Origin of the sequence: Paenibacillus nasutitermitis, from assembly GCF_014641075.1 — a bacterium.
Lineage (GTDB): Bacteria > Bacillota > Bacilli > Paenibacillales > Paenibacillaceae > Paenibacillus_Z > Paenibacillus_Z nasutitermitis.
This window is the reverse complement of the sequence record NZ_BMHP01000007.1, coordinates 57,672-173,014: the sequence shown is the minus strand read 5'-3', so window position 1 is coordinate 173,014 and position 115,343 is coordinate 57,672. Positions and strand designations below refer to the sequence as shown.

Sequence of the window (115,343 nt, the reverse complement as noted above, 5' to 3'; positions counted from 1 at the left end):
AATCAGCGGTCTCACCATAATAAAACTTCAATCTGGACTTCACGTTTTTTAAGCCATAGCAGGAATTATAATCGCTCGTATGATCGTTAAGATAAAATTTACTCGTTATTTTTGCCAGCTGCTCATGAATTTCCATAAGCTCTTGTCCCTCTATTCCGATCCCGCTATCTTCGACCTCGATATGTAAATCCCCCTCTACAAGCTTGGTTCGAACAATTAGTTCCCCATCATACACCATTTTACCTAGACCATGAACGATCGCATTTTCTACAATAGGCTGCAAAATCAGCTTTACGATTTCAATACTTTTGGTATCCTCATCCATCTCATACGCAACGGTAAAATGAATAAGTCTAATCTGCTGCACGCGGATGTAATAGTTCAAGTGTGTAATGGTTTCTTCGACTGTAAAGGTTTCTCGTCCTTTCCCTAAGCTTGACCGAAAAAAACGAGCTAAATTCATAACCATCTCACTAATTTCAGTAATATTATTTTTGATTGCTACTGAATAGATCAAATCTAAGGTGTTATATAGAAAATGCGGATTAATTTGTGACTGCAATAATGTGAATTCTGAACGGGCCAACCGCAATTCTTTTTCATAATCATTTTCAATCAATTGTTTCTGAGCCCTAGCCATCTCATTAAAAGAATTCATCAGATAACCGAACTCATCTTTTCGATTGTGCTTGATATTAAAATGCAGCATCCCGCTGCTAAACTTTTTTAACGCAGAAGAAATGATATGCAGCGGCTTTGAGATCTCGTTATACACAAACCAAGCAATAATAATGGCTAACAGACTGCTAATGAGTATGATCAAATACGTTAATTTCTTCATGCTTTCTGGCTGTTCAAACAGCTCTTTCTTAGATTGCTGAAACTTTATCGACCAATTTCCAAATTGCTCCTCTATATAAAAATCTGAGTTCTGTGAACTTGACTGCTTCACATTTTCTATAATAGGCAGTCCATTATAATATAGTGATATGTCTGTATTCGTCGTGTTATATAAGTTTTGAATCGTCTTCTCAATCGAGTTCTTATCTACAATAAGCATAATAATATTAGATTCATCGCCGCCATTAAAGAAATCCAACGATCTAGTAAAATAGATGTGACCCTGCTTTAAGTGATGATTCGTATTCGAATCTGTGAGTAATGGAATATGAACAACTAATGCGCCATCCGCTTCTACGGTGTCTGCAAACCATGTTTCCTCAGAAACATTTTCCCACTTCATGCTTCCTTGCAGTGTAGATACTCCGGTTCCACTTTCCCCATGGAGGATTGCCGCTTCTTGTATAATTGAATTTATATTCGTAAACGCCGAGAGCTGCTGCTGAACAACATGCACATCATATAAGAGATTATCTTCCAGCGGAGAACTATTTCCATTCCATATATCAACCAGATTCGGGTTTGTGCTAATCAATAAGGTTTGTTGATCCATATTTCTAACCAGTTGATCTACATACTCAAGAGTCGTTAATAGCGCACCTCTAGTTCGGTCATAGATTTGATCATACATCACCCTTTGCGAATAATAATTGGCAAAAATACTTGTTGCAATTAGCGGTAATAAAACGAGTAAAAAGGTTAAAGTGAGTTTTAGCTGAATGGAATGCCTTGTTATGTTAAGTTTCATGCAACCCTCCTGATTAGATAAGGCATCAATAGAGAACGGAAAAAAGAGTGACATGATGTCACTCTTTTTTTTATTTAACTACGCCAATTTAAATAGCTTACGTGCATTCTCACTAAAGATTTTTTGACGAACCTCAATTGGGAACTGCTTCAAAATTTTAGTTGGGTCATCGAAATCCCAGTGCGGGTAATCGCTAGAGAATAATAACATATTTTCCGCATCAAACATTTCAAAAATCATTTTTAAATGCTTCGGATTATCCGGCTCTTCGATCGGTTGAGTCGTTAGGAAGCAATGATCGTGCACATATTCGCTTGGCATCCTTTTCAGCCATGGATTAGCCGCTCGCAATGCCTTAAAGTTTTTATCTAATCTCCACAGCAGAGGAGGCAGCCATGCAACTCCGCCTTCACTAAATACTACCTTGAAGTTAGGGAATTTCTCGAATACCCCTTCACATACAAAGCTTACTAGATGCGCCATGTAAGTCTGAGGCAAGCACGAATGCCACTCTAAATAATTGGATACGTAGCCTACAGCTGTCGGTGGATTAAATATACCTGCTCCTTCGGCGCCGGGATGAATGACCAATGGGACATGATTACGTTGACAAGCTTCGTAAATCGGATGAAAAAAACGTTGTCCATAGGGCATACGAGAGCCGCCGACTATTGTTACACCAACCACATCTGGGTGTGGCGCAATTCTATCAATTTCTAAAGCCGCTTGATACGGGTCTTGGGTAGCTATACAGAGTAAACCTTTGAATTTCGGACTTTTTGGCAACCACTCTGCAATCATGTAATCATTATATGCCCGGCACAGTGCAGCAGCATAATCTGCATCAGAGAAGGAAGAAACACCGATAATGGCATCGCAACAAAGAATCGCATAGTCCATATTGTATGGCTCAATCAACTGTTTTATCATAAAATCAGGATCTGAACCAACTGGGAATCCGCCCGGCGGATTTGCATCCTTACGTTTATTGCCGATCGGACTTACATAAGGAAGTCCCCCTCCGCGTAGAAAGGCCTGGCTTTTCCACGATTCATCCATATAGGGCAGCAAGTCATCAATCGACCGAAAGGTATTATGTACATCACAGTCAATAATCGATAAAGCTTGTGTATCTTGCATCATAAATAAACCTCCTTATTTTCCAATTGAGAGATAGATTATGTTATCGGTTACTTCTACGGGATAGCTGCGTACTCGGACTTTTTCACTAAATAATGATTTTCCCGTCTTTAGATCAAACTCCCAGCCATGCCAAGGACATCTTATAATCTCCTGGTCGCGACCATAGATAAACTCGTATACGTTAGATTCCAAGTTTGTCCCGCATACCGGTCCCTTGCAGAGCTCTGCTCCTTGATGGGGGCAGTAATTATGAACGGCATAAAAGGTTCCATGCACGTTGTACACACCAATGGAGCGTCCTTCTACTTCAACGACAATATTGGCCCCTGTTGGAATGTCTTGAACTTTCGCGATCTCATACAATGCCAACTGCCACACCTCCACAGTAATAAACATTACAAAATATTCGTTTTTGTTATATGATTAATGCTACTATTCTGACAACATGAAGGTGATCCTATGCTGGAACTACACATTGTTCATCTAGATGATATGCATCATAGCTGGCGAATTGAAGAGGCTGCCACACCATTCCATATTCTCATCCTTCAATTAAAAGGTGAAGCGCTCTACTTCATTGATGGTGAAACGGTAGAGCTATCGAAAGGAGATCTCTTATATATCCCTGCTGGCACTGTCCGCTCCGGAAAAAACAGCTTATCTGGTCCACATAAAAAATGCTCTGCTCATTTTTTAATTAATGAACCTGAGAAGCTTCCATTCTATCGGGGCAAAAAATCATTTAAAATTAAACTTAATTTATTCAACTACATGCAGCAGCGCTTCTCATTTCTTGTCCATCAATGGTTGACTCAACTGCCCGAGTATCTTGTTATTTGCGAAGGTATCGTAATTGAGATGCTGGGTCATGTAGCACGGGATAGTGAAATGAAACAGTTTTCTCCTGCTAAGGTTAGATTAGTCAAAGAAACGCAAAACTATTTGCTCCATCATTTTAAAGAAAAAGTAAGCATTTCAGAACTAGCCTCGCAGCTCAATAGAACACCGAACTATCTTACAAACACTTATAAAGAAATTACTGGATTTACGCCTATTTCTTATGTTCATCATTTGAGGATTCAAACAGCCATTCAATTACTAGGGTCATCACCAATCACCATTCGAGAAGTATCCGACCTCTTAGGCTACAGTGATCAATCGCATTTCAATAAAATGTTTAAGAAACTAATGGGTTATCCCCCTTCCGTTGTTCATCAATGAACTTATTGGGTAAGTATACGCTTCCAATGAAGAGAGAACGATATATGAAATCACTTTTTTAGTATGTTTCTACACTAATCGCTCACATTTCTTTCCGATTCAAGCGACTGACAGTATCGTTGCAAACACGTGAATATATTTAAAAAGCAGTCCGTCCTCCGTGAACTCCGATGAGGCTGTACTGGATACGATGGTAAGCTGTGACGAACTGCGCAATGCATAATAAAAGGCTTCTCACCGTTCAAATCGAACTTGCGAGAAGCCTATATGGAGCCCTACATGGGTACGAGATCTTGTACATAATGGAAGGTATTATTGGATCCCCCGCATAAACCCCCTGAATTTTTCAGCGATTTCCTTCGAATGGGAACGATATAAATAATGTCCCGCGTCCAATAAGACCATTTCTCCATGTAAAGACTCCTCTATTTGCTTCTCATGTTCAGGGATCCATTGGTCCGTCACAGGGTGATTCGCTTGGACAAAGAAAAGGACTGGTAAATTTGGAGGAAAAGTTAGCTGTTCAGCAGCTTTAAAGTTGGAATACATACTCTCTGCCTCATTTAATTGAGTTGTATTATACATATTTTTGCGTATCAAAATGTCCAATTGTTCTTGAGTTTGTTCATCATAGGGTAGCCCCTTATAAGGGTCCGCACTCAGTTTCAATTGTAATCGGGCGAAGCCCAAGTTGCGGAACCATTTAATCGGTTTTGTCACTGTCGAATCAATCTTCTGTTCACTCAGCGATGGAACACTGCTATCCAGCCCGATAAACGCTCTCACTTCGTTTGGATAGTGGTTCACATAACTCAGACTATAGAGCCCCGAAATGGAATGACCCATGAGGATATAACGATTAATATGGAGACTCTGTAACGCTTCATGAATTTCACTTACGATATTTGCCGTACTGCGCTCCTTCTCGGTCTGATCACTCAATCCGTAACCAAAAGGCTCAATCACAACGACTTTATAATTGGGGGATAACTCTGCTATGAGTGGCTTAAAGTCAAGTGCGGGTGCCGCCGTTCCAAAACCAGGTAGTATCACGACGGTTTCTTCTCCTTGACCCTGAATGGAAACATTCATTTGTTTCCCATCTACAGATACATGCTGACCGTATTGCTCCATTCTTTTTTGTTCTGAATGACTGCTGATTTTGTTTACCGTATACACGATGGCAACAAAAAGCAGGATCGCTATAACTACTGCGACGATTATTTTAAGCAAAATATGTAGTACTCTCTTTGTTTTTGTAACACTCCTTATTTCCTTCTCTGCTGCTTGTGTCACACTCATCCACTCCTGTCGTTATCTGCATAATGGCTAGCAGACCGCTAATGCAAGTCTAACCAATCAAGATGTCATTTCCATGACGACAATATGAACTGAATATGAACGAAGCAAAAAAATATTAAATGGGTCCATGTATGAACATTCCAGGAATCTAACTACCGGTTGGTGTAGTGATTGGCAAGGTGACAATAAAGGTCGTTCCGAACGGCCTTCAAATGGAGTTCGAAGGAGATGCTGCGCGCAGACCATTGCGGCTGGAGTGCCACGATAACCCGCCGGATTTGTTCATCAAGGCCGAACATGGCGGGCCGAAGCTGCTGCGACTGCGATTCAAGTAAACTCAGCTTGAGCAGGCTGTCGCTCATCTTGGACATCCGATCTGCTTCAGCGATAATAATGTCTAGATAACGGCTTCGCTCTTGATCTGAGGGGCCATCTTGTTTAAGCGCAAGAGCATAGCCGGATATGGAGGTGTGCGGGGACTGAACCTCGTGCGACACATTCGTTACGAATTCCCTGCGCATCTGCTCAAGCTGCTGCAGATCGTGCATCATTTCTTCAAAACTGCGAGCCAACGTACCCAGTTCGCCCGCCTGCTTAATATTCAGCTTGATGTTGAAATCTCCGGCTGCTATACGCCTAGTCGCTATGGTCAGCTTTTTGATCGGACTTACCAAGAACACAGAGGCAACCAGAATCAGCAAGCTTCCCGCAACCAACGAACAGGCTGCAAAGATCACTGCCCACTTGAAGACAAAGGAGGCGGAAGGGGGAGTGAAGCTTGGACTTTTTTGCAATGATTCACACAATTGATTCTGTGCATCAATCGAAAAATAATGATACTATGTATGATGGGTAAAGGACTTTACAATAGCCAAATCAATATATGTTGCAAAGAAGGAGATAATATGAGTAACGAACATAATTTTTGGCTTGATTTACCGAAGCCGTTTTTTATATTAGCACCAATGGAAGATGTGACAGATGTTGTATTTCGTCACGTCATTAGTGAGGCTGCAAGACCCGACGTATTTTTCACAGAATTCACAAGTACAGAAAGCTACTGTCACCCTACAGGAATAGACAGTACTCGTGGTCGGTTAACGTTCACAGAAGATGAGCAACCGATTGTCGCTCATATATGGGGTAATAAACCAGCATTGTTTGAACAGATGAGTATGGATATGAAAAAACTTGGTTTTCGTGGTATCGATTTAAACATGGGATGCCCAGTACAAAACGTCGCATCCAATGGAAAAGGTGCTGGATTAATACAACATCCTAAAGTTGCAGCAGACATTATTCAAGCAGCTAAAGCAGGCGGATTGCCGGTTAGTGTTAAAACAAGATTGGGTTACTTTGAAATTGACGAGTGGCGCGATTGGTTAGGACATATATTGAAACAAGATATTGCGAATCTTTCCATTCACCTTCGTACAAAAAAAGAAATGAGTAAAGTAGATGCACACTGGGAACTAATCCCTGAAATCAAAAAATTACGCGATGAAATTGCTCCAAATACGTTGTTAACCATTAATGGAGATATTCCTGACCGCGCAACAGGATTAAAGTTAGTTGAACAATACGGCGTTGATGGTGTCATGATTGGCCGCGGCATTTTCACCAATCCATTTGCATTTGAAAAAGAACCTAAAGAACATAGCGCGAAAGATTTTCTCCATTTACTACTTTTACAGTTAGATCTTCACGATAAATATTCAACAGAAACCGCACCACGTTCATTTAAACCGCTTCTTCGTTTTTTCAAAATCTATGTTCGTGGATTTAGAGGCGCAGGCGAACTAAGAAACCAATTAATGGATACAAAGTCAACTGATGAAGTACGTCGTTTAGTTATTCCTCTTTTGGATCAAGAATTAGATTGAAGCATCATACCCACCTGTACATTTTAAAAGAACATTTACACAGTAATTGATAAACTCACCACGTAACGTTTGATAATTCCTGATGTTCACTCTAGTTGTATTTTTAAACCTATGGTCATCAAGAATATCCTTAAATGCAAACTTTAACAACACAAAAAACCACTCCTTAATAAAGAAGTGGTTTTTGCTTTATTTATTATTTGTAACTGTGACAGCTTCACAAGCTGAGGTCACAATGAGCGAATGCAAATGTCGGCAGGTTGTGAGCATGAAATTATTCAAGTATAGGTTCTGTATGCCGGAGCATAGGGTATTTGGGTTCCATCTGCCACAACGCCATTGTCAATCCAAGAATTCGATCATAACCATTAATCGGTGCAGCATGACTGCTGCTTGTGCACGTGTTGCCGATGCAGCCGGCGCTAGCCGGTCTGTACTCATACCTTGAATGAGTTTACTAGCGACAGCGTCCGACATCGCATCTCGAGCCCAAGCTGACACTTCCGAAGCATCAGTAAACGATGTGAGCGAATTGGGGAGCTGTTCGATAGAATTGGATTCATCGTTCACGAGCGCCTGAGCATTCATGAGCATTAATGCGATCTGCTCCCGCGTAATCTGTGCCTCCGGTGCAAAGTGTGTTAAGCTGATCCCACTCACTAGTCCAGCCCTGAAGGCTGCTTCTACTTCAGTGGAATACCAAGAAGTGATAGCTACATCCTTGAATACATCTCCTGCACCAGTACGATCAGTCTTGATCCCAAGTGCGCGCACCAGTAATGAAGTAAATTCAGCACGAGTAATGTTGCGATTCGGTGCATAGTCATTGATCGTTATCCCTCTGACAATCCGTTTGGATCCCAGATGCTCAACTTCGGGCTCTGCCCAATGTCCTTGCATGTCAGCGAATTCGATCCGATCCGTCTCCACTATCGCATAGATACTATTGTGCGGCATTTGTATCACTGAATCTTGTTGACCATTGCTTCGGCGAGCCATGACCGCTGGTACATACGTAAATGTTCGACCATCTGGGTCGTATAGGACGGCCATGTAATTTCGATTGGCGAATTGTTCGTCCAGCACGATCGACTTGGTCATATACGTGCCGCCAAAGTCGGTTATCTCAACCCATTCATCGCCACCTGATACAAACAATTGAAATTCAATCACTTGGCTGAGCAATGTCATTCCTTGCTCGTCCGCAGCTAGTATGAAATCTTCCTTAGTCTCGCCAGTTAAGGCTGAGATTTTAATAATCACATTCAATTCGTCAACAGCAATACCTAATCGTGTGGCCAGTTGTTCTAAATCCAGTACGTTTACTTTCAATTGAAAGCTGGATCCGTTCAGTTGCATGTCGAACTCGACATTCGGATTAATATCCCACAATTCTGCCAGCCGTTTACCTGGTAGATGCAATTCCACATCGGGCAGATGGTCATCAATGACGACTCGTATCACAGGACGATCATCATCCAGTAGCTTGGGAATTTCATCCCACACATCATCAGGCAGATTCACAACTTTTTTATTCCCACCGTTGTCCTTCGGCAACTCCTTGATATCTCGTGGAGCCACCTCTATTATGATGACGCCAGGACCAGTTGATATGATTGTATGAGGATCGGAATCTTCAGGTGAATCCTCTTCATCATCTGGACCTGGTGAGGTCGGCGGTGTAGGCGAACTTCTCACTATATTACTGATCGTGATCGTTTCGACCGCTTCATTTCCGGCATTGTCCCTTGCATAGACTGTGTAGGTACCATTCGTAGTTACAGTAAATTCATTACCTACAATGGCTTCCCCACCAGTTGCGAAGAACGCTGTGCCTTCATTGCCCGCTGCCCATTTCAACGCGCTAATTTCACTCGCTGCGTAGACATCCACAGTTACCGTGACATTCCCATTCGTCGAACTTGTCGGGTTCGCTGTCAAATCGATAGTGGGCACATTGCGGTCTATGTTACTGATCGTGATCGTTTCGACCGCTTCATTGCCAACACTGTCCCTTGCATAGGCTGTATACGTACCATTCGAGGTTACAATAAATTCATTATCTACAATGCCTTCTCCACCAGTTGCGAAGAACGCTGTTCCTTCATTGCCCGCTATCCATTTCAACACGCTGATCCCACTATTCGCATTGGCATCCACAGTTACCGTGACATTACCATTCGTCGAACTTGTCGGGTTCGCTGTCAAATCGATAGTGGGCACATTGCGGTCTATATTACTGATCGTGATCGTTTCGACCGATTCGTTGCCTACCTCGTCTCGCGCATAAACGGTATACGTTCCGTTAACAGTTGCGGCGAACGAGCCGCCTGTAAGCACCTGTCCGCCTGTTGCGAAGAACCCAGCAACCTGGCTGCCTGTAGCCCATTTCACGCTGTCAATGGCGCTGCCCGTACCATCCGTGCCGACCGTTACGGTAACATTCCCATTTGTCGGTGTTGTCGGGCTTGCTGTCAAATCAATAGATGGGCTAGTATGATCAACATTAAATTCTACTGTATATTGTTCTGTAGAGTTGTCTGGGGCTTCCACATCCAAGGTAATTGTCACTATTCCTTCGGCAAGGTCGATGGATGGGGAGCCCGACCCGTACGGCACCAGAGCGTGATTAACTTGCACTTCTGAGAACGGGACAACAGGAGTTGGTGTCACGATAACGGCATTCGCATTTGTCGTCAGATTGAAAGTGCGTTCCTCCGGATCGAATGTCAACCCTGGTATGTTAAGTTCCAGGTCTGCGAGCTCTGCCGTGATTTTCTGGAAACGGTGATTGTTGACAGTTGCGAATGTCTGTGAAGTTGATGAATCATTACCATAAAGCGTCAGATTGGTTGAACTGCCACCAAAAATATTGTTGCTCTCGAAATCTACTGTATTACTTAGGACTAAAACATCCGTAAGCGAAGGATTATTAATAAATGCACTACCACTAATCGTCGTCACGCTATTCGGAATCGTTAACGTGGTCAGTTGATTGTTCTTGAACGCATCAACTCCGATCGTAGCAAGGCCGTCAAGGAGGGTCAAATTAGTCAGTTTGTTATATTGAAAGGCCCCTTCCTCGATCGTCGTCACGCTATTCGGAATCGTTAACATGGTCAGTTGATTGTTCTTGAACGCATCCCTTCCGATCGTCATGAGGTTGTCAGGGAGGGTCAAACTAGTCAGTTTGTTATTTAGAAAGGCCCCTTCCTCGATCGTCGTCACGCTATTCGGAATCGTCAGCGAGGCCAGTTGATTGTCCCTGAAAGCATCAACTCCGATCGTAGCAAGACCGTCAAGGAGGATCAAACTAGTCAATTCGTTTCCTTGAAACGCCCCTATTCCGAATGACGTCACGCTATTCGGAATCGTTAACGAGGTCAGTTGATTGTTCTTGAACGCTTCCCTTCCGATCGTCATGAGGTTGTCAGGGAGGGTCAAACTAGTCAGTTTGTTATCTAGAAACGCCCCTAGCCCGATCGTCGTCACACTATCCGGAATCATCAGCGAGGCCAGTTGATTGTCCCTGAAAGCATCGACTCCGATTGTTGTGAGGTTGCTAGGTAGGGTCAAATTAGTCAGTTGGTTCGCTTGAAACGCCCCTTGCCCGATCGTCGTCACGCTATCCGGAATCGTTAACGAGGCCAGTTGATTGTCCCTGAAAGCATCAACTCCGATCGTAGCAAGACCGTCAAGGAGGGTCAAACTAGTCAATTCGTTTCCTTGAAACGCCCCTATTCCGAATGACGTCACGCTATTCGGAATCGTTAACGAGGTCAGTTGATTGTTCTTGAATGCATCCCTTCCGATCGTCATGAGGTTGTCAGGGAGGGTCAAACTAGTCAGCTTGTTATCTAGAAACGCCCCTTGCCCGATCGTCGTCACGTTATTCGGAATCGTTAACGAGGTCAGTTGATTGTTCTTGAAAGCATCAACTCCGATTTCGACCACGGTTAATCCACTGCCCACAAGATCAGGTATGACAACACTCAGTCCGATATCTCCCGTGTAGTCTGTGATTATAGCAGTCCCGTCTCCATTATCCTCATATTGAAAATCTCCATCCACAGCGGCATGTACAGTTGATACTGGAAACGACATGACACTTCCTAACAATAGCAATATTGACAGTGCAGCAAACCCTATTTTCCGTGAAAAACCTCGAATCATCACGAATCCCCACCTATCTCCTCGGTATTTATCTGTTAGTATGTAGCAACTAGTGTTCATCCTAGCATACTGCTATGATAAAATTATGATAGAATCCAGTTACAACATCCAATTCTCTCAACTTCAAAGGAGTAACTTACCTCTATATGGATGATTTATGGTCACTACCTTCAATAACAATCCTACTTTCGGCCATTCTAATGTGCATCATGTTGATGTATGCAATCATGTACCGCCAAGAACGAGGTGTGCGATATTTCGTATGGGTATTAGGCTGCCGAGTCGTTTATGCCGGAAGTGTGATTCTCGAGATCAGTCGCGCAGACTTGCAATCCAAGCTTTTTTTTCGGAATATAGAGCAAACAGCACTTTTATTCATGGTGCCATTGATGGTGCTTTTTGTCCTGGACCTGGTCGGCAAGGACAGGTGGTTGAGGCTGCGATGGAGCTTCTCTCTCTTTGCCTTATTCGCTTGCTGGGCCGTTGTGATCTGGGCAGACCCTTATTGGCATATCATTAATAGAACGCAAAACTTGATTAATGGACACTTGGTCATGACCAAAACCCCGTACGCATTAGCTTTCAACCTATTGTGCTATACCATTATTGCGGGCTGCATATTCGTTCTGATCCGTTACATACGAAATTCGCGCCCTGAATTCCGCATAGCAGGCATGTGGCTTCTGCTGTTCGGCAGCATTCCAATGTCGGTGGAAATGATGAAGTTGTTCATGCCCACTCTCTCTCCGTGGCTCCTGCCTCTCTCTGTGTATAGCGGAATTTGCGGCATGATCATGTTCTGGATTATTGTGCGGAAGAAGCTCTTTTCAAGTGTCCCCATGGCGAGGAACATCGTTGTAGAAACGATGCGTGAAGGAATGCTCATCATGAATACGACTGGCAAGATTATTGATAGCAATAAATTAGCACGCTTACTGTTAGAAGATGACAACAACCGTCCCATTCTTGGCCGTAGTTACAGGGACGTACTCACAGCTTGGCCCCAGTGGCAGTCCGCATGCGCGGACATGGAAGATTGCCGAATCGAGATCAGCACCCGTACAGGACATGAGAAGAAATCATACATCGTAAATGTCTATCCATTCTTCACCCAGCGACAACGCAAGCTAGGAACCATCTCCATCATTATCGATATTACAGAGAAGCAACAAGCACTGGAGCAAATCGCTCACCTTAACCAAATGAAGGATCAGCTCTTCACAGCCGTATCCCATGACATTCGTAATCCGTTAGCCGTTCAAGTCAACTTGTTGGAACTGCTGGAGCAGGATAACGGACCATCCAACCAAGCTGGCAACGAGATTATTCATGCATTAGGCGAACAAATTCGCAACACCTATACGATTGTCGAGAATCTCATGGAATGGTTTCGCGGTCAGAAGGAAGGCATTATGCTGCATCCTGAATCACTTCTCGTATCTGATATTGTCGAAGAAGCATGTCGGTTACTCTTGCTGAACTGTGAGATGAAAAAATTGACTCTGCACGTCCATATAGATGATGACATTCGTGTTTACTTCGATCGTGAAGCGCTTATTCTGGTAATTCGCAATCTTCTATCCAATGCGATTAAGTATTCTAATCAAGGTGGCATGATCCAAATAAGTGCTATACCTACCGAGAGCAGGGTCGAAATCTCTGTTTCCGATAATGGCGTGGGGATGAGCGAGGAACAAATTCGCCATGTGTTCGATGAAACTCGGTTTGATTCCACTGTAGGCACCGCTGGCGAGAAGGGAACTGGTCTTGGATTACTCGTAAGCCGGCAATTCCTACAAATGTGCGGCGGATATCTCAAGGTGCACACTAAACCAGGAAGCGGCAGCAACTTTACGATTGTTCTAGAGGGTGGGGATTTGCGATGAGGGTTATTGTGATTGATGATGAGAAGGCCATGCATATCGTGATGAATCGCTTACTATCCGAGATAAGTGGCGTAGTCGTGGTTGGTTGTTATCAGAATGCCGCACAGGCGCTTGAGCAAATACGGCAAGAAGCTATTGATCTAGTATTCATAGATATCATGATTGGGCAGGATCACGGGTTAGAGGTCGCCCGTCGGCTCCGTTCCACCCACAGTGAGGTAGACATTGTGTTCGTAACCTCACACAAGGAATTTGCTATTGATTCATTCGACAGCTATCCCCTGGATTATATGATTAAGCCGGTTTCGAAATCACGCCTGGAACAGACGGTCATGCGAGCCGCAGCAAGAATCAGAGAAAAGTCCACGATTGCGGGCAGTCCCACCGGAAAGCTAATGGTGCGTGCCATTGGAGGGTTCGAAGTAAGGAGCGAACAAGTTGGACTTGCCAAATGGATCTCGAAGAAAAGTATGGAGCTGTTTGCTTACCTGCTAATACATAGAGGTCGCCCTGTGTCCAAAAGCCGGATCCTCGAACACCTTTACTCAGATATGCCACAGAAGAATGCTGCAACCTACGTGAATACAAATATCTATCAGCTTCGTAAAACCCTGCATGCTCTTGGTCATAAGAACATCATTGTCCATTCTCAAGATCAATACTGGCTGCTCCTCGATCACATCGAGATCGATTTCGTGCAATTCGAAGATCAGGTTGCTCAATTCACTACAATTGAATCCGATCAAATTGAGGAGGCATTGGCATGCGAGCAACTGTATACCGGCGAATTATTCGAGGACCGATCCTATGAATGGTCGATTACCGAGCAAATCCGTCTGCACAGATTGTATTCCCGATTCGCCAAACAGCTGAGTCGGTGTCTGCTAACGCATCGAAGAGTCGAGCAAGCAATCCTCATAATAAAGAAACTGCTTCTAAGCGATGAATGGGACGAGGAAGCGAACTTGTACCTGCTTCAGGCTTATAGAGAATTGAAGGATCATGTATCATTTACGCAACATTATGCGTACATATCAAATCTGTACCAGCAAGAGTTATCCGTCCCCCTTGCCGCAGAATTCTCGGAGATGTATGAATACTTCATAAATAAATGCAAAAAGACACCTTAGAGCAAATTTCATCACTCTAAGGTGTCTTCTTTTTACACAATGTGGGCAAAATGTGGGCAAGTGGTGGGCGCTCTAACATTAATCCCAATCGTACATGAAAGCCACACGATATTGGCTCGTTCTGTGTGCCGCGGTCGTATCCGTTCGTTCCATTATCGGGTATAATTGTTTATAAGTAAAGATCGATGAAGATCGCAGGAAGCGAACGATTTAGCAACATATTTTGATAAAGGAGTGATTCTCTTGGCAATGGTTCGTAAACTCCATCCTCATATAGCAAAAGACTTAAGGGAGTTTTTATCTGACAACAACATCTCGACCAAAAGGTTGGTCATCTCGATGCAGAAACCATAGAAGATATTGACGATTACTCGGTTGATGACATTTTAAGTGTAGCTGGGATTCTGAATCCCGGGGAAGCACAGGAATTATTAGACCGTATTCAGGAGTCACAGGAGGACTGGGGAAAGTGACCCACAACCACTCCGGATATTTATTCGATTCGGATATCGTCATCGCTATTCTGGACAACGATCATGCGACTGTTAACTTAAGAAAAACGACGAATATTCTTTTCGACGATTACCGAATGTGAAGTACTGAGCGGTGTCAGACACAATCAGTTCTTAATCGCATCAAGTGAATGGCTGTGTAGGATAGATTAATACTCTTTCAAAAGTAATCCCTTTTGACTCACCAAAGTTAACAGTCTTATATTTTTTATTAACCGTTTCTCTGATGCTATCTCTTAATTGAACGGGGTTATATCTTTGCAAATACAAATCCACATCTTGTTTTCTCACTAAATAGATACCATCGTGACCTGTCACTTCATTCTGATTGGATCGGCATGGAGTATACTGTAAATATAATTTTGAAGAATAGTCACAGATCATCGGGTTGTTTCTATGTGATGGTAATTGATTTCAATCGCTTCGCTTTCAACACACCAGATTTTATAGTGCTCATCTCCATATCTATCTATAGGAACTTCTATCCGTTACAGCATCCCTGAACTTTTCAATAAAAACAGAAATAGAATATTGATTCACAGAAAAATCAATATGATTAAAATTCCTTCTACCAGGATTATATTGTGCATGAATGTAATTCGTAATTACGAACGAATCTTTGATTCTTTCTGAATTCCACAGCTCTTCAACTTCAATGTGATAAAATTTATCGCCCTTCTGATCAATATCCGGCTTAATTATCATAATAACTTTATCTTGATGCTCAGGACTATAATGTACAATGACTTCCTTCTTATACACTAGCTTTTCTATGTCTACAAAGTTAACTGTTATTCCACGATACTTTTGAGAATCCATTGTTGCAGTACTAATCATCTCCCTGATCTTGATCGTATATGGTACTTCATCTGTAGCGGCACCTATGGTTATATCAAAAAAGATACTGTAAAGATAATAACGATCCTCAATGACTAACCCTTGTCTCATAAATTTGGACTCATTCACCAAACATAACCCGTATTTGTTATGTGGCATTTTTAGCTGCTCGTAAGCACGTGTTTCCGCTATGCCTTGTATTTCTACCAAATTATCTTTGATTTAGTAACAAAAGAGTGAATATACTAGCATTTTAGGCTCTATGTCGAAGTAGTCTTGAAATATTAACTTTGAATCTATTACAGACCAAAGAATTGGCACATCTTTATTTGCAGCTTTATATCCAGGCCTTGTCCCATCGCTCTCAGGACAAAAGCCGTTTTATCTTTTGCTCTCTGCTAAACCAGTTGCTCCACCCGAACGCTGACGCCCTCGCGATTGCTGCGATCGGCTGCGAACGCAATGGCACCAGCACGTACGCCAGCGGCCACCGTAGACAAAGGCTTCACGTCTTCCGCAATACAATCCAGGAAGCTGCCGACAATCGCCAGATCGCCGCCGCCATGACTGTCCGCTCCTTCTACATCGAGCCGCTCCGTCGTACCGTCCCAATAACGGTGCAGCGTGATCTCGCCGGTTTCAAGATTGCCTTGAATATAGCCGGCACTGCCATGCAGCATCAAGTCTCTGCCAGGCAAGCCGCTGACCGAGATGGCGGTAAATACCCCTTGCGTGCCGTCCGCGAAGCGAACATTAACCGTCTGGTGATCGTTCACATCAGAATCCGAATGAAACACGCACTGTCCATGCGGCGCAAAAGTATCATCCGTATACACTTCACCATTAATGCTCTTGTCCGACGAAAAATCTTTGAACCGCCACGGGCACTCCAGCTCGCAATCGGCGCAGTTCAGCGGCAGCGCCTTATCCGTTGCATGGCTCACTCCGCCGAAGGACGAAACTTCAACAGGATAAGATTGCTGCTCTTTCATCCAGCACATCAGGTCCAGGTCATGCGTACATTTCTCGTTCATGAACCCGCCCGTATAGCGATCGAGCCGATGCCAGCTTCGTTTGAACGTAGCCCCGTGCTGCAAGCCGAGACGTTCATTCATTTGAACGATCATGATTTTCCCGATCTCGTTCCGATCGACGGCCGCCTTGATCTTCTGATAGAACGCCGTGTAACGCAACACGAATCCAACCTGAACAATCTGATCCGCCTTCTTCGCCAGCTCCATAATCTCGTTCGTATCCTCCAGCGTGGTTGCCAGCGGTTTCTCCAGAAAAATATGAAAACCGTTATTTACCGCTTTGCGGAAAATGTCCATATGCGTCCACTCCGGCGTCATAATAAACATCGTATCCGCCTGCGAGCTAGGAATTTCCGCGATTGCTTCATCCACATCTTTATAGATCGGAATATGCGGCACACCGTAAACCTCTAAACGATGACGAATCGCCTCATGTCCGGCCACGTGCGTATCCACAATGGCGGCGACTTCCCGGCCCAGGTCTTGCGTCAGCATTTTGGTAAAGAACAGTCCCCGCGCTCCACCACCTACAATAATGATTTGTTTTTTACCCGATTGATGCTCGTTCATGTTGATACCCTCCCATACGATTCAAAACAACCGCCGTGCCGGAACCTCGGTTCCGGCACGGCGGTTCACAGCTTACCCCAGCTGTTATTTCTCGATCAATCCGATCGCACGGTACAAGAATGTCGCCGCTTCCGCTCTGCTTGTCAAGCGCTTCGGCTTCATGAACCCGTTAGCGCCCGTAACAAGCCCGCACTCTGCCATCGTCGCTGCGCTGTCCGCAGCGTATGCCGCGATCTGATTCGCATCCCGATAGCCGTCAAGCGTTGAACCGGATGTTGCAGGCTTAATCGCCCCAGTCGATTGAAGCGCTCTGGTCAGCATAACCATGACGTCCTGACGGCTGATTGGTGCGCGAGGATCGAAGTTGATTTCGGCTGCACATCTGCGAAAGTCGATGTAAATTCGGCATGCAAGCCAAGCATATTCACCAACTTCATGATGAAGTCCGCCCGACAAGCCGCTTCAAGTTTGGTATCAGGGTCGATGAGAAGCCAACCGTGAATTTTCTGGGCGAAAATGCCATCTAACGATTCCAGCTTATCGATAAATGATTCGTCCATCTCACGATCGGTCATCACGACTCCACATCTTGCCTTTCGTGCCTGCAGCCGTTCTTACGATGACTCTCAGACCGGCGGCCAGAATAGTGATATTGTCGATCGTATATCTCGTCCAATCCTGGGTTCCGCCCGTTGTAATATAGCCCCCCGGGCTCCGTACAAGTCGATGTCGTTGCCGTTCACGTCAACCTGCATCAGCTCGACCTTCACTCCATCCGGGGCCGAAATGCCTTCCGTCTTCAAACGCATTGAAACCGAGTATTTTTTACCCAATTCGATTTCAGCGATCGCGCTTGACATCCATTGCGCTATGTTCCCTGACGTTAGGCCCGCGCTTTGATTGCCGCTGTATTTCACTGCGGTATCCAGCGCGACTGAAGTCCGGGGCTCCCACAATCCCGACTCAAATCCACTGTTAGCAACAAGACTTGCCGGCCCCCCGGGATTGCCCACTGTCGTATCATAACCGTACATGATGCCGATCTCCCCGAGCTGAGGCACCCAGTGCTCGTCGTTGCTTCCTTTAATGACGACCTTTAAGTAGCTGATTCCCCAAGGTATCGCTGAAGCGGATACTGTAAATCCGAATCAGCCAGCAGCCGTGTTTTCACGATTGCCTACATTAACATTAATCGGACTCCAAGTATTGTTGATTGTATGCTGCACCTACAGCATAAGGGATCGTTTTGCAATAATGAGGAGTCTCTTTTAGAACAAATCCATCTATTGAATCATTCGTCGGGTTAATGATACGAACCGCAAGCAGGTTTTCAGATTCAGCCTCCAATGATTCTGTGCAATCAAAGTCAAAAGGCGTTTCCCCTCCTTCATGATGACCTAGGTACTGTCCGTTCAGCCAAACCTCCGCATAATAGTCTACAGCTCCAAAATACAGCGAGCATTTCTCACCATGCTCTGGAGCAATTGCAGGTGTAAATCTCAACCAGTACCAAACAACCCCATGATAACCCGGATACACTTGCTGAATAATACCAGGTACACTTACATCTGCGGAAGTTTCTGAAGGACCTTTTTGGAACCATTGTTCAATAACGCCTTTATTTTCGTAATCAAGATCAATAACCCATCCCTCTGTTAATGTAATTTTTTTAGTTGTACTCATCAATAAGGCCTCCAACATTAGTAAATATTCATTTGATTCCTCAAGCATTTGGCTATGTTTCATGAAGTATCGTTGGGCAAAAATTCGGATTCCTACTAAGTGATATACTATTGGATGGCAACCTGGACAAGCCATAAGATATCTCGATAATATCTACTTACGGAATTTCCTGAAAATACAAGTCATCTACCCAAATCGGTCCATTAATTTGATTATCTGCTTCAATACCAATCCAAACAAAGTCTACCAGCGTACCCGGGGTATAATCCATTTCAACCTGATTCCATCCGGGCTGAAGCGGTATCGCCTTCTTAACATAGTGATCAGTTGAATTCGTGAACACTTCCCGTATAAACATATTAGAAGTTCCAGTGCTCGATAAACTCTTCACCCATGCGCGCACCCTGTAATGTTTAGCCGGGTCCATAGGAATATTGATTGTGCTTATAAGACGGTTCCAATTTGTTGAAATGGGGTTCAAACGGAGTGAATGCGAACCGCTTTGAGAGAATTGATCATTCCAGTTACCTGTATACCCCCCATTCCAACCATCCGGATAGGATAATCCGGGACTCATCGTCTCAAAATCCGCATTGCTTAATAGATTCGTACCCTCATAAGTAGACGGCAAGGCATACAGCCTTCCCTCACCTGGGGCAAAGCTTGCAGATAGAGAGCCTGTTGTGCTGCTATAGCTAGTAACAATCTCCGCTCCCGTTGTTTTGGAAATTTCCGTTACAGTGGTTGGTTTAGGAGAAAGATTAAATGTGAATGTTCTCGTGTTTGTCGTATCCTTGTTCACGACCATAACGTATTTTTTGCCGCTGCTATTGGTGAAATAACCGATTAACGCAGGCTGGCTGGTGTCCGCTAATTGCCAGAAGAAGGAAGACGGCAATGAAACTGAAGTAGCTGGTACAGTCCCCGTATGGTATACCGCTTGAGAGGAAAGCGTTGTCAAGGTCGGACCGAGCTTCAACACCTCGGCATTCAGATCCTTCGCCGCGAAGTAGCTCGTGTTTTTCTCGCCCTCCGGCAGGATAAGCCCATTGTCTAATCCCTGCGGTGTATTATACGTAAAATATACATATCCTTTTGCTCCATAAGCCAAGTTCGTATAGATTTGAAAACCCATCTGTTCCTTGGTTGGAGTCGGAGTCGAATAGGATTGAATGTACGACCAGAAGTCGATATTCCCAAGATGAGCTTGGCGGCGTATGACTTCCAAATTGTCATAATAAGCATCTGTAACAGTCCCGTAAGGATAATAATCGAACATTAGGACATCGGGACTATTACGCACCCATCGATATACATAGTCTTCATAAGTTCCGCCCGTAATGTTCTGGTTGATTGTAAACCAGTAATCGGCATTGAGCACGGTGCCAGCTTTATAAGCCGTCCCATTATTAATCCAATTCACACCAGTAACCGAGCGATCTACCCAACCGACACTATTATTACCTCCACCGTTATGCGTCAGCTCCCAATAATAATTCGTATTCGGAGTAACATCCGCATTTAACATGAACTGTGGCCAATTGGTCGTCGGGCTCGTTATCGTTGCATGAGCGATTTCGCTTGTCTTGGCAGTCGAATTCCATAAAGTCAAGGTCAAGGTCTCACCTGGTCCGACATTAGCGCTCTCCAGCCACAATTGGATCGTTGCGATGCGGCTGATGTCAGCCCCTGTCCTGAATGTCTGTCCTAACGACTGCGCGCTAGTGACAAACTCACCATCTACCTGATCCGTTCCCAGTTGCGAAGGAGATGCATAATTCGGATACAAGTTAACAAGTGCCATATGATCGGGATCATTCACTTTCAGACGATCTACCGCTTCCTGAACGCTAGCAAACTGACTTGATCCCGGTTCATCTCTCAAATTGTAACCCAGTACACCCGGAACATCTCTGTAGTGATTCGCAATATCGTCCAAGTAAGTGTCAGAAGGTCTTCCGTTTGCAAATGAATCCACGAATTGAAGGAACATCGCTTCAAAGTTCAGATCAACGTTTTGTGCAACTCCATTTTTATACGCTTGGCCTCCGTTATATCCATTTGTTACGCTAGTCTCGAATGCCCCTATTTTCGTTTCGCTGTTTGTAGTCAACTCCATGTAGTAGGATGTATTTGTTTCAACCGACCTATTGATGACGAATTCCGGCGTGTAGGTATCTACCGGTAATGTCAAGGCATCCGATCCGATCAATGTCGTTTTACTTGGGCTGTCATACACATTCAGCCAGAGTTTTACGCCTGCCCGCCACTTCTGTTTATCCGTCTTTAAAGTAATTCTGCCAAGGACCCAATTCGAACCCGTTGCAGGAGTCGTAAAGGTTTGACCGATGTCGTTGGTCCCGATCTCTACAAACCATCCTCCTCCGCCTGTCATTTGCTGGATACGTTCGGTTACCCAGTGAAATCCCCAATCATCAACAAGTGTCTGTATTCCATTAGCATTTGCCAAACGAATAGCGGTTTCATTCGTTGATTTGGTAACATTCTCATGTCCACCGACGATTAAGTTAACATTCATGTCGGCAAGTTCTTCATACTTTTCCTGCGTTGATTCATAAGCATTGGGCGGAGCAAGAATACCAATTGGGAACGGAGTTGGCGCAGGAGCAACAGCAAATACATTTGAAACCGAAACTGAACTAACTGAAACAAACAGAACAAACATAAGCAAAATCAACAAGCTGTGACGATGGCGATAAAAACGCATAATATTTGCCTCCTTCAATTTATATTTTTCAAGGGAAGGAAAGAATCCGCCAATATCGACGTATTCGATCTTTCTCCGTTGAAACTCTACATTGAAAGCAGTCCCTCTTTCGCAACGAATGGATCTTACGCGCTTCAAGTCAAATAATGCCGCGCCCCGTCGTCAATTTATAAGTATAATTTGCCGAGAATACCAGAATAATGCTGATAACCGATTTGAAAATACCAACAGCAGTAGAGAAGGGATAATTCAACTGGAGTAAACCCAGGTTGTAAACATAAGTGTCCAATACGTCTATCTTGGAATGCACGAGAGGATTGTCGAACGTATAGTACTGCTCAAAGCCAACAGAGAGAAACTGTCCGATGCCAAGCAGAAACAATACAGCAAATGTCGGCATTAAGCCCGGAATCATAATGTGCCATATTTGTTTAAACCTCCCTGCTCCATCTACTTCAGCAGCTTGAAACAATTCCTGATCCAACGAAGCTATAGAGGCAATATAGATGATCGCAGACCACCCTAATCCCTTCCAAAGGCCGATACCTGTTTGAAATACCCACACAATATCAGAATTAGCGAGTAAATCAGTCGCATTTGAAATCAATCCTGCGTTTAGTAAGAGTCGATTAATAAATCCATCATCCAGAGAGAAAAATGAGAAAAAAATCGAATATACAATGACCCAAGAGATAAAATTGGGAAAGGAGGTCACGGTTTGCACGAGCTTTTTGAACCACTGAGCTCTAATTTCGTTCAGCATGATAGCAAAGATCATCGGAAGCGGACTAAGCAGCAAGCCTAAGCCGCTAAAGATCAAAGTGTTGCGCATAGCGTTTTGAAACTGGAAACCACCATTAAATAAGGTTTGAAAGTGCTTAAATCCGACGAATTCAGCTTTTAGAAAGGAATCTCCTGGAAAATAATTGGTGAAGGCAATATACCAGCCCCAAAGCGGAACATAAGAGAAAATAAACATTAAGCTGAAGAAAGGAACAGTCATAACCAATAAAGGCCAGACAGCCTTCCATTTATCCGGATTCCAATTCTGTTTACGACTACTTAAGGGAGATGCGGCTAATTCAAGATTCTTTTCTGAGGACATTTTTGTTTCAATCCTTTCTTGGGTTACGGTGCTACTCTCTATATAGTCATGTATCGCCTATCTAAGAAACTCCTAAATCCGATCTTCTCTACTAAACCGCTGCAATAGAGACTCCAAGATTATGCTTTTTATCCGAATATGCATTCTAACAGCCGAATACCCTCGTTTCCTCTAGCACAAAAGATAATAGGTCGATATAATCTTTAGAAGTGATGAATAACCAAGGGGCGTGACCTATGTTTTTCTTGAAAATTTATAAATCAAGACGTTATTTAAGCCGTATCCTCATCTCATTTACAGCGCTTTCCGTACTCGTTATTTCCATAATGTCGGCACTACTCATCTACAACTCTCAGAAGAACTCGCTAAAAATGCTGGATAATGCGAATCGAAAGGTTCTTACCCAATTAAGCTACAGCACCGATTATATGCATCAAATGTTTGTACAGCTGCTCATGTCGCTTTACTTCAACAATGATGTTAATTTACTAATGACGCGTGATGACCTAGAGCTATTCGACATGCTGGCTGTAGCTCACAAGCTAGATTATAATGTGGAATCAACCAGCTACTTAGACTCCATAGTTGTGTACAATGGCAAAACAGATACTATATATTCAGGCGGAAATGCTTTCCTGCGCGATAAAGATAGTATGATGACCGCAACGTTTCGTAAGCTGCTTGACGGAAAGCAACAGGTACCCAAGCTCAGCTTAATTCCTCATCAATTTACTGAAAAGAAACAACCGGTTTATATTTTCTCACTAGTGATGTACGACTCTGCCTCTGGGGGATACCACAAAAATGAGAATGCCTTGATTATTAATATCAAGGCAGAATGGTTGTTTAATAATTTAATTGATCTTAATCGAGCAGGGCAATCCGATCAAAGCAGCATCTATATTTTGGACCAGGATAAGTTTATTTACGATCCCTCCTCTGGCTCTCAAGCAAGCACAGATATAGCTGCAAGTATCTATCAACGCATAGAGTCGGTTAATAATAATAGCGGTTCCTCCATTATAAAAATACAAAACGAGGAATACGTCATGTCCCACTTGAAGCTCAAATCATTGAATTGGGAATTGGCGACAGTTCAACCTTACCGAGATGTGATGAAAAATATCGATCAACTGCGTAATTCATCTATTTTGCTGACGTTGCTTTTCATAGTAATTTCCATTATCTGCGTATTCTTCGTTTCTCATAAGCTATATCAGCCCGTAGAAATACTCATGGATCAAATTCAAAAGCATAGAAACTCGGATATAGGGGGCTATAAAGACAGCCATGACAAGTTGGAACTGGCTTTCATTTCTGACACTTACGGCTCTGTTATGGAGAGGTTAAAATATTTAACCGAGGACCATCGATTTAAGATTAACATCGCCAAAAACTACTACCTGCAACGAATCGTCCAGGAAAAACCGTTTGAGAACCTCGCAGAGTTTCAAGACTTGATAGTGCAGCATCAATTATCCATTAACGAATTGGGTCCATACAGGCTTTCCATTCTACTATTAGATAATGAAAACCAGCTACAGAATTATAGTGACAAAGAACGAAAGCTGATTTTATTCGCGGTCGCCAACATTATGCAAGAACTTGTCGTACGTTATGCCCAACTGGAAATAATCAATTTGCGAAATGATCAATTAGCCCTATTATTCAGCCCGCTCGCTAATGATCATGTTATGCCGGATTATTGGATGCTGGCGCTTCAAGATACCCAGCGTGTGATTATGAATTTCTACAAAGCCTCTTTATCCTTTGTCGTTAGTAAAACCATTGAATCCTATGATGAAATTAATCAGCAGTATGAAATATTGCTTCAGAATGCCAAATACAGAATGATTTTTGGCAGCCAAAGCATCATCACCCCCGAAATGATAGCTGAACACAACATACAGAATAAACCCGGATCACTCGACGAGCCTAAAAAACACTTGATGGATAGTATCCGATCTGGACAGGCTGAGAGATGTAAAAATGATTTAATTCATTATTTTCAATTAGTCCGACAGCATGATGCGGACAGCATCAGTTATTTATTACTGAATCTATTGATGGATATAAAATATACGATACGTGATTTGAACAACAACCGGCTCCATTCTATTTCTGTCGATCTGGATCCCGTAACTCGAATGATTCTCAAGCTCGAGGCCTTAGATGAAATTCAAATAGAAATGGAGCAAATTATTGATGGTATTATCAATATCCCTCAAACGAACAACGAGGATAAGAAAATAGCCCTGCTTAAGACAGTTAAAGAAATAATTCACCAGCAATTTGTTGACCCAAATTTGAGTCTGCAAGCTGTGGCCGATAAGCTAAAGCTGTCGCCATCCTATCTGGGGCGCACCTTTAAAACAAACGAGATGATTTCAATTGGGGATTACATTAATGAAATTCGTTTGGAAGCATCGATGGAGCTATTAAACGACCAGAACCTGACCATAAAAGATATTATGGAGAAATGCGGGTTTTCCAGCCAAAGTAACTTCTTTCGCTTATTTAAATTAAAATTCGGCGTGCCACCTAAAGAATTTTTACGGGTTAAAGCAATTAAGAAAGCTTAGACGATAACCAAAAATAGCTGATGCTCCTATTTCAGGAAACACCAGCTTTTTTGCAAATTATATAAACTTAGTACCCTTTTCAGATAATTCGCTATCCCCTTGCAGGCTCGGACATCGTCAAACGCATTTGTGCGCTTAATGCAGCCAGATGGCCATCATTAGCCATCACTTGCTCCAGATGCTTCATTCTTTCTGGAGATGCCGTATTCATCATGACCTCTGAATAGTAACGGTCAATCCAGAATCTGGATGCGCCTGCAATATAGTCAAGCAAATCCTGATGTTCATGATCTTTGTAACGCTCACACAAATTGATCGTGAACATTCTTCGGTGGGCACTCCCGTTCCAGGCGGAATGAAATGTATTGTGGTTAAAAACCAGAACATCTCCTGGAATAACGTCTAGCACGTAAGCTGGAACCTTCTCCCCACCTATACCCCAGTGCAAATCACTCCTGTTTGTTTTTTCCCCTAAGTCCTTACCGAATAGATCCTCCATGCGATGGCTTCCCGGAATCACACGCAGTGCCCCTGTGTTCTCATCAAGTCTGTCAAGATAAAAGGCAATCTTGATATGCTTATGATTCGGTTGATAAGTATCCCTATGCCAGCTTGTATTGCCTGTGTAATAGTTCCCGTCGCTTCCCATATAGTTGAAATCGTCCCCTAGCAGAGCAGAACCAATCCCCTCAATTCTTGGATCGTCAAGTAATGTACTCATCCGTTGATCGATGAAAGGGGCTACACAAGAGCGCCGGGTACCATCATGTGGGTCAGTATTTGAAAAAGTTTGGGTAAATTCCTCTAGAATCCAATCCAATCGGTCAGAAACCAGCTGGGGAAATTTAATGAATCCAAAGGTTTCAAAAAAATCAATTTGTTCTTTTGTCATTTTCATGTGATTTCAAATCTCCTTATAATTAGTATTTTCACTCTATTCTTTGCCTTTGATTTCTTCATACTTGTCATAATAAAATTTAAAGACTTCATCAGCGCCAAGTTTTTTCAATTCACTAATAAATTTTTCTTTCCCTTTAACAAAGTCCGCATCGGTTTTGGAGAATATCACCGCCGCTGCAGCTGTTGCCATATAGGTGTTCAAGCTCGCTTCCTTTGTGGCAATGTCGGAACCTACAGGCGGACTGATCGAAGCAATAAGCGCATTACTGAAGGAGTTATTGGGTATCTTATCAAGTCCTTCTGATGGATAAGTGTACCCCATATCTTGTAGAAAGTCCTTCTGGAAGGGTTTAAATTCCTCTTGCATTAAGGCAGGTTCACTGTAGAAATTGGTTCTCGTTCCATTAGGCTCGAATTCTGAACCATAGATGGATAAATGAAACCATTGACCAGCTGCAACCGTTTTCGTGAATTTTTCCGGGTCCGCTTTTTTGAGTGCAATTATTTCCGGCTTCAACACAGGTTTGCCATCCACCATATCCCAGCCGATTCCTTCTGGCCCGTTCGTGACCAATTCAAGTCCTTGTGGTGTTGCCAAATAATTCATTAGATCCATGACTCGCTCTGGATGCGCGCTCTTTGCGGAGACCAGCCAAAAGAATTGGTTTCCGATCGCATTCTTGGGTAGCAAGTAGGATTTCTCAGAATTCATCCAGACAGGAAGCGGAACAAAACCCTTTTCTGGAGTTCCCTCCGTAACGAATTTTTCCTCCCCTCCAGTTGTACCTAACCAACCTGCTTGTAATGACATGTATCGTCCGGCGCCTGCTTTTTCTCCAAGGTTAGCAAACTTCATTGTAACGGATTCTGGATCCAGCACACCTTCCTGGTAAGCCTTGTTATAAAACTTCATAACATCCCACATTTTTCCTTCTGGATCTGTAAAGAAAGGAACAACTTCATTTTTATTGAGGTCAAGAATATGTGTAGCTTTCCCACTATCAATTAATCCTTGGGCGTTCATTGTTGCTTTAGTGACGATGAATATACCCCAAGGATCGCCTAGATTAACACCCAACCCATAATTTTTCTTACCTTCTTTATTCACGGGCTCCAATTGTTGCATTTGCTTCAATACTTCCAAATATTCATCCAGTGTATCCATCTTAGGCTTGCCCAATTTTTTATAAAGATCCCATCGAATATTCCATGCATTGCTATGGTGAATCTGGTTAAATTCCGTACTGTCGATAAGAGCTTTCACAAAATAATGCTTATTATCCGCATTAGGATAAATGACTGAATACTTATCGAGTGCATCCTGGAAATTGGTTGTAATGTTAGAACCGTTCGTTTTAAGCAAATCGTCAAGCGGCAGCACTTGTTTCGTTTGAATGAGTTTATTAACCATACTTACGTCAGATGTAATAATAAGATCCGGCAAATCATCGCTTGCGAGCAACACGCTTAGTTTCGCAATACCATCACCGCCACCGGTGAAAGGTTCAAAATCCAACGTTATCCCCGTTTTCTTCGTAATCTCCTGCATGACCGGGTCATTTGGAATACTGTTATTCAGCGGATTGGTCAACCATTCTGCAAATACTTTTAGCTTAACGGGCTCTATCACCGCAGGTGCCGATGGCGTACTCGTTTCTGTATTTTTATTATCGGTGCTGATGTTGCTAGTGTTCTTGTTCTTGTTTCCTCCCGAACAGGCAGCGATTGAAGAGATGATCATCATAATGACTAGTAAAAGTGCAGCATTTCTAATTTTTTTGGTTGGCATAGAGATCCTCCTTTTATATAAGACAACAACGACAAGCTCTGTATATAAAGCCACTATGGTCGAATTTTAACCTTGTACCTTTTGCTTATCAACCCTTAACGGCTCCAAGCATGATCCCTTTGATAAAGAAACGCTGCAGGAAGGGATAAACTATCATAATAGGCAGGGTTGCAACAATGGTAATGGTCATCCGGATTGAGTTGGGTGTCACCTTAATTCCAGAAAGCTCATTGGTTGCCGCAGCTGTTGCCGATACCGTGTGTGATTTGATCAAATTGAGCAGCAGCATCTGCAAAGTAAGCAATCGTGAATCAGTCACAAAAAATAAATTGTCCATCCAAGAATTCCAATGATTAACCGCTTGAAATATCGCTATTGTTGCCATGATCGGTAAACATAAAGGCAGTACGATCTTAAAAAAGATTGCAAAGTACCCTGCCCCTTCGACCATAGCCGCCTCTTCCAAAGCCGGAGGAAGCTGTTCGATATAGGTTTTGATCAGAATTAGAAAGAAAGGTGCGATGATAGAAGGGATGACATAGACGAGAAAGTTATTTTTTAAATGAAGCATCGTTATTAATAAATACATTGGAATCAGGCCTGAACTGATGTACATCGAAATGATAAGCAATCGATACATGGTTTTCCGAAAGGGAAGGATCGATTTCGTTAGTCCGTATGCGAATAAGGAGCATCCCATCAGAGTGAGTATAGTTCCGAGCACCGTCCTCGTCAAAGTGACCAAGGTAGCGTTGGCCAGATACTCTACCTTAAACACCGATTGATAATTGATCAGGGTGAATCCTTTGGGCCATAAAGTAATGAGCCCATTTTGAGCAGCCGAAGGGTCTGATAAGGAATAAATGATGATATAATAAAATGGGAAAAATGTAATGAAAGCAAAAACAATCATAATAAAATAATTTCCAACAGTAAAAATATTTTCCATGGTTGACCTTCGTCTCATGATGCGAGTCCCCTCTCTAATTGTTCAAATAACGCTAGTTCATTATTCCATTTATTGGGACTCCAAAATCAAACTATATATCCCATATGCCTTCTACCCTCCTAAATTCAAAGCCCCTTATTTTGATAGCTTCTTTTGAGAACAATTTAATACTGTCCTCTATATACGCATGGATGATCAGGAAAAAAAACTCCTATATTAAGACTTCCCTACCAAATCAACAGCTATAGGGACTCCAATATTCTGCTTTTTATCCGAATCTGCTATTTTCTACTGGAGCAAAGGTCCGTTTTCAAACTTTTCCGGAAAATGAAAATATAGATACTTTACCTAGTGGCTTCTCTTGTGTTTAATACCCATAAAACCACAACGGTTCTGCTCTCAATCCAAACGGATTTCGCCCCGGATATTCCTGTTTTCGCCGTCTTTGTTCGTCATCAAAAGAACTTCAGGGACAATCCTAAAATATAATGATCAGCTATATCAAGGCTTACTAGCCAATTCAAAAGTACGTAAATTGATAAAGGTTCACCACTAACAGCAGCAAGGATCATAAATGAAGCATTCCAATATGAATGCATAAAAGCTGCAATGTCCATTGTTACAACTAATCTACTCTGTCCGACAATAGACGGTGTTAGTTATCCTCGATTTGACGGGAATGCTGACCTTGAATTGTATTCAAACGGGAAAGTCAGATTAGGGCTTTCCCGTTCATTTAGATTTCGACCTGATACGTGTCTTTCTTACGCATATCGAATAGGAGATGCGCTTCGTCAACGACAACAACAGGCTGCAGACGATGGATACGGCGCATAAGTTCTACTTCCCGATGAAGTTGCCGCTTAGCATCACCGCGGTAAAATTTCGACACGCACCCGAGTTGTTCAACATTCCTTTGTAGAAGTGGCGTGGCGTAAGCTTAGAGTCCGACAGATAGAGCAACTTGTACTTCGCCGCATCCAGCGTGGCCGTAAACCGCTGGTTTGTCCGAAGGAACTCTCCTGACTATGATCGATGATCAGCAATTTGAAATTCATGCAGGTGAATCTTTTTAATTCCACCAGGCGCCTGGCATAATCATTCCCAACTAACAGATAAGCATGATGACGGCATATAACGTTTCGTGAAATTGCATATCGCACAGGATTAAAAAACGAGCATTATTTTTCCAATCTATTTCGAAAGTTGGAGCTTACAACTCCAAGATATTATAAAAAATCAGTCCGGAACACCGAACCAAAACAGAATCCGCCGCTGAAAATTTAGCAAATGAAACTTCTCTCCCAGACGTTCAGCGTAAAAGCGGTTCACAAAAAAAAGAAGCTTCCCATAAGTTCAATGAACTCATGAGAAGCCTCTTTTTTTTATTACATTATCGGGTCAACATAGGGTCAACCCTGATTTTCCTTTAGTAAAATCCTTGCTACATAAAGGGTTTATCCCCCTTATTACATCATGCCGCCCATGCCGCCCATTCCACCCATGCCGCCCATATCAGGCATGGCTGGTTTGTCTTTTTCCGGTTTGTCCGCAACAACCGCTTCGGTTGTCAGGAACATAGCCGCTACGGAAGCTGCGTTTTGCAGTGCGGAACGCGTTACTTTCGCAGGATCAACGATACCGGCTGTGAACATATCAACCCACTCGCCAGTAGCCGCGTTATAACCAACGCCGACTTTCTCGCCTTTCAGGCGCTCAACGATAACCGAACCTTCTTGGCCAGCATTCGCTGCGATAGTGCGTACAGGCTCCTCCAGCGCGCGAAGCACGATGTTAACGCCTGTCTTCTCGTCGCCCGTTGCATTTACAGCTGTGACAGCTTTATATACGTTCACGAGTGCAGTACCGCCACCGGATACGATACCTTCTTCAACCGCTGCGCGGGTGGAGTTAAGAGCATCTTCGATGCGCAATTTGCGCTCTTTCAATTCGGTTTCCGTTGCTGCACCGACTTTGATAACAGCTACGCCGCCGGACAGCTTCGCAAGACGCTCTTGCAGCTTTTCACGGTCGAAGTCGGAAGTTGTTTCTTCCAATTGAGCACGGATTTGGCTAATGCGAACATCGATATCCGATTTGTCGCCGCTTCCGTCAACGATGATCGTGTTTTCTTTCGTAACACGGATTTGACGGGCAGAACCCAACTGCTCGAGAGTTGTGGATTTCAATTCCAGGCCAAGCTCTTCGGTGATTACTTGTCCGCCGGTAAGAGCTGCAATATCGCCCAGCATCGCTTTGCGGCGATCGCCGAAGCCCGGAGCTTTAACGCCGACGCATGTGAATGTGCCGCGCAGTTTGTTGACGATCAGCGTAGTCATCGCTTCGCCTTCGATATCTTCAGCAATAAGCAGCAGCTGTTTGCCTGATTGAACAACCTTCTCCAGAACCGGCAAAATATCTTGGATGTTCGAGATTTTTTTATCCGTAATCAGGATATATGGATTGTCGAGAACAGCTTCCATTTTATCCGTATCCGTAATCATATAAGCGGAAACATATCCACGGTCAAACTGCATACCTTCAACCACTTCAAGCTCCGTTACGAAGCCCTTAGACTCTTCAACCGTGATAACGCCGTCGTTGCCGACTTTGTCCATAGCTTCAGCGATCAATTGGCCGACTTCCTCGTCGCCTGACGAGATAGAAGCAACCTGAGCGATCGATTGTTGGCCTTCGATTGGTTTAGCAATGGATTTCAATTCTTCAACCGCAGCGCGAACAGCTTTCTCGATCCCTTTGCGGATAACCATCGGGTTAGCGCCTGCCGTTACGTTTTTGAGGCCTTCGCGGATCATCGCTTGCGCCAGAACCGTAGCTGTAGTCGTACCGTCACCGGCAACGTCATTTGTTTTGGTTGCAACTTCTTTAACGAGCTGTGCGCCCATGTTCTCAAACGCGTCTTCCAGCTCGATTTCCTTCGCAATGGATACACCATCGTTTGTGATCAACGGGCTGCCGAATTTTTTCTCCAGAACCACGTTGCGGCCTTTAGGACCGAGTGTAACTTTAACCGCATTTGCAAGAGCGTCCACTCCGCGCAGCATCGCGCGACGAGCGTCTTCGCCAAATTTAATTTCCTTTGCCATTATCGATTACCTCCTAATAAATGATCGTTCCTGTTACCGTTAAACCAAAACTTGCTTGATGATGTGGCAAACCTGATGGGGCAGGCCCATCATAAGTAATTGGTACCATGTATGTTTGTAGTCAAAGCGCTCGGCTTATCCCAGGATGGCGTGGATGTCGCTTTCTTTCATAATCAACAGCTCTTTACCTTCGTATTTCACTTCGGTGCCAGCATATTTGGAGAACAATACACGGTCGCCTTCTTTTACTTCAAGAGCGATGCGGGCGCCGTCTTTAAGCGTGCCGCTTCCTACTGCAATTACTTTGCCTTCTTGCGGCTTTTCTTTCGCCGTGTCCGGCAGCAAAATTCCGCTTGCGGTCGTTTCTTCTTTCGCGATTGGTTCAACCAATACGCGTTCACCCAAAGGTCTGATCATGAAAATAGCCTCCTTTTGATTTTGTTGCTTCTCATATATTAGCACTCGCAACTGTTAAGTGCTAACAACCAATTTTAATAATACCGATTTTGCTTCCGAATTTCAAGTGCCTGGAGGATAATTTGCGTGAAATTTACAGTTCGGGGTCAAAAATTGGTGTGAAGAAGAAACGACCTTCCTGTCCATTCGCAATGAAGCAAGTTTCCTTCTTCGAAGAATGTGTGCTGCAGGCCGCCAGTTATTCCACCAGATGGGTCAAAAAAAAGCAGGCCCAAGAGATGCTTGAACCTGCTGCCTGATTTCACTATGATCTGTAAGTGGAGCGATGGCATTCCTTGCTCCAAATCGATATATTTAAGTAGCTTCAAGTTCCTCTTCCCATAGCCGATCTCGTTCCAGCTGTTTACGGTAAACAACACTGGACAGCAGCACGCTTACTTCATAGAGCAGAATAAGCGGAATCGCGACCAGCGCATCGGAAATAAAATCCGGCGGCGTCACGATAATTCCGAGGAAAATCAAAATGAAGTAGGCGAGCCGGCGCATCTTGCGCAGCCGGATGGGATTCAGTATCCGCAGCTTAGTCAGAAACATGATCACAAGCGGCAGTTCAAAAAGCAGTGAAATCGGAATCAGAATATTAAACATAAACGCAAAATACTGCGTCACGCCGTAGGTTTCCTCCAGATTCAAATGTCTCGCAACCCCGGTTGTAAAGGTGAACGCCATGGGAAACACCACAAAATAGGAGAAAGCCAGACCTGTCAGAAACATAATCAGCGCAAATGGAACAAACTTAAGTGCAGACTTCTGTTCGTGCTCGCCTAACGCGGGTTTCACGAAAGCCCAAGCCTGATAGAAAATAAAAGGAAGCACCAGTATAAGCGCGATAACAAGCGCGAATTTCATGTACATGCCGATTCCATCCCAAAGAGAGAACGCATGCAAGGCCATTTTGTTAACCGGCTCCTGGCTCATCAGATAATTATAGGCGGGATCCGCTACCATTAATCCGATAATCATCCCCAGCACAAGTACGATAATAACATAGATCAGTCTGCGACGAAGCTCACCGATGTGTTCGAATAGCGTCATCAGCTGTTCGCGGGATTTCGTCTGTTTATCGGAATCTGTCACCGGGCTCGCACCTCTCTTTCTCATTATTCATGATAGCGGCCATGTCCGTTTCAAAAAAAAAGCGAGCCCCTACTCCGGGAGTCGCTTATTGTCCGCTTGGTCTTCAACTTTACGATTGACGTCGCTGCGGCTTACTTCCTTGCGATCATGATTGTCGTCATCCATCATTTCTCTGGCGCCAGCCTTGAATTCTTTCAGTGTACGGCCAAATGCACGGCCCAGCTCCGGCAGTTTGTTCGGGCCAAAGAGCAGCAAACCAACAAGCACCAGCAAGATGAATCCGGTCACACCAATTCCGCTAAACATGGCTCTAACCTCCTAAAAAAGTGTCGAAGCGAACATCCGCTTCGCAAATTGGGCGGTTAATCCAGTCTTGAAGACTGTACTCCAACCCGCCCATTTTAAAATCTACTGCAAAAAGTCCATCATCTATCTATTCCAGCCATTAAGCCCTATGGACCCTATCAGCAATTGTACAGTCCACCATATCCCATCCGCACGATGTCTTCTCTTGTAATGATGTCTCCTGCCAGAATGCGTGGAAGAAGCACATCAAAAGAAGTATACGGATCGTGCATGACACAACCGGGCAAGCCCATAATCGGTACTCCGCCGATATAACCCATTAACAGCATCGAACCCGGAAGCATAGGGGTTCCGTAACTGACCACTTCGGCTCCCGCTTCTTTGATGGCAGCCGGTGTGCGATCGTCGGGATCCACGGACATCCCGCCTGTTACCAGTATCATATCATACCCTTGAGAAATCAAGTAGTTTATTTCCTTGACAATTGTATGACGATCATCGGGGGTGAAACGCTGCTCCGCGACCTCTGAACCGAGCGTTTCCACAATCCGCCGGACAGCCGGCCCGAATTTATCCTCGATCCGTCCCGAGAAAACCTCGCTCCCTGTCGTAAGCAAGCCAATGCGAAAACTGCGTAACGATCTGACCTGAATCGGGCTGCGGCCTTCATGAAGCAAGCGGTAGCTCTCGGCCATCTGCTCGACACGTTCGATTTTTTCTTCGGCAACTACGAGCGGGATAACCCTTGTAGCTGCCAGTTGACCGCCGGGTTTGACAACCGAATGTGTTTGTAGAGTAGCCAGCGCAATATCGCCAAGCTCATTAATGGCATGAACAAGCGAAGCGTCAATGACGGCCAGGGCAGGAGCCGGCAAATCTGACTTGATGGATACCTTGCCTTCATGCGGCTCTGACAATACGGTCCCTTCTCCATGAAGAGCCAGTGCCATCCGGTGGGCAGCATCGTCTTCATGAAGCTCGCCTTCCCCCAGCTCCATAATATAAATATGTTCCTTGCCGATGTCCAGAAGCTTCGGAATGTCCGCCTCCGTGACGATATGCCCTTTTGTAAATAATCTTCCCTTGAACTGTCCCGGAATGATCTGGGTCAAATCATGCGCCAGCCGCAGGCCGACCGCCTGCCGCACCGGTACTTCCCTGAGCTGCGTGCCGCCGTTTACTGGGAAAGTCACTCGTCATGGTCCCCCGTTCGTCCCGATAAAATACTAAGAGCATGCGGCAATTGATCCATAATCGCCATCAAATTCTCATGAACGCCCTTAGGACTTCCCGGTAAGTTAATAATCAGCGAGTGGCCGCGGATTCCGCAAACGCCTCTGGAAAGCATCGCGCTTCGCGTGCGCTGCATGGCACCGATCCGCATCGCTTCGGCCAGTCCCGGAACCATTCGTTCAATCACCTTAAGCGTTGCTTCAGGGGTAAGATCCCTTGGAGCAAGACCGGTGCCGCCGGTTGTGATGACCAAATCCGCTTTGTAATAATCCGTCATCTCGATAAGAGCAGCCATAATCTCATCCTGTTCATCAGGTACGATGCGGTAATCGACAATTTCCCCGCTCAGTTCTTCTTCAACAAGTTCCCTGATCACCTGCGCGCTTGTGTCCTCTCTATCACCGCGCGATCCTTTGTCGCTTGCCGTCAATAACGCTACTTTCCACCGCATGTGCCTCTCCCCCGATCATTCCGATGATACCGGTTATTTGTTCTTAGATTCGTAATCTCCGTTCTTGCCGCCGCTTTTGGCAACCAGATAGGTCGGCCCGATAACCATATCCTTCTGTAGAGCCTTGCACATATCGTAAACGGTCAGAGCAGCAGCCGAAACTGCCGTTAAAGCTTCCATTTCGACACCGGTCTTGCCTGTCGTTTTTACCGTTCCTTCTATATATAACTCATCCGTTCCATTATCGGCAAAAGCAAGGTTGACGCCGGTTAAGGGAAGCGGGTGGCACATCGGGATAAGATCCGATGTTTTCTTGGCCGCCATGACACCTGCGATCTGGGCAACGGCCAGGACATCGCCTTTGCTAACCGTTCCGGCTTTGATACGGGAGAGCGTCTCCGCCGCCATTGTCACGCTTGTGCGGGCGACCGCCATCCTTGCCGTAGTGTCTTTCTCCGATATGTCGACCATACGCGCCCTGCCCTGGTCGTTGAAATGGGTCAATTCCATCGCTCACTTCTCCTTTTTCCCGCTGATACGTCATCAGCTATTGAAGATACGCATGCCCTGCTCTGTAATGACCGCTCCCATGCGGGCATCATGCAGTTCCATTGGCACCTTCTCCTGCAACTGGGACTCGTAAGCGAGCCCGATCCAGGACGGCATCGATTGTCCTGTTTGCAGCGCTTCGCTGCTTAACCGTTCCCAGTAGCGGTCATAATAGCCGCCGCCATATCCCAAACGGCCCCCATGCAGGTCAAATGTCAGGCCCGGCGCGAAAATCGCATCCGGAATGAATCCCTCCCCACAGCGCTTGGCCTGTCCGGCATCCGGCTCCAGAATACCATAGGCCCCCGGTATAAGCTCTTCCCACCGCTGAAGAACATAGAGCTCCATTGTCCAATCAGATGGGTTGCTGCGGGGGATTATGACGGATATTCCAGTTTGCCAGCCCCATTCTATCATTTCACGGGTATCAAGCTCGGAGCGGAAAGGCACATAGACCATAAAGCTGTTTATACAATTTGAATGGTTTGCCATCCAGTCAATAGCATGCTTGCAAGCCATTGACGACCAGTGCTTGCGCAGCTCTTCCGGAAGAAGGTTGCGGCTGGCTGCGGCAGCTGCCCGGATTGCTTTCTTTTGTCTGAACCATTCTGCTGCTTCCCCAATATTCGCCATCACAGCCGCCTGCCTTTCTCTAATGATGTAACGGCAAATTCCGATGCAGCTGTTCGATCGAGCAGGCCATTTCCTGATGTCATAGTTGTTTCTTAGTTTACCACTGTTGACCATTTTTCGCCAATGATCAGACGATCTCAAGCATCGCTTTATCTCTTACGCGATCCTGCCGAATATGTCGCGCGCGGCGCCGTTTTCATGTAAACTTATGATGGAGAAGGACTTGCCTTCCAACTGCCTGTCAGATCGGTTTTGATCATGGATAATAATGGATTTTTTTCGGGTCACGGCCATACCGTTCGCGGACAAGGCTTCAATCTGAGTATATGATTCTGGAGGTTAACAATCTATGCTTCTTCAAATATCAGATATTTCCAAAAGTTATGGTGTGACCAGCATTCTCTCCCAAATCACCTTCCAGGTGCTGCCGCGTGAGCGGGTTGGACTCGTGGGGGTCAATGGAGCGGGGAAATCGACCCTGCTGCGGATTATTGCCGGGGAAGTTTCAGCCGATTCCGGTACGGTCTTTAAAGCCAAAGAAACAACGATCGGTTATCTTGCGCAATCCAGCGGACTTCAGTCCGACCGCACAATCGAAGCGGAAATGCGCACCGTATTCGCCCATCTGACCGAGGCGGAGCAAGAGCTGCGCTCCATGGAGCTTCAAATCGCGGATCCCGGATTACAAGCCGAGCCAAAGCTGTATGAGCAGACGCTTGAGCGTTATGCCAGATTATCCGACTGGTTTCGTGAGCAGGGCGGATTTGTTATGGAGACCCGTATCCGCAGCATTTTGCATGGGATGGGATTTAGCCAGTTTCCCCCGGATACGATTATCTCCACATTAAGCGGCGGACAGAAAACAAGACTGGCGCTGGCCCGCATTTTGCTGCAGGCTCCTGATCTGCTCATGCTGGACGAACCAACCAACTATCTCGATATCGAGACGCTAACATGGCTGGAGGATTATTTGCGCGGTTATGATGGCGGGATCCTGGTCGTTTCCCATGACCGTTATTTCCTGGATGCCGTGGTGCAGACGATCGTGGAAATTGAGCGGCATACCGCCAAACGCTATTCTGGCAATTACAGCCGCTATATTGATCTTAAAGCAGCCGAATATGAAGCGCAGATGAAACAATTCGACAAGCAGCAAGAAGAAATTGCGCGCCTTGAGGATTTTGTCCAGCGTAATATTGTGCGCGCTTCGACAACAAAACGCGCCCAGAGCAGGCGCAAATCGCTCGACAAGATGGAGCGTCTCGACAAACCGCTGGGAGATTTGAAAAAAGCCCATTTTTCCTTTGAAATCGAACGTCATAGCGGCAATGATGTATTGGATGTGAATGATGTTTCCATTCGTTTTACAGGGCAGGACAATCCGTTATTCCGCAATGTCTCCTTCCGTTTGGAGCGTGGCGAGAATGTTGCGCTTATCGGGCCGAACGGGATTGGCAAATCGACTCTGCTGAAGGCGCTTGTCGATCAACAGCCCGTTGAGGATGGCTCAATCCGCTGGGGCACCAATATCAAAATCGGCTACTATGATCAGGAGCACAAGGAGCTGAATCCTTCCAATACCGTGTTGGAGGAATTGTGGAGCGCTTATCCCGGTATTGAAGAAGCACGTATTCGAACGGTGCTGGGAAATTTCCTGTTTAGCGGAGATGATGTCAAGAAACGTATCGGTTCGCTCAGCGGCGGTGAAAGAGCACGCGTTTCGTTATCCAAGCTCATGCTTGCACGCGCTAATATGCTGATTTTGGACGAGCCTACCAATCATCTGGATTTGTACAGCAAAGAGGTTCTGGAATCCGCATTGCTGGACTACGACGGGACGCTCCTCTTTATTTCCCACGATCGTTATTTCCTGAACAAGATGGCGGAGCGAATTGTCGAACTGACTCCAGGCGGCACACATCATTTCCTGGGAAATTATGACGAAATGGTTGAGAAAAAACAAGAAACCAATGAACTGCTGATGGAATCACTATCCTATTCTCAGGGGAAAAACACAAAAACGCTTGAAGCAGTCGAACCTTCGGTTCCTACTTCCTATGAAGCTGACAAACAAGCCAAACGCGAGGAGCGCATCCGACAAAGAAAGCAGGAACAGTTGGAACAGGAGATTGCAAAGTTGGAAGGCGAAATCACAGCTCTGGAGCATGAATTGGTTGATCCGGCGATTTTTAATGATTATATGAAGGTTCAGACTATACAAGCGGATATGGATGCTCTGAAGGAGAAGCTTCAGGCCGCATATGAAGCATGGGAAGAATTGCTCGGTTAAGTCTACAGCTCCTAGTGCGCGTTGTGGCATAATTTGACGGTGGTCGGCCATCAAATCTCATAAAGGAAGTATCAACCAACAGCCATGGCTTGTGCGGGGATCGTCCCCTGCACAGCCATTTTTTGTTTTAATTTATAACCACTGCGTAGGAAACAAGACTACCGCTTAGCGGCACATCCCAATGTCACTGCATGCCCGGGTACTATATATTAAACAAAATACGAGAGCAATCGTGTTTGTGAAATGAATTTTACTCTGAAAGCCGAAAAAAAGCCGCTCAAAAGCAGACGCTTTGTGAGACAGCTTTTCCCTAATATGGATTCGGCCATAACACCCGATTGAGCACAGCTCTTCGGGAATAGATCAGATTCGAATAATCACAGCCAATTGTCATCTATCCACGTATTCCACAGCTTTATCCACAGCTGTGGGTGAATTGTTCAGCAATTCTGCCACTAATGGCATTAAATATCCGTAATAAATCCGCGATTTTTTTATTATCCCCCAGAAGTTGATAGAAAGCTGAAACTTTTGCACACATTATCCACACTATCCACAATCGTTCTGTGAAAAACTTATCCTCTATTTATTCACATTGTAAATGCCCGGAAAATGCGGTTTTCTGATATTTATTCACATCTATGCACATTTTCTGTGGATAACATTGTGGATAGCAATGATTTTCAGCCAAATACCGCGTTATTTTCATTGCTATCCGAGAATGAATTTTTATTACCCCGATATTTTAGCGGGGAAACGCCACAAATCTCTTTAAGCGGCATGCAACCCCGCGTTTATTCCGCTTTAGTCTTCATTTCGACATCCGATTGAATGCCAAGCAGCTGCTGATTGCATGCGGCCACATAGGCTTGTGCTGCAGCCAGAATGATATCGTTATGAACGGCTGTACCGCGGTATCTCCGGTTGTTGTGAAGCATACTGACAATGGCTTCTCCACGCGCATCCTCGCCTGTGGATAACGAATGCAGTTCCAGATCCTCAAACTCCCCTCCAACTGGTATCGCCTGCTGGATGCAGTGGATAACAGCCTCAAGCGGCCCCGTTCCTGTGCCCGTATACGTCCGCTCCTCCTGCGAATCGCGTTCCCTGATCGTAACCGAAGCGATACGCGAGCGCTGCGTGCCTGCCAGCACCTGCAGATCTACGAGCACATAAGGATCATGCTGAGTCTCCGTCGTTTCGCTGGCCAGACGGATCAGCACGTCATCCGGCACAAGCTTGATTTCGTCCGCTTTTTCAACAAAGCGGTTATACAGGTTCAGCAGCTCTGTTTCATTCAGCGTAATGCCATATCCGGCCAGACGGTGCTTCAGCGCGTGGCGTCCGGAATGCTTGCCCAGTACGATCATGCTGCGCGGAATGCCCAATGCTTCCGGATCCATGATTTCATAGGTGTTACGGTTTTTTAACAGGCCGTCTTGGTGGATACCCGATTCATGCTGAAACGCATTGCGGCCGACAATCGGCTTATTATAAGCGATCGGGAAATTCATCGCCCGGCTGACCATCCGCGAGGTTTCGAAGATTTCGCTTGTCACAATGCCTGTCTCTGCCCCAATGACCGATTTGCGTGTTTCAATCGCCATGACCAGCTCCTCCAGCGAGCAGTTGCCGGCACGTTCACCGATTCCGTTAACCGTGACTTCGATCTGCGTGGCTCCAGCCTGAATGGCCGCCAGGCTGTTGGCAACTGCAAGTCCCAGATCATTATGGCAATGCGCGCTGTAGCTTACGCTTTCGCCGCCGCGCGCATGCTTGCGCACACTGCGGAACATCTCGCCGTATTCCTCCGGCATGGCATAACCCAGCGTGTCCGGCAGATTAATAATCGTCGCGCCTTCTGCGATAACAGCCTCTACCATTTCAATGACAAAATCTCTCCCCGAGCGGCTGGCATCCATACAGGAGAATTCAATTTCATTCACAAACTGCTTGCCGTAAGCCACCATCTCACGCGCGATTTGCACCACCTGATCGCGTGATTTGCGCAGCTGGTAAGCGAGGTGGATATCAGAAGAAGACAGGAACAGATGGAGCCGCCGCCTTGCCGCATCCTCGGTCGCGCGGACCGCAGAATCAATATCTGCTTTGACGGCACGCGCGAAACCGACAATTTCAACATTCTGCAATTCACGGGATACCTGCTGCACAGCCGAGAAGTCTCCAGGGCTGGATATGGGGAAACCCGGCTCAATGACATCGATCCCCAGCTTCGCCAGCTGGCGAGCAAGAATGATCTTCTGTTCCGGCGCAAGCGATGCTCCGGGCGACTGCTCCCCGTCACGCAGGGTCGTATCGAAAATACGAATCCGTTTCATAGCGGATTCCGGGTTGTTCTGCTGGGGTTCAGCTTGTTGATTTGGGTTGATGGATGGGTTTGTCATGAGATTAGCCTCCTTGAATGTGTGGAGCATTAATTTTTGAGGAACTTTGATTCGTTATTTATCTCTCCAAGCGGGTATCCTGAATAACAAAAAAACAGCCAATCGTCTCTTATAGATCAAGAGACGACAGGCTGTTATGCTGCTGCCGCGGTACCACTCCCGTTGTCTGGACCGAAGCCCAAACCCGCTTATGCAAACCTCCAATTTCCACGAACTATCCTGCGTATGCACGCAAATGGAATCTCGCCGAACCTGACCTGCTGCCTCATAGGGCAAAGCCAGGGCAAGTCCGCCTGCCTGTTCGCGGCTGGATCTGGAGGTTGCACCCGATGACGGAGGTCAGCCGTGCCGGCGTACGCTGCGGGCATCCTCTCTGGCCTATTGGCCAGGCAGGACGTCCTTAGATTTCCGCCGGTCCGCTTCCAGGCGAGTTCGGTTATCCTTCGGCTGCGTCGCACCATCTTCGCAGCTCTCTGCTGCAACCTCTGGCGCCCACCCCGCAAGGGAAGATGGTGCTCTTTTGAGGGTTGCAGATCCCCGGATATACATCCTACTACTCCTGTTCATTGCGTTTCCTGTATGGTTGATTAAATTATACGTGTCAGTTGAGTCGGTTTAGAACATTGGATTCCCTCACACTAGTCTTCGCGACTGTCTGCTGGACAACAGAAAAAGCCTGCCGTCTCCAATTCAAGAGACGACAGGCTGTTATGAACAGTCCGGCGCGGTACCACCCTTGTTGACGCCCTTATCCCCCAAAGGAGAATGATGGAACGTCCACTTATGCACGCCCCCCGACTCTAGAAATCGAAGGCCGTACACCCGATCACGGGGGTTAGCCGTTACAACGTAGGTATCGAAAGGTCAGCCTTGGCCTTCGGCCGCATCATTTCGGATCGTTCCGCTGTTCCGCTCCCAGGCGAGTTTCTTGCCTGCCTTCGACTGCGTTGCACCAACCCGCAGCTCTCTAAACCCGGCATAGCCTTACTGCTCCTGTTCTTTGCGTTTAAGAAGTATGACTGCCTCTGAGGCAGTGTGAAGTATTGGTGCTTATTATAGCCTTCTGAAATAAGTCTGTCAATTCATAAAACAACTTTTTCTAACGGACCGACCATTCTTCCAGCGAAAGCCCTGGCTCGGCTTTCATCTCAAGCGAAGTAAATTCGCCGCTTTTCCATTTGAGATGGGCGGCGGCTCCGATCATCGCCGCGTTATCCGTGCAAAGGGAAAGAGGAGGTACCAGCAGAGATATGCCCTCCGCCTGGCAGCGGGCAGTCAAGGCCGCCCTCAGCCCTTTATTCGCCGCAACGCCTCCACACAGAAGCAGCTGTTTGGCTCCCAGTTCGCGAACGGCCCGGATTGCTTTTTCCACCAGAACATGAATCACGGAGGTCTGAAAACCTCTGGCCAAAGCGCCTTTATCCAGCTCCCCGCCCTTCATCCTGGTCTGATTGATCACCGCCAGCACAGCCGATTTCAACCCGCTGAAGCTGAAATCATAAGAATCCGGTTCCAGCCACGCGCGGGGAAGCTCGATTTCGCCCAACGCTTCCATGGCCAGCCGGTCAATATGCGGTCCACCCGGGTAAGGAAATTGCAGCGCACGCGCAACCTTGTCATAGGCTTCGCCAACGGCATCGTCCCGCGTCTGGCCGATGATGCGGAAACTCCCTTCCCGCTCAAGCTCAACCAGCTCCGTATGCCCGCCGGACACCACAAGGGCAACCGACGGATACTCGATTTCATGCACCAGCCGGTTGGCATAAATGTGACCTGCGATATGATGGGTGGCAATGAGCGGTAGCTCCAGAGCCATCGCCAGGCTTTTGGCCGCGACGATGCCCACCAGGAGGGCGCCGACGAGCCCAGGCCCCTGTGTGACCGCAATCGCGGAGAGATCGCGGAATGTCACGCCCGCCTCCGAGAGAGCCTGTTCCATAACCAACGTGATCGATTCGACATGCTTGCGGGAGGCGATTTCCGGTACGACACCGCCAAACTGCTCATGGGTCTGTATCTGGCTTGCGATGACATTGGATACTATCTCGCGGCCGCCGCGCACAACGGAAACGGCCGTTTCATCACAGCTTGTTTCAATCGCCAGCAATAATTCATTGGTTGTCATGTGTCACTTCCCTGCTTAAGCTCCGCCCACATGATGAGGGCATCTTCCAGATTGTCCGAATAATAATTAGGCCGGATACCCGAAGGTTCAAAGCCGAGTTTGCGATAGAGCCCCTGGGCAATGTCATTCGTCACGCGGACCTCCAGGGTCATTTTGCTGGAGCCGAAGAAAAGGGCTGTTTTCATCAGCTCCCGGAGCAGCCGTTCGCCCAGTCCCATTCCCCGATAGATCTCACGAACCGCAATATTGGTCACATGCGCTTCATCCATAATCGTCCACATGCCGCCATACCCGATGACTGCCTTCTCGTAAGCCATGACCATATACCGCGCAAAGTGGTTGTTCGTCAGTTCATTCACAAAGGCTTCCTCCGACCATGGACAGGTGAACGCCTCGTGCTCAATTTCGATAATATCCGGGATGTCGGAAAGCGTCATTGCGCGGAAAACAAGGCGGTGTGCGTCAATCTCCGTCATGATGCCCCAGCCCCTTCCTCTCTGGACTTGTTCAGCTTCACTTCCGCCTCCGTCAATTGCGTATAATTCGGTACAAAAGCATGAACCTCATCCCGTTCTCCAGCAGCAAGCCGGACGGCGCCCAAAACGGCAACAGCGGTCCCCTCCATCGTAAAAGGAACCCGCCTTACCTGGCAGCCCGTCCCGTTCCGGGAGCAAAGCTCCTGCAGCCGCTGACATTCGGCTTCATGCATGGATAAATCCCCTATAACCCACAGTTCCGCCGGAACGGCAGCCTGCGGCAAAACGCGGAGCTTCTCTTCCAGCCCGGCTACCCAGTCCCGCATCAATCGAACGCCATCCGCGGCCGACCGGTTCCAGCTGCCATCCGATGCTACTTCGAATGCGGATGTGTACACTTGCCCCCGTCTGGCATCCATAATGGGAACCAGCCACCGTGGACGGTTAATAACCGCTGCATGACGCTCATCGTCTTTGTGCCGGATGCCGAGCTGGGCATCCGCTACCGAACCAACGCTTTTCCAAGCGCCGTAAGCCAGCGCTTCCAGACTCGAAACCCCGACCAGCGGTTTGTCCCACACCCAGGCAAGCGTCTTGCCCACGGATACGGCAATCCGCATTCCTGTATAAGATCCAGGACCGCGCCCGATTGCGATTCCATCCAGTTCATCCGGTTTGATTCCGGTCTCTTCCAGCAGACTCTTCAATTTGGATACAGTCGCAAGCGAATGGTTGCGTTCCGCGAGCGACTGCACGGATGCCAGCGTTTGTCCCCCGCGTATCAGCGCAGCCGCCAGCGATGCCGTGGACGTATCCAGAGCAAGCACGACCAGCTTGCCTTCCGCGCCGCCTTCCGTCATTTGCATCTTCATTTCCCGCTTGCTCCCATCGCTTGAAGTTCTGTGCACCAGCGCACATAAAGGACACCCGTTCCGCTAAGGGTGATCCTCCGTTTCTCATCCCCCAGATGATCGATATAAAGCTGCAGCCGCTCCGGTGGCAGCAGGTCAGCAATCAGGCTGGCCCATTCCACAATCGTAACGCCATCCCCGTAAAAATAATCGTCGAGTCCCAACTCGTCGGCTTCCGTCTGCGATAAACGGTATACATCCATATGGTAAAAAGGCAGCTGACTGCCCTGATATTCTTTGATAATAGTAAAGGTAGGGCTGTTCACGACGCCGTTGACCCCGATCGCTTTGGCGAAGGCCTGCGAGAAGCGGGTCTTGCCGGCTCCCAGATCCCCATCAAGGGCCAGTACTGTTCCGGGCGTTGCCCAGGCAGCCAGCTGCTCCGCCAAAGCGACCGTATCCTGTTCGTTGTCCGCCATCCACACCGCTTGTCCCTTTTCATTTGAGTTCATGATTGATTCCACCTAAAAGTTTTTCTGTATCCTTCATTGAATCATCTTCTTCGCTTACAGAAAAACTACTTCGGAAGCATATGCTTTGTTTTTCTGTATCCTTCATTGAATCATCTTCTTCGCTTACAGAAAAACTACTTCGGAAGCATTTGCTTTAGTTTTTCTGTATCCTTCGTTTAATCCGTAAAATGGTTATATCCCTTTTTCTGGATCGGTATACGCTTCTCCTGCTCAGCACGATGACCGGAGTGCCGGTCTTCCGCAATCATATCCACACCGGCCGGTCCGGCTTCAACCTCGCCTATTAGGTACATCGGCAGCCCTGCTTCCATAAGCGCAGCTTTGGCCGCTTTGGCATCGCTTGCGGCCATGGTGCCCAAAAGCACATAATCCTCGCCGCCGCCAAGCATCCATTCCAGCGGATTTATCCCCTTGCTGCGGGCATATACCGCCATGCTGCCGCTGACCGGCAGCTGCGATTCGCGCAGCAGCAGCCGCACCCCGGAGGCATCGGCGATTTCCCAGGCCTCGCTGGACAGGCCGTCGCTGATATCGTTCAGCGACGTTACCGTGCCCCGCGCAGCGAGCATCCGGGCCGCGCGTACCGAAGGCGCCGGGCGGCGGTGCGCCTGCACCAGCGCAGCGGTTCCCGCGGCCGCTGCATCCGCCGGCGGCACGAACTGCCCGCCGCCGAGCGCAGCTGCGGCGAGCAAATAATGAAGACCGGCCGCGGCCATGCCGACCGGGCCGGTCACAAAAACGGCATCGCCGGGCTGGGCGCCCGACCGGCGGATCGCCTTACCGGCTTCGACGGTGCCCACCACCGTCACAGCCACAACCAGCTGCGCCGGCGACGAAGTCGTGTCGCCGCCGATAATTGCGACGCCATAATGATCGGCGCACGCATACAGCCCATCATAGAGCCGGCGTATCCGTGCCGGCCCCCAGGCCCCCGGCGCGCTCACAGACACCAGCGCATGCCGGGGCTCGCCGCCCATCGCCGCAATATCGCTGACGTTTGCGGCGAGCGCCTTCCAGCCGACATCGGCTTCCGCCATCGTCGCCTCATTGAAGTGGACGCTCTCCACCATCGTGTCGACCGCCAGCACCCACTGCAGAGCGCCGCTGATGCCAGGCGGCGCTTCCACAACCGCAGCATCGTCGCCGATACCCAGCACGACGCCCTGCCCGTGCAGCAGTTCCCCGCTCTGGCGGCCATTCGTCCAGTGGCGGATGCTGCCAAACTCGTCCATCTTCGATCCGCCTCCTGTCATTTCACCCTTGCCCCGGCTGCATGCCGCAGGCGGTTAGCATATGCCCGGCCATTCCTCCAAAGCTTGACCCGTCTCATCATTGACCTTATTATATCGGTCCGTCCTCCTGCCCGCAAGAAAACAGCCTGCTTTTTTCACTGTGCACAGCTTCCCTTCGGGGGGACCATCCGGGCGCTGATAAGTGGGTTAAGTCTCTTATGACCAACAGCATGCCGCAGCGGAAGCACAGCCAAGGTACGCCTGCAACAAAAAGACAGTCGCTGCCGGTTTACCCCGCTGGCAGCGACCGCCTTTATTTATTCTTCCCTTTTGAGTTCGCCGAAAATTACATGACGTTTTCAATTGGCTTGTTCACTAATGAATGTCCCGTTTCTTGAAGCGTCCGCCCTTGACGTCATGAATATTGCCGACCGCCAGAAACGCCACCGGGTCAAGCTCCTGGACAATCGATTTCATTTTGGCTTCCTCCAACCGGGTGATGACACAGAAGATGACACGCTTGGAGCCGCCAGTGAAGCCGCCCTCGCCTTTCAAATACGTCACGCCCCGGCCGAGCCTGTTCATGATCGCATCGCCGATTTCCTTGGCTTCTTCGCTAATAATCCAGACGGCTTTGGACTCGTCGAAGCCTTCGATGGTAATATCGATCATTTTGAATGCGATATAATAAGCGATCAATGAATACATGGCGCTGTCCCATGAGAACACGAAACCCGCGCTGCCCAGAATAAAGAGATTAAGGAACATGACCACTTCGCCTACGGAGAACGGCAATCGCTTGTTAAAAACAATGGCCACAATTTCCGTCCCGTCAAGCGACCCTCCGAAACGAATGACAAGCCCTACTCCGATACCAAGAATGACACCGCCGACAACCGGTGCCAGAAAAGTGCTGTAGGTTAGCGGATTGACCGGATGAAGAAGCTGCGTGCCGATGGACATTACAGCAACACCGTAAAGCGTCGATAATGCGAAGGTTTTGCCTATTTGCTTGTACCCGAGGATTAGAAAAGGCACATTGAGCAAGAATAGGAACATACCGAGCGGCAACCCGGTAAGATGGGCAACCATGATGGATATGCCAACTATGCCCCCGTCAATAATATTGTTGGGAACCAGAAAAATTTCCAGCGCTACAGAGACGAGCCCCGCACCAATAGTAATAAATATAATCCGTCTTAGAATTTCGAACTTCGTCAATCTATAATGCTGTTTGCCCATGCCTTACCCCCTCATATGGATCCATTCCCTTTGAAAGCATCACTCAAATTACCTCTTGTTCCTTCATTATATCTCAATTTCGGTCAAATTCAAAACATATTCGCTCCTTTTCATCGTTTTTCTTCGTTTATTATAAAGGTGTTCGCATTATGTATGGACATAAATCAAAGAGCAGCGCGGCAAATTGCCGCGCTGCTCTTTGGCTTCAAGCTTATTTAGAATTTAGGAAATACGTATGTGACCAGGAAGTACAGCGCTCCAAAAAAGATAATGATATACGCTGCGTATTTGATAAAGGTTGATGCCACAAGACTCGAATCCGACTTTTTCTCCACATGACGTTCTTCAATATCGACGTTGCGATCCACCATTATTATCATCTCCCGAGTTTGTCGTCCATCCCCTTAACCAGGGGAATGTTCCATGCTTTTTAATACCCCAAACCACATGGATTCCAAACATTCTTCGGGCTGCCTGTTCAAAAATGCTTTACGGCTTATACACTAGTCCTTGCCCTCCGGATCCATGGTATCTGTCGTGGTTTCTTCTATTTTGCCATTATGCAGCGTAACTTGACCGCCCCCTAGCCCTTCGTTCACCATCCGGTCGATATCCATAAAATAATCGTCGCGGCCTTCGGTTTTTTTGTCGGTCAGTTTGTCATTTGATTCGCTCATGCCGGTCCCTCTTTTCATTTTTCAGGATAAGTGCCTGATGAAAATATGCCCTTTTCGATTGTGCTTCATGCATTCGGGGAATACTGAAATCATATTCTTTTAGAAGCGGAAAAATTGGAGGAGGTTGTACGACATGCATACGGTCTGGAAAGGCGCCATCAGTTTCGGTCTTGTTCATGTTCCTGTCAAAATGTTCTCTGCCACGGAGGATAAGGATATCTCCATGCGGCTCATTCACCGTGAATGCGGCAGCACGGTTTCCTATATCCGCAAATGTCCTACCTGCGATGTCGAAGTGGACTGGAATGCCATTGTAAAGGGCTATGAATATGAGAAGGGACGTTTTGTTCTGTTCGAGAAGGAAGAGCTCGAACAATTAAGCGACGATGCGACAAAAACGATCCGTATCCTCGATTTCGTAGCGCTGGAAGAAATCGATCCTATCTATTTTCAAAAAACGTATTACCTGTCCCCGGATCAGGCGGGAGGAAATGCCTATAATCTGCTGCTGGAAGCCATGAGGCAGTCCGGACGGATCGGAATCGCCAATATTTCCATCCGTTCCAAAAGCTCGCTGGCTGCCATTCGTGTCATCGATGACTGTCTGGCGATGGAAACCATCTTCTATCCCGATGAAATTCGCTCTGTTTCGCAGGTTCCGGGTTTACCGGAAACCGTCCAGGTCAATGAGAAGGAGCTGACGATGGCCCGGATGCTCATCGAGCAGCTCACATCCGCGTTTGAACCAGAGAAATACAACGATGAATACCGCGCGCGCCTGATGGACCTGATCCAGCACAAAATCGCCGGCGAGGACGTACGCGTAGCTCCCGAGCAGCAGCGTACCAATGTGCTTGACCTGATGGCTGCCCTGCAGGCCAGTCTTGAAGCGGTCAAGCTGCCGCCGGACGCACCAGGCAGTCTGGACAGCAATCAGCCAGCAGGCAAAGCAGATGATGACAGCCAGAATGACGAGGCCGCCAAGGAAACCAAAAATAGCAAGGCTCCGCGCCCGCGCAAAGCCAAAGGAAAAGACTCCTCATCAAAGGAGACCGTATCTTAAATGTGATGGAACAAAAATCATTGGGGGAGGCATATAAGGCGTGAGTGAACAATGGATAGCAGGACCGGGTGGCAGCGAACACAGGAACGACGGGATTCAGGGATCCTATCACGCTCCGCTGCCGGACCTCCCCCATCATCCCATGGCGCCCATTTCCAATCCAACCCTGCCGGCAGGCGAAGAGTGGCGGTATCAATTGAAATGGGACGGAGTGCGAATTCTTGCGCGGCTCAGCGACAGCCGCGGAGTGGAGCTGTACTCCCGCAATATGCTAAAAAAAAATGCAACCTATCCGGAAATAGCCGGGATATTGGAAGACCTTCGGAAGAAGCTTGGCAGTTGCCTGCTCGATGGGGAAATGATTTGGTGGGATGGGGTGCGTCCCCATTTTCAAAAGGTGCTGAAGCGGGAGAGAAGCACAGCAAGCCGCTCGAACCTCCACAACCAAACGATGGAAACGCAAACGGCTGCCTTTTCTATTCCCGCCGAAGGGGAAGGGCTTGTTTATGTTTTGTTCGACCTGCTTTCCGACAGCAGCGGCGACCTTCGCCATTTGCCCTGCGGGGAACGGTACCTCAGACTGCGAAAATTATGCCATGGCCTTCATCCGGGTCTGCTGGTCACTGATGTATTCACAGACGGGAAAGCGCTGTGGGAGTGGGTGGAAGCCAACCGCTGGGAAGGCATTGTCAGCAAGAAATGGTCAAGCCCCTATATAGAAGGAAAAAAACACAGAGACTGGCTCAAGAAAAAAACAGCCCTCCTGCTTGATGTCGACATCGTCGGCCTGAAATGGCGCAGCGGCATCATTGCCAGTCTGATCATGTCTCTGGAAGCGAGCTATCTCGGATCCGTTTCCCTTGGATTGAACGATGCCTTGCGAAAGACGCTTGCGGAAGCTTTTCTCGCTGATCCTTCCCATTTCAACTCTGCCGCCTGTCCGTTCCCCTTGATCCCGGACGATCTCAAGCGTGAACGCGTACAGTGGCTGCCACACAGCTTCAAATGTCGTGTGACCGGACTTGAAATCACCTCTGCCGGGCAGCTGCGCCATCCTAAACTGGTCACTTTCCTGACCGGGGAGCCATCAGCATGAGCCGGGCAGTGAAAGGAACGATCACCGTAGAGGGGGTGGAGCTGTCGGTCAGCAATCCAGGCAAGCTGCTCTGGCCGGAGCAGGGCATTACGAAAGCGATCTTTCTTCAGCGGCTTGCGCTGCTCTCGCCTTGGCTGATCAAGCACTGCACCGACCGCCATTTGACTACAATCCGGTTCCCGGACGGGGTGAACGGCAAATCCTTTTATCAGAAAAACTGCCCTTCCCCCGCTCCCGAATTTGTGCAGACACGCAAGCATGAGAATACCGAGTATGTCGTGCTAAATTCCCTGCCTGTGCTGCTATGGCTCGGCAACCTCGCCTGTCTGGAATATCATGCCTCATTCGACAGAATCAGCAATCCGCTTCAGCCCACCGAGTGGGTACTGGACCTGGACCCCTCCCTGGAGGAGGAGCCGCGCATCATGGAAGCCGCCTCTTTGGTCGGTGATTTGCTGGAATCGCTTGGCATCCAGTCTACTCCCAAAACATCCGGAGCCACCGGCGTCCAAATTATAACGCCTATTCTCCCCGATCTGATGTTTGATGAGCTGCGTAAAATCGGAGAGTTTGTGGGCAGCTATCTGTCCGACAAGCATCCCGGGTTATTTACGGTCGAGCGGCTGAAGAAAAACCGCGGCGAGCTTATTTATATTGACTATCTCCAGCATTACCAGGGCAAGACGATCGTTGCTCCCTATTCGCCGCGCGCAAGAGCTGGTGCCCCGGTATCCACCCCGCTTCACTGGTCGGAGGTGCGCCGGAATGTATCAATTACTGATTTTAATTTGATGAATATCGAAACGCGTTTGCAGCAGGAAGGAGATTTGCTGGACCTTGTTCCCGCCCAGTCATTGCGGCCTATACTGAACTTCATCGGTTCTTCCCGCAGATGATCTGCTCGTCATCATGGAAATGATTCACGGAATGCAAACTAAAAAAAGGACGCAGCGATACATCGCGCGTCCTTTTTGATCTATGGCAATACAAACCGTTACAGGTGCGATTCCATTACAGAATCCGTTCTGCCCCGGCCCTCTGGTAGACCGCCTCTGCAGTATCGCCGCGGGATATATTCGTTGCAAAGTTCGAAGGCTGGTCAGCATCGGTTTCGGCTGTGATAACAATGCAGCCTTCCGCCAGCGCATCGCGGCATTTCTCTGCGTCGCTTCCTGTTACGCCCAGCGCATGAAGCGCATCCCCCATATCCGTCTGATCGTCAAGAATGCCATCTCCGGCTAAAATTCCTGCTCCGTAATAAGTGGCGCCTGCGCCTCCCGAATTAACGCCAACACCTCCGGCTGTCCCTACACCGGTCCCCGCAAGCCCGATTGCGGGGATCCCTATGCCGTCCTCCATATGGTCACGCGTTTCAGCAATATCTTGTATTTCATCGGTATGCACATTAGTCTCTGATTCCAACAAACGGGAATGCTCCCGGTCTTTGGCTATCACTTTAAGCTGATTTTCGGTAAAGCCCTCCTGCTGCAACGCTTCAATCGCGTCCAGTGCCTGCTTCTGTGTTTTGAAAATTCCAATTTTAATCGCCATTTTGGAACGCCTCCTTGTATGATATGAATCATCCAATTTCATGATCGGGTGTTCTACGTTTGGTTTACCCAGTTTGCTGTGAATTCAATCGTGGAAATAGAAGATTATTCCTGCTTCCGCGCTTGTTTCAAGGGATATTTGCCAGGGTATTAATAAAGAAGGATAATAGTAACGCTTAATGTCAAGGAATGAGGACCTGCGAGAGGTTCAAGCAAACAGGTTCTATTTTGGGTACAGGAGAGGTAATATGAAGCAAATTGACAAGTTATTTTTACGTACCGAAAATAAAGAAGGCAAATGTATTGTTTACGTGGGCGGTGAGCTTGATCTCGAATCAGCAGCCCAAATGCGGGCGGCCATGTCCCCGCTTGTAGAACTGTCGGACCGGGAGCTTATTCTTAATCTTCGTGAACTCCGTTATGTGGACAGTACGGGAATCGGCATTCTGGTATCCGTCTTGAAGGCCCGGCACGCCAATGATGCGCCGTTCGCCGTGGAAGCCGTTCCGCCGAACATCCGCAAGCTGTTTGACATGACGGGAATCACACCGTTTCTGCTGAAACAGACAGGTCACGCATGATTGTTACTAGGAAAGGAACGAAAACACAATATGAAAGCCAATGAAGAAATCGTAACATTACAAGTGCCGGCTTCTGCAGAATATATTGATCTGATCCGTTTAACCCTGTACGGTCTTGCCGTAAAGATTGGTTTTTCCTATGAGGAAATCGAGGATATGAAGGTAGCCGTGTCCGAAGCCTGCAATAATGCAGTGCTTTACGCGTACGGAGATATGCCGTCTGGCACTACTTCGATGCCGCAAAATTACAACCCCCATATTGAAGTTAGATTTATTAAGAAGCCTGACGCTCTTTCTATTATTGTCAAAGACGACGGCCGCAGCTTCGATGCGGCTTCTGCATCACGCAGAGCGGAGCCGATGCATGGCAAATCCGTTGAAGAACTTCAGGCTGGCGGGCTGGGTCTTTATCTAATGCAAGCACTGATGGACCAGGTAGAAGTCAACAGCGATACAGGAACCGAAGTGGTTCTCACCAAACGACTTGTTAAAAGTGGTGAAATGGTATGAATCTACAGCCGGCCAAGCAGCCACAGTTATCCAATACGGAACTCATTCTGAGCTACCAGGATAACCCGGACAATGAGACGGCCACGGAGCTTATAGTTCAATATGAGCCGATGGTTCGAATGGCGGCCGGTAAAATTTCGCGCAATCGACCCGATTTGTATGAAGATTTGATGCAAGTGGGGCAAATCGCTTTGCTTCGTCTATTTCGTCAATTCGATGTATCGTTGGGCGTACAATTTGAACCTTATGCCATGAAAAGCATCATCGGCCACATGAAGAATTATTTACGGGATAAATCCTGGTATGTGCAAGTGCCCCGCCGAATTAAAGAAAAGGGTATCGCGGTGCAACAGGCGGTCGATAATCTCACCGTTTCGCTGGAGCGTTCTCCCCGTATTGAAGAAATCGCGCAATATATGGAGCTCTCCGTGGAAGAAACGACTGAAATATTGGCCGGGCGGGAATTGTACCATTATGTCTCGCTCGACACTCCGATTTCCGAGGAAGAGAATACAACCACACTTGGCGATCTGATCGGATCACCAGCGGATGATTTCGATTCGGTCGATAAGAAACTGGATCTTCAGGCCGCAATGTCCCGATTGAAGCCGCAGGAACAGCAAGTGCTGCTTCTGGTCTATCAGGATGGTCTCCCGCAGCGGAACATTGCAGATAAGCTCGGTGTTTCCCAAATGAGTATTTCGCGTATTCAACGGCGCGCTATTGAGAAACTCAAGCACTATCTTAACGAGAGTGACGCGGAAGATAAGGATGATTGATGATCCTCAGCTGGTACAACAATGATGCCGCAACCGGTTTAGCCGAGAAGCGGCATTTTTGTGCGGCTTCCTTCTTACCAATATTGTTAAACACTGCATTCTCACCTTCGGCTGTTGTGCCCGAAGCGTGTTCACGTTATGATGGTAACAATACATGCATCGAACGGATTAGCAGGAGGCTCGAATATCATGATGCACCGGATGCTCCAATTTCCCTCCAAATGGCAGTGGCATCTGCTTCATAACCAACGGTCGCCGGCTGCTTCAGAGCTGGGCAGGCGGAGCGGCAAATCCTCCTCCCAACCATCATCCGGTTCTGCCGGCCACGCAGGCCGAAGATCCTTTTCTATAGAGAATACGCTTTATGACAGCACAACCTCCGACAGCCCTGAAGATGAGCAGCTTCTGCGTGAATTCAAGCAGGCTCATCCTGAAATGAAGGGCTGGGTGGAAGAAACCATGCAGCAGGACGAGCAGAACCAAATCTCGGTCTCGGAGCTGGATGACGGGACGCCCATCCTTTATGGAACCTTAATGTTTCAGGTTTCGGAGGCGCCGGAGGATGTGAAGCCTCTTCATTTCTGGATATCGAATAAGAAGCTTGTAACCTTGCACGGCGATTACCGGCTGGCTCTGCAGATGCAGATGGAGCCCTGGTCGGAGAAGCTGGAACGCTGTCTTACACCGTCTGAAGCTTTTTTTGTGATCCTTTCCTATATTGGTGAAATTCTTCACCATGGCCTGGATTCTTTTGAAGCGAGGTTAGGAGAGCTTGAGCATAACATGCGTCACAACAACCGGACGGGGCTTATGAACTCCATTTTTGAACGGCGTTTTGATTTGCTTTACTGGAGCCATTTGTTTATACCGCTGGAAGAAGTGTACGGCGCTGCCAAAGAGGCCTTTCTGGACGAGGTCATAGAGAAAGAAGCGTTCAAGCGTTTTGAATTTAAAATATTGCGCATTCGTCAGTTGTTGCATCATTACGCCATTGAAATAGACACGCTGCTCATGATGGATGACTCCATCTCGTCTTTTCGCGGAAATGATATTATGAAAACCTTAACCATCTTCACCGCCTTGTTCATGCCCGCTACCGTGATCGGAGCGATCTGGGGCATGAATTTCGATATTATTCCGTTCGCTCATAATATCTGGGGCTTTGTTGGCACAAGCGTATTTATCGCGCTGGCAACCCTCCTTGTTTACTGGTGGCTGTGGCATAAAGGCTGGACCGGGGATCTGCTGTATGCGCGCAAGCCCAAACAAATTATAAATGCCACCGACACCGAGATGCCTCCCCGCAGAAGAAGCAAAAATAAAAAAACAACAAAAGCTCAGCGCAGCGGCTCATCCGGATCCAAACCCTCCCACCGGGCGCGAAGCTAGCCGCCATACAAAAAAACCGGTTAGCGTTAACCGGTTTTTTTTGTATGTATCTTCACTCCGCTTTTATTTAATATCCACCAAAACCAGACAGCGGTCGTCCGAACGGTTGGAGTCATTATCCTGCCGGAAAAGAACCTCTTCCACCTCTGCAACCTCTACCTTGCTGCCAAAAGGCTGAAGGGCTTCTTTCAAACGGGCAATTTGATCCTCATCATCCTCGCTGACCAGATCGAGCATGCCATCTGTATACAAAATCATCCGGTCACCAGGAGAAATTTTCAGAAGATGCTTCGTCACTTTGATCTCATTAAATAACCCAATCGCCAGACCGCCCTGCTGGAAGGCTTCAACCCCGCCGTCGCCGCGTACAATCATTCCCGGAGGGTGGCCGGCATTCACATACTCCACCGTTCCTTCCTCCAGATCGACCAAAGCATAAAGCGCCGTAAAATAATATTGAATTAATTGGTCGGCAAATTGCAGCTGCTGGACCCTGCTGTTCAAATCCTGGATAACCAGCTCCGGCTCAACCAGTTTGGTCATCGCTTCCTGCAGCAGGGACGCGATAAACATACCTACAAGCGAAGAAGAAATGCCATGACCCATAGCATCAATAACAGCTATGCCATAACGTTTGTCGTCAATCCGGTTCCAGGCATAGAGGTCGCCGGAGAGTTCTTCCGATGGACGGAAAATCGCATTCACGGAAATCCGCTTTTCTTCCACTTTTTGCGGTAGAGCAGCGCTCTGAACTTCCCTGGCCAACTGAAGTTCTTCCCGGACCCGGCGATCGCGTTCCTTATGCCAATCCTTCTGCTCTTTTAAACGCAAAGCGACCCGGATGCGCGCAAGCAGCTCAATCCGGTTAATCGGCTTTGTCACATAATCAATAGCTCCGGCATCAAGAGCTTCCGCCAGCTTCTTGGAGTCTCCAATCGCCGTTACCATGATAATGGGAATATCCCTTAGTCGGGATGATTGTGAAATCGCATGACAGGCGGTAATTCCGTCAACTCCCGGCATCATCATATCCAGGAGAATGAGATCTATTCCATTGTCATGAGTTATAGCCGCATCAGGCTCCTGGCCTTGGGCATTCAAACCCAGGATGGCAAACAGCTCGACCCCCGAAGCGGCGGCCCACACATCGGTATAGCCGGCACGCTTGAGGATCTCCTGCGCCACAGTAATATTCATCGGATTATCGTCAACGACAGCAATACGCATCTTTCATCTCCTAGCAGAACGTTCATTCATAGGATACCATTTCTTATTAACGCTCTTGTCTTATCATAACCAGTTGCCATGCCGAATGCTACTAGCGCCTCGTAATAAGTTTGGCTACATGTACGCCGGTCTCCATCCAGGACAACCATGCCGGGGTTTGCTGCTCAGGGACAGCAGTCGTATGGAGGTATCCGCTCTTATCTATAGCCGTAGCGCCGGGCAAATCGCCCGAAAAACCTTCTGCAGCAGCTGCGGTTTGCATATCAATCATTTCACGGCCCGTTCCGGAGGTATTTGCATTCACAGCACTTAAAGCGGCCAGACGTTTAGCTTCCGCTTCCCGGGATGCCTTGGCGGCATCTTTCAAAGCAGCGGCTTCGGCACGCCTGCGAAGCTTTGCGGACCAGATGGAAGAAAAGTTATGAGCAACTCCAGCTACTTCATGAAGGGCCTCACCCGTCTCGCGCACGGTCGCCATTAAGGGTTGAATGGAATCGATTTGGTCATCCACACGGTCTGTAAGCTTCCGCGCGCTGCCGACAAGATCCCCGATATCATCTTTCCAGCCATGAATGGCAAGTTGAACTTCCTGCAGCGTTTTACCCGCCGCATCCAAAGAAGTCTGGACCTTCTTGAGGGTCTGCACCAAAAATATAGCCAATACAGCCACAGACAGCCCTATTAATATCATCGCAATATCGGTTCCACTCATGCTCATCATCCATTCCTCCTAAAAATGTTCACGAAAGCACATTCGTGTTCTTTTCTTGTTGTTGCTTGACGTCGTTTCTTACTTTCGATTACCCTTGTGCCCTCCATTTGAATCCATGTTTCAACACCCGGCATTAAGGGTTAAAGTCCGATCAGGCTAGGACGAGCCAGTCCAGGCTGTTACAACACAGCGGCTGATTCGAAAGCGGCAGGATCTGCAAAAGATCCGTCTGGAACCTGGCGCGCATACAAGATTCATAACCTAATCATGAAAGGATTGGTGTTTCATATGTTACGTTACGCAGCCATTTTCTTCATTATTGCGATAATCGCAGCTATTTTCGGATTCGGAGGCATTGTGGAGTCCGCTGCCGGCATCGCGAAGGTCCTGTTCTTCATATTCATCGTTCTGTTCGTCATTTCGCTCATTACCGGAAGAAAAAATTCATCGGTTTAACGCTGCTGCAATCCGGCAGTTGAAAAAAGCATGAAAAAGGAGCATCCCTGAATGCGGATGCTCCTTTTTCATGCTTTTTATGCGAAAGCGCTATCTTCAATTGTAATTTAACCCCCTCTGCCTAAACGCATTGGCCCATCTGGGCATACAATACGGCAGGGAGTGTGAATGCAATGGAAAATAACGGCGAGTTTAATGTGCAAACCGCTATTTATCTGGCAGCCGTCTGTGGACAAACCTATATTCAATATGAGAATAACCAGCAGCTTTTTCTGGTCCCCACCACCTATCGTGTTGTAGGATCCTTCAAGGCAAAAGTGTACGGCGATATTGAAGAGACCTTCGGTTTTCTGATTGAGTCCGAACGGGCGGCGATTCTCGCCTTTCGCGGTACCAGTTCAGCTACGGACTGGGTAACCGATCTAATAGCCCAGCAAATCGTATTCAAGCCCGCAAATAAACGCTGCCTCACCCACAGGGGCTTTACCGACGTTTACATGTCCGCAAAACAAGATATTTTCAGACTGCTTGACACACTGCCAGGCAATAAACCGCTGTTTGTTACCGGACACAGCCTGGGAGGAGCGCTGGCTACACTGGCTGCTCTTGATATTGTCACGAACCGGAGCCATAAACAGCTTATCGTTTATACGTTTGGAGCGCCGCGTGTAGGAGATCCTTCCTTTGTACGCCATTATAACAAGAACGTCCCCGTCAATTTCCGCATTCAGAATGAATATGATATCGTTCCCCATCTGCCCCCGCTTGTCTATCAGCCGCCAAAATCAGAAAAGCTCTATTATTATCTTCATGTTAAGGGCGAGGTCAAGCGCAGCTACCGGATCGGATCAGTCGGCGGCAATCATATTTTGAGCAATTATTTTGTGGATTTGGCCAGCGAGGATCCCGGTTTTGCTTCGGCCATGTGCGCAGCTCCCCCCGGATGGTGCCCCGTTCTTATATAAATAAGATACAACGTTTATTCACATTTATTTACTTTTATTTTCCAATTAATCATCCAGCTCTTTATTAGAATCTATTCTTTTTTTTATTAGAAAAATGAGATACAATTAGCCTGTAGTTGTCAAATTAACTCACATTTTAGCGGTTAATATTAAATTTTTAGGCATAAAGTCCCGGTTTCGATGTTAACTTACGTGACCCTCTTATGGAGTACCTAAACTAAAGTCCATTTCGTTTCCTCTCAGACAGTACCAACTCACTAAATCGTTGAACGGATTGTTCAAGGTGCCTCTACTGTTAATTTAGGAATAATCGATCGAATACTGATACTTTTCATCCTTAACCTGTTCTTATCCCTGCAAGTTATGGAGGTAAACATGAAAATTATTTTACTTTCAGGCGGCTCCGGAAAAAGACTATGGCCTCTGTCCTCGGAAATCAGGTCCAAGCAATTTTTACAGCTTCTGCAGGACCGTGACGGGCGTCAAATTTCCATGGTGCAGCATACGATGGCCCATTTGCAGCAGCTCGGTCTTCAGCATGAGGTTATTATTGCAGCCTCCGGAAAGCAGATGGAATACCTGCACAAACAGCTTGGTCCATCCATCCTGGCGGCTGTAGAACCCGAGCGCAGAGATACATATCCCGCGGTGCTGCTCAGCTGTGCTTATTTGGCCTCCCATCAGAATGCGTCTGCAGACGAGACGGTGATTGTTCTTCCCGTGGATCATCATACCAATCTGTCCTTTTATTTAAAGCTGTTTGAGCTGGATAAGCTGATTCAAGCGGATACTGCGCGAATAGGACTGATCGGCGTTGCCCCTTCCTCGCCTTCGGGCAAATTCGGTTATCTTCTTCCGGATCCATTGACCTCCAATAAAGAAGCGCCATTGGCCATCTCGCAGTTCATAGAGAAGCCTGACGAAACTTATGCTCGTGCTTTGATCGATCAAGGCGCGCTTTGGAACTGCGGCGTATTCGCTTTCCGGTTATCCGCCATGCTGGATGAGCTTGTCCGTCGCGGTCTCCCCACCGATTATCACAGGCTGCGGGAGCAATATGGAGCATTGCCGAGCATCAGCTTCGATTATGAGGTCGTAGAACGATCGTCCAGTATTGCCGCGCTCGTATATGAAGGTGCTTGGTCAGATATGGGAACCTGGGATTCCCTTTCCCATTCCATGGACAATGCGATGTATGGCATCGGCTTGCTGGATAACAACTGCACCAATACCAATGTGGTAAATGAACTGCCCATTCCGGTGTTGGTCACCGGCATAAATGACGCGGTTGTCGTTGCGGGACACGATGGTATTCTTGTCACCGGCAAGCACGCCGCAAGCGGTCTGAAGCCTCTGCTTGAACGTATGCAGGGACAAGCCCTGAAAACCGATGGAGATACCCGTTACGGATGGGCCCGGACTTTGGACAAGATTGAGGATGAAGGACGCGGCGCGGCGTTGACAAGACGGATTCATGTGATTGCCGGCGAACGTTTAAGCTGCACGGTTCAGAAATCCTCGTTCTTGACATGGATGCTGCTGACCGGTCAAGGCGAATACCGGCATGCCGGCGAATATTTGCCCCTTTCGGGAGGACAACATGTTCAGCCCCTGCCCGGCAGCTTCTTCCAGGCCGTCTCCAGCTGTGACCTGCTGGAAATCAGAACAACCCCGCCTTGATACATTACGATACTGCATTCCTCTTGCGAGGAAATGCCAAAGCCTATGCTTACGATGCTGCATTTCCTCTTACGAGGAAATGCCAAAGTCCATGCTTACGATGCCGCATTTCCTCTTGCGAGGAAATGCCTTAGGAGGTTTCCCATGAAATATCGTCGTTCATTGTTTGGTTATCGGCCTGATGATGTGGAGCGCCAGTTGGAGCTGTTCACACTGGAGCAGGAAATGATCCAGGCTCAGTATGAGCAGGAGCTTGGCGACTATGAGGTTTTATATGCAACGAAACAAGTGGAGGTCCAACTGCTTCGCGACCGGCTGGCTGATGCCCTTGCTCTGGAACGGCGTTTAATTGAAGGAAACGAGCCGCTATGATCAAGCTCAGAAAGCATTGGATGGGCGTCAACCGGAGCTACGCCAAACGAATTCTTGATCGCGAAAAAGCAACTTTGGGAGAGAAGAAAAAACTGCTGGCCAACCAGCGGGAGGCACAGGCATTGGCCGTTCAGCGGCTTCAGCTGGAAGCGGATGAACTGAACAAACGCCTGGACTTGACCTATGCCCGGATTGAAGATTTGCGAACGGCTCAGGAAGCTGCTCCCGCTATTGAAGAACTGCTTGCCGGACCGGAGCAGGCCCCCTCCGCTGAACCGCCGGCTATGCGGCTAGGCGATCAATTGGTCCGTGACGGGCTAATCAGCGATGCGCAGCTTAAGGCTGCCATGGACTCGCAGAAAAGTCACGGAGGAAGACTCGGCGATATTCTTATCGACATGGGGTTCATTACGGATTTGCAAATGAAGCCGATTTTCCGGAAGCAGCCGCGGAAGGGCAAGCTTGGGGATTTGCTGATGGAGGCAGGGCTGATCACCAGCGAACAGTTGGACAAAGCGCTGGCTTTCCAGAACAAAAGCGGGGGCTTGCTTGGCGATATCCTGTTGTCGCTTCAACTGATTGAACCGGAAACGCTGTACCGGGCGATTGCCACACAAAATAATATCGGCCGGATCGGCAATGAGCTTAGCATCAATACGCCGGTCCGTTTACCGGAGACGCTTGCCCGCAGCTATGAAGTCATTGTCATTCACCAGTATATGAACCGTTTCCTGGTAGCCGTCAGCGGTCCGTTGACAGAGGAGCAAAGCGAAGAGGTGCAGCGGCTGCTGGGGCTGCCGGTTGAGCAGGTCCTCGCCACCAAGAACGAAATGGAACGCTTTTGGAAAGAGGTATACGGCAGTGAAATGCTGCACGAAAGCACCTCAAAGCTTGCAGACGAGCAGCCGCACAACTCCGCTATTACAACATTTACCCGCTTTCAGATCGGCGGCTTTATACTCATTGGCCTCGTGATTGTAATTGGGCTCATCCTCAATTTCTGGATGACGCTATTGACGCTCAACTTGATCGTGCAGCTTTTTTATTTCACGATGTCCATTTTTAAATTTACCGTGATCATGTTCGGCTCCCGGCGCAGTTCCCAGTTCCGCTTCACTCCCGAAGAGATTGACGCGATCGATGAGCGGGAGCTGCCGGTGTATACGATTCTGGTTCCCATGTACAGGGAGTCTCAGGTGCTGCCGCATCTGCTGCGCAATCTGGAGCAGCTTGATTATCCCAAAGCCAAGCTCGACGTACGTCTGCTGATTGAGGAAGACGACGAAGAGATGCGTACGATTCTTCAGGATATGAAGCTGCCGGCTTACTATACGGTGTTGGTCGTGCCGGACGGCCTGCCCAAGACCAAGCCCAAAGCATGCAATTACGGGCTTCTCCGGGCACGCGGCGAATATGTTGTCATCTTCGATGCGGAGGACCAGCCGGATCCCGACCAGCTCAAGAAGGTTTTTCTGACCTTCAGGCAATGCCCGGACAATTACGCGTGTATTCAGGCCAAGCTTAATTATTTTAACAGCGATCAGAACCTGCTCACCCGCTGGTTTACACAGGAATACAGCATGTGGTTCGAGCTGCTTCTGCCCGGCATCATGCAGCTGGATGTACCAATCCCGCTCGGGGGAACCTCCAACCATTTCAAGATGTCCGTGTTGAAGGAGCTGGGCGCCTGGGATCCATTCAATGTTACAGAGGATGCGGACCTGGGTATCAGGCTGTATAAGCATGGCTACAAAACAGCCATCGTGGATTCACGGACCTGGGAGGAAGCCAACAGCCGTACCGGTAACTGGATCCGCCAGCGTTCCCGCTGGATTAAAGGCTATATGCAGACTTGGCTGGTTCATATGCGCAATCCGTTCAAGCTGTTGCGGGAGATCGGCTTTAAGGGCTTTATCGGTTTCCAGGTCATGATTCTGGCAACGCCGATGCTGCCCCTGCTCAATCCTATCTTTTGGCTGATGCTGCTGCTTTGGTTTGGCTGGGAACTCTCCATTATTGGCGATTTCTTCCCCGGCTTCATCTATTACCTGGCAAGCATCGAGTTCTATATCGGCAACTTTATGTTTGTCTTCAGCAATGTCGCCGGCGTCTATTGGGTGATCCACGAGCTGGAGGACAACAGGAACCGGGTATTTTCCTATAAGCTTGTCCGATATGCGCTGCTGACTCCGCTTTACTGGGTGCTTATGAGTATTGCTGCACTCAAGGCGGCATGGCAGCTTGTAACCAATCCTTTCTATTGGGAAAAGACGGAGCACGGGCTGACAGAACCTCCGACCGCTTCCGGTACGGACAAGTTCATCGACTCGGCGGGCTAAAGAATGCAGCCCCGTAAAGATTGTTCGCTTTTGTTACGATACTACCAGCCGCCCAACATCATGGCGCGAGAGGGAGCATGATCGCATGAAACGATCCCTACCCGAATTATCCATCATTGTTCCAGTCTATAATGAGGCAGCTCACATTGCCCGTTCGCTTCAAGTCATCGCCGGAACGGCTGCCGCCATCACCCCGTCATTCGAATTGATTGTGGTGGACGACGGTTCAAGAGACCAGACCTGGGAGCAGCTGGAGAAGCTTGCTGGCGAGCTTCCCCAGCTCTCGGCCATCCGCCTCAGCCGCAATTTCGGCAAGGAGCTGGCGCTGTGCGCGGGAATGGAGCAAGCCGCTGGGGCGGCTGTCATCGTTATGGATGGCGACCTTCAGCATCCGCCGGCCCTCATTCCGCAGATGGTTCATTTGTGGCGCGAGGAAGGTTATGAAGTCATTGAAGCAGTCAAGGAAAACCGCGGCGAGGAGCCGGCCGGCAAAAAAATCGGCGCGGCTGTTTTCTATGGCATGCTCAACCATCTGTCCGGCTACCGGCTCCAGGGTGCCTCCGACTTCAAGCTGATGGATGCCAAGGTCGTGGATGCCTGGCGCAAAATGCCCGAGCGTGTAACCTTCTTCCGCGGTATGACCGCCTGGCTGGGCTACAAAAGGAAGACGCTCTCCTTCACGGTTCCGGTCCGGGAAGAAGGAGTCAGCCGCTGGAATTTGCTTACCCTGATCAAGCTGGCGGTTCAGGCAATCGTCTCCTTCTCGACCATCCCGCTGCGGCTGGTCAGCCTGGTCGGAATCCTGTTCTTGATCGGCTCCATCGTGCTTGGGATCAACACGCTTGTTCAGAAGCTTCAGGGCACCGCCGTTACCGGCTTCACCACCGTCATCCTGCTGCTGCTGCTGATTGGCAGCTTTCTCATGATCTCCCTGGGAATCATCGGTGAATATATTGCGGCCATCTACCATGAGGTTAAGGGTCGTCCGCGATATCTGATCGCCGAGAAACGAAGCGGCGCCGAGGCTCATATCCGGAGCGAAACGAGGGATTCCGGCGATGCATACGCTGCTGCGGCATTCGATCGTTAAATATGCCGTCGTGGGGCTGCTGGGAACGGCGCTTCATTTTGCTTTGCTGGCCGCACTGGTGGAATGGGCCGGTGTCCACCCCGTTGTCGGCTCGGTGCTGGGCTTTACGGTTGTGCTTGCCGTTTCCTATGTTCTGAACAAAAAATGGACCTTTCAGGATACGGGAGATGTGGATCGGCAGTCAAATCGGACCGCTGAATACCGGCAGTTCATTCGTTATTGCATGGTATCCGGCTCCGGCCTGATCCTTAATACGCTTATTATGTATGGCGCTGTCGAGCTAGTCGACCTGCCTTATCTGCTTGGACAGGTTATCGTGACCTTTGTTGTGCCGGTGCAGAATTATCTGTTCAACCGGTATTGGACTTTTCGGCGGAGCGGTCCCGCTTGACGGACAGCTTGCCTGAGAAGACCTCGCTACTCATTTCCCGAAGGGAGGCAAGCCTTTGTGATCCGAAGCAAACGCGTGCTGCCGCTGTTGCTTTTTATACTTATTTGCGGCGCTGAATTTGCGGTAGGTTATTACATAACTGCCGTTTTAGGCTATATGCATTCCGATGCCATCAGTCGTGTGGCCAATGCGTTCTATGTGCTGTACAGCCGCGATCCCCATTTGGGTGCCATCGGTTTTGTATGGAATCCGTTGCCCAGCCTGCTGGAGGTCGGCTTGCTGATATTTTATCCGTTATTTCCGGCGCTTGCCACCATTGGCGTCGCCGCTGTCATTCAATCCTCGGTATTCGCCGGCCTGACGGCAATGCTGCTCTATAACGCTGGGCGGCGTTTCGGACTATCCGCGGTGACGAGCACCATATTCGCGCTGCTGTACAGCCTGAATCCCTTTATCTTCCTGTTTGGTGCCAACGGTCTCAGCGATGCGCCGTATGTTTACTTCCTCATGCTTACGGTCATCCAGTTTTCCCTCTGGCTGAAGAACCGTCAGACCAGCGCTCTGATAGTGGCCGGTTTTGCGCTTGCCATGGCATTCTGGACGCGGTATGAAGCCGTCCCTTTCGGGGTCTCGCTTGCATTGGGGGTCATGATCGCCATCCTATGGATGCGGATCTCCGCGGTCGAAAAAAACGGTCCTTTGAAAGAAAAGCTCTATAAGGTCGAAGCGACCTGGATCCTGCTTCTGCTCCCTGCCCTGTTCTCGGGGCTGCTATGGATTTTCTTCAATTACATCATCATGGGAAATCCGCTTTATTTTCTGAATTCGGAGTATTCCAATGTGGCGCAGTCCGGAGCGCTGCAGAATGATGCCGCTTTCCAGGAGATTTTCCACAGTCCGCTGCTTGCCCTGTGGTTTGTCCTGAAGAAAACGCTCTGGTACGCGATTCCTCTGCTGACTATCCTGTTGCTCAGACTGGTGAGCGGCCGGCTGCTCCGCTGGGATGTGCTCATCTTGCTGCTGTTGTTCGCAGCGGTTCCGGCTCTGCAGTACCTGCTTCTTTTGCGGGAATCCTCTTTTGGCTGGTTCCGTTATTTCATGTATGTATTTCCCGTAACCGTAGCCTGGATCCCTTATGAACTCCAGCAATTCCGCAAGGGGTGGCCAGAGCGGGCGGCCTTCACCGTGATCGCCGCGGCGATGCTGGGCACTGCGGGACTCCTGTCCTATGCCATGACGGACCCGGCGATTGCGCCAGACGAGAACAACTTTCTCCATATCAAAACCGATAACGAGCATTACGTCGCTCAAACCTTTGAACGGAAAATCGCCTCTTACATGGACGAGCATTACCGGGATACCACGATCCTTGTGGACTCCTATTCCGCCTATAACATCATTGTAAGCAGCAAATATCCGCGCAAGTATTTGATTACCAGCGATTATTTGTTCAATCAGGCGGTCAAAGATCCGCCGGGCAATGATATCGATTATATTCTCGTTCCGCTGCCCAAGGAAAATATCCCCACGAGTGCCGTAAATGCGGAATTTCCCACCCTGTATGACGGAGGCATCGATTGGGCGACCCTTGTTCATGACTTTGAAGGCAAATGGCGCTTATTTAAAGTGAAGAAATGGATGGGCCCCCGTGCCGTCACGGAAGAATAACAGCTGACTCGATCTTAAAAGCAAACACGCAAAAGCGGAATCAGTGCCATCCCCTGATTCCGCTTTCGCCTTTTTATTATCCCCGATGTGTCAGCCAACGGTAAGCCTGACCTTCTCCCGTACTGCCTTCGGCAAGCCTTTGAAGACCAGATCATACGAATGGTCAATCATCGACCGGATCTCGTCTGCCGACAACGAACCGTCAATCCGGATGGAATTCCAATGTTTTTTGTTCAAATGATAACCCGGTGTGATAGCTTCATTCTGCTCGCGCAGATTTTCAGCGACAACGGGATCGCATTTGAGCGAAATCGCTTGTCCTGACAAAAGCGCGAACATTTTGCCGCCCACTTTCATCACCATCGGCTCCTTGCCAAAGGGAAAGTCCTTCACAGCTCCCGGCCTGGTAAAACAATACTCCGTGATCCATTCCATGGTTGGCGTTCGCCCCCCCTGCCTGTCGAATTCGTCCTGCCATATAAGCTGCGATCGTGATTCCTCGATCCAGTATATCATGTTTTTTTCTTGTTTCTGGTGATTTCGGTGCATGATGTAGAGCATAACCGAAACAACAACGGCTGCAATAATCGCCGCTAACGGATGTACGCCTCCCGTCCAATACATCATCCGCTTCCTCCTTCGAATAAAAATCCAGCAAATATATTCATATTACATGAACTATTTCCTTATTTTAACGTTTATTCGGCATCTTTTCAAGACATAATAACATGTATCATGAATTAAAGTCTTGTCCTCGCCAATCTATCTGCTGATCCGTGTACAATTAAATATAATAATCACGACCACTTCAAAATAAAAAGAGTTGATACAATGATTGGCAAACGTTTGCGCGAGCTGCGAAAGGGCCAGTCCATGACTCAGGAGCAGCTCGCCTCGTTTTTAAAGACAGCAAAGTCGACAATTTCCCAATACGAAAACAACATCAACGAACCGGATCTGGGGACCCTGATCCGCATCGCGGATTATTTCGCCGTGACGCTGGATGATTTGGTCGGCCGTGAGGCTCCATACCCCTTGAAGAAGGATCGAAGCGCTACCGGCATGTTTAAGGAAACTCTGACTGAGGACGAGTCGAATTATTTGCTGGACAGCTTGACGATTTACCGAAAATGGATTGCCGGAGGCAAGCCGTAATATTTACTGTTCCCGCCACCGCTCAAGGGGGTTGTTTCTCTGTACGCAAAACAAGGCCATTTGCGGCCGGCTGTAGTTTTAATTACCGGCTGCTCCAGCGGTTTCGGATTTCTTACAGCCCTTGCCTTTGCGGCTTCCGGATTTCAGGTGGTCGCTACTATGCGGGATATCAGCCGTTCGAAGGAGCTCTTGGAGGCCGCTGAAGCTGCTGCATGCGACAGGCTTGTGGTGTGCAAAGAACTGGACATTACCCAATATGATCAAATAACAGCCGTAGTCCGGGAGTGTGAAGCGGAGTTCGGCAGTATCGATGTGCTAGTCAACAACGCAGGTTACGCGCTCGGCGGGTTCGCCGAGGATGTGTCCATCGAGAAATGGTCAGCGCTTCTGCGAACGAATGTGCTTGGCGCAATCGCCATGACACAAGCCGTTCTTCCCTCTATGCGCTCCCGCCGCAGAGGCATCATTATTAATGTAAGCAGTATCAGCGGGCTTATGGGCATGCCCGGCTTCGCTCCCTATGTCTCGTCCAAGTTTGCCCTGGAGGGATTCAGTGAATCGCTCCGTCACGAGCTTTATCCCTGGGGTATACGTGTTGCGCTTGTCGAACCAGGCGCTTACGGGACGGATATCTGGCGCAAAGGCCTCAGCAATATGGCAGGTGACGGAAGCTCCGCTTATGCCTCTCAACTTGCGCAGATTCTGGAAAAAACAAAAAAGACGGCGGAACATGCCGCTGACCCTCGCGATGTAGCCTCCGCAATTGTAAGCATCGTGCGCCAAGGTGCGCCAAGGCTTCGTTATCCGCTCGGACGCGGAATCAGAATGACCTTGCTGATCCGGGCCATCCTTCCCTGGAGAATCTATGAAACCATTGTCCAGTGGGCAATCCGCCGGAAGCCGTGAAAGATTCCGCTTCATATTCGCGTCCTTTTGCTCAACCTATTCATATCCAGAAAACGTAAAAAACCGGTGCAGCTTCCGCTCCGGTTTTTTGTGTGCTGCCATGTTCCTAAACACCCATTTTTTTGCGCTGGTTGTTCACTTTTTTTGTATTTTGGCTTTTCATTACTTGTTGATTGCCGCCTGGTCCATGTTTTTGCTTGCCGCCATTTGCCTGCTCCAGCTTCTTCTGGGCCAACTTCTGCTTAACTGCTTCAGCCAGTGAGATTTTCTTCGGCTCCTGCTTATCTTCAGCATTCGGTGTGGTTTGTTCCTCTGACACGTAATCACCTCATCTGTTGTGTGTACTAGTTATATTGTAGCGCGTTTTCTGCATTCTTTCCAGTTTATTAATAAAATTGGGCCAACAAGCGTACAACCTTATCCTGCCGGTAACAGCCCCGAGTTATTCTCTGAGGGCATCCTTCAGTCTGGAGGACATCGCATCCTGCGGCCTGGCCCGGAGCAGACTTCGCAGCTTGGCAACCTCACGCTCAAGGCGCAGTTTGTCTTCCGTTAAAGCAGCAATCTCCCGCTCAGCCTGCTCCAAACGTCCGGTTAATATGGTTACGTCCATTATAACGATCCCGTCCTCTCCACTTCTATGCTGTCCTTTATTGTAGCCCGAAACAGCCATTCAGAACAACTCCGACTTGCAAGCCGCGTCAATGAAAAATAAGCCCGGAAGCATGCAAGATTCCATTTTTCCATTTTCTCTAAATTCAGGATATTGATGGGTCTTCTGAACTAGGTTATACTTCTATTAAGCTAGCAGGAGTTTCAAATAAAAGGATAGGGTTGTGGTCGCAATCATGAATTGGAAAACCTCTTATAATGAGGATCTTGCCGTTGTCTTTGAGGATGCGAAGGCTATTGTCTCCGTTTTCCCGAAACCTCTGGCCGCGCTTGGGCTTGCTTATGTAGACCAGTATAATCCCCTATTGCCGGACAGCACCAAGAATTATATCTGTTACCTGCTTCCCTTCTGGCTGCAGGACGTGACCGGGACAGATTCCGCTGCAAGCCGCAAGCTATCTTTAGCCAATGTCTTTATTATGCTTTATTTTTTTGTCCAGGATGACTTGATGGATACCTCACCCGATGACTGGAAGGAACAACTGGCGCTCGGCAATCTGCTGTACGTCGCATTTCTGGATATCTACCGCGAAACGTTTCCTCCGGACTCGCCATTCTGGCATTTCTTCAGCCGCTATATCGGGGAATGGGCAGTTGCCGTCGCAACGGAAGGACAAGCCTCTTATTCTGACTACTCCCTGGCCATGAAAGCAAGCCCCGTCAAGCTGGCAAGTACGGGAGCGCTGCTGCTTTCCGGCCGTGAAACGCTGATACCCGCCGTATCGGATGCGGTAGACAGCGTGCTCACCACGCTTCAGATGGCAGATGATTGGGCCGATTGGGAGAATGATCTTATGGAAGGCAGCGGCAACAGCCTCCTGAGCTTTATTCGTAAAGAACGTCAGCTTCCCGAAGACAGCCCGCTTACCGCGCTTGAGGTCAAACAGGCGGTCGGCATCAATGGCGTGTTGGGGCGTTTTGCAAAGACTGCAGCACAGCGGCATGAATATCTTCGGCAAGGCTCGTTTGACGCGCCTATGTTGTTCGCGTTCCATCAATCGCTCGTCAGCCAGCTGGAGAAATCCGGTGAAAGCCTTTCCGAGCGCAGCCGATCCTTATTAAGAGGCGGTTTTGTGGACTGGCTTTCTAAATCTTCAAACATGACCTATGCAGCTCGTCCCGAGTAACAGGGATCATCGATTGGGAATTCCGGGACTTACCCTTTCGTTCATTCCCCGAAACTACAGACAGCCGGCCATGGCGTTAGCGTGCCCTGACTGGCTGTTTCCTTCATCAAAGGCATACGCATAGAGGCTAAACCTTCTTGTCATTTAAAAAAGTCATTCTGTATTTTTGTCTCGGACGCCCCCTGGAGGCTCCTTTTTCTTCACCGATAATATCGATCAGGCCCGCATCCATCCATGCCAGCAAAAAGCGGTGTACGCTTCGTGTTGTCACGCCTAGAACGGAAGCCAGCTCTTGCGCGTAATAATCGATTCTCCCAAAACGCGTCGTATGCGAAATCAGCCTGCTCAGGTAGATCGAAGTCAAACCGGCCGCTTCCGCTTTTTTCACTAAGGCGGCGTCAACGAGTGATAAATCAAGCCCCTTAGGTTCAGTCATTTCCAGCGGACCAATAACGCTTTCATCTTCCCTGACAATAAAGCAATTATCTCCCCCGCCGTCTCGAGCCAGACGAAGGGATTGCCGGGCATGCATGCCCGCTTCTCCAGCAGAGTAGCCAAAACCGACTCCAATGCTCAAGTGGACGCCATACGCCCTTTCAAGCTTTTTGGCTAATGGGATTCGTTTGTAGCCGCCTGTCTCACGTTCAAAAATGCCGCGTGTCGTGACAAATAAATACTCATTTGCAGCTAGCTGCGTAAGGTGTCCATCCAGATGTTCAACGAAATTCAATACCATATGATGAATATCGAGCTGAAGCCGCTGCACCTCATGCTCGGATATTTGTGAGTCAGCAAGCTTGGAGAAGTTATCGACATGAATCAGCCCCATAACGACCTGCGCTTCTTTCTTCCTCCGCCATTCCGTCGACAGCAGCGCACGCTCCAGGGTTACAATAATATCCTGATTCGTAGGCACGATACATTCACAGGGAATCCCATCCTTGGCCAATTGCACAGCCACGCTGTTAAACGCCGTCAGCGCACATAACGAACGCCCTGTTTTATGCTGCTCCCGGTGAAACTGCAGCAAGTCCTTCTCCGTTGGATGCGCAGTCTTTTCATAAATCTCCAGCTCCACCTCTGGCCCGCCAAGCTCATGAAGCGCCGTTTCGATCATCGTCTTCGACAGCGTATCCACAGACAGAGAAGATATACCATGCGTTCGTTCCAGCCGGAACAAGCAGCTGTATAAACTTGAGCTTGTTAATGGAACGAACAGGGCAGGAATTCGAAGCTGTACCTTCGACTTCGCAAACTCATACGGAATCTCTCCCGTGAAGAGCATAACATCCGCCTCCGCATTTGCGGCACGAGCAAGCTCAGCAGCTTCGGATACGGTTTGGTATTCTTTTAGGATTGAAACAAAGGAAGGGAAGCCTTTGAGGCAGTGCTCCATTTTTTTCATCATCGCCCGAGGGCCTATAATCGCGATTCGAATTTCTGGCATTTCCGTCGTTTGCGTTCCTTCTTCCGTCCACATATGGCGCCTCCTACCCTCGATTCCATTCTCTTTGTTGAATGATGAAGCTTCTGCGAAGGAGACCCACTCCCGTTTCCTGTCCAGAATTAAAAACCTGCGATTACTGATTTAAAAACAATGCAAGCAAAGAGAGCGGCTCCCGTGGCTAGGGCGTCCGCTTCAATTTGTCATTAATATTTCCTGTATCTCTCAAATCCATGCATTGCAATGCATTCCTAATCGAATGGGCCGATTAAAAAGATTAAAAAGGCAGCTCAGACACATTCGATGTCGTCAATTGGACCGTTCGCTCATCTATGAAGACAGCAGCAGGATTGGCTAACCAATACGGATCGGTGATGGGCTCATAATAGCGAGCTTCAAAAGTAAATGGTGCCTTTATATGTGCAAAAGCAGGAATCTGATCCATTCGCCTGACCGCTTCTGCCGCACCCTCGTAAATGCTGGTGCAGACTTGCTCAGGATCCAGATGCTCGGCTGACTCCAGGCCGGTTCCCCGTTTGGTAATCGAGGTTACGATTTCCGGAATAAACATTTTAGCTTCTGCTGCAGCCTTATCGTCGCCGGATAGAAAGATGACAGGAGTGCCTTTCACTCCCGCCACAACCGCTATTGCACCAAACTCACCAATAAAGATGCCGTTTAATCGGTAATACATGATCTTCAAAGAGGAGTATGTATGGTTGAGCGGTGCCGCAACGGTCCCTGCCATGGCATGCTGCCCCACGAATAACATCGCATCATAATCGTTTAGAAGACGATTAACGGTCGTTCCAATTAAGCTTATATAGTGGCTGTCAACCAAATCCTCAGGAAACAGACCTCCCGTGCCATGCCCGTCAACCACATCAACAGCGGCGTCAGCATCCACCGATCTTATGCCGGCCACGCAAGCATTCACCTCACGTGCCAGCTGCTTCATTCCGGGACCCTTGATGTTATTGTCCGTCGTTCTGGTTTGCGTGAAGGAATCAACACCGGCTGCTCCCTCCAGATCCGTTATGATGATATAATTCATGGCTCACCTCTATATTTTTTTTTAGAGCATAACCGGTTTGCCCGAATCCCTGCTCTCATTAGCTGCTTCGATAAACCGAATCACTTGCAGGGTTGTGCTCATGTCTACCGTTGGAATCCCCGTATGGAACATGGTCATGACCTGCTCAAGCAGACTTGCATAAAAAGGCTTCTCCTCTGATGCAATGTCTACGAAAGAGGAACTATGCTCCCGATGAATCGCCGCAACAAAAGGGAACCCTCCCGATTTGCTCCCTTGAATCGTACCGACCACTCCGTTCTTCCATATCCCGGTAATCGTTTCCTTATCGCCGCTGCCCGATGCGTTAATCTGCTCGCAATCGCTGCCAAGCACCGTAAACAGCATTTCAACCAGATGGATGCCATACCAGAAGTAGCCCGATTGCGTCGGCTCCATATACATGGGACCATAACAATCAACACGAATGACTTTATCATCCGTATTCGTGTTCTGTTTGGTTAATGCCGCTGCATACCGCAGCGCTGATGTGCTCATGACAGGCACAGACCATTGCTCAGCCAGCTTGGCAATAAACTCCGCCTCTACCACGCTGGCCGCTAGAGGCTTATCAATGAATATCGGCTTCCCATAAGGAACAATGGCTTCAAACAGCTCCTTGTGCACACGTCCGTCCGCGGACAGCAGCAGCACCGCATCACATTCCTCCGCGACCTGCTCCGGCCGTTCGGCGATTTGAACGCCGAACCGGCTGTTCATTTCACCGGCAAAGGCAGCCACTCTGGAAATGCTAAGCTCGAAATCAGGCGATCCGCCTGGATAAGCGAGCGTAACCTTCCCTCCCTCTACATGATAACGATGCGCGCTGTCATTTAGAAGTTCCGTAAAGGCAATGGAATGAGAGGTATCCGTACCAATGATTCCGATTTTAAGCTTTTCCTTCATTTTAACACATCCTTTCTGCCCTTGTTGTGTAATGCTGACGGAAGAATCAGTCGTAGCGCACGATTACGCCCAGTGTCTTGCTGATATCCTCTTTCATGGCAATATAAGCAGCCGGCGCATCATGAATAGAATATTCCTGTGTAATCAACGCATCCACCTGAATGAAGCCCGCTTCAAGCTGACGAACGAATTCGGCCATATTGCGGCCTTCGGTCCAACGGACATATGATTTGGGATAATCGATGTTTTGATCCTCGTACTGTTCATCATACCGGCCTGGACCTGCAGCACGCGCAATAATGAAATCGGCCTCCTTCTGGAAAAACAGCTCGCGCGGGAATTCGATCGGTACATTGCCCACTAAAGCAAATTTCCCCCGAAAAGCGAGTTTTTCCATACTGGATGCAATGATTTTCGAGCTGGATGAGTGGGCCACAAGCGCAATACTATCAAAGCCGTGACCTTCCGTGAACCGGTCTATTTGCTCTCCCAATTGCTCATCATTAGCCATATACGCATCGATCCCCATAGCTTTAGCTGCCGCTACGCGCGCTGGATCCATATCGGTAGCAAATACGCGATAATTCGCCTGCTTGCTGAACATTGCAATAAGTTGACCCAATAGCCCTAAGCCAACGACCCAAACGGTTTCCCCGAATTGCAAGGAAAGTCTTCTGACACTATGAATAGCTACAGAGCTTAATCCAACCAAAGCAGCTTCTCGCAAATATTTGTCCGATTGCAATTTGACGCACAGCTGTCTAGGTACGGATAATTGTTCAGCATGATAGACATAGGGACCGCCATAACAGGCAACCAAATCGCCAGCCTTTAAATCTGTCACTTTCCCGCCGACCTCAATCACCTCGCCAGAAGCGCTATACCCAAGTTTGAAGCCATCAGAAACATCCATATTGTGAATCAAATTCAATTCGGTTCCCGGACTAATCGAAGAGTATTTCACCTTAACCAGTACACGATAAGGATGATCGGCCGTTAATACGGGCACCTCAGCCTCTTGAAGGACGGCTTCATGCTGCTTCACTACGATTTGTTTCATATTGGTTCAGTCTCCTTTGATGGATAGTTCGTTGTCTTGTTCTTTAAGATATTCACTTATTTGAGCAGTGAAGCGCTTTGTTACCATTTCCGGCCGGGTAATCGCAGATCCGACCACCACATAATCAGCTCCGCTCGATAGCGCCAATACAGCGTCATTTGCATGCCATATCTTTCCTTCAGCAATAAGAGGAACCTTGAGTACGCTTTTTAGCGTTTCCACCAGCTTCAAATCCGGCTCTTCCTGCTGAAGGCTGTAGGGCGTATACCCGGACAGTGTAGTGGAAACATAGTCCGCACCCAGCTGCTGGGCCATAATGGCCTCCTCTGCTATTGAAATATCAGCCATCACCTGCGCCCCTGCTTGATGAATATAGTCTATCATACCTTTAACCTTGGAATAACGGTCTTCACGGTCCGTTACATCCAAAGCAACGATATCAGCCCCGGCCTCCAATATCGTTTGGACATCCTCGAGATCTGGCGTAATATAAATGTCCGAATCTTTTATTTTTCGCTTCAGCAAGCCAATAACAGGCACGTTAACCACTTTTTTTATGGCTTTAATATCAGCAGCCCCATTCGAACGAATGCCAATTGCACCGCCCTGTACAGCTGCCAGCGCCATACGAACCATCATTTCTTCTCCGAATAAAGGATCTCCCGGATAAGCCTGACAAGATACAATTAAACCCTTCTTGTTAAACAAAGATGCCATTTTCAGCTCTTTCCCTCCTTTGATTCCCAGTCATCCAGCACCTTGTTGGCTGCAATTCCCACAAAGCCCGCCGCTTTGCGGAAAGTCGTCGTCACTGGCGTGCGATCCGGCACATCGTTTACAATTTTCGGTCTAAACAGTTCTTGACCGGAATCTGCGATTTCCTCCAGCACCGCGGTGAATTTTTTTTGGCCTAGCTGCTGCGCATCCGCTGTAGAGGCGCTTCTCCATAGCGATAAATAAAGCTCCCAGCTATGGCTCCAATCTCTTGTCCACCACGTAGCTTCCGTTTCCTCCGAAGGCGGCTGCTTAATGGCTTGAACCAATGTAGCCATCGCTTCCTCCGACACCTCCGACCATCGCTCACGCAGCGAATCTTCCAGCAGCGGCAGCGCTGTGTGGGCAAAAGCTATAATTGTAGCTTGATAGACTACGCTGTTTCCCAAATGAACGGTTCCATCCCAGTTCTCGATGTATGGCCACCAGCCTCGCTCATTTCTCCCGAATCGGTCCGCCAAATGCGCAAATATATGATGAATCTTCTCCAAATAGGCCGGATTTCCAGACAGCTGGTAGGCTCTGCCAAACGTATGCGCGGCATACATATCACCGTTTAGCACATCGAAGTCGCTATCCGGACGTTTTAATACGACTCCGGGATTTTGGGAAGCAACCTGCGTTAACAGATAATCCGCAGAAGCGATCAGGCATTCTTTGGCCGCCGTGCTGCCTGTAGCCTCAAACACATGATAGAGGCTATTCGCCACAGCGCCGACCTCGGCAATATCAATCGTATCCGGATCGCCTTTCTTCACATAAAACGGCTGCCTGAAGGCACCGCTGGGAAGCTGGCGCCTTCTCACATCTTCAGCCAATAACCGGGCGATTTGAAAGCCGTCCCCGCCGGTATTAAGCTTGCCGTCCAATACATACAGGGAAGCAGCCAGCCCGGTCGTACAGCAGCTTGCCTGCGCTCCCAGCTCATCATCGAACAGATACAGATATCCCGTTTCCGAATCTAATTTCAACAATTGATCAACATATGGTTTCATCCCAATGATGATTTGAGAAGCAAAATCATTCATGCCAGTCATCTCCCATGCGCATCAAGGCTCATTATTTCGAGCCTGTCATTGTAATACCTTGAATAAACACTTTCTGTACAAAGAAGTAGAGAATGACGATTGGAATCGTAAACAAAGCTGCAGCGGCCATGAGCATGCCCCACTCAACGTTGTACTCGCCAATAAAGGCTTTCAGACCAACAGACAACGTCCACTTATCCGGTTCATTCAAATAAATCAATGGAAGCTGGTAATCCTTCCAGGAGCTTAAGAATACGAGCAAGCCCACGGTGAATATGGCCGCTCGCGATAAAGGCAAGATCATTTGCCAGTAAATCCGGAACTCGGACGCGCCGTCGATTTTGGCTGATTCTGTAATCTCCTGCGGAATCCCCATGAAAAACTGTCGAAGCAAAAAGATATAATATGCCGCTCCAAAAAAGGCGGGAAGGATAAGCGGCCAAAACGTGTTAACCAAATTCATCTTATTGAACAAGACATAAAGCGGGATCATCGTCGACTGCGATGGCAGCATAATCGTCCCCATCATGACGATGAATATAAGATTGCGTCCTTTAAAAGGAATTCTGGCAAGACCATACGCCGTTAACGGAGCGGCTATAACTTCACCCAATACACATAGAAGAGAAACAAACAGGGTATTGAATGTGTATCTGAAAAAAGGAATGGCGCTAACCGCATTGGAATAGTTCTCCCAGAAAAAGTCCTTTGGCCACCATACGAATGGTACAGCAAAAATATCATCCATCGTTTTGACTGAAGTTAGCAGTAAATAAGCGAATGGACCAAGAAAGCAAAGCCCCGCTAAACCAAGAATCAGATGCCTGAGCATGGAGGACGTCGTGCTTTTCCTCATCTTCTTCTTTTTGGTTAATGGATGCTGCACGGGTCCTTCGGAAATAGCCTTATTAGGCATCACTTATCACCTCCATAATAAACCCACTTCGCGGATGTCTTGAAGATGACAAGCGCAAACAGCATGACCACAACGAACAGCATCCATGCCATGGCTGATGCATAGCCCATATTGAGGAACGAGAATGCCTGTTGATACAAATAAATGGAGTAGAACAACAACGAGTTCTCCGGTCCGCCAACGGATTGCGTGGCCTCGGCGAATACCATACCCTCGGTAAAATATTGAAAGGAAGCGATCAGCATCATAATCAGTTGAAACAAGGTCATAGGAGAGATCGATGGAAACGTTATGGTCCAAAATTGTCTCCATTTGCTTGCGCCATCAATGTCAGCGGCTTCATAATACATTTTCGGCACGTCCTGAAGGGCAGCCAAATACATGACCGTAATCGTCCCTGTGCCCCAGAAGCCCATCAAAATAAGTGCAGGTTTCGTCCAATCCGGATCGATCAGCCAGTTCGGACCCGTGATCCCTATCGCACTAAGCGACATGTTAATAAAGCCGTACTGGGAATTCAGCAGCCACATCCATAACAATGAGCCTGCGACTGCCGGTACAAGTGTCGGCAAAAAATAAATGGTTCTATATATGCTCTGTCCTTTAACCTTCGTATTAAGGAGCAGCGCCATCCCTAAAGCGAATGCCATATGCGGCACGACGCCGACTATCGTCATATATAAGGTGTTGTACATCGATTTATAAAACTTTTCATCATCAAACAAATTTTTATAATTGTCCAGGCCCACCCACTGGGGTGCAGAGAATAAATTATATTCCGTCAAGCTGTAATAAAAAGAAGCCAGAATGGGGTACAACTGAAAAATTAAAAAACCGATAATCCATGGACTCGTAAATAAAAGTCCTGTAACGAGCAGCTTTCTTTGTCTTTTACGAATACCGATCGCATTCATGTTTTTTTCATTCATCATTCTGCCTCCTTCCTTCAAGATGTAAGCGGACCGATTTAACCGGTCCGCTTGGTCTATATTATTTCTTATCCGCTACAGCTTGAATCTTCTTGGCAACATTATCCATTGCTTCTTGCGGAGACAGTGTACCCTTCAGGGCTTTTTCCGTTTCTTCTGACAGCGCCTGCAAATACTCATTGATATAAGGGCTGTTCGGGAATCCGTTAAGATTCTCGCTCTTCGCAGTTTCATAGAAGGACCACATGGTTTTGTTCTCTTCAACCAGCAGACGCTTATCATCCAAGGCCGCGGTAATTGTCGGAATAACATGGCCATCAAGCGAATATTGAACCTGCGTATCCGTCGACATCAAATACTTCATAAATTCCCATGCTTCTTCCGGATGCTTGGCTTTAGCCGGAATAAATGCGGCACGCGGACTAACCATACCGGAACCCTTCAATTCAGGCTGATCAGCCGGGTAAGGAAACGGAGCAACGCCGATGGGTCCGTCATCCGAACGTTCAGGCATGAAGTTGTATTCCCAGCCCACATACATAGCAAGCTGGCCCGTCAAGAGCGGATCCTGAGCCGTGCCGCGTTTGCCCATTCCAGACTTGAATTTATCAATTTGACTTTGGCCATACTCTTCATAATAAGAACGCTGGTATGCAATGGACTTCACATTTGCTTCCGCATTCGGCGTTACTTTGCCTGTAGCTTCGTCATACCAGGAGCCGCCATATAGGATAGGCCATAACACATTCTCAATCCAAGGGTAGTCAGGAATAAAACCAATTCGCGAAATGCTTCCCTTGTCATCTTTTTTCGTCAGCTTCTTCGCATATTCAAACAATTGTTCAAGCGTTTCAGGAGGCGATGTGATTCCCGCATCCGCAAATGCGGCTTTGTTGTACATAAGCGAATTTGCCATGCTCATCGTGAATGGCATTGCATAATAGCTGTCCTTCACTTTCATTCGGTCCATTGCGGCAGGAATAATTGTCCCTACATCAAAACCGTCTTTTGCTATGTTTTCTGTTAAATCAAGAACCGCTCCGGCATCAGCCCACGGGCCAATGTTATTCCAATAGGTGAGCAGGATATCAGGTGCAGCCCCGCCGGATATTGCCGTTAATTGTTTAGTCGGATCTTGATTGCCCAGCATTTTTACCGTAATGCGGTCCTGACTTTTATTAAAGTTTTCAACGGTGGTGGTAATGGGTCCCGCATCTGCATCGGTATACGTATGCCAGAATGAGATCTCCACCTTCTCTTTTGACTTATCCGCTCCATTATTAGTCCCCGTATTGCTTTCATTGTTTGCATTCGATCCACAACCTGCCAATAACGAAGAAATAAGGACAACTGATGATGCCAGCGCTAACGGCTTACTTTTGAACATGGTCATACTAGACGCCTCCCTTAGATGTAAAAACAAATAAATATAAAATCCCCTTATGACGACGAAATTCAAACGAACGAGCTTTCCACACTCACCCCCTTAATTGCAAAACAGATCACCAGCTTTACGAACCTTACCGAGAAGAAAAAACCTTTTTATTTAAAAGTATTTGCGGATATTTTCTCCAAAAAAGAGTAAAAATATTTGCTTTGGTTCAAATTCGGTATGCATCCAGCTTCTCCATTGAGACTTCGCAGCCTATCCCTGGTTTATCCGGTAAAATAACGTGTCCCTCTTCAATAATCGGACCTTCATGAACGGGATCATCCTGCAAAAATATCGGACCATTCAAATCCACAGGTTCAGCGATATTTAAATAGTTGAACAAATGCGCGCTTGCCGTAAGTCCCAGTCTCGATTCCGTCAGTCCTCCGCCCAGCAGACCAAGGCCTGCTTCGCGGGCAATATCTCCACAAAGCTTGGCACCCGTTAAGCCTCCCATTTTCGTCAGCTTAATAACAACGGTATCGCATGCTTCTGCCCGTACAGCTTGTACGAGATCCCCTGCCGTCCAAATGCTTTCGTCAAGCGCAATAGGGATACAGGTTTTCCGTCTGAGCTCTGCATGTCCAAACAAATCATTTGCTTTCAAAGGCTGCTCTAACACATCAATGCCTATTTGCTCCATTCGCTTGGCCAGCTTGACAGCTTGCTGCACGTTATACGCCTGATTCGCATCGACACGCAAGAACAAGTCCGGCGCCGCACTCTTTACTGCATCCAGTATTTCAATATCACGGCTTGGGTCTATTCCAATCTTCACATCCAAGCCCTTGTATTGTTTGGATTTCGCATACAAGGCTTTACGCTCCGCTTCCTCCGGGCTTGATGTGCTGATGAGGTAAGAGAGCTGCGTCGTCGTCTTAGGAGCAGAAAACCACAATTCGGACAATGTCTTACCGCTGGCAGAACCTATGAGATCGAGCACAGCCATATCCACTGCAGCTTTAGCGATCGGCTGCCCGCTTCCCGGTCCCGCCTTTATTTCCTTATTCATGATGGAATGGATCGTGCAAAGATCCGTTACATTAGCCCCCAGCAAGGCCGGCCTCAAGTAGTTCGTCAGGGTGCTCGTCACAGTCTCTAGCGTTTCATAGCTCCATCTATGGCTCGGTCTCGCTTCCCCCCAGCCAATTGCGCCGTTGTCAGCCGTTACCTTCACATACACATGAGGGGCTCCCTGACTTTTAGCCCCAACCGATCCGCTTGAAATCGTGAAGTCTTGTTTCATCGGAAGAATGAGCGGGAACACTTCTATGTTATAAATCCTCACAATACAACCTCCAAAGTTCCTGTTCTATATAGTTTTATTGTAGTGCAAACTCTAAAAAAAATCTTCATTTCATCTATTTAAAGACGAATTATTCTCAAAAATCAAAAATAATGTTAATTTATGTAACGCAAAAAAAGACGCTTTAAAAAGCGCCTTTGCACGCTGTTCCTATAAATTTATGCTAACCACACAAGCTTCGCGGCACCGACCGTACCCGCCATATTGCCCAGCTGAGCAGGTATAATCGTAAGATCCAGTTGTTCTGCAAAGCCGTGCATTGTATTTTTGCGGACGCCGCTGCGTATGCGATCAAATAAAAAGTCCCCTTGCGCAGTTACTGCGCCCCCAATGATGACTGCGGTGGGATTAAAGCTATGCATCAGGCCTGCTATGCCGATCGAAATATATAACGCATATTGATCTACGATGCTTACCGCTGTTTCATTCCCTTTACGGGCTTCAGCGAACACATTCTCAGGAAGGCTGGACCATTCCGCTCCTTTGGCCATTTCACGCGCGATTCTCTTTAAGGCTGTTACAGAGGCATATTGCTCCCAGCATCCTTTCAAGCCGCATGCACACGGTTGTCCATCCATTGCAATAACTTGATGCCCATAGGCTCCAGCATACCCGCTTTTTCCACGGTAAGGTTTTCCACCATATATGAAGCATCCCCCCACACCAGTGCCCAAGGCCAGACATATAAACTGGTCACGATTGCGCCCAGCCCCTGTCCATGACTCGCCCAGCGCTACGGCATTGACATCATTGTCCACGTAAACGGGCAGCGAAATTCTCCTCTGCAATTCGGCCTTGACGGGAGTGCCCTGCCACCCTGGGAGGCTTTCTGTGGCGCTTCCAATTTCCCCTTCCAAATTCACATAGCCTGCTGTACCGATTCCTACACCTATCAATTCGAGCTCGGTATTCGAAATATAATTTTCGTATCCATGCACGATTTGGACGATCTTGGACAGCAGCGCTTCTCTGCCGCCAGCAGCCTCTGTCGGTGTAGATTGCTGCACCAATATGCGTCCATCAGAACCGATTAATCCGCTCTTGATAAAAGTTCCACCAATATCAATGCCCACCGCTGCCTGATGCATCTCTGTCTCCCTTCAAGATCTTCGTCATTCAAATTATATGTAAACGAAAATATATCATAAAACCGGACTTGAAACAATACTCCACTTTTTTTAATAGTTTTGGCGGATTAATCCGTTATTTTTATCACGAAAACATTTTCTCTGTCGTTTCTTCCTTAGTATAATTTATCGCTGACCGCATTGGATGTCTTCTCGATTGCCGGATAAGTCCGTTCCCTAAATTGTATAGAAATGATTGTCGTCAATATATCAAGCACATGAATTTGTGTAATCTTGGATCGAAACGCTCCGCCCTGAAGAGGCGACTCCTTGGAGCTCGACAACAACACTGCATCCGCATAGCGAGTCAGAGGCGATTTGGCTTGGCTCGTCAGACAAACAAAAAAAGCACCATTATCCTTAGCATTTCGAACAGCATCTACGAGATCCTTTGTACTTCCAGATGTAGAGACAGCAAAAACGAGATCCTCCGGACCCGCTAGAGCCAAAGTCATCGCAATCACATGGGAATCCGTAACAAGTTCTGAATTTAGACCAAACCTCATAAACCGATGCCGCGCATCGGCTGCTGTAATGGCAGACGAGCCCACACCAATAAAGATAAGCTTCTTTGCCCTGGAAATGGCATCCACTGCCAGCTGCAGTTCTCTCATATCCAGGAGAGCCAGCGTATTTTGCAGATACAATATATTTTCCGTCGTAATCTTCCCTGCCATTGTGACTAAATCATCACTCTCTTGTATTTCGCCATTCACATTTTGAAGCGGGTGTACAAGCTCCTGCGCCAGCTTCAGCTTAAACTCCTGATAGCCGCGAAAGCCCAGCTTGCGGCAAAGCCGAAGCACTGACGTATCTCCAACACCGGATTTCTCTGCTAAATCCGTCAACGTCCCATAGACAATTCCATCCGGGTCCCGCTTAATCATATCCGCAATCTTCTGCTCCGTACGCGTTAACGAGTTGTATAAGCTGTCTATCATCAACAGTGTATTCGAGCCTTCTCGAGAACCTTTAGGCATACACGTCTCTCCTCTCCCCGCTACACTCGACCTCAGGTTCGCACCGAAACTGACCTAGACTCCGGGCGAATCTATGTTGATTTTGACATAGAGGCACGAAATTTTGCAAGTCTTATTTCTGCTTACCGGCTTCAAACATAAATTCTCTCCGTTTCAAAATAATAGTAGAATTGCAGCCTCTTAAATGGTAATATTAGGTTTGTATACTACTATTTTATAGAAAAGGGTGATCCTATGTTGACAGCAACTGAAATGGATTTAAAGGATCAAATCATTGAGAAGGCTTGGAACGATGCTGATTTTAAACGCAGGCTGCTCGCAGATCCCCGCGCAGCCATTCAAGAAGCTTTTCATTTGGAAGTTCCGGCCGGCATTCAGTTAACGACATTGGAAGAAACCCAGAGCCATTTCTATCTCATCATTCCTCCTAACCCCGCAGATAATATCAACGTATCATCAAGTATCGACGAAGTCTGGTAAGACTGCTTCCGATCCATACCTTGAACAATTATCACGGTCTTAACTAAAAATGCCATGTTCCTTCCGAGGAACATGGCATTTTCATTATTATTGGGCAGCGGCGGCCGGAAACCGGATGATCGCTTCCGTTCCGACCCCCTTCTCGCTTCTGAACTCCAGCTTGCCATCCATCAGCTCAATAATCCGGAAAGTGACCATCAGTCCAAGTCCTGTGCCCTTCGTTTTATTGGAAAAATAAGGTTCACCAAGCCGTTTGAGCATATTTTCTTCCATCCCCTCCCCATTATCGCGGATATGGATGATAATCTCCCCTTTTTTCTCATAGGCCCACAGATGAATGCGTCCATTTCCCCGCAGCGATTCAATACTGTTTTTGATCAGATTAATAATCGCCTGCTTTAATTTCGATGAATTCCCATAGACATACAGATTAGCAGGGACATTAATTTCGATCTTTCCACCCTGCAGATTCGCCAGCGGTATTAGAATGCCTTCCACATGGGACAGTTCTTCCGCCAGATCAAGCCGATTGACCTGCTCCAGCTGCGGCTTGGCAAAGGTCAAATAATTGGTAATGATCGTGGCCGCACGATCCAATTCCTCAATCGCCAGCTTCAGATAGCTTTTCTCCTTCACATTCTGGTTGGAGCTGTTCAACAGCTGCAGAAAACCGCGTGTCACCTGCAGCGGGTTGCGGACTTCGTGGGCTACAGAGGCAGCCAGTTGGCTGATCACCTCCATCTTCTCTGAGCGCTGAAGCTGGTAATTGTACATCTCCAGTTCCTTGGAATAACGCACGATCTGCTCATGGTTTTGCGTGAACCGCTTTCCCAGCAGAACAATAAGCGAGAAGATAAACGCCACAACGCCCCATTTCCATAGATACAAGGTGTATTGCCCGTCCCTGCTGTAATAGAATAAGAGATCGGAAACCGTCAACACTGCGAACATCGTAAACCCCGTCGATATAATGACTGCATCCTTATTCCCTTTCACCACGTAAACAATCGTCATTCCGACGATAAGCACAAACTGGATGATAAGCGACAATCCCAGCAAGGTGGCTGTGAAAATATGATAAAACGGATAGAAAACGTCCGGGTAAAGATGGTACGACAATATGGACACGACGCTTATTGCGGAATAAAACATTTGAACTTTTCGGAACTTTCGGATAATGCCATACGGTCCGCAGCCAAACATGCATTCGAAGTAATAGGTGAGTGCCGGTGTAAAGATCACCATCGCCATATCGAAGAAAAAAATATACGCCGCCCCATACCCGCCGTAATACGTGTACATAAACGGTGAGTAAATAATGATGAAGCAGCCGATTGAAATGATGACCGTACTTAGGGAATACCATGCCGGCAGAAGCTGCCTGCTTAAGAAGAAGGAGCATGCCAGCATCACGACAGAAACAAAAAGAAACGAGCTGCCCAGCACAATATCAAGAATATCCACTTTAAAGAAGCTGCTCGTCAGCTCCTGGTAATCGCCGATTACAACCTCGTCGGAAATACCGAGCGATTTCATGGTTGTATCCGTATGAATCAGTATACTATTCCCCGAGTCGCCGGCATTCAAGGGAAGCAGCAGCCGGTAATCATCATACCTGTAAGAGCGTTTATTTTCATAGATAAGCTCGGATTTCAAATAGACCTGCACATTTTGACCATACAATTTTTTAATGTAAATGCCGGACCGGTCGGCGATTTCAGGCAGATCGATTTTAATCCAGGCCCCGGTGGCATCCTGAGGTTTCGCAGTTACGGGTTCAAGCGCCTGAATCGGCTCCCAGCCACCCTGCCTGATCACATCCTGCGGTGAAATCCGGTTCGCGTCTTTCTCCCATTTCATCTCCCATACCGTGATAGCGATTCGATTTACTTTCGCTTCGCCATAAGCTTTAGGCGGCAATAGAGAAAGCAAAGATAAGAGGACAATTAAAACCACCATCGCCTTGGGCATGGCCTTCATGGAGAAGCACCTCATGTCTTGAGTCATTGTTTACTAAAACCGTCACATTCTATTACCATCTGCCTGGTTCCGCAAGCGCCGGAATGTTTACAAGATAGAAACAATCCGAACACGTTGGCGAAATACCTATTCGCTAGTGTAAAAACAAGCAGATTAAGCAGGAGGTAATGAAATGAAAGCGGATAAAAAGGTATTATCTTTTATATTACTTGGTTCAATGGGTGCTGCGCTAGTGTTTTCCACTGCTTTCCATTCTAAAAGTTTCGCAAGCGGACAAACTGCGGTATCCCAATCAGAGACTGGGGCGAAAATCGCCGCGGCTGCCTCATCAACAAACGCCTATGGAGGTCAGAAGACCTTTACTGGTTATATGCATCTTAATGCTCCATCTTTGACCATCAAGAAGAATAGTTCCGGATTGAAAGTCGTGACCAACCCAACCAGCCCGGTGGTGCTGGTGAACAAATACCGGAATCTGCCTGCTTCCTATGTGCCAGGTGATTTAACCATACCCAAGGTAGCGTTCTCCTTCTCCGGGGACAACCCCAAAAAACAAATGCGCAAGACGGCTGCTTCTGCGCTGGAAAAGCTGTTTGCAGGTGCCAAGGAGGACGGGATCACGCTAAAGGCGGTCTCAGGGTACAGATCCTATGCCACGCAGAAGGCCATCTTTGACCGCAACAAGAAGCTTAAGGGCGAGAAGGAAGCGAATAAAACAAGCGCCCGTCCGGGCCAAAGCGAGCACCAGACCGGACTTACCATGGATGTATCGAGCGCAAGTGTCGGTTATAGTCTTGAACAGAGTTTCGGCGATACCAAAGAAGGCAAATGGCTCCGATCCCATGCAGCCGAGTATGGCTTTATTATCCGTTATCCAAAAGGAGCGGAGAAGCTCACTGAATATTCCTATGAGCCCTGGCATGTCCGTTACGTGGGGGTGTATATCGCCTCAGAAATCACAAAAGCCGACATGACGCTTGAACAATATATGAAGCTGTTCTGATCCGGATCGCCTATCAAGGGCGGAGGATAAATGGCGCGTGTTTCCGCGGAATAGAATCCGCCGGGCACGCGTTTTTATTTACCCAATAAACCCCTTTTTGGAATACCCTATCCAATCCGCCTTATTTTTCCGATAAAGGAAGAAAACCCGCCAAAAGGCGTATGTCTTCGGAGGAATGTGCAATATGACAAAAATAAAATGGTTTGACTGCATGCTGACCGCTACAACGGATCTGTTTCTTCCAGTCGAGAAACAGCTGTTCCTCTCTGATTTTGCAGTAACCTCCGGACTCCGGGTTCTTGACGTAGGCTGCGGCAATGGGGAATATTTATCCCGGCTGAGCCGGCTCTTCCCGCGGTGGAGCTGCACCGGTCTGGAAATGGACAAGGGGATCTATGAGTATGCAAGGAAGAAGGAAACACCACAGCTAACCTTCGTCCATAGTTCCTATGAAGATTATACAGGGAAGGAGCAGTACGACCTGGTGCTTGTAAGGCTGGTCGCTGCACATCTTCGGGATCAGGGGCATTTTGTGCAGTGGCTGCGTGAACGGACCCATCGGCATTCGACCGTCATCATCCTCGATATTGAAGATGCCGAAGAGAGCCGCTGGCAGGATAACTTGCCGTTGTTCAGTTCCCTGTACAGGCAGATCCGACTGCCGCTGCGCCGGTCCAGACTGCTGCGGCTGCGGGATTCGCTTTCGCTCGAGGCCCGGTCCAGGGGTTGGGATAATCAGGAGCTCTTCCATTATCAGGCCGCGGCGGATACCGCGGATACCAAACATCTGATGTACCGCTACATGCAGATGGTCACCGCTTATCATTACGGTTTCCCTCTTCCAGATCAGCGTGAAGAAGAGCTTGCGCAATGGCTGTCGAATCCTGAGCTATCATTTGAGGTTCATATGTTCGGACTCCTACTAAAGATCGTGTAGATATTTAAGGAATATAGTCAAATATGTTCATAAATTAGTAGAATTTACCGATTTCTTATGGTACAATATTCCTGAGTAATTTAACCCACTACAAAGGATGATGACCATGTCAGCAGAACAGGAATTGTTAAAGCAAATTATTGAGAAAGCTTGGAACGAACCGGATTTTAAAGCAAAATTGCTGGCAAATCCCAAAGCAGCCATCCAGGAAGCTTTCAACGTGAGCGTGCCTGACGACATTAACGTTACGGCAGTTGAAGAGACATCGAAATCCTTCTATCTGGTTATTCCTCCAGCTCCTCAAGAGGGTTCGGTTGACGATGTCAATTCGATGTGGTAGGACACCTTACTGATTCTTAAGAACCAGACAAGCGTCATAGTTTTTATTATGACGCTTTTTTTATTTCAGCAATCCGCCAGGCAGCCGGATGATCGCTTCGGTTCCTATCCCTATTTTGCTGCTAAATTGCAATTCCCCGCCCATATGCTCAATCAATTGAAAGGTTACCATCATGCCAAGGCCCGTGCCTTTTGATTTATTCGTCAGGTAAGGCTCGCCGATTCGGGCCAGCATCGTCTCATCCATGCCTTCTCCGTTATCCTCCAGATGAATGATGACCGATCCTTTTTTTTCGTAGGCCCAGAGCTTGATCAGACCGTTTTCTCCCGTCGCTTCAATACTATTCTTCATCAGATTCACAAAAATCTGCTTGATTTTGCCGGCATTTCCCGTTACAAGCAGCTCCGGATGGATCTGAATTTCAATACGCCCGCCCTGCAAATCCGCCAAGGGAAGGAGCATTCCTTTTACATGCTTCAGCTGCTCGGAAAGATTAAGCGTTTCAACGGTATCCGGCTGCGGCTTCGCAAAGGATAGGTAGTTGGTAATAATATCGGAGGCCCGGTCCAACTCCTCAATGGCCAAATTCATATAATTCTGCTCTTTAGGATCCTCCGAACGTTCCTGCATCAACTGCAGAAAACCGCGTGAAACCTGGAGCGGGTTCCGCACTTCGTGGGCCACCGAAGCCGCCAGTTGGCTGATCACCTCTGTTTTCTCAGAGAGCTGCAGCTTCTGGCTGTACACTTCCAGTTCTTTGGAGTATTGGACGGTTTTATTATGAGTATGGGCCATTTTCCGGCCAAGCAGAATAATCAGCGAGCATACGAAGGCTACAATGCCCAACTTCCAGAATCTGAAATCATAAAATTCGGAAACCAGATAGAACCAGACCAGCTCTCCGACGCCGAACAGCGCAAATATCCCGATCCCCACAGAAAGGATCAAAGCCTCTTTGCTGCCTTTTGCAGCATAAATAATCGTGGAGATCACAATCGTTACAAATTGCACCACCATAACAATACCCAATATTTTAACGGATAAGAAAAAATAAAATTCGTGAAACCGCAAATGCGTGGCTTCATCAAAGGCGAGGCAGACCAACACAAAAAGAGAAAAGACCGTTTGAAACCGGCGCAGTTTACTGAAGATGCCATAATATCCCGGACCAAACATATTTTCAAAAAAGATAATCAGGGACGGCAGAAACAGCAGCAGCGCGATGTCAAACGAACTTACAAACAGTTTGCCGTACTGTCCGAAAAAGATATAGAGAAACGGCTCATACGAGATCATGAGCGCGCCGATAGACAGGATCATTACGCTCAAGGACAGCCAGCTTCTGCGCTGCTGGGGGCTCAGGAAAATTGCCGTCAACATCATGATCAGCGAAACGAAAATGAAGGCACAGCCCAGGAACAAATCCATTAAATTTTCCTTCATGTAAGTGGATTCCAGTTTCTGATAACGGCCAACCAGAATTTCCGATGCCGCCCCTACCCGCTCCGAATCAGAATCCGCCAGGATCTCAATCATTCGATCGGGACTTTGCGAACTGAGAGGCACCAGAATACGGTGGACATCATATTGGTAGTTGTAATCCATTTTATAAATCAGATGCCCGCTCTCATAAATGCGGACCCGATTCGCATAAAGCTTTTTTATGTATAAGCCGTCATGGTCTCCAAGAGCAGGCAGCTTGATTCTCATCATTATACTGCTGTCATTCTTGGACTGAACAGACAGATTATTGTCGGCCAGACGAACCTCTTTCCATTCGCTTTCATTTTCCGTGGACAAGCTCCCGTTGGTTGGACTGCCCGCCGCGAAACCATTGCCCCACTTTTGCTCCCACGTGGTAATGCTGGACAACTTCTGCCGTTCGGAATTACTCTCATCGGATGTAACCGCGTTCGTAACGAGCGGGGTTATGAAAACCAGGAGAATAACGGCGAAAAGTCCCCATTTCAATAAAGATTTCATCTTGCACCTCTCTTACATACTATATACCTATTGATTCGACAAATTCCGATTTAGTCCCCCTTCCTGTCCATATATTTTTTTATATTCCCAGTTCCATTTTCATTTGCCTCAAAAAACATGAAAAACCGTAAGATGCGATGGATTCGCACCGTACGGCCGTCTCTCCTATCCTGGGACATATCTATCGGTTGGCTGTTTCAACTACAAGGGGCACCGTTGATGTAATAACCCTCCTCTGTATATACGCGGAAGGCCACTTCGAGCTCCTGCATGCCCAAAGACAAGCTGCCTGCTTATGGCCGCCATCGAAGACGGCTCTATTCCTCTGACCGTTAACTGGGGCAATGGGTCTCTCTCCTCATGAAAGCTTTTTCTCTAGTTTACTTGAAGACCGGACAAATTAATACAGCGCCGAACGCTTCTCACACTGCGGGTAAGCAGGTGAGGAGAATTCGGCGCTGCGTAGTGCGATGGAGACAGGTCTGACGAAGTCTCTAGGGAAGAGAGTAAGGATAGGCAGACTGCAGACGCAATCCAGAATGGTGCGCAAACAAAGTTCAGATGATCGTAAATTCGTATCTGCCGGATTCCAGTCGCAAAACCAGCAGGTCCCCGCGCTTGTCGCCGCCAAGAACACCGGCAACGCCCGACACAAACGAGCCGTCCTTCCATACCTCGCCCTGGCTTTCCCGAATACTGGTGATGCCTCCTGTTTCCGGCATGCGGAGCATAATCTCTGCTGTCATAGTGGTCGGAATATCGCTAATCAGGCGAAGCCCGTTCTCCAGACGTTCCCACCGGACTTGTACGGCTCCCCGCACCGTCGGCACGGAAGCTTCCGCGAAGGCAAGCTCCGGTGCGGGGTAAGGCTTGATACGCACTTGCTCGAACCCGGGCCCGGCAGGCTGAATGCCAGCCATATACTCTTGCATCAGACGGGCAGGGTATCCGTTCCAGGCATGCGAGTGGGATTCAATATCCTCCCAGCCTTCCCACATCGTCTTGGCCCCCTGCCTGATCATATAACCCCAGCCGGGATACTCCCCGTTGTCGATAATGCCGTAAGCCGCATCCGGCCGGCCGTTCTCGAACAAAGCGCGCAGCAGCGGCAGTCCGAGAACCGTCCTGCACTCCCAGGGCCCGTCGGCAAGCGCCTCAACCAATGCAGGCTTGTCCTCTTCCGGGACCAGGTCCAGATGCAGTCCAAGACCACTCACGCCCTGGTGCATCCGGTCCGAGTCCAGAGCATCCCGGAACCTGCGATGGCTGCGGTCATACAAATGCTTCACGATGTTAGTCTTAAGACGATCCAGCTGACTGCTGTATGCCGCTCTATCTTCCTCGCGCCCTGTCAGGGAAGCCATATCTACCAGCACTTGTACAGCCGCATACAGCTTCATGTTCTCTACGGTCAGTACCCGCGAGTCATGATCGACTGTAGGATAAGGCCAGTCGCTGATATGCCAGCCCTTATCCAGCGGAACCAGGCCGAGCTCCTTGTCCAGAATGCCCAGATAATAATCCGCCATCCGTTTGGCCGTCCCATAATACTTCTCAAGGATCCGCTCGTCCCCATAGATATAGTAAATTTTCCACAGAAGCGTGTTATAGTGCAGATCCCATTCCGGGATTTGCAAATTAAAATCCGGATGCGCGTTGTTGGACGGGAACACAAACGGAAAAGTCCCGTCGGCGTACTGCGAATCCGCAAAATCGGCATTGACCTTTTCCAGAATATGGCGTGCATCGAAATTGAACAGCAGCGCTTCGGCCTGCAGATCGGAATCGGCCAAATACTGCGCCTGCTCCCGGTGCGGGCAGTCCACAACCTGGCCCAGCACATTATTTTTTTGCGTCCGGATAGAGGCCTCATACATGTCATTGAGCAGGGAGCTGGAACAAGCGAATTGCCCTTCATACGCAAGATCGGTATGGGCGGATACCGCCCACAGATTCTCCCCGGGGATGATGTCGTCCGGATAACCGGTTACCTCCAGATAACGGAACGCCTTATAGGATAAATCCGGCTGCCAGCTCTCCGTATCGTCTCCGCGCATCGTATATTGATCATAATAGCTGGCCGAAGTTTCATTCGCTACATGATGCTTGACGCGGCCATTCTCGTCCAGATCTTCCGAATAGCGGATGCGCAGCGTGACTCCCGCTATGCCTTGAAGCTTGATAAGCGGCCAGCCGGAGATGATTCTTCCGGCATCGAATACCTGCACCCGCTCCTCATCCCGGATATGAGCGGGCTGAGTGACTGCAGGCACAATCAGCTCCTCCACTGCCCCCTCGGGTATGGGCTGCCACATCGGGCTCCACCGCTGTACGGAAGCCGCTGCCAGCTTCGCTTTCAGCCATTCCCCGCTGCCGCCGCCTGCCCGATTCCAGTCACCGGGCAGCTTGCGGGCGTCCACATCTTCAATCGCGCTGACGCGGCGGTTCTGCTGATAGTCGGTCCCCGACCGGTGGGGCGGATCGGCCAGCACCAGCCAGGAAGCATCGGTCTTGAACGTTTGTGAGCTGCCGTCCGTATAATCGATCTCCATCTGGAGACAGAAACCCGGGAGTCCGTCGACGTAGTTCTGCCCCGTTCCCCCGAGATAGTGGGCAATCACACCAAGTGCATTCCGTCCCTTCTCCAGAAGCGCCGTAGCATCGTAGGCCATCACATATTTATGCTTGCCGGGATGGGTCGGCGCCGGGGATACGCTGCCGCCTAAGCGCGTCCCGTTCACATACAGCTGGAATACGTTATGGGCGGACACGAATATTTTGGCGAGCGCCACCGGCTTGCGAAGATTCATTTCTTTACGGAAATAAACAAAATCATTGACTTGCCGTTTGCCGGGACGCCAAATCCATTTGGCTTTCCATTGATCCATGAACAAGCCGGTATCAAAAAAAGCAATTTCGGATTCCGTCCGATGTCCTTCCCGGTCGGTTACAGACACGCGCCACCAATAGCGCCTGCGCCCTTCGAAAGCGGGACCGTTATAGTCCACTTGCAGCAGATTGCGCTCCTGCGACTCCGCTTCCCAAATATCTCCCTTACCGCTTAGCAGCAGCTCGCGGCTGGATGCTACATGCAGACGGGTCGTTTCTGTGCCCGCCCCTCTGGTTTCACTGCCAAGACGCCATGAGAACCGGATCGGCTCATTGCCGATCCCAAGCGGCTCCTTATGGTCATTTACTCTTAAATGGTGGATTGTCAGCATAATTGGATGCTCCTCCTGGTAGGGTACGTGTTGGATTTGCTATCATTATAAAGCAGCAGCCGGAGCGGGCATACCGGCGATTGTGCTACAATAAAGGGTAGATTGCATCTTACTGAAGGGATGTTCCGATTATGACAGGCAAGCCCGCAGTCCTGCGAGGTTCCTTTTATTGGCGCGACCAGCTCCCTCTTTTTATAGCCAGAGAAAGAGAATCCTTCACCCTGCCACTTCACGTCCATGACTTTGTGGAGATTGCCTACATTGCCGAAGGCAGAGGGGTGCATTACATCGGCAGCGACCGGCTTGAAATCGAGCGCGGGGATATTTTTGTGATCGCCATCGGCACGCCTCATGTGTTCCGCCCTTTATCCAAGGAGCAGGATCAGCGGCTGGTTGTATATAACTGTTTGTTCGAGAAATCCTTTATCCGCCGTTTCCAGCATTCCATTCTTTCTTCTGCAGGGCTTGAACGGATGTTTCATCAGGATTCATACCGCTATTATCATTATCGGGATCATCACGGCGAAGTCCTGTCCATCATGGAAAAGCTTTTCATGGAATATTCGCTGCGCCTGTCCGGGCATGAGCTGATATTGAGCGCGCAGGTGCTGCAGCTGCTGTCCACCCTGTTCCGCTATGAACAGCAGGGGAGCCTTCCTTCATCAAACGTAGGCAAGCTGGAGCCGGTATTCAAATATATCCATTCGCATTATCATGAGAACCTGAAGCTTGAGCAGCTTGCCGCCCTGATTCATGTGAGCGTCAGCCATCTGCAGCGGTTGTTCAGGCAATCGATCGGCCAGTCCTACACGGAATATATACAATCCCTGCGTATCGCCAAAAGCTGCGAGCTTCTGAGCGTTTCGGCCTCCATCCGTGAAATTTCCCAGCAGGTGGGCTATAATGATATTAAATTTTTCCATGCGCTGTTCAAGAAGAAGACAGGCATGACGCCTTTTCAGTATCGTAAAAAACATGTTACCCATTAACCCCTGACTTGCTGCTGCCTGTTTAAAATAAACGAAAATAGATCTGCACGAATCTAATTGTTTGGAGTGATGCATGTTGTCAAAACTCGGAAGAAACGATCCTTGTTCATGCGGAAGCGGGCAAAAGTACAAACGCTGCTGCCTGGAAAAGAACCAGAATGCCGAAAGGGCGCACCTGGAGCTTGTCCGCGAGGAGCCGCAGCTCGATTACAGCCTGTCTATCCCTGAAATCCACGCGCTCATTGATGAAGACATGGTCTGGCATAATGCTTTGTACCCGCAGCTTGCCCATCATCTCACCAACGGGATGGAACCTTTTTTCGAGGAACAGCGGATTATAGAGGCGGTCAGTCTGTGGAATGAGTTTTCCAACGAGCGTCAACCCATATTCCGTAAATACGGGACTTATTGCGCGGCGCTTGAATACCTTGTCTGCGAGGCCCATGGGTATGAAGTCACGCAAACGGAGATCGCCAATAAATACGGGGTATCCCCCGCCACGATATCCAAGCGGTTCCAGGAGCTCAATGAGTTTGCGGAAAGTCATTATGATCTCCTTCATGAGGGGGAGGAACTGGAAGAGGAGGATGCGGGGGCCTTACCTGCCCTCTCCCCTTTTGGAAGGGCTGCAGTTAAGCCCGAAGCCCAGCGGCAGGCAGCCGAATGCCTGGAGATGGCCCGCCAGGAGCCCAGCCGCAAGCAGCAGTTGGAATATCTTCATCAAGCTCTGAAGCTGAACCCGTATAATGCGGACGTTTATCTTATACTTTCACAGTTTTGCAGAACCCCGGAGCGGGCGATCACTTTTGTAAAGCATGGTTTGGTTGCAGCGGAGCTTGATTTGGGAGAATCGTTTATCGAGGAGAACAGAGGCCATTTCTGGCTCATTTCCGAGACGCGGCCGTACATGAGGATCAAATTCGCTTATGCCGAGCTGTGCTGGGACTTGGAGGATTATGAGGAAGCCCTCAAGCATCTGGAGGATCTGCTTTCCCTTAGCCCCAGCGACAATATCGGAGCCAGGTACTGGCTGCTTGCCGTTTATTTGGACAGGCGACGCCTGGATGATGCGGAGCGGCTGCTGAAAACCTATGAAGATGATACCGACAGTTCCTTTGTATACGACCGTTTTATTCTGGAGTTTCTGCGCAGAGGCAAATCAGCCAAGCTGACCACGCTGTACCGGAATGCCAGAAAAGCCAACAAGCATGTGCCTGGCTATCTATTCGGGTCTAAGCCGCTGCCCGAAAACCCTAGCGATGATTACAGCCCGGGAGATGCAGATGAAGCTGCACATTATGTCAACAGCCATCTGCAGCTCTGGATTAAGCTGCCCGGACTGCTGGAGTGGATGTCCGGTCAATAACGGGCCGATCCAATCTCTCCCTTTAAGACTCCGGCTGCTCCTCCCGGATCAGCCAGTAAATGGCGAACTGAAGCACAGCCATACTGACCAGCACGATGGGCAGCCAGATGGAATGCAGATCTTTGGACAATACAATCAACAGGGTGATGGAGATCACCCTGCCCGCATTAAGAAAAACCTCGCGCATCACAACCGACTCCACTCTAAGCTGGCCCTTGAGGGGCAGCCTGCCAATTAGCCGGTAATAATAGGAGGTCAGCGAGTTCCCCACGAGCGGATTGCAGATGGAGAACAGGATCATAAACAGCATGACCGTCCAGAGCTGCACCTCCAATAACAGGAACGCAGCCCCCAGCACAACGCCTGTCGAGGTTATAAGCACGTATTTGCGGACCTGCTCTTTCTTTGCTTTCCTGGATATAACAAACCCGGTTGCCACCGTAATTGCAGAGAAAAACACCCCGAAATACCCGACCCAGTCTTCCCGGCCTACCGTTTGCAGCAGCAGGATATTCGGCAGAAACAGCATAATCCCCTGAAACAGCCCCATTACAAAGAATGCGATCAGCCCCATCAGCCAGAGCCGTTCCCTGCGCATCAGAAGACCCATCAGACGCAGATGGTAGGTTTTGTGGCGGGAAGGCGACACCTGTATGCGAAAACTGACGATGGCCGCCACAACAAACATAATAGAGGCGATCAGGAAAGTCAGGATATAGCCTTGAAGCCCTTCATTCCGTTGAATAATAAATCCGGCCAATGCCGGTCCGATCAGCCCCGCGGTGCTGAATACCACCATGTTGATCGCCAGAAAACGCAGGCGGTTGCTCTCATTGGACACATCGTACATTAATACCAGATAGCCGGTCCAATAGAAGCCGGCCGCAAAACCGTTAAAGACGGCAAAAGCGACATAATACTCCGCCACCTTCCCTTGGGCGATTACTACCAGCAGATAAAATACAGCTATAGTTGCAATGCCCAGGCGGTACGTAACCATTCGATCCGTGCGCTTGGTGATCCATCCTCCGAGTGCGAAGGCTACCGGCGTAAACAAGAAAACCACGATATTATATATCCCGTTTACCGCCAAATCCTGGGTCAGCCGCCACAAATAAAGATTCAGGAACAACCCCGACATTGAGGCGCCAAACTGAAAACAGCCATGTACAAAAAGCGCTATGACTGCTTCACGGTTAAGTCTGTATTGAGGCTCAATAGCTGTTCCTTTTGAGAAATTCAGCTTGAATCGCGCACGCGGCTTCATCAATAAAGTCCTCCCCAAGTAAACAATACTTACTATTGTATCATAGGGCAGAGCCAGGCAATGCGGATTATTGTGATATCGGCCCGATTATATCTAGAGCTCTATTTACTTTCATGTTACAATAGCCGGTATTAGCCGGAAGAAAGGGTATCCTTTCTTTATGCTCTCTTCCTCCGCTACGGGTCGTCATCATCAATAGATTGCGAGGCTGAAGTGTGAATCCGGAAGAATCCCAAATACAGCCAGCCAAACGCTGGAACAGCTTGTGGCTGCTGCTTGTCGTCTTTACAGGCTTTCTGATCTTTGGATTTTCAGAGAACAGCAAAGGGCCGGCCCTCCCCCGAATGCAGGCTGATTTCTCGTTGAGCGAATGGCAAATCGGGCTGCTGCTCTCGTTAAACTCGCTCGGCTATCTGCTTGCCTGCAGTTTTACGATTGTCCTTACGAACAAACTGGGACTGCGCTTTACGATGCTGATGGCCTTTGGCTCCATGGCCATATCCGGTCTGTTCATGTATCTTTCCTATAATTATGCGGCGCTTTCCGCCTCTTATTTTCTGATGTATGTCGGGAATGGAATATTAGAGATCGGACTGGCTCTGCTTACCGCCCGTATTTTTGTCAAAAATACCGGAATGATGATGAATCTTTCCCATTTCTTCTACGGTCTCAGCTCCATCGTGGCCCCGTTGTTCGCTTCCATGCTGATGGGGCTGCATCTGTTCGACATGACCTTGAGCTGGGGCGGCATGTATCTGGTCATGTTGTCTTTGGCCATCATTCCGATGATTCCCGCTTTGTTCGCCTCCTTTCCCAAGGACACCGTACCGGTAGAGGAGAGAGTCTCTTATGTCTCCTATATGAAAGACCCCGCTGCTTGGCTCATCGTCGGCATTCTTTCCTTCGGCGTCGTCTCGGAACTGGCGGTGGGCGGCTGGCTCGTCAACTTTCTGGAGAAAGCCTACGAGTGGACGCCTACGGCCGCAGCCGGCATGCTGTCCGCCTTCTTTGTCTGTTTTACCGCAGCTCGGCTAATCCTGGGACCTGTTACTGACAGAATCGGCTTCATTAAATCGCTGATCATCTTCTCCGGCAGTTCCGGCCTATTCACGGTGGCGGCTATAGTCACGGGAGAGCCGGGCGCCTTCCTGTTCGCGCTGGCCGGCATTGGCATCGCCCCCATTTATCCGACCGTGATGGCCTATCTGGCCCGCTACTACTCGCGCAACAGCGATACGGCGATAACCTTTACCGTAACAATGATGGGCATCGCCTGCATCATCGGCAATCTGCTGATCGGCGGAATTACGGAGTGGACCAAGGATCTTTTTTCGAACGAAACCGGGTCCGAACTCGGACTCCTGCGGGGTCTGCAGGCCGGATATCTGTTTATCGCCTTGTGCGCGCTGCTCTGCATGGTGCTCAGCGTGATTTTGTACCGTTTTCTGAATAAACGCGGAGGAGCCCTTTGAGCTGTGCCGGAAATGCCTGATAAACAAAAAAAGGTTAGCGTTTGAGTACCTACCACCACCGTTTGATTTCTTAACTTACACGAATCCCCATTATAAGGACAAAGGATCGATGCGTGAATGAACTCGCCGACATTGTGGAACCAAACACTGCACCTCGTTTCTCATGCCTACTTTGAGCGTAAGGAAAAATTTGAAGTGAATGAGGATCGTTACTCCAATTGGGTGCTGTTTGCCCTGGAATCGGGCAAATTCTATTACCGGATCGGGGAGGAACGGGGAGAAGCGGAAGCAGGAGACCTGATATTCTGCCCGCCTGGATTCACCTTTGAACGCGAAATGGTGTCTCCCTTGGCTCTTCATTATATCGGCTTCGAGATAGCCAGGGAACATCAGACGACGCTTGCACCGCTCCTGCCGACATTCCTTACCCGGCCTATGGACAACAAACGGCTCGTTTCCGATTTTGCCTATCTGCGAAAGCTGCATTTCTCAACGGACGAGCGCAGTCTCCTGCGCAAGCAAATGATTCTTAACGACGTATGGCAGCTCGCTTGCGAGGTTTGGGACCGCGATCTTCTGCATGATGAAATGCCGCTGCCGGCAGATTCGGATGATGCGTTAATGAACCGTGCGGCAGAATGGATTTATAAGAACGCTTATACTCCGTTTAGTATGAGAGGGCTTTCTGATTCGCTCAGTCTTAGCCCGGTCCAGTTCACACGGCGATTCCGTAAATCCTTCCGCATCGCCCCTTCGGATTTCGTCCGTTCCTTGCGCATCAGCAAGATTGCCGAGCTCCTTCTGGACACCGATATGACGCTGGATCAAATCGCAACCTGCTGCGGCTATGAGAACGGATTGTACCTGAGCCGGGTGTTTTCCAAGAACATGGGCATGAGCCCGTCCAAATACCGCGAGTTACGATGGTTATGACTCATCCAGATGACGGATGCAGTCGTAGAGCAAGTAGCACCAACCGTTATCCTCCAGGCAGAGGGTTGTTACGGACGTATTGCGCATTTGTATACCGGTAGATTCATCGGACATCAATTCCTTTAAGGTATGACCGAGAAAATATCCGTGTGTGACCGCAAGAATCTTCTTGCCGGCAAATCTTGTTCCGATATCCTCTACGAAACCCCGGCCGCGGGCACGCATCATCGCATGCGTCTCCTGCTTCATGTCCAGCTCATGCCAATTCGCTCCCCACCGCTGGACTCTCTCCGCTTCGATGGTGTTGGCGATCAGGCCGCGGTCCATCTCCCGCAGCCGTTCATCGTAGAAATCGACCAGCTTGCCCGTTTCCCTGGCAATAATCTCGGCCGTCTCCCTTGCCCGCCTTAAATCACTGGATAGGAATACATCCCAGCTCTCTTGTGCAAGCCGCTTGGCCACCAAGGCCGCTTGTGCCCTTCCCGTCTCGTTGAGCGGATTCTGAGTATGTCCCTGCGCCCGATTCTCCATATTATGATCCGTTATGCCATGTCTGACGAATGTAATGGTTGTCATCCGATCCCAAGCTCCCTTCTGTGGTCTTTCCCGTATGAACCAGGGGGGCGCTTCATCCCTGTACGCTGCTTGCAGCTCTATTCAGAATAGAAGACACCGATACCGTCTCTCCTTTCACCGGGTAGTATGGCTTCACTCCCCTTGCCGTTTGCGACTCCGGATATCGGCTATGGAGCGTAATGACGGCCTTGGGTGCAATCCGCTCGACCAGCCCGGTTAACGCCTCGGGATGAGCATGGCCGCCGCTCGATAAGGAATGACCGGCAATCCCGTAAGCCTTCAAGAACTTGGCGACAGAGGCGTTATCGATTTTGACGCTGTAATCCGATTGAATGAAAATCGACCGGCCCTGCAGGCCACCGAGCGTCTCCAATTCGATGATATGGGCAAGATCGGGGAATTTGTAGAAGTAGAGGTACTCGTTCTTGCGTTTCGCCACTTCATCTACAGTGATGATATCATAGGGTACAGCGTTCCCTCCGGTTACCGTCGCATCGACGATCTGAACGGGAACCTCAAGCGCAGGATGTCCCTCCAGAATTCGCAAGCCTTCGCGGGTTGCCGTATGCCATATGGCAGCCAGTGACGCTTCCATGAGGATATTCCGTCCGTGCCGAGTTGCAATCGAGATCATATCGGCCATCCGCTCCAGATCTCTTGGGGACATCTGCAGGTACACCAGTCCCTCCGCCCTGCCTATGAGTTCGGAGCAGCTGGACAGCACTTCTTCCTCCGTCATCTGATGAGCTACGGTGGAAGGATCGGCCGTAAGCCGCGTCCCCTCCGTAATCAAAACATCGATCGGCTTGCTGCGGCACAGTTCAATGAAACGCTCTATCCGATCCGGATGCTTGCCGTGACGGCGCCAATCTCCCGTATAAGCGATCCGGTACGTGCCATCATCTATTATAATACCAGACACACCTGTCGCATTATGATCCATCTCGATAACCTGCATCGTGAATTCCCCGAAATCGATGATGCCCAGATCATCACACACCGTGATTCCAGCCTTGGTATCCAGGCTGTGCCCCCCGGCAACCATGCCCCGGTACAGGGAATGCGAATCATGGCTCATATAGACAGGGAGATCAGGATGAGCATACGGCAGGAGCGCCATATGGTCCGTATGCATATGCCCGACATAGAGCCGGATCTGCTCGTATTCAGGTATTTGGAGACCGCCCCATACACGCCGGACCACAGCAGGATCGATCCCCTGCATTTGCTCCGGATCATACAGCTCCATCAGCGGCGCTGTCATGCCCCCAAGCAAGAATTGACGCAGCTCGCGCCCCGGCGTTGCATTCACCGGCTCATACAGCGTTACCTGTGTCGGGAACAACAAGCAGCTGTGCTCAACGCCAAAGTCGAATAATAAAGCCTGCTTTCCTTTTCCGTATAGAACCTGTACGCCTCCTGATTTGCCTACGCCGCCAAAAAAAGTCAATTGTCCTTCCAACAAAGGGACCGCCTCCTGCTTATATAAGTTTGAGAAAAGATGTATTAAACGCTGCTCCGCCTGCGAAAGCGGCTACGTTGCACTCGTTGCAGCCGCATCCTCCAGCGAAAGAATGGCTCCATGCTTCCGCAGCTTCTGTCTGATCAGCTGAACATCCACATCCTCCGGGGCCACATGCTGTTGTACAGCCAAGGCCGCCCCAATCCCCACGCCTTCGCCAACCGCCATGCAGGTAGGCATGACGCGGGAGGAACCGAACACGACGGGATCAACGCTGATACAACGTCCGCTCAGCATCAGCCGTCTGACGTCCTTGGCAATCGTCGCCCCATATGTGAGGCCATACGGTCCCGCAAGCGACTTGATGATCGTGGAATCGCCCGAGCCGCTATGAATGTCAATAATATAGGAGCCCAGAGCAATCGTGTCCTCCGGAATGACCCCATTGACCGCTGCGTCCTCACGGATCATTTGCTTGCCCAGAATACGGCGGGTTTCGCGAATACCCAAGAAAGGCGCAATTGAAGACAGAAAAATATTCTCAAAGCCCGGAATATGTTCCTGCAGCATGTTCATCAGCGGCAGCACCTGCAGATGGGATTCGATCTCTCCCCGGCTCAGCTCTTCCACCTTCGTTCCGTCGAAGTTAAGAATGCGGATGCAATTCAGGGCGATATGCCCCTCTCTTGGCAAATTGATATAAATGATCGTATCGCGGCTGATCGGACACTTGCCTTCTTCCCGCAGCCTGGAGATGGTATTCTTCAAGCCGACAAACACATGATTTTCACTCGCCCGAAGGAACTCTGCCGTGTAGCCGGGACGAATTTTCATAGAAGATCCGTGCTTCAGCTCCTCTGGGTTCTCTTCCAGAAAATCCATAAACCGCTTCAGATCGAAGCCGCCAATGGTAAACATTAAGGTAGGAGGCTGGGTTTCGCCATTGGCGAATTGCCCCTTCTCGAATTCCGCTCCCGCCATATAAGCCACGTCTCCATCCCCGGTTGCGTCGATGAAGACATCGGCGAATACTTCGATTTCCCTGCCCTTGCCTTTTAAAAGAACGGATTTTAATTCGCCGTTTTCCACATGCGTCCCGATAATTTCGCAATGCAGCAGAGGCTGTACGCCATATTTTTTGATTTTTTCGAAAATGACGATCTTCATTAAGCTGGGATCAATCACCGTCGTGGAGTTGTGCAGCGGACACTCCCGGTGACCGAAGGCGCCGCCAAGCTCGATCAGCCGGTCGACGATTTCCTGGGGCAAGCCTCCGGTTACCTGGCGCCCCTGAGCATCGAGGAAGGCCAGCAGCGGCAGGCCGATAGTCATATTTCCGCCCAGAAATCCCTGCCGGTCCACGATGATCGTCTCCGCGCCTTCACGGGCGGAGGCGATTGCCGCACCAACCCCGCCCGATCCGCCGCCAAGGACAAGCACTTGTGTACGAATAACTTCTCTTACCGTTTGTCTCTCCATATGTGTTCCCTGCTTTCTGATTGAACTTTCGAGCCTCAGCCGAATACGGCAGGTTCATGCCTTAGCGGCGGGCTTGAAGTCTTGTTTGGTTCCCATTATACGAAGGGGAAACCTGCCTGAACATGCAGTAATCCTTCATTCGGGATGCACTTTGTTTCAGCCGCTGAGCTTTTGTTGCACTTCCAGCCTGCCTTCGCATCCGAACTGAAACAAAATGCATGTGCGGTAAAAGAACGTGCATGGACTCCCTATCTGGCGGTTGCTAACATGTGTGTGTAAGCGCCTTTCCAGTATGTAGCCGATGATCAAAACATTCCTTGAGGAGGAACGGATTGTGAAGATGCGCAACAAACCTGCACGTTTAATCACCGTAATATTAAGTACAGTCCTGCTGCTGGCAGGCTGCTCCGAAGACGGAGACTCGAAGAAAGCGTCAGCGAATTTCCATGAGACGGGTCTGCCGATTGTCGATCAGCCGATTACGCTGACCATAGCCGGCACCTACGATGAAAGAACGGGAACCAAATGGAATGAACTCGAAACGATCAAAGAGATCAACGCGGGGACGAATGTGAGCATCAACTGGAATCTCACGCCGGGGACTGATTGGACCACGAAGCGGAATCTGATCATTGCCAGCGGCGACCTGCCCGACGTGCTGCTCAAGCTCAGCAGCTCTCAAGTGGTTACGGGAGGAGCCGACGGGATGTTCATTCCGCTGGAGAATCTGATCGGGAAGTATGCTCCGAACTTAACAAATTTTCTGGATAGCTATCCTGAGGTCAGGCAGGCGATTACGGCTCCCGACGGGCATATCTACTCTCTGCCGCTGGCCAACATGTCGGAATATAAGCATGCCGACGGCAATACGCTGTGGATCAACAAGGAATGGCTGAAGAAGATCGGCATGGATATGCCGAAGACGACCGAGGAATTGATGAAGGTGCTGGAAGCCTTCAAAGAGCGGGATATGGATGGCGACGGCAATCCGAATAATGAAATCCCGCTGACCGGCGTCTATGGCGACGCTCAATATGGTCTCGGTTACCTGTTCGGCTCCTTTAATACAATCGACGAGAGCTTTATCGTGCAGGACGACAAGGTCGTGTTCGTAAGAGCCACGGAGGAATTCAAGAATACCGTCAAGTATCTGAGCTCGCTCTATCAAAAAGGATTGATCGACCCCGATACCATGACGCAGAACTCCACCCAGCTAATCGCCAAGATCTCCTCCAGCAAGCAGGCGTCGGTCGGTGCCTTTTTCGCCTGGAGCGCGGACCAGATTACCAATGCGGAATACCGCTGGGATTACGGCTCGCCTATGATTCCGTTGGTCGGACCGGGCGGACACCAGATTACTCCCCGCAACAATTTGCAGATGACCCCGGGCATGCTCGTCATCACGAAGGCCAATAAGTATCCCGAGGCTACAATGAGATGGGTAGACCGGGCTTATGAGCCCGAGATGTCGATGAAGCTGCGCGAAGGCCCGAACCGTTTGAAGAAATTGGACAACGGCACCTATGATACGATCCCGAACCCGGAAAATTTCACGGCCGGCGAGTGGAAGGTCAAGGAGACCCCTTACAACGATTTTGTCTACGGCTTCTCCCAGGAACTGCGCGACAAGCAGGTTCTTCCGGCACCCGAGCCCGGCCAGCTCGATCCTGACTTTGATGAATGGTATGAAGCCCAGATTCCGTATATGAAGCCTTGGGTATTCCCGAACATTATGTTCACGGATACGCAGTTCAAGAGTATCGAACGTTATCAGACGGATATTAAAGCCTATACGGACAAGATGGAAGCCAAGTGGGTGGCCAAGGGCGGCATCGACCAGGAATGGGACAGTTATCTGGAGACGCTGAACAAGATGGGCCTGAGCGAATATGCCAAGGTCTATCAGGATGGCTATGACACCAACAAGGCGAATCTGGAGAAAAAATAAAGGACGGTCGATAACATGAACACCAAATTGGAACGGCCGCCGCTTGCCAATCCGGAGCGGGGGCTTCGGCCGAACACAGCTTCGCTGTGGCTGCGGATCATCCGCAACTGGCAGCTCTATGTTCTGCTGCTGCCACTCCTCCTGCATTTCGCCGTCTTTCAGTATGCGCCCATGTACGGGCTTCAAATTGCCTTCAAGGATTTTCGGGCCGCCGATGGTATCTGGGGAAGCGCGTGGGCAGGCTTCGAGCATTTTGAACGCTTCTTCCAGTCCTATCAGTTCTGGAACACCCTGAAGAACACGATGCTGCTTAATCTGTACGATCTGATCTTCGGTTTTCCGATTGCCGTCATCTTCGCCCTTATGCTGAACCAGGTCACACAGCTTCGGTTCAAGAAATGGGTGCAGACCGTGACCTACGCTCCCCACTTTATATCGACGGTGGTCCTGGTCGGCATGCTGTTTATTTTCCTGAATCCCCGGACCGGGATGGCGAATAACATCATCGCCTTCTTCGGCGGTGAACGGATCAATTTCTTCGGGGAGGCCGGCTGGTTCAAATCGGTCTACATCATCTCGGAGATTTGGCAGACCATGGGCTGGAGCGCCATTATCTATCTGGCTGCCCTGACCGCTGTGGACCCGCAGCTGCACGAAGCCGCGATCATGGACGGGGCCAATAAATTTCAGAGGGTGCGTCATATCGATGTGCCGACCATTATGCCCGTCATTATGATCATGCTCATTCTGAAGATGGGACATTTTGCCTCCATCGGCTTCGCGAAGGTACTGCTCATGCAGAACTCCCTGAATATCGATTCTTCCGAGGTCATCCAGACCTACGTGTACAAAACCGGCCTCGTCGGTGCGCAGTACAGCTATTCGGCAGCGATCGGACTATTCGATAATCTTATCAACTTCACGCTGCTGATCCTGACGAACCAACTGGCCAAAAAAATGAAGCAGCAAAGCTTGTTCTAGGAGGGAATGCCTGTGGCTACTGCAGATACGACAGACCATACAGCCAGGATCCCCCGATCCCGTGCCGATAAAATATTTGACCTGTGCAACTATACAATCCTGTCTGTTATTTTCTTAATTATTCTTTATCCTCTGTATTTCATCGTTATCTCCTCCTTCAGCGAGCCGACAGCGGTCAATTCCGGGAATGTCAGCTTCTGGCCCAAGGGGTTCACGATGGAAGGATACCGCATCATCCTCAACAATAATGACGTATGGAGAGGTTACGGGAATACCATCCTCTATACCGTACTGAATGTTGCCATCAGCTTGGCGATTATGATTCCCGGGGGTTATGCCTTATCGCGTAAAGAGCTGGCAGGACGCAACATGCTCATGCTGCTCATTGTGTTCACCATGTTCTTCAGCGGAGGAATGATTCCGACGTATATGATAGTCAAAAATTTAGGGATGGTAGATACCATCTGGGCTCTGTTCGTGCCCAGCGCCGCATCGGCCTATTACGTCATCGTCATCCGGACATTCTTCCAGAACACGCTGCCGGAGGAGATGTATGAGTCGGCCAAGGTAGATGGTTGCTCGACCTTCCGCTACTTCTTCAGCATGGTGATCCCGCTCTCCACGCCGATCATCGCGGTCATGGCACTGTTCACCGCCGTGTCCCAATGGAACTCATTCTTCAGCGCGCTGATCTACCTGCAGAGCTCGGAGCTGTATCCGCTGCAATTGATCCTCCGCAGCATCCTGATCGCCAGCCAGATGTCAGCCCACGGCTCCGACGCCGTCGTGGACCCCGAATCTATCGTCGAGGCCCAGCGCTATGCAGAGCTGATCAAATATGCGCTCATCATGGTCGCCAGCCTGCCGGTATTGGCGCTGTATCCGTTCTTACAGCGTTTTTTTGTGAAGGGGATGATGATCGGTTCGGTGAAGGGGTGAGGGGTGCCGATAGTGAAAAACTGCCGCAAAATTGCGGCAGTTTCTTTGTGTGCCTCTATTCCATCCGCGCAAGCTTCCTCTTCACCTTCTCCAGCTCCGGATGCCTCCGTGCAATCTTCCCGTAACGCGCCTTGGCTTCCGCCGTCTTCCCCGTCAGAGCGGCAAGATCCGCCAGTGAAAGATCAGCTCTCCAATCCAATATGCTGGCATCAGCCGTAACATTGCCCCGATAGGTCTGAAAGCCCGCCTTGGACTGCTTCAGATTCTGCTCGGCAGCCTGCAGCAGGGCGACCGCCTTGCGCATCTGCGCCTGGGCCAGATGGTAGCGGGCATCCGGGAATTGGCTGTCCGCCTGAATCGCCCGCATACAGACTGCTTCCGCCGAATCATAATCCTTCCGGCTCATATAAATCCGGTTCATGAACATCAGCACCTCGCTCAGCCTGCCGAAGTTCGGTGTGTCCTGCGCGGCCCGCTCCGCCTCCACAAACAGTTCAAGAGCCTTGTCCGTATCCCCGGAGCCCAATGTTTCCCGCCCGTAGAACAACAGCCAGCCCGGGTTGCCGGGTTCTTCCTCGACCGCCTTCTGCAACAGCTTAAGATTGCGCGCAAGCTTCTGCTTATGCTGCATAATACCGGGCTCATAGCCGTCATGATGCAGGCGGATGCGGACCGCCTGCCTGGATATCCCGCCTGCATACATATCCTGCCCTTGGATGACAACCTGCTCATGCACCCGGCCGTAATAATGCAAATCGCGGTGAAGCGGGAACATGCGAGGCAGCGAATAGTCCCGGGATTCGCGGTCTGCGATATAATTGACCTGGCAAATATTCAACACGGTCGGCTCGGTGCTCTCATGAAAAAGAGAGGCGGCTTCCCTCACAGCCTGGACATCCTCCTCAAACAACCACTCATCCGCATCCACCCACAGCACCCAGTCGCTCTGGAGATGAGCCAGTCCGCTGTTTCTTTTACCGGCAAAGTCGTCGTGCAGCTGCATATTGCGAATGACCCTGACCTTGGGCAAATGCTCCACCAGCTCCACGGTGCCGTCCGTAGAGCCGGAATCGATAATGACGATCTCGTCCACCGCGTGAATCAGACTCTGCACGCACCGTTCAATGCAGCGCGCCTCGTTGCGCGCCATAACCGCCGCCGCAACCGTTACCGGCTTCACATCCAGCAATGCGTCCACAGACCTGCGCACTGGCCCCCGCTGCAACCCGGATAACGCCTTGTGCGCGGCTTCGACCCATTGCGCCTGCGGATCCAGCAGCCAGGCCCGCTCGAAGGCCCGACTCGCGGCATCGCCGCAGCCTTGGTGAAGCAGCGCTTCGCCAAGGTACACCCAGATCTGTGCCGCCAGCCGGTTCCCCTGCAGCACCTGCACGGTCAGCTCCTCCGCCCGCTTGTACTCGCGCATCTCCAGCGCAAGACGGATATCGTCAGGCTCATGATGACTCTTCAGACCGTTTGCGGGTCTTTCCGTCATATTCTCCGGTTGATTCACTTTTTCACCTGCCAATTCAAATTTAATATAAAAAAGAATAGACCAACCGGAATAGTTGGCCTAATGCTTTTACGAAAATTAAAGAGGGACTTCTGGTATATATACAAATATAGTAACCGTCTTGAATTCCGATCCTTTATAGAAGGTATACTGAATTTTCTCATTTCCGGCTATCGGGATGTGGGAAAGAGGATCGTTCATCGTGTAAGCTTTCACATAGAGTGTCGTACCGACCAAATAAGAATTAGCGACGACACCGGTCGAACTAGGGCTTATACCCGTAATGTCCTCCTCCGTCCAGTCACCCAGATAGGAGGAAAGATCAACAGTTTCTTCCACATTTTCCCCTTCAAATCCGTCCAATACTTCATCAGCATCTGTCACGATAACATCCATATAATAAGTATCCGATACCCCGCCGGGGTGATAATCATCAGCATGGAGCAGCAGTGTGGACTGACCTTCCTGCAAACCTTTTAGAGTAATCAGGTTGTTGCTGACGGATATAACTTCAAGGGATGCATCTCCTTCATCCGTATCAAGTTCGGCGAAGTAAGTAAGCAGATCCCCATCTTCATCAGTAAAATAATCATCTGCGTCTATCGTGAAGGTATTGCCGTCATTCTTAATAATAACTGGCTTGAAATGATAAGGTTCGATGATTTCCGGGGCATGGTTAATCAATAATTCAATGGTATATTGCTCCAAAATGCCGGCTGCGTCTCTGGCTTCAATTATCACGCTGGTCGACATATCGGAATAACTGTTTACCGTGAAATCCCTTGCCGTCTCTGCGTCAAACCAGTTCGGAAATGCTTCATCGTCCGACATGGAGGGCACCGTATAAATTTCCCCACGGCCCTTTTCCTTCACTCTGAAGTCAACCGCATACGGGAATATTTGCGTCAAATCAATATTTTTCGTATATGGAACTTCTTCATCTTCATTCATATACTGCGGTCCGATATCAATGACTTGAGCAAGCGCTTCAACCTGAAAGGAATCCGTTACCGCTGCCCCATGGCCGTCGGAGACCTTAACCGATATATCTGCAAAACCGCCGGAAATTCCCTTCAGGGACAGAACCGTTCCCGTCCTTCCCAGGCTGACGGCATCCGGATTGGAATTTTCAGTTTGAATCTCCCAATTATGTGCCTCTTCCAAACCGAAATAACTGGAAATATCCAGGGTGGAAACAACCGGAACGGTGTGGACAGGAACTTCCTGATCCGGGATGGCTCCGCCTTGATTCGTAATCGAAACGGCTATGGTATACGGCACCCAGGTCTTCCCGTCGTCATCACTGGCTTTCACATTCAGCGAATAATTATAGCCACCGCTTGGAAGCCCTCCGGAAGGCTGGCCCGCCTGGAGCGTCAGCAAACCTCCCGACTCCAGCGTGCTGCTTAAGAAATAATGCTCGCTATCGTCCAATGCATAGACGAGCTCGTCGCCATCCTCATCCGTAAACACCTGCGACAGATCAATAACCGCATTCTGATAGGATCTCAATGAAAGATGCCCGTCATTGTTGAGGCCTACCTTATGGGCATTGTCTACGACTGGCAAATGATTCTCCGGAGGATCTACCGGTGGTTCTCCGGTTCCGCCATCTCCTGCCGTAACCGATACGCTAAGTGGTTGTACCGCGGTCAACTGCCCATCGCTTGCCGTGACCTGCAGGTTTAACGCCTGATCGCTTGGCGTGAGTCCCGCAATCGTCAGCAGGCCGGTGGCCCCCTCCAGATTCAGGCTCGCAATCCCGCCGCTGACAGGCTGTCCTTGAAGGGAATAAGTGAGGGCATCGCCGTCCTCATCGCTGAAATAATCATTCATATCCAGAACAAGCTGCGAGCCTTTCGCCACACTCGCGCTAAGCGGTGTTGAAGCGGCTGCCGGAGCCCTGTTCGGTTCAACGATCCGGCTCTCAACAGCAGCATGAAGCAGTGTCCGGAAATCCTCCGTCCGTTGAAACGCATTGGGATAGGCTCTTGCATACAAGATGACGTCATCAATGCCGGTGACTCCGTCCCCATTCATGTCCAGGCCCGCGTTGGCTTCAACAGTCAAGCGGAACCGCTGGTGCACAGCCGCCGTCTCATTCGGATACCTCGCGGCAAGATCGACCATCGTTGTGCCTTTTTTCTTCAATCCGATCTGAAGCAGATTGCCATTGATCACCTTGACATCGGCAACGCTTCCATTCTGTACGACAACCGTATAAATCAACTGATCCGCATTATCGAATATATGGCGCAGATCCACATTCAGACTCTTGCCTGCCTGAATGGCCCCCGGTGCCTGGGCTGCAAGCACATCCTTGATCTGCTGCTGCACCGCAGGACCTGCCGGAACCGGGGCTGCTTCAGACAGCGCCGGAACAGACATAACCATAGGAACGATCGCCGCAGCTACCGCCATTTTTCCGGCTGCGTTCTTCAAACGCCCGGATGACTTTTGTTTCTTTTTTTTCATGAACAGACTCTTCCTCCCCCAACTTGCTGGCAATATGCGATACTTAAAACTGCCCTTCTCACAAAAAACATAAAAAAGGACGGAGAACGCTTCCCCCGCCCTAACTGGATATAATCGCCAAGACGGCAGTTATATTCATTTCTTCTGCTGGATGGCAGCTTAATGAATTACCGTAACCATTTTCTACTAGATTCACTATAGCACATAAGGCCTATTGGGAGAATACGGTTATACAGAATTTTGTCATCTAATAGCGAAATTCAATTAAAATAATCTTCAAGCCCGTCGGCAATGGCTGCTGCTGCTTTCTTCTGATAGCTTGCCTTGCGTACCAACGGCTCGTCCTTCTTATTGGTCAGAAAACCAAGCTCGAGCAGAGCGGAAGGGGTTCTGTTCTCACGCAGCACATGATAGTCGCCGAATGAGATGCCGTTGCTGATCAGATCCACTCCGTCGGCAAGCCGCGTCTCGATTGATCTGGCAAGTGGCCGGTCTTTGGATTCCGAATAATAGAAGCTGAGCGTGCCTGACGCCTTGGTCTTGGATGAATTGTAATGGATGCTGATAAAGGCGTCCGCGCCGGCGGAATGGCTGATTCTGACCCTTTCCTCAAGACTTGGCTTACTCTTGTCTTTCGTGCGGGTCATAACAACCTTGGCTCCGCGGCTGCGAAGCTCCGACTCCAGGTAGGAGGAGGTGCTTAAATTCAAGTCCTTCTCCAGTGTCTGCAGGGTCGTTCCGATCATCCCGGGGTCGTCTCCGCCATGTCCGGGATCCACTACGATCGTTTTGCCGGTCAGCCCTTTACCGCCTTTGGCGGATTTTTTCGTTACCCCCAAAGGCTGCGCAGCGCCTGTTCCCTTGCTGACGAAGCTCTCCGATACCCAGCCCTTCTGACCGCCCGCCGTCTGAATTTGAACCCAACCACTCTTACTTCCCACGATGGTGACCTGTTCCCCCTTGGTCAATCCGCCGACAACTCCGTGGCTCACACCTGCTCCTGATCGGATCCGCAGCGAGTCTGCAAGTACGCTCGCCTGCGAGGACGAAGAGGATTTCGCAGATGCCGTTTGTACCGCTAGAGGCTTTGAATCCGCAGCTTTCGCGGAGCCACCCTCAACCTTCGTTAAATAATAGCCTGCGACCCAGCCGGATATTCCTCCGGATTTGATTTGCAGCCAGCCGTATTCGTCTTCCTTGAAGACGCTAACCAGCGCACCGTTCTTCAAAGAACCCACAACATCCGCTTTGAGCGAGGCCTCGCTTCTTACATTGAGCGTGCTGCCGGTCACTTTAGCCGTATAGCTTCCGCCTGCTTCCGCCCAAGCCGGTATAATAGAAGAGATACTAAACAGTACGCTGAATAAAATGGCCAGGTATCCAATTTTTTTCATAGAGGTCCCCTTTAGTATTCGGATTCATAGACTTATAGTCTACTATTATACCAGTATTTGCCGAAGACTTGGAGACCCATCTTAAAAAAACGAAAACGGGAAATTTTTCCTGCGCCGAAATCTCTATGCAGCACAGATCGACTATTCTCCCGCGGATCAGCTTCAAGCCGTTCTTACTCCGCAAGTTTTAATGCAATAACACAGGCAATGACACCGAAGATGCAGATGATCCGCAGCAGCGATTTGGATTCTTTGAAAAACAGCATGCCCACCACAGCGGCCCCCACCGTACCGACTCCCGTCCATACGGCATAAGCGGTCGAGAGTGGAATCGTTTGGATGGCCTGCATCAGCAGGCTGAAGCTGATGAGGAAACCCGCAATCAGGATAGCATTGTTCAGAAAATTGTTTTTCTCCGCCGTTTTCTTAATCCCGATAACGCCGACAATTTCCATGATGCCGGCAGCGATCAAATAGAGCCATGCCATTATTTTTTTCCTCCTCCGCTGGTGAATTTCAGTCCCACCGTAAAGAGCAGGAGACACAGAATAATAACCACTTTAAGCAAACTGATGTTTCCTCCTGAGGCGATAGTATCAACCAACAGCGTCCCGATGGTTCCCATCGCCGCAAATACAGCATATGCCGTGCCCACCGGTATCACCTTCACGGCTCGAATAATCAGGTCAAAGCTTGTAAGCAGAGCGATAAGAACCACGAGAGCCGGAACCTGCTCGTATTTGAATCCCGCCGCCCAGACAATCTCCAGCAAGCCGCCGCAGACAACCATCAGCCACGCTTTATTCGACGCGCTCATCCGCATTTTTCTCTCCTTTTTCACCGTTTGCGATATACCAGTCAATGATGCGGTCCATATAATCCATCGTTTCCTTGTCCATTCCAAATACCTTCTCCGGCATTCCCTCGTCGGGCCTGACAAGACCCCAATACTTCTCTACCAGTTCCTCATTCCCGCCAAAAAACTCGTCGGTCAAGCCGATGATCCGCTGGGCCAGCTTCCGGGAAACAGGGGAATCCGGCGGCTCATGGAGATTGGATCTAATCTCTCCAAGCAGCGATACCCAGGTTAACGTCCTGGGATCGTCATTGCCCAACTCAGGCAGCTCCTCGATAATCGGCCTTTCTTCCTCCGTGAAATAAAGGCTTCTGAACTTCTCACGCGGCTCTATATTATCGCTTTGTATGGAGCGGATGAACAGGAACAAATCATCCGCCATAATATCCGGCTTGATTTCGATGGACTGCAAGGTTATATGGATCAGCTTTTCCAGATCACTGAGACGCTGCAGCTCGCTGCGGACGGCTGCCAGCTCCATCGTCAGGGAAGACTTCCAGCGGTCCTTCCGCTCGGTGTCAGGTCCTCCGGTAACCATGCCTTTTATCTTGGCGAGCGTGAAGCCCAGCTTCTTCAGTGCTACGATCTCATGAAGCCGCATCACATCGCGTTCCTCGTAATACCGGTAACCGGCTTCTGAGAGATAAGAGGGTTCAAGCAGCCCCAGCTCATCATAATAATGCAGCGTTCGAACCGTGATCCCTGTTTCCTTGGATAATCGTCCGATGCTGTACATACAGGTGCATCTCCTTTCGGGCAAGTCATTTATTCTCGGCGATTTATTATAAACCCTACCGTATACGTGAGAGTCAAGTCTTCCTAAACATCGTGAACCTTTGCAGGCCATCAATATAAAATAAAATGCTGCCCGGGTCATGGCAAGCCCCGAACAGCATCTGTTCCTTTCTCTATTCAATGGCCGGTCAGACGAATCAACCGGTCATCCCCTTTGCCCGGGTCTCCCCGTCCATCCGTATTATTGGTGATCACATATACAGCGTCGTTATGAATTTTCACATCCCTCAGGCGTCCTTCACTAGTTATCAGCACTTCATGTGTCGATCCGTCGGGGGCGAATTTCACTAAGGACTCACCGCGCAGCCCTGTTACCAGCCACTCCCCCCTGTCATTGGCCGTCATACCGGAAGGCGCCAACGTATCGTCTCCCGTATGATAGACGGGAGGTGTCATGCCTTCCTTCCTCTCATCCCCGATAACCTCGGGCCAACCGTAATTGAGACCGGGTTCGATCTTGTTAAGCTCGTCATGCCCGCCGGGCACGGAGGAAGGGCCATGCTCCGAGCTGAACAGCTCGCCTTTGTTGTTCCAGGCCAGTCCCTGCGGGTTGCGGTGTCCGTAGCTGTACACGTAGGAACCGTCAAAAGGATTGTCCTCCGGCACGGAGCCATCCGCCGCCATTCTCAGAATTTTGCCGGCGAGGCTGTCCAAATCCTGCGCATGGTCTTCGTGCTGGGCATCCCCCGTTGTAATATACAGGCATTGATCCGGGCCGATTGCCAGCCTGCCTCCATCGTGATTGGATGCGCCGGGAATGCCGTCCAGCAGAATCCGCTTCTCCTCCCATCCGCTCGCATCCCCGTTCTCCGCGATTATCGCGACACGGTTGAATAATTCATCCCCCTTCTCATAGGTATAATAAATATAAGCCTCCTTCGTCGTGGAGAAATCCGCCGTCAGCACAAATCCCAGCAGCCCGCCTTCTCCCTCCTGCTTGACAGGACTGCTCAGCTGCAGCTTCTGCCTTGTCAGCCTGCCATCCTTCATCCTCACAATAGCGCCGTCGCGCTCGCTGATATAAATAAGATCTCCGCTGAAATCAATGGCCCAGGGCGATTTCAGTCCCTCCGTAAGCACCTCGAAGCCGCGCTCCATATTCCCTTTGCCTGAGTTTGTCGGCTGGTCCACATGGATGGGGCCAGTCGTATTCTCGCCGTTATCCGGAGATTCATTTCCGCATGCTGCCAGCATCGACACGAGCAGCACGCTGCCAAGCATGGTTGTTATTTTTTTCATGGTCCATTCCTCCAATGATTATCATTTAAACCCGCAGCGAGATCGGCTAATCTTGCGGCAGGGCGGCTGCTTCAGATGCCCTTTGTTTGCTTTCTTTCAGAATGGGGTATTAATCTGCGTTTGGGCGGTAGGTTAATAAGCCATAATGTGCAATAATAAGAGAAAAACATCAAGTTCGCATACCAATGCTTAATGAACCAGAAGAGGAGAATGGCTGCATGTCCGAACGTTCACGCAACTGGTCGGAGCGGTTTCGTTATTTGTTCTTGAACAA

Annotated in this window: 103 protein-coding genes and 1 pseudogene (2 of these 104 cut by a window edge); 38 read left to right on the top strand and 66 right to left on the bottom strand. The window is 48.8% G+C overall.

All coding sequences use genetic code 11. The features are described from left to right. The 3 genes from IEY46_RS30565 to IEY46_RS30555 all read right to left on the bottom strand — a co-directional run. Nucleotides 1-1,648: the 5' portion of a sensor histidine kinase gene (locus IEY46_RS30565; protein ID WP_188998446.1), read on the bottom strand. It extends 77 nt beyond the left edge of the window; 1,648 of the gene's 1,725 nt are visible here — the first part of the coding sequence; its start codon is at nt 1,646-1,648; its stop codon lies off the left edge, out of view. A gap of 78 nt (nt 1,649-1,726) precedes the next feature. Beyond that, a complete protein-coding gene (locus IEY46_RS30560; protein ID WP_188998642.1) occupies nt 1,727-2,788 on the bottom strand; it encodes an amidohydrolase family protein in 1,062 nt (353 codons plus the stop codon). Between the two features lie 15 nt (nt 2,789-2,803). Then, nucleotides 2,804-3,169, bottom strand: a complete 366-nt coding sequence (locus IEY46_RS30555; RefSeq protein WP_308422864.1) for a Rieske (2Fe-2S) protein — start codon at nt 3,167-3,169, stop codon at nt 2,804-2,806. 81 nt (nt 3,170-3,250) lie between these two features. Here IEY46_RS30555 and IEY46_RS30550 point away from each other — a divergent pair, with 81 nt between their 5' ends. Then, a complete protein-coding gene (locus tag IEY46_RS30550; RefSeq protein ID WP_188998440.1) occupies nt 3,251-4,012 on the top strand; it encodes a helix-turn-helix domain-containing protein in 762 nt (253 codons plus the stop codon). 312 nt (nt 4,013-4,324) lie between these two features. Here the strand turns inward: IEY46_RS30550 and IEY46_RS30545 are convergent, their stop codons facing one another. Continuing rightward, nucleotides 4,325-5,314 (bottom strand): alpha/beta hydrolase, encoded by a 990-nt coding sequence (locus IEY46_RS30545; RefSeq protein WP_188998437.1) that lies wholly within the window; start codon nt 5,312-5,314, stop codon nt 4,325-4,327. A gap of 197 nt (nt 5,315-5,511) precedes the next feature. Further along, nucleotides 5,512-6,093 (bottom strand): annotated as a pseudogene (locus IEY46_RS30540) (histidine kinase dimerization/phospho-acceptor domain-containing protein); the annotation flags it as partial. A gap of 126 nt (nt 6,094-6,219) precedes the next feature. On the opposite strand from IEY46_RS30540, the gene IEY46_RS30535 reads away from it, so the two are divergent. Continuing rightward, nucleotides 6,220-7,197, top strand: a complete 978-nt coding sequence (locus IEY46_RS30535) for a tRNA dihydrouridine synthase (protein ID WP_188998434.1) — start codon at nt 6,220-6,222, stop codon at nt 7,195-7,197. A 342-nt stretch (nt 7,198-7,539) separates the two neighbouring features. Here the strand turns inward: IEY46_RS30535 and IEY46_RS30530 are convergent, their stop codons facing one another. Next, on the bottom strand, nt 7,540-11,301 hold the full coding sequence (locus IEY46_RS30530; RefSeq protein ID WP_188998431.1) for a leucine-rich repeat protein: 3,762 nt from the start codon (nt 11,299-11,301) through the stop codon (nt 7,540-7,542). A gap of 215 nt (nt 11,302-11,516) precedes the next feature. Between IEY46_RS30530 and IEY46_RS30525 the strand changes: the two genes are divergently transcribed. The 3 genes from IEY46_RS30525 to IEY46_RS36835 all read left to right on the top strand — a co-directional run bounded on the left by IEY46_RS30525 (nt 11,517) and on the right by IEY46_RS36835 (nt 14,981). Continuing rightward, on the top strand, nt 11,517-13,256 hold the full coding sequence (locus IEY46_RS30525; protein ID WP_188998428.1) for a sensor histidine kinase: 1,740 nt from the start codon (nt 11,517-11,519) through the stop codon (nt 13,254-13,256). An 8-nt stretch (nt 13,257-13,264) separates the two neighbouring features. Continuing rightward, nucleotides 13,265-14,386: a response regulator gene (locus tag IEY46_RS30520; RefSeq protein WP_188998425.1), complete on the top strand. Its 1,122-nt coding sequence runs from the start codon at nt 13,265-13,267 to the stop codon at nt 14,384-14,386. Between the two features lie 469 nt (nt 14,387-14,855). Beyond that, on the top strand, nt 14,856-14,981 hold the full coding sequence (locus tag IEY46_RS36835; RefSeq protein WP_268239551.1) for a hypothetical protein: 126 nt from the start codon (nt 14,856-14,858) through the stop codon (nt 14,979-14,981). Between the two features lie 382 nt (nt 14,982-15,363). Here IEY46_RS36835 and IEY46_RS30515 read toward each other — a convergent pair whose 3' ends face one another. From IEY46_RS30515 to IEY46_RS30485, 8 genes are all read right to left on the bottom strand, one after another. Continuing rightward, nucleotides 15,364-15,846: a hypothetical protein gene (locus IEY46_RS30515; protein WP_188998422.1), complete on the bottom strand. Its 483-nt coding sequence runs from the start codon at nt 15,844-15,846 to the stop codon at nt 15,364-15,366. Nucleotides 15,847-16,133: 287 nt separating this feature from the next. Beyond that, nucleotides 16,134-17,339, bottom strand: a complete 1,206-nt coding sequence (locus tag IEY46_RS30510) for a Gfo/Idh/MocA family protein (RefSeq protein WP_188998419.1) — start codon at nt 17,337-17,339, stop codon at nt 16,134-16,136. Nucleotides 17,340-17,423: 84 nt separating this feature from the next. Further along, nucleotides 17,424-17,660 (bottom strand): S-layer homology domain-containing protein, encoded by a 237-nt coding sequence (locus tag IEY46_RS36610; RefSeq protein WP_229750652.1) that lies wholly within the window; start codon nt 17,658-17,660, stop codon nt 17,424-17,426. Beyond that, nucleotides 17,654-17,914, bottom strand: a complete 261-nt coding sequence (locus IEY46_RS36605) for a hypothetical protein (RefSeq protein ID WP_229750651.1) — start codon at nt 17,912-17,914, stop codon at nt 17,654-17,656. The genes IEY46_RS36610 and IEY46_RS36605 overlap by 7 nt, the downstream gene beginning before the upstream one ends. A 51-nt stretch (nt 17,915-17,965) precedes the next feature. Continuing rightward, entirely contained in the window at nt 17,966-18,373 is a 408-nt protein-coding gene (locus IEY46_RS30500) for a hypothetical protein (protein WP_188998416.1), read from the bottom strand. A 154-nt stretch (nt 18,374-18,527) separates the two neighbouring features. Further along, the gene (locus IEY46_RS30495; protein WP_188998413.1) at nt 18,528-19,022 is read right to left on the bottom strand and encodes a sugar-binding domain-containing protein; all 495 of its coding nucleotides are present in this window, start codon (nt 19,020-19,022) and stop codon (nt 18,528-18,530) included. A 157-nt stretch (nt 19,023-19,179) separates the two neighbouring features. Continuing rightward, the gene (locus IEY46_RS30490; protein ID WP_188998410.1) at nt 19,180-21,750 is read right to left on the bottom strand and encodes a carbohydrate binding domain-containing protein; all 2,571 of its coding nucleotides are present in this window, start codon (nt 21,748-21,750) and stop codon (nt 19,180-19,182) included. A gap of 139 nt (nt 21,751-21,889) precedes the next feature. Then, nucleotides 21,890-22,855 (bottom strand): ABC transporter permease, encoded by a 966-nt coding sequence (locus IEY46_RS30485; RefSeq protein WP_229750650.1) that lies wholly within the window; start codon nt 22,853-22,855, stop codon nt 21,890-21,892. A gap of 236 nt (nt 22,856-23,091) precedes the next feature. On the opposite strand from IEY46_RS30485, the gene IEY46_RS30480 reads away from it, so the two are divergent. Beyond that, complete coding sequence (locus IEY46_RS30480; protein ID WP_229750649.1) at nt 23,092-25,437, top strand: helix-turn-helix domain-containing protein; 2,346 nt, start codon at nt 23,092-23,094, stop codon at nt 25,435-25,437. 91 nt (nt 25,438-25,528) lie between these two features. Here the strand turns inward: IEY46_RS30480 and IEY46_RS30475 are convergent, their stop codons facing one another. The 5 genes from IEY46_RS30475 to groES all read right to left on the bottom strand — a co-directional run bounded on the left by IEY46_RS30475 (nt 25,529) and on the right by groES (nt 32,599). After that, nucleotides 25,529-26,335 carry a phytanoyl-CoA dioxygenase family protein gene (locus IEY46_RS30475; RefSeq protein WP_188998405.1) on the bottom strand — a complete coding sequence of 269 codons (807 nt, stop codon included), beginning with the start codon at nt 26,333-26,335 and terminating at the stop codon, nt 25,529-25,531. Nucleotides 26,336-26,371: 36 nt separating this feature from the next. Beyond that, nucleotides 26,372-28,126 carry an extracellular solute-binding protein gene (locus IEY46_RS30470; RefSeq protein ID WP_188998402.1) on the bottom strand — a complete coding sequence of 585 codons (1,755 nt, stop codon included), beginning with the start codon at nt 28,124-28,126 and terminating at the stop codon, nt 26,372-26,374. Between the two features lie 88 nt (nt 28,127-28,214). Beyond that, on the bottom strand, nt 28,215-29,093 hold the full coding sequence (locus IEY46_RS30465; RefSeq protein ID WP_188998399.1) for a carbohydrate ABC transporter permease: 879 nt from the start codon (nt 29,091-29,093) through the stop codon (nt 28,215-28,217). Between the two features lie 1,451 nt (nt 29,094-30,544). After that, complete coding sequence (groL, locus tag IEY46_RS30455) at nt 30,545-32,182, bottom strand: chaperonin GroEL (RefSeq protein WP_188998396.1); 1,638 nt, start codon at nt 32,180-32,182, stop codon at nt 30,545-30,547. Nucleotides 32,183-32,317: 135 nt separating this feature from the next. Next, a complete protein-coding gene (gene groES / locus IEY46_RS30450) occupies nt 32,318-32,599 on the bottom strand; it encodes a co-chaperone GroES (protein ID WP_188998393.1) in 282 nt (93 codons plus the stop codon). A 122-nt stretch (nt 32,600-32,721) separates the two neighbouring features. Between groES and IEY46_RS36600 the strand changes: the two genes are divergently transcribed. Then, on the top strand, nt 32,722-32,898 hold the full coding sequence (locus IEY46_RS36600) for a hypothetical protein (RefSeq protein WP_229750648.1): 177 nt from the start codon (nt 32,722-32,724) through the stop codon (nt 32,896-32,898). A gap of 55 nt (nt 32,899-32,953) precedes the next feature. Here the strand turns inward: IEY46_RS36600 and tatC are convergent, their stop codons facing one another. From tatC to IEY46_RS30420, 6 genes are all read right to left on the bottom strand, one after another. Then, nucleotides 32,954-33,694: a twin-arginine translocase subunit TatC gene (gene tatC, locus IEY46_RS30445; protein ID WP_229750662.1), complete on the bottom strand. Its 741-nt coding sequence runs from the start codon at nt 33,692-33,694 to the stop codon at nt 32,954-32,956. 111 nt (nt 33,695-33,805) lie between these two features. Beyond that, on the bottom strand, nt 33,806-34,042 hold the full coding sequence (locus IEY46_RS30440; RefSeq protein WP_188998388.1) for a twin-arginine translocase TatA/TatE family subunit: 237 nt from the start codon (nt 34,040-34,042) through the stop codon (nt 33,806-33,808). Nucleotides 34,043-34,200: 158 nt separating this feature from the next. Beyond that, complete coding sequence (locus IEY46_RS30435) at nt 34,201-35,235, bottom strand: molybdopterin-binding protein (protein ID WP_188998386.1); 1,035 nt, start codon at nt 35,233-35,235, stop codon at nt 34,201-34,203. Beyond that, a complete protein-coding gene (locus IEY46_RS30430) occupies nt 35,232-35,726 on the bottom strand; it encodes a MogA/MoaB family molybdenum cofactor biosynthesis protein (RefSeq protein WP_188998383.1) in 495 nt (164 codons plus the stop codon). Before IEY46_RS30430 ends, IEY46_RS30435 begins: the two co-directional genes overlap by 4 nt. Nucleotides 35,727-35,759: 33 nt before the next feature. Beyond that, nucleotides 35,760-36,236 (bottom strand): cyclic pyranopterin monophosphate synthase MoaC, encoded by a 477-nt coding sequence (moaC, locus tag IEY46_RS30425; protein ID WP_188998380.1) that lies wholly within the window; start codon nt 36,234-36,236, stop codon nt 35,760-35,762. Between the two features lie 33 nt (nt 36,237-36,269). Continuing rightward, nucleotides 36,270-36,908 carry a 5-formyltetrahydrofolate cyclo-ligase gene (locus tag IEY46_RS30420; RefSeq protein WP_188998377.1) on the bottom strand — a complete coding sequence of 213 codons (639 nt, stop codon included), beginning with the start codon at nt 36,906-36,908 and terminating at the stop codon, nt 36,270-36,272. A gap of 349 nt (nt 36,909-37,257) precedes the next feature. On the opposite strand from IEY46_RS30420, the gene IEY46_RS30415 reads away from it, so the two are divergent. Then, entirely contained in the window at nt 37,258-39,198 is a 1,941-nt protein-coding gene (locus tag IEY46_RS30415; RefSeq protein ID WP_188998375.1) for an ABC-F family ATP-binding cassette domain-containing protein, read from the top strand. A gap of 794 nt (nt 39,199-39,992) precedes the next feature. Here the strand turns inward: IEY46_RS30415 and IEY46_RS30410 are convergent. The 9 genes from IEY46_RS30410 to IEY46_RS30370 form a co-directional block, all read right to left on the bottom strand. Then, nucleotides 39,993-41,537, bottom strand: a complete 1,545-nt coding sequence (locus IEY46_RS30410; RefSeq protein WP_188998637.1) for a 2-isopropylmalate synthase — start codon at nt 41,535-41,537, stop codon at nt 39,993-39,995. A gap of 1,165 nt (nt 41,538-42,702) precedes the next feature. Then, on the bottom strand, nt 42,703-43,728 hold the full coding sequence (gene tsaD / locus IEY46_RS30405) for a tRNA (adenosine(37)-N6)-threonylcarbamoyltransferase complex transferase subunit TsaD (RefSeq protein ID WP_188998372.1): 1,026 nt from the start codon (nt 43,726-43,728) through the stop codon (nt 42,703-42,705). Beyond that, nucleotides 43,725-44,204 carry a ribosomal protein S18-alanine N-acetyltransferase gene (gene rimI, locus IEY46_RS30400; RefSeq protein ID WP_188998369.1) on the bottom strand — a complete coding sequence of 160 codons (480 nt, stop codon included), beginning with the start codon at nt 44,202-44,204 and terminating at the stop codon, nt 43,725-43,727. The genes tsaD and rimI overlap by 4 nt, the downstream gene beginning before the upstream one ends. After that, a complete protein-coding gene (gene tsaB / locus IEY46_RS30395) occupies nt 44,201-45,076 on the bottom strand; it encodes a tRNA (adenosine(37)-N6)-threonylcarbamoyltransferase complex dimerization subunit type 1 TsaB (protein WP_188998366.1) in 876 nt (291 codons plus the stop codon). The genes rimI and tsaB overlap by 4 nt, the downstream gene beginning before the upstream one ends. Further along, a complete protein-coding gene (tsaE, locus tag IEY46_RS30390) occupies nt 45,073-45,567 on the bottom strand; it encodes a tRNA (adenosine(37)-N6)-threonylcarbamoyltransferase complex ATPase subunit type 1 TsaE (RefSeq protein WP_188998363.1) in 495 nt (164 codons plus the stop codon). Before tsaE ends, tsaB begins: the two co-directional genes overlap by 4 nt. A 176-nt stretch (nt 45,568-45,743) precedes the next feature. Further along, nucleotides 45,744-46,820: a thiamine-phosphate kinase gene (thiL, locus tag IEY46_RS30385; protein WP_188998351.1), complete on the bottom strand. Its 1,077-nt coding sequence runs from the start codon at nt 46,818-46,820 to the stop codon at nt 45,744-45,746. A 375-nt stretch (nt 46,821-47,195) separates the two neighbouring features. After that, on the bottom strand, nt 47,196-48,062 hold the full coding sequence (locus IEY46_RS30380) for a YitT family protein (protein WP_188998322.1): 867 nt from the start codon (nt 48,060-48,062) through the stop codon (nt 47,196-47,198). A 215-nt stretch (nt 48,063-48,277) separates the two neighbouring features. Continuing rightward, on the bottom strand, nt 48,278-48,433 hold the full coding sequence (locus tag IEY46_RS30375) for a hypothetical protein (protein WP_188998319.1): 156 nt from the start codon (nt 48,431-48,433) through the stop codon (nt 48,278-48,280). A 132-nt stretch (nt 48,434-48,565) separates the two neighbouring features. After that, on the bottom strand, nt 48,566-48,739 hold the full coding sequence (locus IEY46_RS30370) for a hypothetical protein (protein WP_188998316.1): 174 nt from the start codon (nt 48,737-48,739) through the stop codon (nt 48,566-48,568). A gap of 133 nt (nt 48,740-48,872) precedes the next feature. Between IEY46_RS30370 and ku the strand changes: the two genes are divergently transcribed. Genes ku through ligD form a run of 3 tightly spaced genes read left to right on the top strand, consistent with a single transcriptional unit; the run spans nt 48,873 to nt 51,794 of the window. Continuing rightward, nucleotides 48,873-49,802 (top strand): non-homologous end joining protein Ku, encoded by a 930-nt coding sequence (gene ku, locus IEY46_RS30365; protein WP_188998313.1) that lies wholly within the window; start codon nt 48,873-48,875, stop codon nt 49,800-49,802. A 40-nt stretch (nt 49,803-49,842) separates the two neighbouring features. Next, a complete protein-coding gene (locus tag IEY46_RS30360) occupies nt 49,843-50,898 on the top strand; it encodes an ATP-dependent DNA ligase (RefSeq protein ID WP_188998311.1) in 1,056 nt (351 codons plus the stop codon). Further along, nucleotides 50,895-51,794, top strand: coding sequence for a non-homologous end-joining DNA ligase (gene ligD, locus IEY46_RS30355; protein WP_188998309.1), 900 nt, complete (start codon nt 50,895-50,897; stop codon nt 51,792-51,794). Before IEY46_RS30360 ends, ligD begins: the two co-directional genes overlap by 4 nt. 115 nt (nt 51,795-51,909) lie before the next feature. Here ligD and IEY46_RS30350 read toward each other — a convergent pair whose 3' ends face one another. Then, nucleotides 51,910-52,449 (bottom strand): general stress protein, encoded by a 540-nt coding sequence (locus IEY46_RS30350; protein ID WP_188998307.1) that lies wholly within the window; start codon nt 52,447-52,449, stop codon nt 51,910-51,912. A gap of 247 nt (nt 52,450-52,696) precedes the next feature. Here IEY46_RS30350 and IEY46_RS30345 point away from each other — a divergent pair, with 247 nt between their 5' ends. From IEY46_RS30345 to IEY46_RS30330, 4 genes are all read left to right on the top strand, one after another. After that, the gene (locus IEY46_RS30345) at nt 52,697-53,029 is read left to right on the top strand and encodes an STAS domain-containing protein (protein ID WP_188998305.1); all 333 of its coding nucleotides are present in this window, start codon (nt 52,697-52,699) and stop codon (nt 53,027-53,029) included. A 30-nt stretch (nt 53,030-53,059) separates the two neighbouring features. Beyond that, nucleotides 53,060-53,539 (top strand): anti-sigma B factor RsbW, encoded by a 480-nt coding sequence (gene rsbW, locus IEY46_RS30340; RefSeq protein WP_188998303.1) that lies wholly within the window; start codon nt 53,060-53,062, stop codon nt 53,537-53,539. Further along, a complete protein-coding gene (locus IEY46_RS30335) occupies nt 53,536-54,318 on the top strand; it encodes a sigma-70 family RNA polymerase sigma factor (RefSeq protein WP_188998302.1) in 783 nt (260 codons plus the stop codon). The genes rsbW and IEY46_RS30335 overlap by 4 nt, the downstream gene beginning before the upstream one ends. Nucleotides 54,319-54,507: 189 nt before the next feature. Further along, a complete protein-coding gene (locus IEY46_RS30330; protein WP_188998300.1) occupies nt 54,508-55,707 on the top strand; it encodes a magnesium transporter CorA family protein in 1,200 nt (399 codons plus the stop codon). 63 nt (nt 55,708-55,770) lie between these two features. On the opposite strand, the gene IEY46_RS30325 is transcribed toward IEY46_RS30330, so the two are convergent. Together IEY46_RS30325 and IEY46_RS30320 are read right to left on the bottom strand one after the other, a co-directional pair. Further along, complete coding sequence (locus tag IEY46_RS30325; RefSeq protein ID WP_188998298.1) at nt 55,771-56,934, bottom strand: PP2C family protein-serine/threonine phosphatase; 1,164 nt, start codon at nt 56,932-56,934, stop codon at nt 55,771-55,773. Between the two features lie 91 nt (nt 56,935-57,025). Then, nucleotides 57,026-57,655: a DUF948 domain-containing protein gene (locus tag IEY46_RS30320; protein ID WP_229750647.1), complete on the bottom strand. Its 630-nt coding sequence runs from the start codon at nt 57,653-57,655 to the stop codon at nt 57,026-57,028. 279 nt (nt 57,656-57,934) lie between these two features. On the opposite strand from IEY46_RS30320, the gene IEY46_RS30315 reads away from it, so the two are divergent. From IEY46_RS30315 to IEY46_RS30280, 8 genes are all read left to right on the top strand, one after another. Beyond that, the gene (locus IEY46_RS30315; protein WP_188998295.1) at nt 57,935-58,102 is read left to right on the top strand and encodes a DUF1328 family protein; all 168 of its coding nucleotides are present in this window, start codon (nt 57,935-57,937) and stop codon (nt 58,100-58,102) included. Between the two features lie 173 nt (nt 58,103-58,275). After that, on the top strand, nt 58,276-59,067 hold the full coding sequence (locus tag IEY46_RS30310) for a lipase family protein (protein ID WP_188998293.1): 792 nt from the start codon (nt 58,276-58,278) through the stop codon (nt 59,065-59,067). 375 nt (nt 59,068-59,442) lie between these two features. Next, nucleotides 59,443-60,747, top strand: a complete 1,305-nt coding sequence (locus IEY46_RS30305; RefSeq protein ID WP_188998291.1) for a sugar phosphate nucleotidyltransferase — start codon at nt 59,443-59,445, stop codon at nt 60,745-60,747. Between the two features lie 144 nt (nt 60,748-60,891). Then, complete coding sequence (locus tag IEY46_RS30300) at nt 60,892-61,119, top strand: hypothetical protein (protein ID WP_188998289.1); 228 nt, start codon at nt 60,892-60,894, stop codon at nt 61,117-61,119. Continuing rightward, on the top strand, nt 61,116-63,458 hold the full coding sequence (locus IEY46_RS30295) for a cyclic di-GMP-binding domain-containing protein, MshE-related (protein WP_188998286.1): 2,343 nt from the start codon (nt 61,116-61,118) through the stop codon (nt 63,456-63,458). The genes IEY46_RS30300 and IEY46_RS30295 overlap by 4 nt, the downstream gene beginning before the upstream one ends. Nucleotides 63,459-63,543: 85 nt before the next feature. Beyond that, nucleotides 63,544-64,548 carry a glycosyltransferase family 2 protein gene (locus IEY46_RS30290; protein WP_188998283.1) on the top strand — a complete coding sequence of 335 codons (1,005 nt, stop codon included), beginning with the start codon at nt 63,544-63,546 and terminating at the stop codon, nt 64,546-64,548. Further along, a complete protein-coding gene (locus IEY46_RS30285) occupies nt 64,517-64,939 on the top strand; it encodes a GtrA family protein (RefSeq protein ID WP_188998281.1) in 423 nt (140 codons plus the stop codon). Before IEY46_RS30290 ends, IEY46_RS30285 begins: the two co-directional genes overlap by 32 nt. Nucleotides 64,940-64,996: 57 nt before the next feature. After that, a complete protein-coding gene (locus IEY46_RS30280; RefSeq protein WP_373288929.1) occupies nt 64,997-66,607 on the top strand; it encodes a glycosyltransferase family 39 protein in 1,611 nt (536 codons plus the stop codon). A gap of 90 nt (nt 66,608-66,697) precedes the next feature. On the opposite strand, the gene IEY46_RS30275 is transcribed toward IEY46_RS30280, so the two are convergent. After that, nucleotides 66,698-67,042, bottom strand: a complete 345-nt coding sequence (locus tag IEY46_RS30275; RefSeq protein WP_188998633.1) for an MmcQ/YjbR family DNA-binding protein — start codon at nt 67,040-67,042, stop codon at nt 66,698-66,700. A gap of 396 nt (nt 67,043-67,438) precedes the next feature. Between IEY46_RS30275 and IEY46_RS30270 the strand changes: the two genes are divergently transcribed. Both IEY46_RS30270 and IEY46_RS30265 read left to right on the top strand, forming a co-directional pair. Continuing rightward, on the top strand, nt 67,439-67,762 hold the full coding sequence (locus IEY46_RS30270) for a helix-turn-helix domain-containing protein (protein WP_188998279.1): 324 nt from the start codon (nt 67,439-67,441) through the stop codon (nt 67,760-67,762). A 60-nt stretch (nt 67,763-67,822) separates the two neighbouring features. Then, on the top strand, nt 67,823-68,668 hold the full coding sequence (locus IEY46_RS30265; RefSeq protein WP_229750646.1) for an SDR family oxidoreductase: 846 nt from the start codon (nt 67,823-67,825) through the stop codon (nt 68,666-68,668). Nucleotides 68,669-68,774: 106 nt separating this feature from the next. Here the strand turns inward: IEY46_RS30265 and IEY46_RS30260 are convergent, their stop codons facing one another. Beyond that, on the bottom strand, nt 68,775-68,987 hold the full coding sequence (locus IEY46_RS30260) for a hypothetical protein (RefSeq protein ID WP_188998276.1): 213 nt from the start codon (nt 68,985-68,987) through the stop codon (nt 68,775-68,777). A 123-nt stretch (nt 68,988-69,110) separates the two neighbouring features. Then, complete coding sequence (locus tag IEY46_RS30255; protein ID WP_188998273.1) at nt 69,111-69,341, bottom strand: hypothetical protein; 231 nt, start codon at nt 69,339-69,341, stop codon at nt 69,111-69,113. Nucleotides 69,342-69,516: 175 nt separating this feature from the next. Between IEY46_RS30255 and IEY46_RS30250 the strand changes: the two genes are divergently transcribed. Further along, nucleotides 69,517-70,467 carry a hypothetical protein gene (locus tag IEY46_RS30250; RefSeq protein ID WP_188998271.1) on the top strand — a complete coding sequence of 317 codons (951 nt, stop codon included), beginning with the start codon at nt 69,517-69,519 and terminating at the stop codon, nt 70,465-70,467. Nucleotides 70,468-70,594: 127 nt separating this feature from the next. Here IEY46_RS30250 and IEY46_RS30245 read toward each other — a convergent pair whose 3' ends face one another. The 12 genes from IEY46_RS30245 to IEY46_RS30190 form a co-directional block, all read right to left on the bottom strand. Next, a complete protein-coding gene (locus tag IEY46_RS30245) occupies nt 70,595-71,947 on the bottom strand; it encodes a GGDEF domain-containing protein (RefSeq protein ID WP_188998268.1) in 1,353 nt (450 codons plus the stop codon). Between the two features lie 241 nt (nt 71,948-72,188). Continuing rightward, nucleotides 72,189-72,965, bottom strand: a complete 777-nt coding sequence (locus tag IEY46_RS30240; protein ID WP_188998266.1) for a M55 family metallopeptidase — start codon at nt 72,963-72,965, stop codon at nt 72,189-72,191. A gap of 21 nt (nt 72,966-72,986) precedes the next feature. After that, on the bottom strand, nt 72,987-73,889 hold the full coding sequence (locus IEY46_RS30235) for a Gfo/Idh/MocA family protein (protein WP_188998263.1): 903 nt from the start codon (nt 73,887-73,889) through the stop codon (nt 72,987-72,989). A gap of 46 nt (nt 73,890-73,935) precedes the next feature. After that, nucleotides 73,936-74,949, bottom strand: coding sequence for a zinc-dependent alcohol dehydrogenase (locus IEY46_RS30230; RefSeq protein ID WP_188998261.1), 1,014 nt, complete (start codon nt 74,947-74,949; stop codon nt 73,936-73,938). A 6-nt stretch (nt 74,950-74,955) separates the two neighbouring features. Beyond that, the gene (locus IEY46_RS30225) at nt 74,956-75,666 is read right to left on the bottom strand and encodes an N-acetylmannosamine-6-phosphate 2-epimerase (RefSeq protein WP_188998260.1); all 711 of its coding nucleotides are present in this window, start codon (nt 75,664-75,666) and stop codon (nt 74,956-74,958) included. Nucleotides 75,667-75,668: 2 nt separating this feature from the next. Beyond that, entirely contained in the window at nt 75,669-76,751 is a 1,083-nt protein-coding gene (locus IEY46_RS30220) for a glycoside hydrolase family protein (protein ID WP_188998259.1), read from the bottom strand. 31 nt (nt 76,752-76,782) lie between these two features. Then, nucleotides 76,783-77,607 carry a carbohydrate ABC transporter permease gene (locus IEY46_RS30215; protein ID WP_188998627.1) on the bottom strand — a complete coding sequence of 275 codons (825 nt, stop codon included), beginning with the start codon at nt 77,605-77,607 and terminating at the stop codon, nt 76,783-76,785. Nucleotides 77,608-77,666: 59 nt separating this feature from the next. Further along, nucleotides 77,667-78,596 carry a carbohydrate ABC transporter permease gene (locus tag IEY46_RS30210; RefSeq protein WP_188998257.1) on the bottom strand — a complete coding sequence of 310 codons (930 nt, stop codon included), beginning with the start codon at nt 78,594-78,596 and terminating at the stop codon, nt 77,667-77,669. A gap of 61 nt (nt 78,597-78,657) precedes the next feature. Next, nucleotides 78,658-79,989: an ABC transporter substrate-binding protein gene (locus IEY46_RS30205; RefSeq protein ID WP_308422856.1), complete on the bottom strand. Its 1,332-nt coding sequence runs from the start codon at nt 79,987-79,989 to the stop codon at nt 78,658-78,660. A gap of 208 nt (nt 79,990-80,197) precedes the next feature. Continuing rightward, nucleotides 80,198-81,316, bottom strand: a complete 1,119-nt coding sequence (locus IEY46_RS30200) for a mandelate racemase/muconate lactonizing enzyme family protein (RefSeq protein ID WP_229750645.1) — start codon at nt 81,314-81,316, stop codon at nt 80,198-80,200. A 176-nt stretch (nt 81,317-81,492) separates the two neighbouring features. Further along, on the bottom strand, nt 81,493-82,422 hold the full coding sequence (locus IEY46_RS30195) for an ROK family protein (protein ID WP_188998256.1): 930 nt from the start codon (nt 82,420-82,422) through the stop codon (nt 81,493-81,495). 155 nt (nt 82,423-82,577) lie between these two features. Further along, nucleotides 82,578-83,441 carry a MurR/RpiR family transcriptional regulator gene (locus tag IEY46_RS30190; RefSeq protein WP_188998255.1) on the bottom strand — a complete coding sequence of 288 codons (864 nt, stop codon included), beginning with the start codon at nt 83,439-83,441 and terminating at the stop codon, nt 82,578-82,580. 234 nt (nt 83,442-83,675) lie between these two features. Here IEY46_RS30190 and IEY46_RS30185 point away from each other — a divergent pair, with 234 nt between their 5' ends. Beyond that, nucleotides 83,676-83,921, top strand: a complete 246-nt coding sequence (locus IEY46_RS30185; RefSeq protein ID WP_188998253.1) for an NHLP leader peptide family RiPP precursor — start codon at nt 83,676-83,678, stop codon at nt 83,919-83,921. Nucleotides 83,922-84,008: 87 nt separating this feature from the next. On the opposite strand, the gene IEY46_RS30180 is transcribed toward IEY46_RS30185, so the two are convergent. Beyond that, on the bottom strand, nt 84,009-85,901 hold the full coding sequence (locus tag IEY46_RS30180) for an ATP-binding protein (protein WP_188998251.1): 1,893 nt from the start codon (nt 85,899-85,901) through the stop codon (nt 84,009-84,011). Between the two features lie 172 nt (nt 85,902-86,073). On the opposite strand from IEY46_RS30180, the gene IEY46_RS30175 reads away from it, so the two are divergent. The 3 genes from IEY46_RS30175 to IEY46_RS30165 all read left to right on the top strand — a co-directional run bounded on the left by IEY46_RS30175 (nt 86,074) and on the right by IEY46_RS30165 (nt 88,181). After that, nucleotides 86,074-86,904 carry a M15 family metallopeptidase gene (locus IEY46_RS30175; protein ID WP_229750644.1) on the top strand — a complete coding sequence of 277 codons (831 nt, stop codon included), beginning with the start codon at nt 86,074-86,076 and terminating at the stop codon, nt 86,902-86,904. Between the two features lie 184 nt (nt 86,905-87,088). Further along, nucleotides 87,089-87,841 (top strand): class I SAM-dependent methyltransferase, encoded by a 753-nt coding sequence (locus tag IEY46_RS30170; protein ID WP_188998249.1) that lies wholly within the window; start codon nt 87,089-87,091, stop codon nt 87,839-87,841. 106 nt (nt 87,842-87,947) lie between these two features. Next, nucleotides 87,948-88,181: an NHLP leader peptide family RiPP precursor gene (locus IEY46_RS30165; RefSeq protein ID WP_188998246.1), complete on the top strand. Its 234-nt coding sequence runs from the start codon at nt 87,948-87,950 to the stop codon at nt 88,179-88,181. A 60-nt stretch (nt 88,182-88,241) separates the two neighbouring features. Here IEY46_RS30165 and IEY46_RS30160 read toward each other — a convergent pair whose 3' ends face one another. Then, nucleotides 88,242-90,164 (bottom strand): ATP-binding protein, encoded by a 1,923-nt coding sequence (locus tag IEY46_RS30160; protein ID WP_188998243.1) that lies wholly within the window; start codon nt 90,162-90,164, stop codon nt 88,242-88,244. Between the two features lie 557 nt (nt 90,165-90,721). After that, entirely contained in the window at nt 90,722-93,385 is a 2,664-nt protein-coding gene (locus IEY46_RS30155) for a family 78 glycoside hydrolase catalytic domain (protein WP_188998241.1), read from the bottom strand. A 131-nt stretch (nt 93,386-93,516) separates the two neighbouring features. Here IEY46_RS30155 and IEY46_RS30150 point away from each other — a divergent pair, with 131 nt between their 5' ends. Further along, nucleotides 93,517-94,374 (top strand): AraC family transcriptional regulator, encoded by an 858-nt coding sequence (locus tag IEY46_RS30150; RefSeq protein ID WP_188998238.1) that lies wholly within the window; start codon nt 93,517-93,519, stop codon nt 94,372-94,374. 73 nt (nt 94,375-94,447) lie between these two features. Then, the gene (locus IEY46_RS30145) at nt 94,448-95,740 is read left to right on the top strand and encodes a tetratricopeptide repeat protein (protein ID WP_229750643.1); all 1,293 of its coding nucleotides are present in this window, start codon (nt 94,448-94,450) and stop codon (nt 95,738-95,740) included. A gap of 22 nt (nt 95,741-95,762) precedes the next feature. Here IEY46_RS30145 and IEY46_RS30140 read toward each other — a convergent pair whose 3' ends face one another. Beyond that, nucleotides 95,763-97,007 (bottom strand): MFS transporter, encoded by a 1,245-nt coding sequence (locus tag IEY46_RS30140; protein WP_188998234.1) that lies wholly within the window; start codon nt 97,005-97,007, stop codon nt 95,763-95,765. Between the two features lie 215 nt (nt 97,008-97,222). Here IEY46_RS30140 and IEY46_RS30135 point away from each other — a divergent pair, with 215 nt between their 5' ends. Both IEY46_RS30135 and IEY46_RS30130 read left to right on the top strand, forming a co-directional pair. Next, the gene (locus IEY46_RS30135; RefSeq protein ID WP_373288927.1) at nt 97,223-98,479 is read left to right on the top strand and encodes an MFS transporter; all 1,257 of its coding nucleotides are present in this window, start codon (nt 97,223-97,225) and stop codon (nt 98,477-98,479) included. 117 nt (nt 98,480-98,596) lie between these two features. After that, nucleotides 98,597-99,412: a helix-turn-helix domain-containing protein gene (locus tag IEY46_RS30130; RefSeq protein WP_188998231.1), complete on the top strand. Its 816-nt coding sequence runs from the start codon at nt 98,597-98,599 to the stop codon at nt 99,410-99,412. On the opposite strand, the gene IEY46_RS30125 is transcribed toward IEY46_RS30130, so the two are convergent. The 3 genes from IEY46_RS30125 to IEY46_RS30115 all read right to left on the bottom strand — a co-directional run bounded on the left by IEY46_RS30125 (nt 99,407) and on the right by IEY46_RS30115 (nt 102,929). Beyond that, on the bottom strand, nt 99,407-99,988 hold the full coding sequence (locus IEY46_RS30125) for a histidine phosphatase family protein (RefSeq protein WP_188998228.1): 582 nt from the start codon (nt 99,986-99,988) through the stop codon (nt 99,407-99,409). The genes IEY46_RS30130 and IEY46_RS30125 overlap by 6 nt on opposite strands. Before the next feature lie 52 nt (nt 99,989-100,040). Further along, nucleotides 100,041-101,453: an MBL fold metallo-hydrolase gene (locus IEY46_RS30120; RefSeq protein WP_188998225.1), complete on the bottom strand. Its 1,413-nt coding sequence runs from the start codon at nt 101,451-101,453 to the stop codon at nt 100,041-100,043. A gap of 69 nt (nt 101,454-101,522) precedes the next feature. Continuing rightward, nucleotides 101,523-102,929: an FAD-dependent oxidoreductase gene (locus IEY46_RS30115; protein WP_188998222.1), complete on the bottom strand. Its 1,407-nt coding sequence runs from the start codon at nt 102,927-102,929 to the stop codon at nt 101,523-101,525. A 340-nt stretch (nt 102,930-103,269) separates the two neighbouring features. Between IEY46_RS30115 and IEY46_RS30110 the strand changes: the two genes are divergently transcribed. From IEY46_RS30110 to IEY46_RS30100, 3 genes are read left to right on the top strand one after another with little or no spacing between them, the layout of a single operon-like run. Continuing rightward, nucleotides 103,270-104,877: an extracellular solute-binding protein gene (locus IEY46_RS30110; protein ID WP_229750660.1), complete on the top strand. Its 1,608-nt coding sequence runs from the start codon at nt 103,270-103,272 to the stop codon at nt 104,875-104,877. A 15-nt stretch (nt 104,878-104,892) separates the two neighbouring features. After that, the gene (locus tag IEY46_RS30105; RefSeq protein ID WP_188998216.1) at nt 104,893-105,858 is read left to right on the top strand and encodes an ABC transporter permease; all 966 of its coding nucleotides are present in this window, start codon (nt 104,893-104,895) and stop codon (nt 105,856-105,858) included. Nucleotides 105,859-105,870: 12 nt separating this feature from the next. Beyond that, nucleotides 105,871-106,797 carry a carbohydrate ABC transporter permease gene (locus IEY46_RS30100; RefSeq protein ID WP_229750642.1) on the top strand — a complete coding sequence of 309 codons (927 nt, stop codon included), beginning with the start codon at nt 105,871-105,873 and terminating at the stop codon, nt 106,795-106,797. 55 nt (nt 106,798-106,852) lie between these two features. Here the strand turns inward: IEY46_RS30100 and IEY46_RS30095 are convergent, their stop codons facing one another. The 7 genes from IEY46_RS30095 to IEY46_RS30065 all read right to left on the bottom strand — a co-directional run bounded on the left by IEY46_RS30095 (nt 106,853) and on the right by IEY46_RS30065 (nt 115,069). After that, on the bottom strand, nt 106,853-108,310 hold the full coding sequence (locus IEY46_RS30095; protein WP_188998210.1) for a tetratricopeptide repeat-containing glycosyltransferase family 2 protein: 1,458 nt from the start codon (nt 108,308-108,310) through the stop codon (nt 106,853-106,855). A 78-nt stretch (nt 108,311-108,388) separates the two neighbouring features. Further along, nucleotides 108,389-110,785 carry a hypothetical protein gene (locus tag IEY46_RS30090; protein WP_188998208.1) on the bottom strand — a complete coding sequence of 799 codons (2,397 nt, stop codon included), beginning with the start codon at nt 110,783-110,785 and terminating at the stop codon, nt 108,389-108,391. A gap of 260 nt (nt 110,786-111,045) precedes the next feature. Next, entirely contained in the window at nt 111,046-112,179 is a 1,134-nt protein-coding gene (locus tag IEY46_RS30085) for an N-acetylmuramoyl-L-alanine amidase family protein (protein WP_188998205.1), read from the bottom strand. Between the two features lie 173 nt (nt 112,180-112,352). Further along, a complete protein-coding gene (locus tag IEY46_RS30080) occupies nt 112,353-112,667 on the bottom strand; it encodes a DMT family transporter (RefSeq protein ID WP_188998202.1) in 315 nt (104 codons plus the stop codon). After that, on the bottom strand, nt 112,667-112,996 hold the full coding sequence (locus IEY46_RS30075; RefSeq protein ID WP_188998199.1) for a DMT family transporter: 330 nt from the start codon (nt 112,994-112,996) through the stop codon (nt 112,667-112,669). Before IEY46_RS30075 ends, IEY46_RS30080 begins: the two co-directional genes overlap by 1 nt. Further along, entirely contained in the window at nt 112,980-113,771 is a 792-nt protein-coding gene (locus tag IEY46_RS30070; protein ID WP_188998196.1) for a MerR family transcriptional regulator, read from the bottom strand. The genes IEY46_RS30075 and IEY46_RS30070 overlap by 17 nt, the downstream gene beginning before the upstream one ends. A gap of 176 nt (nt 113,772-113,947) precedes the next feature. After that, nucleotides 113,948-115,069 (bottom strand): PQQ-dependent sugar dehydrogenase, encoded by a 1,122-nt coding sequence (locus tag IEY46_RS30065; protein WP_188998193.1) that lies wholly within the window; start codon nt 115,067-115,069, stop codon nt 113,948-113,950. 218 nt (nt 115,070-115,287) lie between these two features. On the opposite strand from IEY46_RS30065, the gene IEY46_RS30060 reads away from it, so the two are divergent. Beyond that, nucleotides 115,288-115,343: the 5' portion of an AI-2E family transporter gene (locus IEY46_RS30060; protein WP_188998191.1), read on the top strand. Its footprint extends 1,162 nt past the window's final position; only the first 56 of its 1,218 coding nucleotides appear in the window; the start codon lies at nt 115,288-115,290; its stop codon lies off the right edge, out of view.

What these genes read in the sequence shown, in the direction of transcription:
- IEY46_RS30560 (WP_188998642.1), bottom strand. Translation starts at nt 2,788, where the DNA reads ATGCAAGATACACAAGCTTTATCGATTATTGACTGTGATGTACATAAT.
- IEY46_RS30550 (WP_188998440.1), top strand. Translation starts at nt 3,251, where the DNA reads ATGCTGGAACTACACATTGTTCATCTAGATGATATGCATCATAGCTGG.
- IEY46_RS30545 (WP_188998437.1), bottom strand. Translation starts at nt 5,314, where the DNA reads ATGAGTGTGACACAAGCAGCAGAGAAGGAAATAAGGAGTGTTACAAAA.
- IEY46_RS30535 (WP_188998434.1), top strand. Translation starts at nt 6,220, where the DNA reads ATGAGTAACGAACATAATTTTTGGCTTGATTTACCGAAGCCGTTTTTT.
- IEY46_RS30530 (WP_188998431.1), bottom strand. Translation starts at nt 11,301, where the DNA reads ATGTCGTTTCCAGTATCAACTGTACATGCCGCTGTGGATGGAGATTTT.
- IEY46_RS30525 (WP_188998428.1), top strand. Translation starts at nt 11,517, where the DNA reads ATGGATGATTTATGGTCACTACCTTCAATAACAATCCTACTTTCGGCC.
- IEY46_RS30515 (WP_188998422.1), bottom strand. Translation starts at nt 15,846, where the DNA reads ATGAGACAAGGGTTAGTCATTGAGGATCGTTATTATCTTTACAGTATC.
- IEY46_RS30510 (WP_188998419.1), bottom strand. Translation starts at nt 17,339, where the DNA reads ATGAACGAGCATCAATCGGGTAAAAAACAAATCATTATTGTAGGTGGT.
- IEY46_RS36610 (WP_229750652.1), bottom strand. Translation starts at nt 17,660, where the DNA reads ATGCTGACCAGAGCGCTTCAATCGACTGGGGCGATTAAGCCTGCAACA.
- IEY46_RS36605 (WP_229750651.1), bottom strand. Translation starts at nt 17,914, where the DNA reads ATGACCGATCGTGAGATGGACGAATCATTTATCGATAAGCTGGAATCG.
- IEY46_RS30500 (WP_188998416.1), bottom strand. Translation starts at nt 18,373, where the DNA reads ATGTACGGTTATGATACGACAGTGGGCAATCCCGGGGGGCCGGCAAGT.
- IEY46_RS30495 (WP_188998413.1), bottom strand. Translation starts at nt 19,022, where the DNA reads ATGAGTACAACTAAAAAAATTACATTAACAGAGGGATGGGTTATTGAT.
- IEY46_RS30490 (WP_188998410.1), bottom strand. Translation starts at nt 21,750, where the DNA reads ATGCGTTTTTATCGCCATCGTCACAGCTTGTTGATTTTGCTTATGTTT.
- IEY46_RS30485 (WP_229750650.1), bottom strand. Translation starts at nt 22,855, where the DNA reads ATGTCCTCAGAAAAGAATCTTGAATTAGCCGCATCTCCCTTAAGTAGT.
- IEY46_RS30480 (WP_229750649.1), top strand. Translation starts at nt 23,092, where the DNA reads ATGTTTTTCTTGAAAATTTATAAATCAAGACGTTATTTAAGCCGTATC.
- IEY46_RS30475 (WP_188998405.1), bottom strand. Translation starts at nt 26,335, where the DNA reads ATGAAAATGACAAAAGAACAAATTGATTTTTTTGAAACCTTTGGATTC.
- IEY46_RS30470 (WP_188998402.1), bottom strand. Translation starts at nt 28,126, where the DNA reads ATGCCAACCAAAAAAATTAGAAATGCTGCACTTTTACTAGTCATTATG.
- IEY46_RS30465 (WP_188998399.1), bottom strand. Translation starts at nt 29,093, where the DNA reads ATGAGACGAAGGTCAACCATGGAAAATATTTTTACTGTTGGAAATTAT.
- groL (WP_188998396.1), bottom strand. Translation starts at nt 32,182, where the DNA reads ATGGCAAAGGAAATTAAATTTGGCGAAGACGCTCGTCGCGCGATGCTG.
- groES (WP_188998393.1), bottom strand. Translation starts at nt 32,599, where the DNA reads ATGATCAGACCTTTGGGTGAACGCGTATTGGTTGAACCAATCGCGAAA.
- tatC (WP_229750662.1), bottom strand. Translation starts at nt 33,694, where the DNA reads ATGACGCTATTCGAACACATCGGTGAGCTTCGTCGCAGACTGATCTAT.
- IEY46_RS30440 (WP_188998388.1), bottom strand. Translation starts at nt 34,042, where the DNA reads ATGTTTAGCGGAATTGGTGTGACCGGATTCATCTTGCTGGTGCTTGTT.
- IEY46_RS30430 (WP_188998383.1), bottom strand. Translation starts at nt 35,726, where the DNA reads ATGCGGTGGAAAGTAGCGTTATTGACGGCAAGCGACAAAGGATCGCGC.
- moaC (WP_188998380.1), bottom strand. Translation starts at nt 36,236, where the DNA reads ATGGAATTGACCCATTTCAACGACCAGGGCAGGGCGCGTATGGTCGAC.
- IEY46_RS30420 (WP_188998377.1), bottom strand. Translation starts at nt 36,908, where the DNA reads ATGGCGAATATTGGGGAAGCAGCAGAATGGTTCAGACAAAAGAAAGCA.
- IEY46_RS30415 (WP_188998375.1), top strand. Translation starts at nt 37,258, where the DNA reads ATGCTTCTTCAAATATCAGATATTTCCAAAAGTTATGGTGTGACCAGC.
- IEY46_RS30410 (WP_188998637.1), bottom strand. Translation starts at nt 41,537, where the DNA reads ATGAAACGGATTCGTATTTTCGATACGACCCTGCGTGACGGGGAGCAG.
- tsaD (WP_188998372.1), bottom strand. Translation starts at nt 43,728, where the DNA reads ATGACAACCAATGAATTATTGCTGGCGATTGAAACAAGCTGTGATGAA.
- rimI (WP_188998369.1), bottom strand. Translation starts at nt 44,204, where the DNA reads ATGACGGAGATTGACGCACACCGCCTTGTTTTCCGCGCAATGACGCTT.
- tsaB (WP_188998366.1), bottom strand. Translation starts at nt 45,076, where the DNA reads ATGAAGATGCAAATGACGGAAGGCGGCGCGGAAGGCAAGCTGGTCGTG.
- tsaE (WP_188998363.1), bottom strand. Translation starts at nt 45,567, where the DNA reads ATGAACTCAAATGAAAAGGGACAAGCGGTGTGGATGGCGGACAACGAA.
- thiL (WP_188998351.1), bottom strand. Translation starts at nt 46,820, where the DNA reads ATGGACGAGTTTGGCAGCATCCGCCACTGGACGAATGGCCGCCAGAGC.
- IEY46_RS30380 (WP_188998322.1), bottom strand. Translation starts at nt 48,062, where the DNA reads ATGGGCAAACAGCATTATAGATTGACGAAGTTCGAAATTCTAAGACGG.
- IEY46_RS30375 (WP_188998319.1), bottom strand. Translation starts at nt 48,433, where the DNA reads ATGGTGGATCGCAACGTCGATATTGAAGAACGTCATGTGGAGAAAAAG.
- IEY46_RS30370 (WP_188998316.1), bottom strand. Translation starts at nt 48,739, where the DNA reads ATGAGCGAATCAAATGACAAACTGACCGACAAAAAAACCGAAGGCCGC.
- ku (WP_188998313.1), top strand. Translation starts at nt 48,873, where the DNA reads ATGCATACGGTCTGGAAAGGCGCCATCAGTTTCGGTCTTGTTCATGTT.
- ligD (WP_188998309.1), top strand. Translation starts at nt 50,895, where the DNA reads ATGAGCCGGGCAGTGAAAGGAACGATCACCGTAGAGGGGGTGGAGCTG.
- IEY46_RS30350 (WP_188998307.1), bottom strand. Translation starts at nt 52,449, where the DNA reads ATGGCGATTAAAATTGGAATTTTCAAAACACAGAAGCAGGCACTGGAC.
- IEY46_RS30345 (WP_188998305.1), top strand. Translation starts at nt 52,697, where the DNA reads ATGAAGCAAATTGACAAGTTATTTTTACGTACCGAAAATAAAGAAGGC.
- rsbW (WP_188998303.1), top strand. Translation starts at nt 53,060, where the DNA reads ATGAAAGCCAATGAAGAAATCGTAACATTACAAGTGCCGGCTTCTGCA.
- IEY46_RS30335 (WP_188998302.1), top strand. Translation starts at nt 53,536, where the DNA reads ATGAATCTACAGCCGGCCAAGCAGCCACAGTTATCCAATACGGAACTC.
- IEY46_RS30330 (WP_188998300.1), top strand. Translation starts at nt 54,508, where the DNA reads ATGATGCACCGGATGCTCCAATTTCCCTCCAAATGGCAGTGGCATCTG.
- IEY46_RS30325 (WP_188998298.1), bottom strand. Translation starts at nt 56,934, where the DNA reads ATGCGTATTGCTGTCGTTGACGATAATCCGATGAATATTACTGTGGCG.
- IEY46_RS30320 (WP_229750647.1), bottom strand. Translation starts at nt 57,655, where the DNA reads ATGATGAGCATGAGTGGAACCGATATTGCGATGATATTAATAGGGCTG.
- IEY46_RS30315 (WP_188998295.1), top strand. Translation starts at nt 57,935, where the DNA reads ATGTTACGTTACGCAGCCATTTTCTTCATTATTGCGATAATCGCAGCT.
- IEY46_RS30310 (WP_188998293.1), top strand. Translation starts at nt 58,276, where the DNA reads ATGGAAAATAACGGCGAGTTTAATGTGCAAACCGCTATTTATCTGGCA.
- IEY46_RS30305 (WP_188998291.1), top strand. Translation starts at nt 59,443, where the DNA reads ATGAAAATTATTTTACTTTCAGGCGGCTCCGGAAAAAGACTATGGCCT.
- IEY46_RS30300 (WP_188998289.1), top strand. Translation starts at nt 60,892, where the DNA reads ATGAAATATCGTCGTTCATTGTTTGGTTATCGGCCTGATGATGTGGAG.
- IEY46_RS30295 (WP_188998286.1), top strand. Translation starts at nt 61,116, where the DNA reads ATGATCAAGCTCAGAAAGCATTGGATGGGCGTCAACCGGAGCTACGCC.
- IEY46_RS30290 (WP_188998283.1), top strand. Translation starts at nt 63,544, where the DNA reads ATGAAACGATCCCTACCCGAATTATCCATCATTGTTCCAGTCTATAAT.
- IEY46_RS30285 (WP_188998281.1), top strand. Translation starts at nt 64,517, where the DNA reads ATGCATACGCTGCTGCGGCATTCGATCGTTAAATATGCCGTCGTGGGG.
- IEY46_RS30275 (WP_188998633.1), bottom strand. Translation starts at nt 67,042, where the DNA reads ATGGAATGGATCACGGAGTATTGTTTTACCAGGCCGGGAGCTGTGAAG.
- IEY46_RS30270 (WP_188998279.1), top strand. Translation starts at nt 67,439, where the DNA reads ATGATTGGCAAACGTTTGCGCGAGCTGCGAAAGGGCCAGTCCATGACT.
- IEY46_RS30255 (WP_188998273.1), bottom strand. Translation starts at nt 69,341, where the DNA reads ATGGCTGTTTCGGGCTACAATAAAGGACAGCATAGAAGTGGAGAGGAC.
- IEY46_RS30250 (WP_188998271.1), top strand. Translation starts at nt 69,517, where the DNA reads ATGAATTGGAAAACCTCTTATAATGAGGATCTTGCCGTTGTCTTTGAG.
- IEY46_RS30245 (WP_188998268.1), bottom strand. Translation starts at nt 71,947, where the DNA reads ATGTGGACGGAAGAAGGAACGCAAACGACGGAAATGCCAGAAATTCGA.
- IEY46_RS30240 (WP_188998266.1), bottom strand. Translation starts at nt 72,965, where the DNA reads ATGAATTATATCATCATAACGGATCTGGAGGGAGCAGCCGGTGTTGAT.
- IEY46_RS30235 (WP_188998263.1), bottom strand. Translation starts at nt 73,889, where the DNA reads ATGAAGGAAAAGCTTAAAATCGGAATCATTGGTACGGATACCTCTCAT.
- IEY46_RS30230 (WP_188998261.1), bottom strand. Translation starts at nt 74,949, where the DNA reads ATGAAACAAATCGTAGTGAAGCAGCATGAAGCCGTCCTTCAAGAGGCT.
- IEY46_RS30225 (WP_188998260.1), bottom strand. Translation starts at nt 75,666, where the DNA reads ATGGCATCTTTGTTTAACAAGAAGGGTTTAATTGTATCTTGTCAGGCT.
- IEY46_RS30220 (WP_188998259.1), bottom strand. Translation starts at nt 76,751, where the DNA reads ATGAATGATTTTGCTTCTCAAATCATCATTGGGATGAAACCATATGTT.
- IEY46_RS30215 (WP_188998627.1), bottom strand. Translation starts at nt 77,607, where the DNA reads ATGAGGAAAAGCACGACGTCCTCCATGCTCAGGCATCTGATTCTTGGT.
- IEY46_RS30210 (WP_188998257.1), bottom strand. Translation starts at nt 78,596, where the DNA reads ATGAATGAAAAAAACATGAATGCGATCGGTATTCGTAAAAGACAAAGA.
- IEY46_RS30205 (WP_308422856.1), bottom strand. Translation starts at nt 79,989, where the DNA reads ATGACCATGTTCAAAAGTAAGCCGTTAGCGCTGGCATCATCAGTTGTC.
- IEY46_RS30195 (WP_188998256.1), bottom strand. Translation starts at nt 82,422, where the DNA reads ATGCATCAGGCAGCGGTGGGCATTGATATTGGTGGAACTTTTATCAAG.
- IEY46_RS30190 (WP_188998255.1), bottom strand. Translation starts at nt 83,441, where the DNA reads ATGCCTAAAGGTTCTCGAGAAGGCTCGAATACACTGTTGATGATAGAC.
- IEY46_RS30185 (WP_188998253.1), top strand. Translation starts at nt 83,676, where the DNA reads ATGTTGACAGCAACTGAAATGGATTTAAAGGATCAAATCATTGAGAAG.
- IEY46_RS30180 (WP_188998251.1), bottom strand. Translation starts at nt 85,901, where the DNA reads ATGAAGGCCATGCCCAAGGCGATGGTGGTTTTAATTGTCCTCTTATCT.
- IEY46_RS30175 (WP_229750644.1), top strand. Translation starts at nt 86,074, where the DNA reads ATGAAAGCGGATAAAAAGGTATTATCTTTTATATTACTTGGTTCAATG.
- IEY46_RS30170 (WP_188998249.1), top strand. Translation starts at nt 87,089, where the DNA reads ATGACAAAAATAAAATGGTTTGACTGCATGCTGACCGCTACAACGGAT.
- IEY46_RS30165 (WP_188998246.1), top strand. Translation starts at nt 87,948, where the DNA reads ATGTCAGCAGAACAGGAATTGTTAAAGCAAATTATTGAGAAAGCTTGG.
- IEY46_RS30160 (WP_188998243.1), bottom strand. Translation starts at nt 90,164, where the DNA reads ATGAAATCTTTATTGAAATGGGGACTTTTCGCCGTTATTCTCCTGGTT.
- IEY46_RS30155 (WP_188998241.1), bottom strand. Translation starts at nt 93,385, where the DNA reads ATGCTGACAATCCACCATTTAAGAGTAAATGACCATAAGGAGCCGCTT.
- IEY46_RS30150 (WP_188998238.1), top strand. Translation starts at nt 93,517, where the DNA reads ATGACAGGCAAGCCCGCAGTCCTGCGAGGTTCCTTTTATTGGCGCGAC.
- IEY46_RS30145 (WP_229750643.1), top strand. Translation starts at nt 94,448, where the DNA reads ATGTTGTCAAAACTCGGAAGAAACGATCCTTGTTCATGCGGAAGCGGG.
- IEY46_RS30140 (WP_188998234.1), bottom strand. Translation starts at nt 97,007, where the DNA reads ATGAAGCCGCGTGCGCGATTCAAGCTGAATTTCTCAAAAGGAACAGCT.
- IEY46_RS30130 (WP_188998231.1), top strand. Translation starts at nt 98,597, where the DNA reads ATGAACTCGCCGACATTGTGGAACCAAACACTGCACCTCGTTTCTCAT.
- IEY46_RS30125 (WP_188998228.1), bottom strand. Translation starts at nt 99,988, where the DNA reads ATGACAACCATTACATTCGTCAGACATGGCATAACGGATCATAATATG.
- IEY46_RS30115 (WP_188998222.1), bottom strand. Translation starts at nt 102,929, where the DNA reads ATGGAGAGACAAACGGTAAGAGAAGTTATTCGTACACAAGTGCTTGTC.
- IEY46_RS30110 (WP_229750660.1), top strand. Translation starts at nt 103,270, where the DNA reads ATGCGCAACAAACCTGCACGTTTAATCACCGTAATATTAAGTACAGTC.
- IEY46_RS30105 (WP_188998216.1), top strand. Translation starts at nt 104,893, where the DNA reads ATGAACACCAAATTGGAACGGCCGCCGCTTGCCAATCCGGAGCGGGGG.
- IEY46_RS30090 (WP_188998208.1), bottom strand. Translation starts at nt 110,785, where the DNA reads ATGAAAAAAAAGAAACAAAAGTCATCCGGGCGTTTGAAGAACGCAGCC.
- IEY46_RS30085 (WP_188998205.1), bottom strand. Translation starts at nt 112,179, where the DNA reads ATGAAAAAAATTGGATACCTGGCCATTTTATTCAGCGTACTGTTTAGT.
- IEY46_RS30080 (WP_188998202.1), bottom strand. Translation starts at nt 112,667, where the DNA reads ATGGCATGGCTCTATTTGATCGCTGCCGGCATCATGGAAATTGTCGGC.
- IEY46_RS30075 (WP_188998199.1), bottom strand. Translation starts at nt 112,996, where the DNA reads ATGAGCGCGTCGAATAAAGCGTGGCTGATGGTTGTCTGCGGCGGCTTG.
- IEY46_RS30070 (WP_188998196.1), bottom strand. Translation starts at nt 113,771, where the DNA reads ATGTACAGCATCGGACGATTATCCAAGGAAACAGGGATCACGGTTCGA.
- IEY46_RS30065 (WP_188998193.1), bottom strand. Translation starts at nt 115,069, where the DNA reads ATGAAAAAAATAACAACCATGCTTGGCAGCGTGCTGCTCGTGTCGATG.